Source organism: Caloramator proteoclasticus DSM 10124 (assembly GCF_900129265.1).
Classification (GTDB): Bacteria; Bacillota; Clostridia; order Clostridiales; family Caloramatoraceae; genus Thermobrachium; species Thermobrachium proteoclasticum.
Genome location: NZ_FQVG01000004.1, coordinates 1 through 96,638, shown reverse-complemented (window position 1 = coordinate 96,638; position 96,638 = coordinate 1). Strand labels below are relative to the sequence as shown.

Annotated in this window: 100 protein-coding genes, 3 tRNA genes, 1 riboswitch and 1 other annotated feature; of the genes, 11 read left to right on the top strand and 92 right to left on the bottom strand. The window is 29.5% G+C overall.

Annotated elements, in window-relative coordinates; translation table 11 throughout:
- On the top strand, nucleotides 1-151 hold a 151-nt coding region (locus tag BUB63_RS02100), incomplete at its 5' end, for a transposase (RefSeq protein WP_143290228.1).
- Between the two features lie 197 nt (nucleotides 152-348).
- Here BUB63_RS02100 and BUB63_RS02095 read toward each other — a convergent pair.
- From BUB63_RS02095 to BUB63_RS02085, 4 genes are all read right to left on the bottom strand, one after another.
- Nucleotides 349-2,940, bottom strand: coding sequence for a calcium-transporting P-type ATPase, PMR1-type (locus tag BUB63_RS02095; protein WP_073247770.1), 2,592 nt, complete (start codon nucleotides 2,938-2,940; stop codon nucleotides 349-351).
- Nucleotides 2,941-3,118: 178 nt separating this feature from the next.
- A complete protein-coding gene (locus tag BUB63_RS02090) occupies nucleotides 3,119-3,805 on the bottom strand; it encodes a TVP38/TMEM64 family protein (protein WP_027308557.1) in 687 nt (228 codons plus the stop codon).
- On the bottom strand, nucleotides 3,805-3,969 hold the full coding sequence (locus BUB63_RS13540; RefSeq protein ID WP_159431442.1) for a hypothetical protein: 165 nt from the start codon (nucleotides 3,967-3,969) through the stop codon (nucleotides 3,805-3,807). Before BUB63_RS13540 ends, BUB63_RS02090 begins: the two co-directional genes overlap by 1 nt.
- Nucleotides 3,945-5,132 (bottom strand): D-alanyl-D-alanine carboxypeptidase family protein, encoded by a 1,188-nt coding sequence (locus tag BUB63_RS02085; RefSeq protein ID WP_073247769.1) that lies wholly within the window; start codon nucleotides 5,130-5,132, stop codon nucleotides 3,945-3,947. Before BUB63_RS02085 ends, BUB63_RS13540 begins: the two co-directional genes overlap by 25 nt.
- A gap of 121 nt (nucleotides 5,133-5,253) precedes the next feature.
- Here BUB63_RS02085 and BUB63_RS02080 point away from each other — a divergent pair, with 121 nt between their 5' ends.
- Nucleotides 5,254-6,231, top strand: a complete 978-nt coding sequence (locus BUB63_RS02080; protein ID WP_073247768.1) for a biotin--[acetyl-CoA-carboxylase] ligase — start codon at nucleotides 5,254-5,256, stop codon at nucleotides 6,229-6,231.
- Between the two features lie 36 nt (nucleotides 6,232-6,267).
- Here the strand turns inward: BUB63_RS02080 and BUB63_RS02075 are convergent, their stop codons facing one another.
- The 6 genes from BUB63_RS02075 to BUB63_RS02050 all read right to left on the bottom strand — a co-directional run bounded on the left by BUB63_RS02075 (nucleotide 6,268) and on the right by BUB63_RS02050 (nucleotide 12,050).
- Complete coding sequence (locus BUB63_RS02075; RefSeq protein WP_027308554.1) at nucleotides 6,268-6,804, bottom strand: biotin transporter BioY; 537 nt, start codon at nucleotides 6,802-6,804, stop codon at nucleotides 6,268-6,270.
- A gap of 121 nt (nucleotides 6,805-6,925) precedes the next feature.
- Nucleotides 6,926-7,022, bottom strand: a tRNA-Sec gene (locus BUB63_RS02070).
- Between the two features lie 67 nt (nucleotides 7,023-7,089).
- Nucleotides 7,090-9,000, bottom strand: a complete 1,911-nt coding sequence (selB, locus tag BUB63_RS02065; protein WP_027308553.1) for a selenocysteine-specific translation elongation factor — start codon at nucleotides 8,998-9,000, stop codon at nucleotides 7,090-7,092.
- A 12-nt stretch (nucleotides 9,001-9,012) separates the two neighbouring features.
- Nucleotides 9,013-10,398 carry an L-seryl-tRNA(Sec) selenium transferase gene (selA, locus tag BUB63_RS02060; RefSeq protein WP_073247767.1) on the bottom strand — a complete coding sequence of 462 codons (1,386 nt, stop codon included), beginning with the start codon at nucleotides 10,396-10,398 and terminating at the stop codon, nucleotides 9,013-9,015.
- Nucleotides 10,399-10,407: 9 nt separating this feature from the next.
- The gene (selD, locus tag BUB63_RS02055; protein WP_084106422.1) at nucleotides 10,408-11,439 is read right to left on the bottom strand and encodes a selenide, water dikinase SelD; all 1,032 of its coding nucleotides are present in this window, start codon (nucleotides 11,437-11,439) and stop codon (nucleotides 10,408-10,410) included.
- A 47-nt stretch (nucleotides 11,440-11,486) separates the two neighbouring features.
- Nucleotides 11,487-12,050: a helix-hairpin-helix domain-containing protein gene (locus BUB63_RS02050; protein ID WP_073247765.1), complete on the bottom strand. Its 564-nt coding sequence runs from the start codon at nucleotides 12,048-12,050 to the stop codon at nucleotides 11,487-11,489.
- A 121-nt stretch (nucleotides 12,051-12,171) separates the two neighbouring features.
- Between BUB63_RS02050 and BUB63_RS02045 the strand changes: the two genes are divergently transcribed.
- Complete coding sequence (locus BUB63_RS02045) at nucleotides 12,172-13,377, top strand: D-alanyl-D-alanine carboxypeptidase family protein (RefSeq protein ID WP_084106420.1); 1,206 nt, start codon at nucleotides 12,172-12,174, stop codon at nucleotides 13,375-13,377.
- Between the two features lie 10 nt (nucleotides 13,378-13,387).
- On the opposite strand, the gene BUB63_RS02040 is transcribed toward BUB63_RS02045, so the two are convergent.
- The 34 genes from BUB63_RS02040 to polA form a co-directional block, all read right to left on the bottom strand.
- On the bottom strand, nucleotides 13,388-13,771 hold the full coding sequence (locus tag BUB63_RS02040) for a RidA family protein (protein WP_027308548.1): 384 nt from the start codon (nucleotides 13,769-13,771) through the stop codon (nucleotides 13,388-13,390).
- A gap of 172 nt (nucleotides 13,772-13,943) precedes the next feature.
- Nucleotides 13,944-16,415, bottom strand: coding sequence for a leucine--tRNA ligase (gene leuS, locus BUB63_RS02035; protein ID WP_073247764.1), 2,472 nt, complete (start codon nucleotides 16,413-16,415; stop codon nucleotides 13,944-13,946).
- Between the two features lie 52 nt (nucleotides 16,416-16,467).
- Nucleotides 16,468-16,648, bottom strand: a binding site (T-box leader).
- Between the two features lie 51 nt (nucleotides 16,649-16,699).
- Nucleotides 16,700-17,038, bottom strand: coding sequence for a ribosome silencing factor (gene rsfS / locus BUB63_RS02030; protein ID WP_051350642.1), 339 nt, complete (start codon nucleotides 17,036-17,038; stop codon nucleotides 16,700-16,702).
- A 76-nt stretch (nucleotides 17,039-17,114) separates the two neighbouring features.
- Complete coding sequence (locus tag BUB63_RS02025; RefSeq protein WP_051350633.1) at nucleotides 17,115-18,227, bottom strand: LCP family protein; 1,113 nt, start codon at nucleotides 18,225-18,227, stop codon at nucleotides 17,115-17,117.
- A 1-nt stretch (nucleotide 18,228) separates the two neighbouring features.
- Nucleotides 18,229-19,395 (bottom strand): nicotinate-nucleotide adenylyltransferase, encoded by a 1,167-nt coding sequence (gene nadD, locus BUB63_RS02020; protein ID WP_073247763.1) that lies wholly within the window; start codon nucleotides 19,393-19,395, stop codon nucleotides 18,229-18,231.
- A 140-nt stretch (nucleotides 19,396-19,535) separates the two neighbouring features.
- Nucleotides 19,536-19,835 (bottom strand): ribosome assembly RNA-binding protein YhbY, encoded by a 300-nt coding sequence (gene yhbY, locus BUB63_RS02015; RefSeq protein ID WP_027308544.1) that lies wholly within the window; start codon nucleotides 19,833-19,835, stop codon nucleotides 19,536-19,538.
- A gap of 10 nt (nucleotides 19,836-19,845) precedes the next feature.
- A complete protein-coding gene (gene obgE, locus BUB63_RS02010; protein ID WP_073247762.1) occupies nucleotides 19,846-21,111 on the bottom strand; it encodes a GTPase ObgE in 1,266 nt (421 codons plus the stop codon).
- Nucleotides 21,112-21,124: 13 nt separating this feature from the next.
- On the bottom strand, nucleotides 21,125-21,670 hold the full coding sequence (locus tag BUB63_RS02005) for a Spo0B domain-containing protein (RefSeq protein WP_159431441.1): 546 nt from the start codon (nucleotides 21,668-21,670) through the stop codon (nucleotides 21,125-21,127).
- A 91-nt stretch (nucleotides 21,671-21,761) separates the two neighbouring features.
- Nucleotides 21,762-22,028 carry a 50S ribosomal protein L27 gene (gene rpmA / locus BUB63_RS02000; protein ID WP_027308541.1) on the bottom strand — a complete coding sequence of 89 codons (267 nt, stop codon included), beginning with the start codon at nucleotides 22,026-22,028 and terminating at the stop codon, nucleotides 21,762-21,764.
- A 35-nt stretch (nucleotides 22,029-22,063) separates the two neighbouring features.
- Nucleotides 22,064-22,375 (bottom strand): 50S ribosomal protein L21, encoded by a 312-nt coding sequence (gene rplU / locus BUB63_RS01995; protein ID WP_027308540.1) that lies wholly within the window; start codon nucleotides 22,373-22,375, stop codon nucleotides 22,064-22,066.
- A gap of 119 nt (nucleotides 22,376-22,494) precedes the next feature.
- The gene (locus BUB63_RS01990) at nucleotides 22,495-23,880 is read right to left on the bottom strand and encodes a ribonuclease E/G (protein ID WP_073247760.1); all 1,386 of its coding nucleotides are present in this window, start codon (nucleotides 23,878-23,880) and stop codon (nucleotides 22,495-22,497) included.
- 4 nt (nucleotides 23,881-23,884) lie between these two features.
- The gene (locus BUB63_RS01985) at nucleotides 23,885-24,574 is read right to left on the bottom strand and encodes a TIGR03936 family radical SAM-associated protein (protein WP_035166046.1); all 690 of its coding nucleotides are present in this window, start codon (nucleotides 24,572-24,574) and stop codon (nucleotides 23,885-23,887) included.
- On the bottom strand, nucleotides 24,567-26,405 hold the full coding sequence (locus BUB63_RS01980; protein WP_073247759.1) for a TIGR03960 family B12-binding radical SAM protein: 1,839 nt from the start codon (nucleotides 26,403-26,405) through the stop codon (nucleotides 24,567-24,569). The genes BUB63_RS01985 and BUB63_RS01980 overlap by 8 nt, the downstream gene beginning before the upstream one ends.
- Entirely contained in the window at nucleotides 26,405-27,181 is a 777-nt protein-coding gene (locus tag BUB63_RS01975) for a zinc metalloprotease (RefSeq protein WP_073247758.1), read from the bottom strand. Before BUB63_RS01975 ends, BUB63_RS01980 begins: the two co-directional genes overlap by 1 nt.
- Nucleotides 27,182-27,190: 9 nt before the next feature.
- Nucleotides 27,191-27,844 (bottom strand): M23 family metallopeptidase, encoded by a 654-nt coding sequence (locus BUB63_RS01970; RefSeq protein WP_051350632.1) that lies wholly within the window; start codon nucleotides 27,842-27,844, stop codon nucleotides 27,191-27,193.
- Between the two features lie 74 nt (nucleotides 27,845-27,918).
- Nucleotides 27,919-29,046 carry a rod shape-determining protein RodA gene (gene rodA, locus BUB63_RS01965; RefSeq protein WP_073247757.1) on the bottom strand — a complete coding sequence of 376 codons (1,128 nt, stop codon included), beginning with the start codon at nucleotides 29,044-29,046 and terminating at the stop codon, nucleotides 27,919-27,921.
- 55 nt (nucleotides 29,047-29,101) lie between these two features.
- On the bottom strand, nucleotides 29,102-29,374 hold the full coding sequence (minE, locus tag BUB63_RS01960) for a cell division topological specificity factor MinE (protein WP_027308534.1): 273 nt from the start codon (nucleotides 29,372-29,374) through the stop codon (nucleotides 29,102-29,104).
- An 11-nt stretch (nucleotides 29,375-29,385) separates the two neighbouring features.
- Entirely contained in the window at nucleotides 29,386-30,183 is a 798-nt protein-coding gene (gene minD, locus BUB63_RS01955; protein WP_027308533.1) for a septum site-determining protein MinD, read from the bottom strand.
- Nucleotides 30,184-30,201: 18 nt separating this feature from the next.
- Entirely contained in the window at nucleotides 30,202-30,813 is a 612-nt protein-coding gene (gene minC / locus BUB63_RS01950; RefSeq protein ID WP_073247756.1) for a septum site-determining protein MinC, read from the bottom strand.
- A 184-nt stretch (nucleotides 30,814-30,997) separates the two neighbouring features.
- Nucleotides 30,998-33,511: a penicillin-binding transpeptidase domain-containing protein gene (locus BUB63_RS01945; protein WP_073247755.1), complete on the bottom strand. Its 2,514-nt coding sequence runs from the start codon at nucleotides 33,509-33,511 to the stop codon at nucleotides 30,998-31,000.
- A gap of 12 nt (nucleotides 33,512-33,523) precedes the next feature.
- The gene (gene mreD / locus BUB63_RS01940; RefSeq protein WP_073247754.1) at nucleotides 33,524-34,030 is read right to left on the bottom strand and encodes a rod shape-determining protein MreD; all 507 of its coding nucleotides are present in this window, start codon (nucleotides 34,028-34,030) and stop codon (nucleotides 33,524-33,526) included.
- A gap of 13 nt (nucleotides 34,031-34,043) precedes the next feature.
- Nucleotides 34,044-34,865, bottom strand: a complete 822-nt coding sequence (mreC, locus tag BUB63_RS01935) for a rod shape-determining protein MreC (protein WP_073247753.1) — start codon at nucleotides 34,863-34,865, stop codon at nucleotides 34,044-34,046.
- A 19-nt stretch (nucleotides 34,866-34,884) separates the two neighbouring features.
- Nucleotides 34,885-35,922 (bottom strand): rod shape-determining protein, encoded by a 1,038-nt coding sequence (locus tag BUB63_RS01930; RefSeq protein ID WP_027308529.1) that lies wholly within the window; start codon nucleotides 35,920-35,922, stop codon nucleotides 34,885-34,887.
- Between the two features lie 22 nt (nucleotides 35,923-35,944).
- Nucleotides 35,945-36,634, bottom strand: a complete 690-nt coding sequence (gene radC / locus BUB63_RS01925) for a RadC family protein (protein ID WP_073247752.1) — start codon at nucleotides 36,632-36,634, stop codon at nucleotides 35,945-35,947.
- Between the two features lie 13 nt (nucleotides 36,635-36,647).
- Nucleotides 36,648-37,214 carry a Maf family protein gene (locus BUB63_RS01920; RefSeq protein WP_073247751.1) on the bottom strand — a complete coding sequence of 189 codons (567 nt, stop codon included), beginning with the start codon at nucleotides 37,212-37,214 and terminating at the stop codon, nucleotides 36,648-36,650.
- 5 nt (nucleotides 37,215-37,219) lie between these two features.
- Nucleotides 37,220-37,477 (bottom strand): DUF4321 domain-containing protein, encoded by a 258-nt coding sequence (locus BUB63_RS01915; RefSeq protein WP_027308526.1) that lies wholly within the window; start codon nucleotides 37,475-37,477, stop codon nucleotides 37,220-37,222.
- Between the two features lie 111 nt (nucleotides 37,478-37,588).
- The gene (locus BUB63_RS01910; protein ID WP_073247750.1) at nucleotides 37,589-38,275 is read right to left on the bottom strand and encodes an SPOR domain-containing protein; all 687 of its coding nucleotides are present in this window, start codon (nucleotides 38,273-38,275) and stop codon (nucleotides 37,589-37,591) included.
- A gap of 110 nt (nucleotides 38,276-38,385) precedes the next feature.
- The gene (locus tag BUB63_RS01905; RefSeq protein ID WP_242947332.1) at nucleotides 38,386-38,985 is read right to left on the bottom strand and encodes a C40 family peptidase; all 600 of its coding nucleotides are present in this window, start codon (nucleotides 38,983-38,985) and stop codon (nucleotides 38,386-38,388) included.
- A 5-nt stretch (nucleotides 38,986-38,990) separates the two neighbouring features.
- Nucleotides 38,991-39,115, bottom strand: a riboswitch (cyclic di-AMP (ydaO/yuaA leader).
- A 43-nt stretch (nucleotides 39,116-39,158) separates the two neighbouring features.
- The gene (locus BUB63_RS01900; protein ID WP_073247749.1) at nucleotides 39,159-39,800 is read right to left on the bottom strand and encodes a lactate utilization protein; all 642 of its coding nucleotides are present in this window, start codon (nucleotides 39,798-39,800) and stop codon (nucleotides 39,159-39,161) included.
- Between the two features lies 1 nt (nucleotide 39,801).
- Nucleotides 39,802-40,308, bottom strand: coding sequence for a GNAT family N-acetyltransferase (locus tag BUB63_RS01895; RefSeq protein WP_027308204.1), 507 nt, complete (start codon nucleotides 40,306-40,308; stop codon nucleotides 39,802-39,804).
- A gap of 303 nt (nucleotides 40,309-40,611) precedes the next feature.
- Nucleotides 40,612-40,695 (bottom strand) — tRNA-Leu (locus tag BUB63_RS01890).
- A gap of 28 nt (nucleotides 40,696-40,723) precedes the next feature.
- Nucleotides 40,724-41,269 carry a lytic transglycosylase domain-containing protein gene (locus BUB63_RS01885; RefSeq protein ID WP_073247748.1) on the bottom strand — a complete coding sequence of 182 codons (546 nt, stop codon included), beginning with the start codon at nucleotides 41,267-41,269 and terminating at the stop codon, nucleotides 40,724-40,726.
- A complete protein-coding gene (gene coaE / locus BUB63_RS01880; RefSeq protein ID WP_073247747.1) occupies nucleotides 41,262-41,870 on the bottom strand; it encodes a dephospho-CoA kinase in 609 nt (202 codons plus the stop codon). The genes BUB63_RS01885 and coaE overlap by 8 nt, the downstream gene beginning before the upstream one ends.
- 8 nt (nucleotides 41,871-41,878) lie before the next feature.
- Nucleotides 41,879-44,419 carry a DNA polymerase I gene (gene polA, locus BUB63_RS01875; protein ID WP_073247746.1) on the bottom strand — a complete coding sequence of 847 codons (2,541 nt, stop codon included), beginning with the start codon at nucleotides 44,417-44,419 and terminating at the stop codon, nucleotides 41,879-41,881.
- Nucleotides 44,420-44,549: 130 nt separating this feature from the next.
- On the opposite strand from polA, the gene BUB63_RS01870 reads away from it, so the two are divergent.
- The 3 genes from BUB63_RS01870 (at nucleotide 44,550) to ychF (ending at nucleotide 46,252) form a co-directional block, all read left to right on the top strand.
- A complete protein-coding gene (locus BUB63_RS01870; RefSeq protein WP_027308208.1) occupies nucleotides 44,550-44,879 on the top strand; it encodes a hypothetical protein in 330 nt (109 codons plus the stop codon).
- 81 nt (nucleotides 44,880-44,960) lie between these two features.
- A tRNA-Leu gene (locus tag BUB63_RS01865) sits at nucleotides 44,961-45,047 on the top strand.
- Nucleotides 45,048-45,154: 107 nt separating this feature from the next.
- Nucleotides 45,155-46,252, top strand: a complete 1,098-nt coding sequence (ychF, locus tag BUB63_RS01860) for a redox-regulated ATPase YchF (RefSeq protein WP_073247745.1) — start codon at nucleotides 45,155-45,157, stop codon at nucleotides 46,250-46,252.
- Between the two features lie 20 nt (nucleotides 46,253-46,272).
- Here ychF and BUB63_RS01855 read toward each other — a convergent pair whose 3' ends face one another.
- The 21 genes from BUB63_RS01855 to hypF form a co-directional block, all read right to left on the bottom strand.
- Nucleotides 46,273-48,633, bottom strand: a complete 2,361-nt coding sequence (locus BUB63_RS01855; protein WP_073247744.1) for a Lon protease family protein — start codon at nucleotides 48,631-48,633, stop codon at nucleotides 46,273-46,275.
- Between the two features lie 108 nt (nucleotides 48,634-48,741).
- Complete coding sequence (deoC, locus tag BUB63_RS01850; protein WP_073247743.1) at nucleotides 48,742-49,419, bottom strand: deoxyribose-phosphate aldolase; 678 nt, start codon at nucleotides 49,417-49,419, stop codon at nucleotides 48,742-48,744.
- Nucleotides 49,420-49,597: 178 nt separating this feature from the next.
- Nucleotides 49,598-50,053, bottom strand: a complete 456-nt coding sequence (locus tag BUB63_RS01845) for a 4Fe-4S dicluster domain-containing protein (protein ID WP_051350601.1) — start codon at nucleotides 50,051-50,053, stop codon at nucleotides 49,598-49,600.
- Entirely contained in the window at nucleotides 50,050-50,493 is a 444-nt protein-coding gene (locus tag BUB63_RS01840; protein WP_027308212.1) for an NADH-quinone oxidoreductase subunit B family protein, read from the bottom strand. Before BUB63_RS01840 ends, BUB63_RS01845 begins: the two co-directional genes overlap by 4 nt.
- A gap of 16 nt (nucleotides 50,494-50,509) precedes the next feature.
- On the bottom strand, nucleotides 50,510-51,472 hold the full coding sequence (locus BUB63_RS01835) for a respiratory chain complex I subunit 1 family protein (RefSeq protein ID WP_027308213.1): 963 nt from the start codon (nucleotides 51,470-51,472) through the stop codon (nucleotides 50,510-50,512).
- Nucleotides 51,473-51,486: 14 nt separating this feature from the next.
- Nucleotides 51,487-53,382: a proton-conducting transporter transmembrane domain-containing protein gene (locus tag BUB63_RS01830; RefSeq protein ID WP_051350602.1), complete on the bottom strand. Its 1,896-nt coding sequence runs from the start codon at nucleotides 53,380-53,382 to the stop codon at nucleotides 51,487-51,489.
- Entirely contained in the window at nucleotides 53,379-53,729 is a 351-nt protein-coding gene (locus tag BUB63_RS01825; protein WP_027308214.1) for a sodium:proton antiporter, read from the bottom strand. Before BUB63_RS01825 ends, BUB63_RS01830 begins: the two co-directional genes overlap by 4 nt.
- Nucleotides 53,730-53,743: 14 nt before the next feature.
- Nucleotides 53,744-54,196 carry an MnhB domain-containing protein gene (locus BUB63_RS01820; RefSeq protein WP_073247742.1) on the bottom strand — a complete coding sequence of 151 codons (453 nt, stop codon included), beginning with the start codon at nucleotides 54,194-54,196 and terminating at the stop codon, nucleotides 53,744-53,746.
- A gap of 1 nt (nucleotide 54,197) precedes the next feature.
- A complete protein-coding gene (gene mbhE, locus BUB63_RS01815; RefSeq protein WP_027308216.1) occupies nucleotides 54,198-54,539 on the bottom strand; it encodes a hydrogen gas-evolving membrane-bound hydrogenase subunit E in 342 nt (113 codons plus the stop codon).
- Nucleotides 54,536-54,784 carry a hydrogenase subunit MbhD domain-containing protein gene (locus tag BUB63_RS01810; protein ID WP_027308217.1) on the bottom strand — a complete coding sequence of 83 codons (249 nt, stop codon included), beginning with the start codon at nucleotides 54,782-54,784 and terminating at the stop codon, nucleotides 54,536-54,538. The genes mbhE and BUB63_RS01810 overlap by 4 nt, the downstream gene beginning before the upstream one ends.
- Entirely contained in the window at nucleotides 54,777-55,112 is a 336-nt protein-coding gene (gene mnhG / locus BUB63_RS01805) for a monovalent cation/H(+) antiporter subunit G (RefSeq protein ID WP_027308218.1), read from the bottom strand. Before mnhG ends, BUB63_RS01810 begins: the two co-directional genes overlap by 8 nt.
- Nucleotides 55,109-55,363, bottom strand: a complete 255-nt coding sequence (locus BUB63_RS01800; protein WP_073247741.1) for an MrpF/PhaF family protein — start codon at nucleotides 55,361-55,363, stop codon at nucleotides 55,109-55,111. The genes mnhG and BUB63_RS01800 overlap by 4 nt, the downstream gene beginning before the upstream one ends.
- Nucleotides 55,360-55,878 carry a Na+/H+ antiporter subunit E gene (locus BUB63_RS01795; RefSeq protein ID WP_073247740.1) on the bottom strand — a complete coding sequence of 173 codons (519 nt, stop codon included), beginning with the start codon at nucleotides 55,876-55,878 and terminating at the stop codon, nucleotides 55,360-55,362. The genes BUB63_RS01800 and BUB63_RS01795 overlap by 4 nt, the downstream gene beginning before the upstream one ends.
- A gap of 12 nt (nucleotides 55,879-55,890) precedes the next feature.
- Nucleotides 55,891-56,550 carry a hydrogenase nickel incorporation protein HypB gene (gene hypB, locus BUB63_RS01790; protein ID WP_027308221.1) on the bottom strand — a complete coding sequence of 220 codons (660 nt, stop codon included), beginning with the start codon at nucleotides 56,548-56,550 and terminating at the stop codon, nucleotides 55,891-55,893.
- 1 nt (nucleotide 56,551) lies between these two features.
- On the bottom strand, nucleotides 56,552-56,893 hold the full coding sequence (gene hypA, locus BUB63_RS01785; protein ID WP_027308222.1) for a hydrogenase maturation nickel metallochaperone HypA: 342 nt from the start codon (nucleotides 56,891-56,893) through the stop codon (nucleotides 56,552-56,554).
- A gap of 7 nt (nucleotides 56,894-56,900) precedes the next feature.
- Nucleotides 56,901-57,983 carry a hydrogenase large subunit gene (locus BUB63_RS01780; RefSeq protein WP_073247739.1) on the bottom strand — a complete coding sequence of 361 codons (1,083 nt, stop codon included), beginning with the start codon at nucleotides 57,981-57,983 and terminating at the stop codon, nucleotides 56,901-56,903.
- On the bottom strand, nucleotides 57,983-58,372 hold the full coding sequence (locus BUB63_RS01775; RefSeq protein ID WP_027308224.1) for an NADH-quinone oxidoreductase subunit C: 390 nt from the start codon (nucleotides 58,370-58,372) through the stop codon (nucleotides 57,983-57,985). The genes BUB63_RS01780 and BUB63_RS01775 overlap by 1 nt, the downstream gene beginning before the upstream one ends.
- 21 nt (nucleotides 58,373-58,393) lie before the next feature.
- Entirely contained in the window at nucleotides 58,394-59,398 is a 1,005-nt protein-coding gene (gene hypE / locus BUB63_RS01770) for a hydrogenase expression/formation protein HypE (protein WP_027308225.1), read from the bottom strand.
- A 9-nt stretch (nucleotides 59,399-59,407) separates the two neighbouring features.
- Nucleotides 59,408-60,496, bottom strand: coding sequence for a hydrogenase formation protein HypD (hypD, locus tag BUB63_RS01765; RefSeq protein WP_027308226.1), 1,089 nt, complete (start codon nucleotides 60,494-60,496; stop codon nucleotides 59,408-59,410).
- Nucleotides 60,483-60,704: a HypC/HybG/HupF family hydrogenase formation chaperone gene (locus BUB63_RS01760; protein ID WP_027308227.1), complete on the bottom strand. Its 222-nt coding sequence runs from the start codon at nucleotides 60,702-60,704 to the stop codon at nucleotides 60,483-60,485. Before BUB63_RS01760 ends, hypD begins: the two co-directional genes overlap by 14 nt.
- On the bottom strand, nucleotides 60,695-62,953 hold the full coding sequence (hypF, locus tag BUB63_RS01755) for a carbamoyltransferase HypF (protein ID WP_051350604.1): 2,259 nt from the start codon (nucleotides 62,951-62,953) through the stop codon (nucleotides 60,695-60,697). Before hypF ends, BUB63_RS01760 begins: the two co-directional genes overlap by 10 nt.
- 240 nt (nucleotides 62,954-63,193) lie before the next feature.
- Here hypF and BUB63_RS01750 point away from each other — a divergent pair, with 240 nt between their 5' ends.
- Both BUB63_RS01750 and BUB63_RS01745 read left to right on the top strand, forming a co-directional pair.
- Entirely contained in the window at nucleotides 63,194-63,598 is a 405-nt protein-coding gene (locus tag BUB63_RS01750) for a hypothetical protein (RefSeq protein WP_027308229.1), read from the top strand.
- A 120-nt stretch (nucleotides 63,599-63,718) separates the two neighbouring features.
- On the top strand, nucleotides 63,719-64,654 hold the full coding sequence (locus tag BUB63_RS01745) for an L-lactate dehydrogenase (RefSeq protein WP_027308230.1): 936 nt from the start codon (nucleotides 63,719-63,721) through the stop codon (nucleotides 64,652-64,654).
- Nucleotides 64,655-64,663: 9 nt separating this feature from the next.
- Here BUB63_RS01745 and BUB63_RS01740 read toward each other — a convergent pair whose 3' ends face one another.
- Nucleotides 64,664-67,276 carry a calcium-translocating P-type ATPase, SERCA-type gene (locus BUB63_RS01740; RefSeq protein ID WP_370882843.1) on the bottom strand — a complete coding sequence of 871 codons (2,613 nt, stop codon included), beginning with the start codon at nucleotides 67,274-67,276 and terminating at the stop codon, nucleotides 64,664-64,666.
- A gap of 160 nt (nucleotides 67,277-67,436) precedes the next feature.
- Between BUB63_RS01740 and BUB63_RS01735 the strand changes: the two genes are divergently transcribed.
- Nucleotides 67,437-69,068, top strand: a complete 1,632-nt coding sequence (locus BUB63_RS01735; RefSeq protein WP_027308232.1) for a putative manganese-dependent inorganic diphosphatase — start codon at nucleotides 67,437-67,439, stop codon at nucleotides 69,066-69,068.
- 50 nt (nucleotides 69,069-69,118) lie between these two features.
- On the opposite strand, the gene BUB63_RS01730 is transcribed toward BUB63_RS01735, so the two are convergent.
- The 7 genes from BUB63_RS01730 to surE form a co-directional block, all read right to left on the bottom strand.
- Entirely contained in the window at nucleotides 69,119-71,014 is a 1,896-nt protein-coding gene (locus BUB63_RS01730; protein WP_027308233.1) for a bifunctional 4-hydroxy-3-methylbut-2-enyl diphosphate reductase/30S ribosomal protein S1, read from the bottom strand.
- A 1-nt stretch (nucleotide 71,015) separates the two neighbouring features.
- On the bottom strand, nucleotides 71,016-71,603 hold the full coding sequence (locus tag BUB63_RS01725; protein ID WP_027308234.1) for a lysophospholipid acyltransferase family protein: 588 nt from the start codon (nucleotides 71,601-71,603) through the stop codon (nucleotides 71,016-71,018).
- Entirely contained in the window at nucleotides 71,600-72,262 is a 663-nt protein-coding gene (cmk, locus tag BUB63_RS01720) for a (d)CMP kinase (RefSeq protein WP_027308235.1), read from the bottom strand. Before cmk ends, BUB63_RS01725 begins: the two co-directional genes overlap by 4 nt.
- Nucleotides 72,263-72,300: 38 nt before the next feature.
- Nucleotides 72,301-72,663 carry a chorismate mutase gene (aroH, locus tag BUB63_RS01715; protein WP_027308236.1) on the bottom strand — a complete coding sequence of 121 codons (363 nt, stop codon included), beginning with the start codon at nucleotides 72,661-72,663 and terminating at the stop codon, nucleotides 72,301-72,303.
- Nucleotides 72,664-72,673: 10 nt separating this feature from the next.
- A complete protein-coding gene (locus BUB63_RS01710) occupies nucleotides 72,674-73,897 on the bottom strand; it encodes a BaiN/RdsA family NAD(P)/FAD-dependent oxidoreductase (protein ID WP_027308237.1) in 1,224 nt (407 codons plus the stop codon).
- A gap of 103 nt (nucleotides 73,898-74,000) precedes the next feature.
- Complete coding sequence (locus BUB63_RS01705) at nucleotides 74,001-74,882, bottom strand: MurR/RpiR family transcriptional regulator (RefSeq protein WP_027308238.1); 882 nt, start codon at nucleotides 74,880-74,882, stop codon at nucleotides 74,001-74,003.
- A gap of 117 nt (nucleotides 74,883-74,999) precedes the next feature.
- Nucleotides 75,000-75,773: a 5'/3'-nucleotidase SurE gene (surE, locus tag BUB63_RS01700; protein WP_027308239.1), complete on the bottom strand. Its 774-nt coding sequence runs from the start codon at nucleotides 75,771-75,773 to the stop codon at nucleotides 75,000-75,002.
- A gap of 77 nt (nucleotides 75,774-75,850) precedes the next feature.
- On the opposite strand from surE, the gene BUB63_RS01695 reads away from it, so the two are divergent.
- Nucleotides 75,851-76,501, top strand: coding sequence for a hypothetical protein (locus BUB63_RS01695; protein WP_073247738.1), 651 nt, complete (start codon nucleotides 75,851-75,853; stop codon nucleotides 76,499-76,501).
- On the opposite strand, the gene mnmM is transcribed toward BUB63_RS01695, so the two are convergent.
- The 5 genes from mnmM to BUB63_RS01670 form a co-directional block, all read right to left on the bottom strand.
- On the bottom strand, nucleotides 76,464-77,042 hold the full coding sequence (gene mnmM / locus BUB63_RS01690) for a tRNA 5-(aminomethyl)-2-thiouridylate-methyltransferase MnmM (protein WP_027308241.1): 579 nt from the start codon (nucleotides 77,040-77,042) through the stop codon (nucleotides 76,464-76,466). The genes BUB63_RS01695 and mnmM overlap by 38 nt on opposite strands.
- Nucleotides 77,043-77,108: 66 nt before the next feature.
- Nucleotides 77,109-78,551 carry a carbon starvation CstA family protein gene (locus tag BUB63_RS01685; RefSeq protein ID WP_027308242.1) on the bottom strand — a complete coding sequence of 481 codons (1,443 nt, stop codon included), beginning with the start codon at nucleotides 78,549-78,551 and terminating at the stop codon, nucleotides 77,109-77,111.
- Nucleotides 78,552-78,702: 151 nt separating this feature from the next.
- Entirely contained in the window at nucleotides 78,703-79,467 is a 765-nt protein-coding gene (locus tag BUB63_RS01680) for a LytR/AlgR family response regulator transcription factor (protein WP_027308243.1), read from the bottom strand.
- A gap of 1 nt (nucleotide 79,468) precedes the next feature.
- Nucleotides 79,469-81,079: a LytS/YhcK type 5TM receptor domain-containing protein gene (locus tag BUB63_RS01675; RefSeq protein ID WP_027308244.1), complete on the bottom strand. Its 1,611-nt coding sequence runs from the start codon at nucleotides 81,077-81,079 to the stop codon at nucleotides 79,469-79,471.
- A gap of 12 nt (nucleotides 81,080-81,091) precedes the next feature.
- Nucleotides 81,092-81,799: a pseudouridine synthase gene (locus BUB63_RS01670; protein WP_027308245.1), complete on the bottom strand. Its 708-nt coding sequence runs from the start codon at nucleotides 81,797-81,799 to the stop codon at nucleotides 81,092-81,094.
- A gap of 164 nt (nucleotides 81,800-81,963) precedes the next feature.
- Between BUB63_RS01670 and BUB63_RS01665 the strand changes: the two genes are divergently transcribed.
- Complete coding sequence (locus BUB63_RS01665; protein WP_051350605.1) at nucleotides 81,964-82,521, top strand: 3'-5' exonuclease; 558 nt, start codon at nucleotides 81,964-81,966, stop codon at nucleotides 82,519-82,521.
- Here the strand turns inward: BUB63_RS01665 and BUB63_RS01660 are convergent.
- The 14 genes from BUB63_RS01660 to xerD form a co-directional block, all read right to left on the bottom strand.
- Complete coding sequence (locus tag BUB63_RS01660) at nucleotides 82,518-83,795, bottom strand: FAD-dependent oxidoreductase (protein ID WP_027308246.1); 1,278 nt, start codon at nucleotides 83,793-83,795, stop codon at nucleotides 82,518-82,520. The genes BUB63_RS01665 and BUB63_RS01660 overlap by 4 nt on opposite strands.
- Nucleotides 83,792-84,781, bottom strand: coding sequence for a sulfide/dihydroorotate dehydrogenase-like FAD/NAD-binding protein (locus BUB63_RS01655; RefSeq protein ID WP_035165891.1), 990 nt, complete (start codon nucleotides 84,779-84,781; stop codon nucleotides 83,792-83,794). The genes BUB63_RS01660 and BUB63_RS01655 overlap by 4 nt, the downstream gene beginning before the upstream one ends.
- An 87-nt stretch (nucleotides 84,782-84,868) precedes the next feature.
- Nucleotides 84,869-86,002, bottom strand: a complete 1,134-nt coding sequence (locus tag BUB63_RS01650; RefSeq protein ID WP_027308248.1) for a D-alanyl-D-alanine carboxypeptidase family protein — start codon at nucleotides 86,000-86,002, stop codon at nucleotides 84,869-84,871.
- Between the two features lie 38 nt (nucleotides 86,003-86,040).
- On the bottom strand, nucleotides 86,041-86,451 hold the full coding sequence (ytfJ, locus tag BUB63_RS01645) for a GerW family sporulation protein (protein ID WP_073247737.1): 411 nt from the start codon (nucleotides 86,449-86,451) through the stop codon (nucleotides 86,041-86,043).
- Nucleotides 86,405-86,968 carry a hypothetical protein gene (locus BUB63_RS01640; protein WP_073247736.1) on the bottom strand — a complete coding sequence of 188 codons (564 nt, stop codon included), beginning with the start codon at nucleotides 86,966-86,968 and terminating at the stop codon, nucleotides 86,405-86,407. Before BUB63_RS01640 ends, ytfJ begins: the two co-directional genes overlap by 47 nt.
- 43 nt (nucleotides 86,969-87,011) lie before the next feature.
- Nucleotides 87,012-87,584 (bottom strand): SMC-Scp complex subunit ScpB, encoded by a 573-nt coding sequence (gene scpB, locus BUB63_RS01635; protein WP_073247735.1) that lies wholly within the window; start codon nucleotides 87,582-87,584, stop codon nucleotides 87,012-87,014.
- The gene (locus tag BUB63_RS01630; RefSeq protein ID WP_073247734.1) at nucleotides 87,563-88,315 is read right to left on the bottom strand and encodes a segregation/condensation protein A; all 753 of its coding nucleotides are present in this window, start codon (nucleotides 88,313-88,315) and stop codon (nucleotides 87,563-87,565) included. The genes scpB and BUB63_RS01630 overlap by 22 nt, the downstream gene beginning before the upstream one ends.
- Nucleotides 88,316-88,326: 11 nt before the next feature.
- Entirely contained in the window at nucleotides 88,327-88,947 is a 621-nt protein-coding gene (locus BUB63_RS01625; RefSeq protein WP_073247733.1) for a site-2 protease family protein, read from the bottom strand.
- Nucleotides 88,940-90,040, bottom strand: coding sequence for a tRNA nucleotidyltransferase/poly(A) polymerase family protein (locus BUB63_RS01620; protein ID WP_073247732.1), 1,101 nt, complete (start codon nucleotides 90,038-90,040; stop codon nucleotides 88,940-88,942). The genes BUB63_RS01625 and BUB63_RS01620 overlap by 8 nt, the downstream gene beginning before the upstream one ends.
- Nucleotides 90,041-90,417: 377 nt before the next feature.
- The gene (locus BUB63_RS01615) at nucleotides 90,418-91,575 is read right to left on the bottom strand and encodes a D-alanyl-D-alanine carboxypeptidase family protein (RefSeq protein WP_073247731.1); all 1,158 of its coding nucleotides are present in this window, start codon (nucleotides 91,573-91,575) and stop codon (nucleotides 90,418-90,420) included.
- A 127-nt stretch (nucleotides 91,576-91,702) separates the two neighbouring features.
- Nucleotides 91,703-93,028: a pyrimidine-nucleoside phosphorylase gene (locus BUB63_RS01610; RefSeq protein ID WP_073247730.1), complete on the bottom strand. Its 1,326-nt coding sequence runs from the start codon at nucleotides 93,026-93,028 to the stop codon at nucleotides 91,703-91,705.
- A gap of 13 nt (nucleotides 93,029-93,041) precedes the next feature.
- The gene (locus tag BUB63_RS01605; protein WP_073247729.1) at nucleotides 93,042-93,860 is read right to left on the bottom strand and encodes a purine-nucleoside phosphorylase; all 819 of its coding nucleotides are present in this window, start codon (nucleotides 93,858-93,860) and stop codon (nucleotides 93,042-93,044) included.
- 16 nt (nucleotides 93,861-93,876) lie between these two features.
- Nucleotides 93,877-95,049 carry a phosphopentomutase gene (locus BUB63_RS01600; protein ID WP_073247728.1) on the bottom strand — a complete coding sequence of 391 codons (1,173 nt, stop codon included), beginning with the start codon at nucleotides 95,047-95,049 and terminating at the stop codon, nucleotides 93,877-93,879.
- Between the two features lie 171 nt (nucleotides 95,050-95,220).
- Nucleotides 95,221-96,099, bottom strand: coding sequence for a site-specific tyrosine recombinase XerD (gene xerD, locus BUB63_RS01595; protein ID WP_027308259.1), 879 nt, complete (start codon nucleotides 96,097-96,099; stop codon nucleotides 95,221-95,223).
- Nucleotides 96,100-96,638 lie beyond the last annotated feature (539 nt).

The following is a 96,638-nucleotide window of genomic DNA, read 5'->3' as shown; positions in this document are numbered from 1 at the left end:
TTTTAATGAAATAGTGAATTCTTTTGATATACCGTATACAAATGCTTGTACTGAAGGCTTTAATAACAAAATTAAAGTTATTAAAAGAAATGCCTTCGGCTTTAAAAACTTTGATAGGTTTAGAAATAGAATTCTTCATTGCTGTAATTAAAGTAAATTATAATACCAAATTTTAGAAAACCAACTCCCGTTGGTCTTTTTGTCCTGCAATTTTTTGCAGGGGACTCTCCCCCATCCAACCTATCTTTATAAAATCACTCTCAAACAAGAAAGGACAGGCATTCTAATTGAATACCCGCCCCAACAATTGACAAAGAGCCTATTTAAAAAAGCCTAAGTTTTATATCCTTAGGCTTTTTTTCTAAACAACTTTGCTATTTCTACTGCTATTAAAATAGAAATTGAACATATAGCTACTACAACAATTTGTTCAATGTTTAAAAGTTCTATTTTAAATATTCTTCTTGTTAATGGAGTAATAAATACTACCATTTGAATTAATAAAGAAACCAACACTCCATAATTTAAATATTTGTTACTAAACATACCATTAAAAATAACCGACCTATTATAATATCTTACATTAAACGCGTGAACTAACTGTGATAAACTCAATGTATAAAATGCCATAGTTCTGGCAACTTCTTCACTATACCTTTCGCCATATTTAAAGGCAAATAGTGTGGCTGCACCTATAAAAATACCTTGTAGTATTATTCTAAAACCTAATCCCCTTGAGAAAAATCCCTCATTTGGATCTCTTGGTGGTTCCTGCATAACATTATTTTCAGGTAATTCCATTCCAAGTGCTAAAGCTGGGAAGGTATCAGTTACTAAGTTTACCCAAAGTATGTGTATTGGGAGTAGCGGTTCAGCCCAATTAAATAATGTTGCTATAAATAGTGTTAAAATTTCTCCAATATTACAGGATAATAAAAAACTTATAGATTTTCTTATATTTGAGTAAATTGTTCTACCCTCTTCTACTGCTGAAACAATGGTAGCAAAATTATCATCTGTTAATATTAAATCAGCTGCCTCCTTAGAAACATCAGTTCCAGTTATACCCATCGCTACACCTATATTTGATTTCTTTAGTGCTGGTGCATCGTTTACTCCATCACCTGTCATAGCAACAATCTGACCATTTGCCTTCCAAGCTTCAACTATTCTTACCTTATGTTCTGGTGAAACTCTTGCATATACTGAATAATTCTTAACTTTTTCAATTAGTTCCTCCTGTGATATATTTTCTAATTCTGCTCCTGTTATTGCTTCATTTTCTTCTTTCAATATACCTAATTCCTTTGCAATTGCAACTGCTGTTATTTTATGATCTCCAGTTATCATTACTGGTTTAATACCAGCTGTTTTGCACTTTTTAACTGCCTCCTTTGCTTCTTCCCTTGGTGGGTCAATCATACCAACTAATCCTACAAATACAAGATTCTTTTCTGCATCATCCTTATTAATCTTATCAACAGTCTTAAAGGCAAATGCTAATACCCTTAAGGCCTCTTTTGCCATTTCTTCATTTGCTAATTTTATTCTCTTAATATCATCTTCATTAATTTCCCTTATCTTATCGCCTTCTAATATATATGAACATTTTGATAACAATACATCTGGTGCACCCTTAACATTAACTTCTATTTTATCCTCAGCTTTATTAAATGTAGTCATAAGTTTTCTATCTGAATCGAAGGGTATTTCATCAATTCTTTCAAATATTTTATCTAATTCTCGTTTATCGATTGATACATTTAAAGAATAATCTATTAAGGCTGTTTCAGTTGGATCACCTAAAAGCTTTATTTTACCTTTTTCTTCTACAACCTTTGTGTCATTACATAGATTTGCAATATGAAATAGCTTTTTAGCATCTACAATGTCATCTGCAAATCCATTTGAAGTATAAATTTTTTTTACAGTCATTTTGTTTTGTGTTAATGTACCTGTCTTATCTGAACATATGACTGTTGCACATCCTAATGTTTCTACAGCAGGCAGTTTTCTAACAATTGCATTTTTCTTTATCATTTTCTGTACACCAACAGCTAAAACAATAGTAACAACTGCAGGAAGCCCCTCTGGTATTGCTGCAACTGCAAGTGAAACCGATGTCATAAACATATTTAATACTTCTCTTCCTTCAAAAACTCCAATACCAAACATTAATCCACATATAACAAGTGCAGATATTCCCATCCATTTTCCTGCTTCTTCAAGCTTTTCCTGGAGAGGCGTTTTTTCTTCTTCTACCTTAGATATCATATCTGCTATTTTACCTATCTCTGTATTCATTCCTGTCTGTACAACTACACCTATACCTCTACCATAAGTTACCATAGATGACATAAAAGCCATATTTTTTCTATCACCAATAGGTATGTTATTTTCTTCTAATAAATCACTATTCTTATCAACTGGTACAGACTCACCTGTTAAAGCAGCCTCTTCAATTTTTAAGTTTGATGTTTCAATTAATCTTAAGTCTGCAGGTACATACTTACCAGCCTCAAGAACAACTATATCACCTATAACAAGTTCTCTTGCAGGTATTTCTTTTGATTTTCCATCTCTAATAACGTGTGCAAGCGGAGCAGCCATCTTTTTTAATGCATTTAACGACTCCTCTGCTTTATTTTCTTGTATGACACCCAATATAGCATTCAATATGACTACTAACAAAATAATTACTGTATCTGCAACCTCACCTACCAATCCTGATATAATTGCTGCTACTATTAATATAATTACTAAAAAGTCTTTAAATTGATCTAAAAACTTTTGAAGAGTTGTTTTACCCTTTTTTTCTCTAAATTCATTATAACCATATTGTTCTAACCTATTTTTCGCCTCCTGTTCTGTTATGCCTTTTTCTGTAGTTTTCAATTCATCAAAAATTTGTTCTCTTGTTAAGTTGTAAAACGCCTTCATTGTCTATGACCTCCTTTATCATTATTATTACAAAACAAAAAGACCTTTATCCATAAAAAATGGATAAAGGTCTTACTCACAAGCTCTGCTTGTTAACCAACCGGGCATTTGCCGCGATGACGATTGGTTATACCCTTACGAGTCGAGTTACTCCCCTTTATAAGAAATTTTATACTCTTTATTTGTTATTGTCAATATCTGATATTAAATTTTTTACAATTGATTCATCGCTTTTATTGCCCTTATGCCTTACTTTTAATAAAACAGGAATTAATGATAAAAGAATAATCATAACTACTGAAAATACAAATTGTTTGGAATAAACATTATTTAAAGAACTACCAAAATTGCTGTAGACAAATGTTCCAGGAATTATACCTAAAAAAGAGGCTAATGTATACTTAATTATATTTATTTTTGAAAGACCACATATATAACTAACAACATCACAGGGTAAAATTGGAATAACCCTCATTAAAAATGTAATCTTAAAAGCATTTTTTTCGTCAAAGGAATACTTTTCAATTTTGTCTCCAAAATACCTCTGAAAAAAATCAGCACCTAAAAACCAAGATATATAATACGCAATTATTGAACCAACCGTACTGCCAAGAACAGTTAATATTGTTCCCTTTATAGAACCAAACAATATTCCTCCTAAAACAGAAAATAACCCTATTGGTAAAAGGAGTATGGGCCTTAATATGCATAACAAGAAAAATATAAAGGGAGCTAAATTATTATAAGATGTAACAATTTGTTTTACATCATTTAAATTGTATAGATGAAATTTAACAACAATTATTGTAATTATGCTTAAGAATGCTGCCAAAATTATAAATTTTACATTTCCTAATTTATACATCACTCCATCTCCATTAAACCCTTTATATTCAAGAGAAATTCTTTTTTATTTTTTGTTAATTCCTCATATTCTTCTTTAGTAATTTTGTTTTCCAAAAGCAGATTATCTGCAAGTTCAATGAACCGTTCACAAAGTAAAATCAAATCGTCTTTAACTTTATCCATCCAAACCACCCCAACTCTTTTAAAAGATAAAAAATATATTCTTTTATTTTATAAAAAATGCTCTTTCTATTAAAATCTGAAGTTGCAACCACATCTACTTCAACCTGACCTACACTTGTTTTTATAGTAATTTTACCTACGTTATCTCCTTTTTTTATATTATTCTTCAGATTTTTATTCAATTGACAATTTATTACTACGGTTTCATTTTTTTTCTTTAAAACTACAACATCAGTCCTTGGTGAATATTTTATTTTTTCTCCAATAAAGTCTTTATTTTCTATTTCAAAAACATCCTTGTTAGTTACTACAAAATTTTCATAATTATTAATGGCATAATTCAATATTTTCTTTGTATCTTCAAACCTGTCGTTTTTTGTGTCACAACCCAATACAACACTTATAAATCTAAGTGGTTTCCCATTTCCATTGGAATTAGTAACATCTATAGTTGTAACTAAGCAATAACCTGCCTCCTCAGTATAACCTGTCTTTAAACCATCTACCCCTTTAAAATTTCCTAATAGTTTATTTGTTGAAAAATAAATCTTATTTTTATACTTAAAGCTTTTTAGAGAAGTATATTTTAATATATCATAATATTGTTTAAGAATATTGTAAGAGAGCAATGCCTGTTCATAGGCAGTAGATACATTATATTTATTGTTTTTAGTTAATCCAGATGAATTTATATAATGCGTATTATTTAAACCTAATAATTTAGCATTTTCATTCATTCTATATATAAAATCTTCTTTTTTAGTTCTGCAAAATTCCTGTTCAAGTACTTCTGGTGCATTATTAGCAGAAAAAACTAACATAGCTGTTATTAAATCATCTATTTTTACTTTTTCTCCATAATTAACATTTAATATTGGTTCATCATAGTTAAATTTCTTATTATCTATGTTGTATATAATAAAATTATTTTTATATTCGTTACCTACACCCTCAATAAATGTATAATAGGTCATTAATTTTGTTAATGATGCTATTGCTCTTTTTTCATCCTTGTTTTTATCAAACAATACCCTTCCAGATTCTGCATCAATCAAAACAGCTGATTTGCAGTTTAATTCGTATTTTAATTCACCTGCATTAGCTTTTAAAATATTAGATATCAGAATAATAAATGTTATAATAAAAATTGATGTCCTTTTCATTTGCCACCTCTCTAATTATTTTAACAATATATTCCTTTAATTGCAATATTTTTTTAATTATTGATACTTCTGCATTTTCTAATATATAATAAAATAGAAATACCATCAATGGGGTGATTTAATGAAATCTAAAATTCTAAATATTTTAAGGTCATCTGATACATATGTTTCAGGGGAAGAAATAAGTAAATTATTAGGCATTTCACGTGCTGCCATATGGAAACATATAAATCAGCTAAAGAAGGAAGGTTATCAAATAGATTCATTAACTAAAAACGGCTATAAACTTATTAGTTCCCCAGATATTTTATCCTTTGATGAAATATCACCATTTTTAAAAACAAAATTTATAGGTCACGATATTTTGTATTATGAAAGCATTGATTCAACTAACACTTTTGCAAAGTCTATTTCACAAAACTGTAAAGATGGGTTAGTTATAATAGCAGAAGAACAAACAAAGGGTAGAGGTAGATTAGGTAGAACCTGGGTATCACCTAAAAGAAAAGGTATTTGGATGTCAATAATTCTCCATCCTAATTTACCTCCTTCAGAAGCACATAAATTAACAATTATTACTGCCTCATCAATATATAATACACTTTGCAAATTCAATGTTGATATAAAAATCAAATGGCCAAATGACATTTTAATTAATGGAAAAAAGATATGTGGAATTTTAACAGAAATGAATGCAGAATTAAATCACATTAATTCCTTAGTAATTGGAATTGGAATAAATGTAAATACAGAAGTAGAAGATTTTAATGAAGAATTAACGAAAATTGCAACCTCATTAAGAATAGAAACAGGTAAATTTATTGATAGAAAAAAATTAACTGCTGAAATATTAAACAACTTTGAGGATTTTTATATAGACTATTTATCTACAAAAGATATAAGACCTTATTTAGAAATAGTACGTAAAAATTCTGCTTTAATAAATAAATATGTTGAAATAATTAAACCTAACGAAAAATATATAGCAAAAGTAGTAGATATTGATGATGACGGACAATTAGTTATAGACAATGATGGAAAAATTGAAAAATTGCTTTCAGGAGAAGTAAGTCTACACAATATGTATAATGGAAAATAAAAGAATGCCGATAAATACTTTCGGCATTCTTTTATTTTAATTTCTAATCTTATTTATTTTCAAACCAACAAATGCAGCAATAAAACATTTTATAACATCAAAGGGTAAAAATATCAAAATACCATTCTTAATTGCCCAAAACATAGTTACACCTTTTTTAAAATATATATTTAAAATTAAATATAAATATGTTACCCCTAATAGATAGACAACAGCAAGTCCTAACAAACCTGCTATTATATAGGCAACTATATTTTGCCTTTTAACTTTTTCAATTATTCTACCTGTTGTATACGCACCTAATATAAAACCTACTATATATCCAAAACTTGGTTTTAATATTACTTGTATCCCTGCAGTTCCACCTGCAAAGACTGGAATACCTATTAGTCCCATAAGTAAATATAGTATCTGAGAAAGTGCTGCCCTTTTTGCTCCTAAAACTATTCCAGACATAATAACGAAAATTATTTGTAAGGTAAAAGGCACATAAAATATGGGAATGTTTATGTATGCACCTATAGCTGTTAATATTGAAAATAAACTAATTATTACTAAATCCCTTGTTTTCATAATTACCTCCTTTGTAAACTTGTTATTGTTTATTGGTTTACATTTATTATAATAAAAATTATTTTGATTGTCAAACATTAAAAAATAAAAAAACGCCCTTTAGGCGTTTAGAATTCTTATCTGGCGGGAGTATGTGGGAATCGAACCCACCCAACGGGTTATTAGCCCGTCAACTCGGTTTTGAAGACCGGTAGGCACACCAGCACCTATCTACCCCCGTGCCATTTTATTATACATTAAATATTTCTATTTGTAAATAAAATAAACAAACAAAAATTATTAATTTTATCTATAGAGCACTCTTTTATCTTCAATCCTTTTTGTAAACTTTATTGAATCTAAGTATTCTAATATCATTACAGCATATTTTCTATTCAATTTTAATTCATCTCTAAATGTTGAAGTTGAAATCTCACCCTTTTTTTCTATATAGTCCGCAATCCATTGCTTTACATAATCTATATTATCTTTCATAATATAGTATTCATTTTCAATTTTCACTAAAACTTCATCTTCTATCAATAGATTTAAAATTGCTTTTGCCGTCTCCTTTTCTCTTCCAAAAATATCTAAAATAGTATCAATTTTAGGCGGCATTAAGTTTGCATTTTTTAATTCATTTAATATTTTTTCTTTTATTTCTGTCTGTCTCTTATTAAGTTTTATTTCAAAACCCTTTAGCTTTACATATTTTGTATTTAAATCAATTGTATCCTCTCTTAGTAAATTAAATAACATATCAATTAACTTAGTCCTTTTTTCTTGTTCAAAAAGCTTATTTTTAAATTCCTCTTTATTCATACCATAATTTAATGGATTTTTAATGTGATATTCATTTAAAATTTGCTTTGCGTCTTCTTTAAGACTTTTTATATAGGAAAAGTGAACATAAATTTTTTCAGTTCCAATATCAATTAAATGCACTCTTTTATCGATACATAAACCTTCGATAATTTGTTCCAAATTTTCTATTCCTCTACCAGCTAATTTTCTTATTTCATCTATATTGGGGAAACTTTGACTATGCTTTTCAATTATCTTTTCAACCAATTCATAAGCTGTACCTTTTTCTTTTATTAATAACTCCTCAATCACCCTTGAATCGCCTATCTTATGCTTTTTAGCATTAGGTTCTAATATTGTTCCTCCCCCTATTGTAATCATAGGTGAATATGTTCTTATTATAAATTTATCTCCTCTTCTTGACGCAATTGGTTCTTCTAACCTAAATTGAACTAATGCCGTATCCCCAGGTGCTAATTCATCTTTTTCTAACAATATGACTCTTCCTATAATCTCTTTTGTTCCGTGATATAGCTTAATTCTATCTCTATTTTTTAGTTTTTTAGGTGCATCCTCTAAATAATTTAACCTACAATCAATCATCATAGAACTTTCTAAACTCCCTATTTTTGCAACAACATCTCCTCTTTCAACATCATCTTTTTTTACACCTGATATATTTATTGCTACTCTTTGACCTGCAAATGCCGTTTTTACATCTTTTTCGTGAACCTGTAAATTTCTAACTTTACCCCTTAGCCCTTTTGTGTATATTTCACATTCTTCACCAACAGTTATACTTCCTGATATTAATGTTCCTGTCACAACAGTACCAAATCCCGGTACAGTAAAGCTTCTATCTACAGGCAATCTAAAATCTGTTAATATATCCCTTTCATTAATTTCTTTAGTCAGATTATCAATAGTATTTACAAGCATATCAATACCTTCCTTTGTAATAGAAGATACTGGTATTATTGGTGCACCTTTAAATGGAGTATCCTTTAAAAATTCCTTTACATCATCTGAAACAAATTGAAGCCACTCTTTATCAACTAAATCTATTTTGGTTAACACTACAATTCCTTTTTTTATGTCAAGTAACTTTAAAATATTTAGATGTTCCCTTGTTTGAGGCATTATCCCCTCATCTGCAGCAATAACAAGAAGAAAAATATCTATTCCACTTACACCTGCCAACATATTTTTTATAAATTTTTCGTGTCCAGGAACATCAACTATACCTGCTCTTCTTTTACTTGGTAGATCAAAATAAGTAAAACCCAAATTTATTGTAATTCCTCTTTCTTTTTCTTCTCTTAATGTATCCGTATCTCTGCCTGTCAAAGCTTTAATTAATGTAGTTTTTCCATGATCTATATGTCCTGCTGTTCCTATAATTACATTTTGCATTAATATTGCCTCCTATAAGATGCCATCTAAATTATTTTTTATTATCGTATAATCATCCTCAAACAAAGTTCTAACATCTAATATAATACTATTTCTACCAACTCTTACAACTACAGGTATTTGACATTTTCTAAGTTCTTCTTCTATCTTTTCAACTTTTTTATTTTTAGGTTCTATAAAAACAGCAAATGTTGGAATTATTTCAAGAGGCATTGCACCACCACCAACAGTTGAATAATCTTCTCTTACAGTAATTTTTGCCCTATCCTCTTTAATTGCTCTTTTCAATATTCTTAATAATTTATTAGCCCTCCTTCTAAGTTCTTCATAATCAAGTGTTAACATATTTAATATAGGAATATCCTTTACAGCTCGTTCTTCATCTAAATATAAATTTAATGTAGCTTCAAGTGCAGCTAGTGTAAATTTATCTATTCTTAATGCTCTTGTTAGCTGATTTTTTTTCATTCTTTGGATTAATTCCTTTTTACCTACAATTATTCCAGCTTGAGGTCCACCCAACAATTTATCTCCACTAAACGTAACAACATCAACACCTTTTTTTATACTGTTTTGTACAGTTGGCTCATAGTTCAACCCATATTTTGATAGATCAATTAATACACCACTTCCAATATCCTCGATAAGAGGTAATTTATATTTTTCCTTTAATACAACAAGTTCATCTAAACTGACTTCTTCAGTAAAGCCAAGAATTCTATAATTACTTTGATGCACTTTTAGCAGAGCTGCCGTATTTTCATTTATTGCACACTCATAATCATATAAATGTGTTCTATTTGTTGTTCCTATTTCTTTAAGTATGGCACCGCTTTGTTCCATAACTAAAGGAATTCTAAATGAACCCCCAATTTCTACTAATTGTCCTCTTGATACTATAACTTCCTTATTTTTTGCAATTGTTGATAATACTAAAAGCACTGCAGCTGCATTATTATTAACAACCATTGCAGCCTCTGCTCCTGTTAATTTACATATAATATGTTCTACGTGACTGTATCTTGAGCCTCTTTTACCCTCATCTAAATTATATTCTAAATTGTTATATCTTTCTCCTATTTCCATAACTTGCTCTAATGCATATTTAGAAATTGGTGCTCTTCCTAAGTTAGTATGAATTACTGTTCCTGTTGCATTTATTACTCTTCTTAAGCTTGGTCTATAATTTATCTCTAATTGGTTACAAATATCTCTTATTATTTCTTCAATATCAATCTCTTGTATATTGCCAGATAAAATTCTTTTTCGATAACTATCTACTACAGTTCTTATAACATCAAGGACATAATTTCTTGGAAATTTGTCTAAAAATACCTTAATTCTTTTTTCATTTAATAATACATCAACTTTAGGAAGTGATGATAATAGTTTATTCATTTTGACCTCCTATTCAATATATATGTATTTTCCATCAAATTCTGTAACATAACCTACTATAAATGCTTGTACATTATTTTGTTCTAAATCCCTTAACAAATTTATAGCTTCATCACCAGCTAATGAAAATACAAGACCACCGGATGTTTGTGGATCAAATACTATATCCTCAATAAATTCACTATTTTTTAGATTAATATATTTGTCCTTCAAATATTCCTTATTTCTATAGCAACCTGCTGGTATAATACCCATCTTTGCAAATTCTTCTACTCCAGTTAATAATTTAATAGAATCCCACTCAATATGAATTGTTACATTACTGCCCTTTGCCATTTCATAAAGATGTCCTGCAAGTCCAAATCCAGTAATATCTGTACAAGAATTTATTTTATAGTTTTTTGCAATTTTAGCTGCATACATATTTAAAGTCGACATTGTTTTTACCGCTTCTTCTATCTGTTTCTCTTCAGCTAGTTCTCCTTTTATTGCTGTATTTATTATACCTGTTCCTATTGGCTTTGTTAAAATAAGCAGATCTCCCGGTTTTGAATTTGAATTAACCCATATATTATTTGGCTTTACAACTCCAATGACAGACAGTCCATATTTAGGCTCATCATCATCTATAGTATGACCACCTGCAATAATAGCATTGGCCTCTATTACTTTATCAGCACCACCCTTTAATATATCACCTAAAATATTAATGTCTTTGCAGGCAGGGAAGCAGGCTATATTTAATGCCAATAAAACATCTCCACCCATAGCATATATGTCACTTAGTGAATTTGCAGCAGCTATTTGACCAAAAAGATATGGATCATCCACCACAGGAGTAAAAAAATCCACTGTATGTATGATTGCCATTTCTTCATTTATTTTATATACAGCTGCATCATCAGAGGTTTCTATTCCAACAATAAGGTTTTTATCATATACTTTTGGTAAATGACACAGAACCTGTGCCAAGGTCTCAGGACCAATCTTTGCAGCTCAGCCAGCTGCTTTAACCATTTGTGTAAGTTTTATGTCTATCATTATTGTCCCTCCCTTCAAATTTATTTTATTACATTAGTATCATTATATCAATAAATACTAATCAAATCCTTTATGTTTTCAAACATTTTATCACCTATACCACTTACATTTTTTAAATCTTCAATTCTTTTAAAGGGACCATTTTTATTTCTATATTCTATTATTCTTTTAGCAAGAGCGTCTCCTATTCTTGGTAATTTTTTCAACTCTTCTATAGAGGCAGTATTTATATTAATCTTATCTGCATCATCCCTTGAATCTATTATGCCTTTATCCTTTTCATTTTTATTCTTTGTGGGAATCTTAATATAATCTTCATCCTTTAATTTAGTAGCTAAATTTACTGCCTCTAAATTCGCATTATCTGTAAAACCACCAGCTAAATAAACTAAATCTATTATACGTTTATCATCATTAATTTTATAAACACCGGGCTTTTTTACTTCACCACAAATATAAACTTGAATCTCTTTTTTGTTTGTTGCCTCATTTTTTATTACAACTATATCATCCTCAGCCTTCTTTAATGAATAAAACTTAATAGAACCTATAAAAAGGACTATAATTGCAAATACATATAAACCTACCTTTTGATTTTTTGTTAGATTCATAGTATCACCTCGTATAATAAACTCAATTAAAATTCTAACCAGCTATATTTTATTTAAACTTTATTGTTAATAAAATTTTTTTTTGATATAATTTAACTTACTGAAAGGAGAGAGACACAAAGTGAAAAGAATATTATTCTTTTTTATAACAATGTTTTTTTGTTTAAATGCATTTAATATATCAGCCTTTGCATTAGAAAATATTGATTTAGCCTCTGAAGCTGCTATTTTAATTGATGCAGATACTGGACAAATACTTTACGAAAAAAATTCCCAACAAATTTTAGCACCAGCCAGTATAACAAAAATATTAACCTCTATAATTGTGATTGAAAAGTGTAATCTACAAGACAAAGTAATAGTAGGTAAAAATCCTCCCTTTGTTGGAGGAAGTAAAATTTATATACACGAAGGAGAAGAGTTTACTGTTGAACAACTACTATACGCTTTAATGCTTGCCTCAGCTAATGATGTCGCTGAAGCCTTAGCTGAACATATATCAGGAAGCGTTGAGGAATTTACTAAACTTATGAATGAATATGCTTATAAAATAGGATGTAAAAATACATATTTTTCAAACCCACACGGTCTTTATGATGAAAATCATTATACAACTGCATACGATATGGCACTTATTGCAAAATATGCAATGAAAAATGAAGTATTTAAAACTATCGTATCAACTCGACAATACATTATACCACCAACAAACAAGCAACCAGAAACAAGATATATTAATAATCATAACAAGCTTCTGTGGAATGGAGGTAAATATTATTATCAATATGCAACAGGAATAAAGACAGGCTACACAATTAAAGCTAAAAATACATTCGTGGGTTCTGCAACAAAGGATGGAATCAATTTAATAGTAGTAGTAATGAAATCACCGTCTCCTGTATATAATGATGTAATTAAGCTTTTTGAATATGGTTTTAATAATTACTCAAAAGAGAAATTAATAGACAGTACTGTTCCCTACACATACCTTAAACTAAATGAAGGCAAAACATTGATACCTGTTGCAGCAAATAGAGATTTTTATTTTATGAAAAATATAAATGATAATAAAATTCCAGCACAAAACGTAATTCTAAAACAAAACATAAAAAGTATACATAAAAATGAAGTAGTAGGAAAAATTGAATTGCTTATTGATGGCAAGGTAATAGACTCAATTGATTTAATCTCTCTACAGGATTATTTAGTTTTCAATAATATGAGTTTAAACAAAATAAACTATAAAATGTATATATATCCTCTTGTAGCTGTATTCCTTTTAAGAGGATTTTATAGAAAATATAAAAGGAAAAAGGGCCTAATATAAAAAGGCCCTTTTATTCTATGTAAGCAATTGCTTCAATTTCAACTAATGCATCCTTTGGTAGCTTACCTACTTGAACTGTTGATCTTGCAGGCATTTTTTCTTTAAAGTATTCACCATATACTTCATTTACTGCAGCAAAATCATTAATATCCTTAAGAAATATAACTGTTTTTATAACTTTATCCATTGAAGTCCCTGCTGCTTCTAATATAGCCTTTACGTTTTCTAATGACTGTCTCGCTGCAAGTTTTACATCATTTGATACAAGCTCACCTGTTTGAGGATTTATTGGTATTTGTCCTGAAGTAAATACTAAATTACCATATTTTATTGCTTGTGAATATGGACCAATTGCTGCTGGAGCATTATTAGTGCTTATAACCACTTTTTCCATTTTACCAACCTCCAATTGTATATTATATATTTATTATAAACTGTCTATCAAAAATTTGCAAATTTTAATTCATTATTCTTTTTATATCAAATATATACTTCATTATTTCGAATTATAACAGGATATATTTTAAAAAAAGCCATAGGAATTTAACCTATGGCTCTTTTTATGCTTACTTTACAACTATATTTACAATTTTTCCTGGTACAACTATTTCTTTTACAATTTGTTTTCCTTCTAAGCTTTGCTTAATCTTTTCATCATTCTTTGCTGTTAATAGTATCTCTTCCTGTGATGCATTTGGTGAAACTAAAATCTTTCCTCTCAACTTTCCATTAATTTGAACAACTATCTCTATTTCATCTTGCTTTAATGCCTCAACATCATAAGTTGGCCACATTTGTTGGTGTACACTTCCTGTTTTTCCTATCATTTCCCAAAGTTCTTCAGTAATATGTGGTACAAATGGAGCTAAAATTAATATTAGCTTTTCTGCTGCCTCTTTTAATATTTCATCCTTTGCATCTTCTTTTTCTTTATATTGATATAGTGCATTTACAAGTTCCATAGTAGCACTTATAGCAGTATTAAAATTAAATCTTTCAGTAATATCCTCAGTTACCTTCTTTACTACTGAGTGTAATATTCTTCTCATTTCCTTATCATCTTTTGATAATTGTTGAAGGTCTATTGTCGAAGTTGTTTTACATCTATCCTTTAGTTCATCAACCAATCTCCAAACTCTATTTAAGAATCTAAAACAACCTTCAACACCTTGATCACTCCACTCTAAGTCTCTCTCTGGAGGTGCAGCAAACATAATAAACAATCTTGCAGTATCTGCTCCATATTCTTTTATTATCTCCTCAGGGCTCACAATATTACCCTTAGATTTTGACATTTTTGCACCATCTTTTAGTACCATTCCTTGAGTTAAAAGATTTTTGAATGGCTCATCTACTGGTGATATTTTGAAATCATATAGAGCTTTCGTAAAAAATCTTGAATATAGTAGGTGTAAAATTGCATGCTCAACTCCACCAACATATTGGTCAACATCCATCCAATACTTTGCTTTTTCAAAATCAAATGCTTTATTTTGATTTGTAGCATCTGTATATCTTAAGAAGTACCAAGATGAGCAAACAAATGTATCCATCGTATCCTTTTCTCTTGTTGCTCTACCACCACATTTTGGGCAAGTTGTATTCATAAATGATTCAGATGTTGTAAGTGGAGACTCCCCTTTTCCAGTAAATACAACATCCTCTGGAAGCAATACAGGAAGCTGTTCTTCAGGTACTGGCACTTCCCCACAATGATCACAATATACTATTGGAATTGGTGCACCCCAATATCTTTGTCTTGATATTAACCAATCTCTTAATCTATAATTTACTTTATAATCTCCAGCTCCTTTTTCCTTTAAATAATCTATTATTTTATTATAAGCCTCTCTATTCTTCATTCCATCAAATCGCTTTGAATTACACATTATTCCATCTTCAGTATATGCATTAGTCATAGTATTAGGATTTAAATTTTCTCCCTCAGGATTTATTACAACTTTAATTGGCAAATTATATTTCTTAGCAAAATCAAAATCTCTTTCATCGTGTGCAGGTACAGCCATAACAGCACCTGTGCCATAATCTAAAAGTACATAGTTTGCTGTTAGAATTGGAATTCTCTCACCATTTGCAGGGTTTATAGCATAGGCTCCAGTAAATACACCCTCTTTTTCTAAATCAGAGGATGTTCTTGTAACTTCATTTACAAATTGCATTTTATTTACAAATTCAGTTACTTGTTTTTCATACTCAGTTCCCTTTGAAATTTCTTGCACCAAAGGATGTTCAGGAGCAAGAACTATATATGTTACACCAAAAACTGTATCTGGTCTTGTAGTAAATACAGTAATCTTATCTTCTCTGCCTTCTATTTTAAAATCTATAAGTGCACCTGTACTTTTTCCTATCCAATTCTCTTGCATTATTTTAACTTTATCAGGCCAACCCTTTAGTCTATCAATATCATTTAAAAGTCTTTCAGCATAATCTGTTATTTTAAAATACCATTGTTCTAAATTCTTCTTGCCTACAGGTGTTCCACATCTTTCACATTCACCATTTACAACCTGCTCATTTGCTAAAACAGTTTCACAAGATGGACACCAATTTACAAATGATTTTTTCTTATAGGCTAAACCATTTTTATACATTTGTAAGAACATCCATTGTGTCCATTTATAATACTCTGGCATACAAGTTTTTACTTCTCTTTGCCAGTCATAACTAAATCCTAATCTTTTTAATTGATCCTCCATTTCAGCCATATTGCTTATTGTCCAATCCTTTGGAGGTATGCCATGTTTTATTGCTGCATTTTCAGCAGGTAATCCAAATGCATCAAAACCTATTGGATGTAGTACATTATACCCTTGCATCCTTTTAAATCTTGCTATAACATCACCTATTGAATAATTTCTAACATGTCCCATATGAAGCTTTCCAGAAGGATAAGGAAACATAACAAGCATATAATACTTTGGTTTTTCTGAAAAATCTTCACCGTGGAAATTATTTTCTTTTTCCCATTTTTCTTGCCACTTTTTTTCTATACCTTCAAAATCATAAAATGCCATAACTCCACCTCCATAAAAATTCTTTTGCAATATAAAAAGCCTCACCCCTAAATATAGGGACGAGGCAACTTCTCGCGGTACCACCCTACTTGACCATAAATTGGTCCACTTAATCAGATATAGGTCTCCCTGCCCTCTTTTCATCGAGGCGAGTTCAGAATTTCGTACAACTGGTTTGCACCGTCCACCAGCTCTCTGAATGCCGTAAATTCCTACTACTCCTCAGAAGGCAACAATATTTATTTTTTGTATATTATACTATATTAATCTTTAATTGTCAAAGATTATATACTAATTGCCTCTGCATCTATCCATAATCTTTCTAAATCATAAAATTCTCTATCTTCTTCATAAAATATGTGTGCAATTACTTCACCATAATCCAACAATATCCACTTTCCAGAATTATATCCTTCTTTATGATTTATTTCATATCCCTTTTCTGCCATCTTTTCTTCTATCTCATCAGCTATAGCTTTAACCTGTATAGTCGATGTCCCACTACAAATAACAAAATAATCCGCTATCTCAGATAAACCTTTAACGTCTAAAATTTTTATATCCCTGGCCTTTTTTTCAGATGCTGTTTTACCAATAAAATATGCCATGCCAGATGTTCCCATCAAGAAACATTCCTCCTAACTTTAATTAAATATTTCTTATTATATTTATATGGTGGTTTAATAAAAAAAGACATAATTATTTTACACTATCTAACCCTAATATGACAACAACATCTTCTTCCTGATTATCATATTTTTTTATTATGCCACATCCTATAATCTCTTTAATTTCTTGGCCAACTTCTTCATCATTACAATATATAAGTGTTTGATCTAATTTTTTGTTATAATTTCCTATTTTACTTACTTCATATTTATTTTCCTTTAGCAATTCTTTATATCTTGCAGCAAGTCCACTTTTATTTGTTGAATTTAATATTTGTATACTACAATCAACCTTATTGCCTGTTATTCTAGATCTATAATATCTTAGAAACTCATAATCATTTTTATAGCTTGGTATATAATATGAAACTGAATTTATATACTTTGGTTCTCCAGACATTACTTTTGTTTTAATCTCATCTTTTGATATGCCTATGAAGGATATAGCATATTTTATCATATCAATTCCATTTAGGTCAGTCTGTACATTTTTTGATACAACACCTAAAATCTTTGGAAACTTTACAAGTGTAAGTGGTGACTTTAGTTTTTCAGCTACTTTTATCAAAAACTCCTGTTGTGTTGATATTCTACCTATATCTCCTAAAGCATATCCACTTCCATCATTATTTTTTCTCCATCTTACAAATTGTTCTGCCTTTTGCCCATCTAAATGCACCTTTTCACCCTTTTTAAAATGTATTTTAATATCTCTTGCATCATAATTCATATCAAAGGGTATAATTACATCAACTCCTCCAATTGCATCAATCAATTCCCTAAAAGCTTTATAATCAACTTTAACATAATTATTTATGTTTATTTTTAACATATCTTCTAACTTATATTTTAATAAATCTATTCCTCCAATAGCGTGTACAGAATTTATTTTTCTAAATTCTCCATTAACCTTTACTCTTGTATCTCTTGGTATTGAATATATAAATATTTTTTTGTCCTTTGGTTCAAGATGAATTAACATTATTGTATCAGAACGTTTAGGAGCATCTTTGTGTTCATAGTCACCTGCATCAACCCCAACTAACAATAAATTTGCTGCTTTTGGTTTATTAATACTTAATATAAATATTGGTATTAAAACTATAAATAAAAGGATTGTAATTATTTTAATTAGTCTTTTCATATTACTCCCCCATATCCAATAAACTATTTCTTAGCTCTACAGTATTAGGATGGATAAGTAATCCTCTTTCTAACAAATACTTAATCGTTGAATCACAGGATTTTATAATTGCTAAATCTAAATTTTCAAATGATAGCTTTCTAATTTCATCTACACCATCAAAATTCCTATCCTCTTCTATTATGTCTGCAATATAAATTATTTTCTCAAGGATAGACATATCTTTTCTTCCAACAGTATGATAATATATCGCATTAAATATATCACTATCAACATTAAACCTATCCTTTGCTATATATGCCCCTACATAGGAATGTAAAATTTGTGGTGACTTTTTATCTATTTCATTTAGCATTATCCCATAATCTTTTATGTATCCCATAATTACATCTAAACTTAAATTTTTTGCATTATCGTGCAAAATAGATGCTATTTCAGCCTTTTCTTTATCTATGTTGTATTTTTGTGCTAATTTAACTGCCATCTTTGATACATTAATTGAATGTCTGTATCTTTTTTCATCTAAACTTTGCTTAACAAAATTTATGATTTCTTCTTTATTTATTTTATTTGAGTAGAGATTGTTCGCATATATATATTTTTCAACCTCACTTGGTACATAATACTGTATAGATTTTTGATTTTTTAATTTATTTCTTATCACAGATGATGATATATCAATATTAGGTATACTTATAAAACGAATATCTAAATTATACTTTTTACGATAATTTGTAATTAAATCTAATATATCGTCTTTTTCTGAATTTCTATTTACAACAACAAAGCTGCAATAATTGTGAATTTCATCAATTTGCTTCCAAGTATGTAGCTCCTTTAATGTATCATAACCTATTATAAAGAAGAATTTGTAATTACCATAGAGTTTATTCAATGTTTTTAGTGTATCAATTGTATAAGTAAAACCAGTTCTTTTTACTTCAATATCAAGTGCTTCAAATTTTTTATTATCATTAATTGCAAGCTTTACCATATTAAATCTATCTTGAGCACTTGCAATATCACTTATATTTTTATGCGGAGGTCTTCCTACTGGTATGAAAAATATCTTATCTAAATTCATTTGATTTAGGACTTCGTTTGCAATTATTAAATGGCCATTATGTATTGGGTTAAAGGTACCACCCATTATACCAACTGATAACATAAAATCAACTCCTAACAAAAATTACTTTTTTATTATATAAAAAAGTAATAAAAAATAAAAGTATATAAATATGCGTTTAAAACAGAAAAAAGGAAAGTGCCATATAAAATTTATAATTATGGCACCTATAACTTAACATATCATTTTTTCATAGGTAATTCTATTTTGGGTTTGTTTTTAGATTGTCTATATATTACAAATTTATTACCAATTACTTGAACAGGATCAGCGTCTAATTCTTCACAGACTATATCGCAAGCTTCTCTTGCAGTTAGTAATGAATTCTTTAATACATTAAGCTTTATTATTTCTCTTGCTTCTAATGCTTCATCTATTTGTGCAAGTACTCTATCGTCCACTCCTTCTTTACCAATTTGAACTATTGAATCTATACTATTTGCTAACCCTCTTAAGTAGCTTCTTTGTTTACTCGTCAGCATATCTATCCTCCTATTCTATGAATTCAAATTCAAAATCATTCATTCTTACAAGGTCACCATCTTTTATACCCATTTTTCTTAATTCATCTATTATTCCACGTTTTTCCAAAACCTTATGGAAATACTTTAATGATTCACTATCATAAATGTTAACACTTAATAGTAATCTATCTACAAAGGAACCTTCTATTACATATGTTCCATCTTCATCTATTCTAATAGTATAAGTAAATTTCTTTTCTTTTGGAACATATACCTCATATTCTTGCTTTTCTTCAACAATGTTATCAAGCATATTGCTTACATATAACATAACTTCCTTTAATCCTTTATTAGTTGCTGCTGATATTTCAAATACCTCAATTCCTTGCTTACCAAGCTCTTCCCTCAATCTCTTAACATTCTCTTCACTACCTGGAATATCACACTTATTTGCTGCAACTACCTGTGGTTTCTTTGATAATTTTTCACTGTACAGTTTCAACTCTTCATTTATTTTATAGAAATCATCTATTGGATCTCTACCTTCAATTCCTGATGCATCTATAACGTGTATTAAAACCTTTGTTCTCTCTACATGTCTTAGGAAATCTATTCCAAGTCCTACTCCCTCATGTGCTCCTTCGATTAAACCAGGTATATCAGCTAAAACAAAACTCTTTACTCCCTGCATTTCAACAACACCAAGGTTTGGTTTAAGGGTTGTAAAGTGATAATTTGCAATTTTGGGTTTAGCACCAGTTACCATTGATAAAATTGTTGATTTACCTACATTAGGAAATCCTATTAATCCAACATCAGCTAACAACTTCAATTCAAGTGTTATCCATTTTTCTTCCCCAGGCATACCTGGTTCTGCAAAATTAGGTGCCTGCCTTGTTGGAGTTGCAAATCTTGTATTTCCTCTTCCACCTCTTCCTCCTTTACATACTACAAATTCTTGACCTTCCTCTACTAAATCAGCTATTACTCTTTCAGTCTCTGCATCCTTTATTACAGTACCTGCTGGAACCTTTATAACCAAATCTTCACCGTCTTTACCGAATTTGTTATTTGTACCACCATTTTCTCCACGCTGAGCTTCATATTTCTTTTGATATTTAAAATCTAATAATGTACGCATATTGACATCAACTTTGAATATAACATCTCCACCGCGTCCACCATCTCCACCATCTGGTCCACCAAATGGAACATACTTTTCTCTTCTAAATGATACACAACCGTGTCCTCCATCGCCTGCTTTAACGTATATCTTAGCTACATCTACAAACATAATGTTCACCACCTTACTGTATATTAATCATTACAATTTTCTTATCGTTTTCTTTATATAGTGATATATTTTCAGAAATTAGAATAAAGTTTAAATTGTTATTATTTAAGTCAATTTCCATATCATTGTATAATAAAATTTGTACCCCTTCTTCAATTTCTTTTGCATCTATATAGATCTCCTGTTTTTTAAATTCTTTTCTTAAAATATCATAAAGTTCCTGCTTAAATGTATTTAAATTTTCTATGTACTTGTTAATATTTTTGCTTAATTTTTCTTCTGATATGTAAAAATTTAAATTTTTTAATTGCCATTCAAGTGCACATCTCTCTATTGAATTTATTATGTCATTAATTATTAAAGATAAATAGCTATTATCAAGATTATAAAGTTGGCTTAACATATACATTCTTGAGTTTATTTTTTTTATATAGTTTAATGCTTCTTCAGGTTTATTTATTTGTAGATATCCATAAATAACCTGTAAGTAATTCATAAAATCGTGCCTCTGTTTTCGCATTTGATTCATACACCATTTTATGTTTGATTTATCCTTCATAAAATCACCTACTTGCAAGTGTATTAACATTTAAATAATACACCACCAATATATAAAATGCAACAAAAATGCACCCTACTGGGTGCATTTATTATTGTGCAATTTCAGCTGGATATACGCTTACTTTCTTTCTATCTTTACCGTATCTTTCGAATCTTACTACACCATTTATTAATGCAAATAGAGTATCGTCTTTTCCTCTACCTACATTTTCACCTGGATGTATCTTAGTTCCTCTTTGTCTTACAAGTATGTTGCCTGCAAGAACAAATTGTCCATCTGCTCTCTTGACACCAAGTCTTTTGGATTCACTATCTCTACCGTTCTTGGAGCTACCGACACCTTTCTTATGAGCCATTGATTACACCTCCTTATAAGAAAGCTCTATATAAATTAAGCTTCGATTTTTTCAATCTTAATTTGAGTATAAGGTTGACGATGACCTTGCTTTCTTCTGTAATCCTTCTTAGCCTTAAATTTGAAAACTATTACCTTCTTAGCCTTTCCGTGCTTAACAACTCTTGCTACTACCTTTGCACCTTCAACTGTTGGAGCACCAACTGTTAACTTTCCATCCTTTGATACTGCAAGAACTTCGTTGATTTCAACAGTTGAATCAACATCAGCATTTAGCTTTTCTACAAAAAGTAGGTCACCTTCTTGCACTCTGTATTGCTTTCCACCTGTTGCTATAACTGCGTACATTTTTACACCTCCTCTAACCAGTCTCGCCGTAGAACAAGGCACCCTTTGGTTTAAAGCCCGTCTCGAGCGGTCTACAGATGGTAGTTTATCATACATAAGGCTTTTATGTCAACACTTTTTTACTTTTTAATCTGAATTATTATTTTATCATCATCTTCTTCAATTATAGATAAGTTATTTTTATTTCTTATTAAGTTTAATTCTAATTCATCATCTATTATTTTGTAGTTTTTTATATCACTTGCAATTAACTTTATTTTAGTTTTATTTTTCTTTTCAATTTCTTTAACTAATATATTAATAATAGATTCATTTTGCAAGTATATACTATTATTAATTAAAATATAAATTTCACTTGAATTTTTTTGTGTTAATAAAAGCTCAATTTCCCTTAAAATAGTATAAATACTTTTTGATTTTAGTTCTATATCATAATACTTCTCAAAAAAACTTTTATTGTACCTTTTACGTGAAGCTTCCATTATACCTAATTTAGTAAACCCAAAAACTTGTAAATCTAAATTCTTTTTTTCAATTATTTCATTTACATATTTCTCTAACTCTTTTCTCTTTTTGAAATCTAAATCGATAAAATCAATTAATATATTACCATTTAAATTATATTTTATTATAAAGTCTATAATAACATCACACGCTTCCTTATTTATTTCAAAAGCATTATTGGTATTAGTGGATAAGGATGAATTAACATCTATTATTGTAAAAGCCTCTGTTAAATCTACAATCACACTACCACCGTTCTTCATTGTTATAACTCGTGATGTATTATTTTTAATAACTTCTTCTATAAAGTAAGGAATATTTTCATCAATTATAATATGTTTATCTTTAAAATTATCCCTTTTACTTAATTCTCTTTTTAATTTTTCATTGTTAACTTTAATTGATTCAATGTTTTTATCTAAAATTTCATCTTCAATATTTTTATAAAACTCATTATTTTTATAGATTAAATATGGTGGTTTAATAAAACTTTTTCTTTGTAGTATTCCGTCCGCTATCTTTGATAATCTGTAGTATTCTTCTTCAACTTCTTTTATATCTTCTATCGTTGTATTGGTTCTTATTATATATCCGTATCTACCATCGTAATTATCTAAATGCTGAGTATTGAAATTTTTATTTTTAGTAGATATACTGATTTCTTTACTATTTATGTTTAAAATTATGTATCTACCCTTTAATTGTAATTTGTCTTTAACTCTTGGCCCTTTATTACCTTTTGCTTCCCTACTTACTTGAACTATCACATCTTGGTTAATAGTGTATTGGTTAGAAAAAAGAGGCATAATAGCCTCCTTTTTAAATCCTATATCCACAAAAGCCACCTTCATTTTGTCTGAAATACCTTTAATCTTACCTACATATATATTGTCACATATATCTTCTTCATATTTATTTTCTATATAGATTTTTACTAATCTATTTTCATCCATAAGTAAAGCTCTGTTTTGTATATTATTTTCATCTATTAGTAGTATCATTTAATCACATCCTGCTAAAGAATTCATCAAGAGGTACTAAATCATTTTTAACTTTTGTATACATTTCTGTTCTTTTTATAATTGGAACTCCTATTGCAACAGATTCTTTTAGTATATCAGCAATAACTTCTGGACTTAAGCTTCCAGAATTTGAAGTTAAAACAATACATTCTAATATAAAATAGTTTTCATCTATATTTTTTATCTTTAAATCAAAAATCATTTCTTTTATATTAATTGATTTTTCTCCTGACTTTGTCTTTTTTGTTTTAATGATTTCTTTTGCATTTATAATATTATTTACTGCCTCTTCAATTTTATTATTTTGAGAACGTTTTAGCTTTATTTCATATCTTGAAGCATAAGTTGCTGCCATACAAGTAGGCATTTTTTTGTTTATTGGTATAACCTTCAATACCTCTAAACCAATTGGCATATTAAAATTAATTTTTTCTAATATTTCATTTTTGTCTATAAAAGAATCAAATTCAATATCAATATATTCAGCAAAACTTTCTATTCCAACAGATAAAGGTGATGCAAAGGAAATACTTGGATGAGGATTGAATCCCTTTGAATAAGTCAAGGGTAATCCTGCTCTTCTTATTGCTCTATGAAGAGTTCTCATCGTATCCAAATGAGAAATATATTTTGTATTTCCCATCTTCTTTAGTTTAAATACATATCTATTCATTAAAACATTTACCACCTTTCAAAAGTTTTGTAATTCCACATCCTGTACAACCTTGCCTACAATCTGGCGTTAAAATACCTTTTTCAGCCTTTTTATATTCATTTATTAAATACTCTTTGCTTACACCTACATCAATAAAATCCCAAGGCAATACTTCGTCTAAACTTCTTTCTCTTGTTGCATAAAAATGTGGGTCTATATTACACTCTTCAAATGCCTTCATCCATTTTTCAAAGTCAAAATGCTCCTGCCATCCATCAAATTTACAACCTAACTCCCAAGCTTTAACAAGAACCTTAGTTAATCTTCTATCTCCCCTTGAGAATACTCCCTCTAAAAAGCTAATAGGCGTCTCGTGCCAATTATATGTTATAAACCTACTTTTTATTTTTTCCTTTAATAATTTTTGTTTTCTATAAAGTTCATCCATTGTATTTTGACCAAACCATTGAAACGGTGTAAAGGGCTTTGGTACAAAGGATGAAGTACTAACTGTAACATTTAGTCCCTTTTGACGTTTTTCCTTTGGAACCTTAAAATACTCATCAACAACTTTATATGCTAAGTCTGCAATACCTTCAACATCCTCATCTTCTTCAAATGGAAGCCCAATCATAAAGTAAAGTTTTATATTATTCCAACCTAATTCAAAGGCACTACGTACTGACTTTATTAAGTCTTCTTCTGTAACACCCTTGTTTATAACATCTCTCATTTTTTGCGTTCCAGCTTCTGGTGCAAAAGTCAGTCCTGTTTTTCTTACCTTCTGTATCTCATTTATTAAATTAACAGAGAAGGAGTCTATTCTAAGTGACGGCAATGATATGCCAACATTGCTCTCCTTATATTTTTCAATTAATTTATTAACCAAGTTTTGAATATCTGAATAGTCACAAATACTAAGTGAAGTTAAGGATATCTCATCATATCCAGTTTCCTTAATAAGTTTATCTGCCAAATCAATTAACTTTTCTGTCTTTTTTTCTCTAATAGGCCTATATATCATGCCAGCTTGACAAAATCTACAACCTCTTGTACATCCTCTAAATGTCTCAAGCATAATTCTGTCATGTACAACTTCAGTAAGTGGAACTATCATCTTTTCTGGATAGAAGGAATTATTTAGATCTTTTATTATTCTCTTCTTTATATTTGTTTTATAAGTTTCTTTCTTAGGAACCATCCTCTTTATTGTTCCATCCGTATTATATTCTATTTCATATAGTGAGGGAACATATATTCCTTCTATTTCACTTACCTTCTCTAAAAACTCCTGCCTTGATGCATTTGATTTTTTAAATTTAGAGTATAAATCTAACACCTCATTTAATACTTCTTCCCCCTCACCAAGCACAAAAAAATCTGCAATATCTGCTAATGGCTCAGGATTGTAAGCACAAGGGCCTCCAAAAACAACAAAAGGATGATTACTTCTATCCTTTGAATATAAAGGAATATGTGCTAAATCTAACATATTAATTATGTTTGTATAACTCATTTCATATTGTAATGTAAAGCCAACAAAATCAAATTCACTAAGTGCATCCTTTGTTTCTAATGCAAAAAGAGGTATATCATTTTCTCTCATTAATCTTTCCATATCTGGCCAAGGAGCAAATGCCCTTTCGCAATAACAATCTTCTCTTTCATTTAGCAAATGATAGATAATCTTCAAACCTAAATGTGACATACCAACTTCATAAACATCAGGAAAACAAAATGCAAATCTTATCTTATCTTTTTTATCCTTAATTACTGAATTTACTTCATTTCCAACGTATCGTGCTGGCTTTTGTACCTTTAATAATATTTCTTCGTTTAAGTTTATCATTAAAAACTCCTCCCAGATTTTTTTATTAATTCTTCAAAAGTAACATTACCAAAACTTAAAAAGTAATTAATAATCTCATATTCTGTAACCTTACCTATAATTTTTGTATTTTCAAATACATATATTACATAATATTTATTAAAACAAAAAGTCTTAATAATATCAAGGATTTTATTTGAAGATTGTACCCCTTTTAATTTAATCTTTATTATCCTTCTGTTTTTAAAGAAAGTATTTTTCGCATATACATCCTTTAATATGTTTATTACAATATTATTATAATCAATAATTGAATTTATAATAATTGCTATGCCAACAAAAAATATTAATATAAAATTTAATTTGTTAATATTTAGAAAAGAAACAATCAAAAGAAAAACTGCAAAAATGATACTACACAAATTTACTATAATATAAGATTTATAAAAACCAACATAATATTTTAAAATCATTCTTAATGTTCTACCACCATCTGAATAATTAAATGGCATTATATTAAATAAAAATAGAACAAAGTTAACCCTAAACAAAATTTCATTTGAAAAAACATAATAAAAAAACAAAATACAAATCAAATTAGAGGCAGGACCAGATAATGATATAGCAACATCATAGATTGGATTGATGATTTCTTCTTTAAAATTTATATTAAATCCTGTCCACTTAAATTTTATGCTTTCAATTGTGTACCCGAATATATAGGAACATAAAATATGTGCTAATTCATGCATAAGGTAAAAAATCATATATAAAAGAATAACTTTAACATAAGTCATTTTTTACCTCTATCTATTGCTTAGAAATTTAAGAGGATCCACATAGCTTCCTGAGTGCATAACTTCAAAATGAAATGACTTATTTTTTTCCTTATCAACTTTTCCAAGTATATCGCCTTTTTTAATTTCTTCACCTACATCTTTATTTAATTCTATAAGGTTATAATATACTGTTTTGTAATTATCTTTGTGACTTACAGTTACTACTATTCCATTATCCTTTGTATTTTCAACTTTTTCTATTATTCCATCATAAACACACAGTACATTATATGTATCTTTAACTTCAATATCTATACCATTGTTAAAAAAGCTCTTTTTGCTATTTGGATCTACATATTCACCAAAGGGCTTAATTATTTGACCATCTAATGGCATAAAATCAAGTTTAAATACTTCTTTTTTATTTTGAAATATATTATTTGAAAATACACTAATATAATTACTATGACTAACTATATTTTTAATAGTTTGAGTATAATCCTTTCTATAATATTCTTCTATTTTAAATAATACAGTATTACCATTGTACGTATAAGTTATCTTTATTGTAAACATAAGAATAAAAATAACAGCTACAACTGCCAGCCTCTTTGTAAATCCCTCAAGATATTTATTATTTTTCCTTTTATATACAAACCTATTATAATTATAATAATTCATTTAAAGCACCTCCTTTTTAATCTACTATATATTTATTTTTAGGTAATAAAAAAATGCATGCAAAAGCATGCATTTTAAAAATTTATTTTTTTTCTTCTCATACTTACATTTAAAATAAGACCTATTGCAATAACATTAGTTAATAGAGATGTTCCACCATAACTCATAAAAGGCAGTGGTATACCAGTTATAGGCATTAAACCTATATCCATACCTATATTTTGAAATATTTGAAATCCTATCATAGTAACAATACCTATAACAAGATATTGTCCAAACTTATCCTTTGCAACCTTTGATATTTTTATAGATTTATAAAGAATGTTAAGATACAAAATTAAAAGAATAATTGAACCTAAAAATCCCCAATTCTCTGCAAAAACAGCAAATATAAAGTCGGTATGAGCTTCTGGTATAAATTTACCTGATGAAAGCTGTGTATTCCCTTGTATTATATCTGCAAAGGATGATTTTGGGAAAAACCTTCCTGATGCTATAGCAAGCTTAGCCATTGATGCATTATATCCTGCACCTAATCTATCTAACTCAGGATTTAAAAAAACAAGTATTCTATGTTTTTGATATGTCTTAATTATGTTTAAATTCCAAGCTATTGGTATTAAAATTGCAAGGATAGTCACAGGTATATAAATAAACTTCATATCCAAGCCTGCAACAAATAATATACCTAATACAATAACTGCAATTATCATATTTGTCCCTAAGTCTGGCTGCAACTGTATTAACCCCATAGGAATTAAAACAAAAATTGCAACCCTTTTTAACACCTCAAATTTATTTACTTCATCTACATCCTCTAATATTTTTGATAATCCAATTATAATTGATAGCTTTACAAATTCTGATGGCTGACCACCAAAAGGACCAATTCCAAGCCAAGCCTTAGCTCCATTTACTTCCCTACCAAATAACAAAACTGCTATTATTAATAAATTAGTAACAACATATATTATCTTGTAATAGGATCCTATTGTTGTATAATCAATTGTGATTACAAATACAAAGGCTACTAAAGCTACTAATAATATAATAAATTGAGCAATTGTATTTCTAAAATTTCCAGTTTCCAAGGCATTATTGGCAAACATTATAGTTGTAATTCCTAAAATACAAATAGCAATCATACTAAAAAATATACTCCAATCAAAGTATCTAAACAATTTTTTATTTATTTTAATCATACTACACCTCCTTAACTACTATATTATAAAACAAAAAAGAAGATAAGAAAACATCTTATCTTCCAAATTCCTTCATCTTCTTTATTGGTATATTTGCAACAAGTGCCGGAGAAGAAGTTCCTTGCTCACCTGCTCTTGTAAGTTTTATTTCCAATCCTGATTCATCAATTTCTGCATAATCTGAAATAACCCTAATAATATCTCCTTTTACCATTTCTAAAAACTGTGGTGAAACATTTGCTCTATCGTGTATGAGTATTAATTTTAACCTTTCCTTCGCTACATCCTTTGAAGGAGTTTCCTTACTAAAAAACTTAAATAAATCCATAGCAACACCCCTTACTTCTTAAAGAATATCTTCTTAATTGATGCCAAAAGTCCAGATGGTTCTTCCTCAAGATCTAAGAATGGAACTTCTTCCCCCATTATTCTTCTTGCTACATTTCTATAAGCTTTACCTGCCTTTGAGTTTTCATCAGTTACTGCTGGCTCACCTCTGTTTGTAGAAATGACAATTTTTTCATCTTCTGGAATTATTCCAAGTAACTTAATCGCCAATATATCAGTCATATCATCAATATTTAGCATTTCGCCCTTCTTTGTCATTTCATATTTTATTCTATTTATTATAAGCTGATGATCTTCTAATCCTTTTGCCTCAAGCTTTCCAATAATTCTATCTGCATCTCTAACAGCAGAAACCTCTGGAGTTGTAACTACTATTGCTCTGTCTGCTCCAGCTACAGCATTTTCAAATCCATGTTCAATTCCTGCAGGGCAATCTATTATTATGTAATCAAACTCCTTTTTTAAATCATCTATTAATTTTTGCATTTGTTCTGGCGTAACTGCTGTTTTATCCTTTGTTTGTGCTGTAGGTAGTAAAAATAAATTGTCAAACCTTTTATCCTTTATTAGTGCTTGTTTTAATCTACAAGTACCTTCTACAACATCTACTAAATTATAAACAATTCTATTTTCTAATCCTAAATGTAAATCTAAATTTCTTAAACCAGTATCTGCGTCTACTACAACAACTTTATTTCCAAGCATAGCAAGTGCTGTACCTATATTTGCTGTGGTTGTTGTTTTTCCAACGCCACCTTTTCCTGAAGTTACAACAATAGCCACTCCCATTATTTAATCCCTCCATCATCATATAAATTTATATGGTTCTATTACTATTAAATTATCCTTTACTTTAGCTACTTCTGGTACCTTAGGTTTTATTTTTTCATCAGGAGCCCTCGATGTTATATCAGCAATCTTTAACAAGGATGGTTGTAACATATAAGCTGCTACTATTGCTTTTCTATTACCATTAGCTCCAGCGTGTACAACTCCCCTTAAAGCACCTAAAATAACTATATTACCATTTGCTATTATCTCTGCACCTGAATTCACGTCACCAATAACTACAATATTACCTTGATAATTTATTCTTTGTCCAGATCTCACTGTATTTTTTATAAATTTTGTTCTTCCCTCATATATGCCAGAAAAAACCTTTTCTGTTTCTTCCTTTACCTTAATATTTTCAAAATATGCATTTATGTCATATCTTTCTTTTAATAACTCAATCATATATTTCAAAAATGTTTCATCTAATAAATTAAGCTTGTCCACTAATTTTAATCTACTACCTTTAAAAAAATCCTTAGCATTGTCAAGTTTATTAATTATTTCTTCTTCAATAACTTCTTTATTATTGCTATTTAAATACAGGATTAGCCCTTCTTTAGTTCCCTTAATCACAATGCTACCCATTTTTACCTCCAAGGTCACTTAATAATATTATTCTACGTCAATTTTAAATTTCCTTCTAAAAAATTATTACACTTATTTATTTTAACATACAAATTCATTTTAAAAAATACATTTTTTGATATTGAAACTTGTCTAAATAATTAGGGGAATCATTTTAAAAATGACTCCCCTAATTATTATTATATTAGTGTGTTGTTGATATCTGTGAATTTGATGTTTCACTATTTGGCTGCATTTTATTTAATCCAAAATATTCATCATAAATATCCTTTACAACACTTGCACAGGAATATCCGTGTCCAGCATTATAGACCAATACTACAACTACTATTTGTGGATCATTAATTGGAGCAACCCCTACATATACACCGTTTGCAACAACACCATCTGCACTTGCCCTTTTAGCTATTTCACTTGAAAAATCATTGAAAATCTGAACTGTTCCAGTTTTTCCTCCTGTTGGAATAGGATAATTCCTAAAAACGCTTGCTGCAGAACCTTCTTCATTAACCTTTTGTAATCCCTGCATTACTGCATTATAAGTTTCAGGTTTTATTTCAACCTTATCTAATACTTCAGGTTCTACTTTATACTTTAAAGAGCCATCAGGATTTAATATCTCTTTAACTAAATGCAGTTTATATCTATTACCTCCATTGACTACAGTCATATAAAACTGTGCAAGCTGAAGTGGTGTAAATTGATTTTCTCCCTGTCCTATTGATGCACTTAGTAGGTCTGATAATCTCTTAGCTTCTGCTATAAATTGGTTATATGCACTATTTATATATTTTTTTTGATTTTCACTAAGTCCAGCTAATCTTGTATCATCTAAATTCTCGTTTAAAAACATTTCTTTTATATCTGATAATAACTTATCATCTTCTTTTATTTTTAGCTTTTCCATTATATTTTTTAAATATTTTCTTATAAAGAGTGCCTTCCTTTTTTCTACACTACTTGCTTGACCAAAATTTTCACCTATTTCAATTCCTGTTGCTGAATTATTACCATTTCTTATTAAATTATACTTCTTAACCCATTTATCAAATTTATCCCATCCCATTTTTTGAGCAACTGCATAATAAAAATAGTTGCAGGATACCTGTAATGCTTTAGCTACATTAACCGGTCCGTGAGTTGTATGTTTTTCATTCCATATCCAACAATTACCTTTAAATCCCGGTAATTCTCTATACATACCCTTATCAACTATAATTGTATTAGGAGTTATTATGCCCTCCTCAAGTGCCGCAATAGAAGTTAATAGTTTAAAGGTTGAACCTGGAGGAACTAATGATTTTGTAGCATAATTGTATAAGGGCTTTGGTACTATATCAAGTTTTAATACTTCATTATAATATTTTTGTGTCTCTGTTAAAAATTTTTCTGGTGTGAAAATACGCAATCTTGTTTCTTCATCCTTTATTGTACCAAACTCTGCAAATAGATTAGGATCAAAACTTGGTTTGCTTACCAAAGCAAGTATTTCTCCTGTTTTTACATTAGCAACAACAACAGCTCCTCTATTGGCATTGGGTCTTCTAGTTCCATCAACCTTGCCTTCCTGCAAGTTTTTAAATAGCCTCTCTAATGATTCTTCTGCCACCTTTTGTAGATTATAACTTATTGTTGTAACTATTGTATCACCTGGTATTCCTTCTACTTCACCGATTAATTTTAATTGATTACCAAATTTATCTACCGTTATATATTTTTCTTTAGGTTCTCCCCTTAGGGATGCACCATATTCGTTTTTGGTTATATTTTCAAATTTTGCCTCAAGACCTATTGCACCAATCCACTCATTGTTTATATCATAGCCTAAACTTTTATACTGTTCTGCTGTGTCTTCTCCAGCTCTACTTAGGTATCCTAAAATATGTGAGGCAAAATCTCCATTTGGATAATATCTTAAGGGTTCTTCATTAAAGGATACATTAGGTAGTTCCTCAGATTTCATCGCTATATAAAAAGCTGTTTTTCTTGAAACATTTTTAGCTATTTCAACAGGTTTATATTTATAAAATCTATTTTTTTCAATTAATAGCCTTAAAGACAATACATCTTTGGCCTCCTGTAGGCTCATATTTTCAACAAAAATATATCTATCTACATTTTTATTTGCTATCTTATATTTAACAAACAATTCATATAATGTTTGGTTTGCATCTAAATCTAAAGGTAGATTATAGTCTTTTTTAAATCTTTCTTCCTTTGCCTTTAGAATTTTTTGTCTTTTTTCTTCTATTTTCTTTAACTTTTCTTCTTGGCTTATATTATCATTTAAATTTAAATCTTCTTCAGACACATAAACATCAAAATCAAATTCAACCTTATTATTATCAATCTTAATTGGTAAAGTATCTAAAATCAATTTTTCATAATCAGGTGTTTCGTTCTTTAAAACTCTAATTACCTTTAAAAGCACCTTTGGTATATCCTTCTCAGGTACTACCTTCCTATTATCTGTATATATTATATTAAAACTTTGTATATTAGTAGCAAGTTTAATGCCTTCAGTTGTTAAAATCTCTCCTCTTTGTGGTTTTTCACTATAAACTCTACTAAATACAGCTTCTGCCTGCTGACTATAATAATCTCCATTTATTAATTGTAAGAAGGCTAACCTTAATGCTAAAGTCAGAAACATCATAATTAATATAATTGTAAAGTATTTTATTCTATTTTTCTTCATTAAACCACCTACTTAAAACTTCCAATCCTTTTTTAATTTTTCGGACATATTTACTTTTTTAACAACGTTATATATAAAAGGACATATAGCCGCATTCAAAATTATCTCATTTATAAATAATATCAAAACCTTTTCATAACTATAATTTAATATACCTGATGGGTATATAAAAATAAAAACAAGTATATATTTTATTAAGGTTGATAAGAAAGTAAACAATATTGGAATTAATATAGTGTCCTTGTAAATCTTATTTTCAATTAAATTAACAATAAAAGAAATAATTAAATAAATTAAAGTATTAATTCCAAAAATATAAGGAAAAAAGGCATCTTTAAAAATGCCTATTGGTAAAACTACAAATATTAATTCTACTTTATCAAGAAACATCGAAATACTTACAATATAAATTAACAATAAATCAACTTTTGCTCCAAAAAAACTAAAATTCATAAATATAGTATTTTGTAATATTAAACATAACAAACCTATCAGCACAAAAGTAACACTTCTTTTCACTGTACTTTCCCCTTTATTTAACTAAAACTTGTACTTTTTTAATTTTTGAAAAATCAACCGCTGGTTTTATAAACGCAGTCTTTGATAAATTTATCTTTTCATATTCAATCCTTTCTATAGTTCCAACTATAATACCGCTTGGTACTAAAACATCTGGATTTGTTGTTATATTACTTGTTATTACAATATTACCTTTATCAGCTTTAGTTACACTTGGCAAAAATTGAACTTTACATAAACTATCGTTGTTACTTCCAATTAATAGCCCATCATCACCTGTTTCATTAATTGTAACAGGAATTTTTGAGTTTTCATCTAAAATTGTCATAACCTTAGAGGTTGTACTATTAACTTCAACAACTTTACCTACTAAACCATCGGCTGCTCTAACATAACAACCTTTTTTTACCCCGTCATTACTTCCTACATCCAATATGACAACATTAAACCAATTATCTCCTACTTTACCAATAACATTAGCTGATATATATTTAAAATTATTATCATTTTTATATTGTAATAGTCTATTTAATTCGGTATTTTCGAATTTAATTTTCTCATAGTCTATTAATTTTAATTTCAAATCTTGAATCTGACTTTTTAGTTCTATATTTTCTTTCCTTAATGTTGAAATTGAAGATAAAAAAGAAAAAATATTATATATCCTTTGCCCCGCATTATATACCTGTTTTTGTATTGGGGCTATAACTGAATTTATTACCCCTTGTATAGCCCCTTCATTGCTTCTATTATTTGCAGTAATTCCAATAAAAATAGTAAGTACAAGGCAAAGAACAAGTATTATGGTTAACAACCTGTTCTTTAAAAAATCCATTTAGCTCCCTCTTTCTATATTATCTATTTTTTTGTGGGAAACCAAAGCCTTTATTTAAACCTAACTTATCTATATTATCAAGAGCCTTACCTGCACCTATAGCAACACAATCAAGCGGATTTTCTGCAATATGAACAGGCATATGAGTTTCCTTATTTATTAATTTATCTAATCCCTTTAAAAGGGCACCTCCACCTGTTAACATTATTCCCTTATCCATAATATCTGCAGCAAGCTCTGGTGGAGTTTTTTCAAGTGTTGATTTTATTGAATCTATTATCGCTGCAACTGGCTCCTTTATTGCTTCTCTTATCTCTTCTGATGAGATTGTAATTACCTTTGGTAAACCTGATATTAGATCTCTTCCCTTTATATCCATTGTTGTTTCTTCTTCGTCTGGGAAAGCTGACCCAATCTCCATTTTTATCTGTTCGGCTGTTCTTTCACCAATCATTAAATTATATTCCTTCTTTATATATTGTACGATTGACTGATCAAGCTCATCACCTGCTATTCTTAAAGACTTACTTGTAACTATTCCTCCAAGTGATATAACTGCAACCTCAGTTGTTCCTCCACCTATATCTACAACCATACTTCCAGTAGGTTCGCTAACTGGAAGTCCTGCACCTATTGCTGCAGCCATAGGTTCCTCCATTAAATAAACTTCCCTTGCACCTGCATGTTTTGTAGCTTCTTCAATAGCTCTTTTTTCAACTTCTGTTACACCAGATGGAAAACAAACAACTATTCTTGGCTTCACAAATGAACTATTATTTGTTACTTTTCTTATAAACTTATTTAACATTGTTTGTGTAACATCAAAGTCTGCTATAACTCCATCTTTAAGAGGTCTTATTGCAACAATATTACCTGGTGTTCTACCTATCATTTCCTTAGCTTCATCTCCAACTGCCAAAACCTGCTTTGTATTATCATTTCTTATTGCAACAACTGATGGTTCCCTCAAAATTATTCCTTTGCCCTTTAAATATATTAAAGTATTTGCTGTTCCTAAATCAATTCCCATATCTTTTGAAATGCTAAATAATCCCATATTTCATACTCCTTTCATGATGTCATATTATATTTTTTTCCTTAAAGCTTAAATAATTTATATCTCCAATTATAATATGATCTAAAACTTCAATTCCAATTATTTTTCCTGCCTCAATTAATCGCTTCGTAATATTTATATCCTCTTGACTCGGAGTTACATCTCCTGAAGGATGGTTATGACATAATATAATTGAAGCAGAACTAACTTTAATTGCCTCTATAAAAACTTCCCTTGGATGTACTATTGATGAGTTTAAACTTCCTATTGAAATATCCTTTATTTGTATAATACAATTTTTTGTATTTAAAAATATAACTCTAAAATGCTCCTTTGATAGGAATCTCATCTCATCCATTACAAGCATAGCCACATCTTCTGGTGAAGTTATCTTAACTCTATTATTCCCTTTAAATGAATTTAACCTTTTGCCTATTTCAACACAAGCTTTTATTTCACAAGCCTTAGCAAGACCTATACCCTTTATTTTGCTAAGCTCATAAACAGAACTTTTTGCAATAAATGTTATTCCTCCATAATTAGTAATTAATCTTTTAGCCAAATCAAGTGCACTTTCTGATTTAGTGCCTGTACGCAATATTATTGCTAAAAGCTCTTGATTTGATAGGACTTCTTCACCATATTTCAAAAGTCTTTCTCTTGGTCTTTCATTAATGGGGATATCTTTTATTTTGATTGAATAACAGTCCATATTATCCTTCTCCTTAAAACAAATTTATCCCCATCCTATTAATTATATCATATAGTTTACTTACTGGTAAACCAACCACATTAAAATAACATCCATCTATTTTTTCAACAAATAAACCACCAAATCCTTGTATGGCATAAGCTCCTGCTTTACCAAAGGGTTCATTGGTTTCAATATACCATTTTATTTGTAAATCACTTAATTCTTTAAAATACACGTATGTACAAGAATAATCAATAATACAATCATTTCTAAACATCACACATATTCCTGTATAAACCTCGTGGCGATCTCCACTTAAAAATTTAAGCATATTAAAAGCATCTTCTTCATCTGATGGCTTTCCAAGCACTCTTCCATCTTTATATACTATAGTGTCAGCAGCAATAATTAAGGCTTCATCATTAACTTTTTGCTTTACATCTAAAGCCTTATTATAAGCAAAATTTTTAACAAGTTCAATAGGGTCATTTAAATTTATTTCTTCTTTAAAATCAGATGGAACAACATCAAAATTTAAATTTAAATTTTTTAACATTTCTATTCTTCTTGGAGATGATGATGCTAAAATTATTTTCATTTGTATCACCTAACTCTTTTTATAAAAATAATACCTAATATGAAACCTATAATAGTAAATAAATTCAATTTCAAATTAAAACCTAATACAAAATTAAAAAACATAATGTCAATAACTATGGGCTTTTGTGTTCCTATAACTAACTCAGTAGTTAAAAAACTCAAACTTTTTATTTTAGATAGGGTTATATATACAGCTTCACCTGCTAAGACACAAAGAAGCAATACAAAAAAATCAAATATTTTTTCTTTTGTTTTACCCATAAATTTCCCCCTTTTAAATGTTGACAAAAAATAATAATTTTAATCATATCACAAATAAGTTTATCATTTTAAAATATTATCTACAATACCTATATCTATATTAATAAAAATTTAATATTTAGTCTGAACAACGTTATAATAATTCATACTTTTAACAATATAATAAATGACTTTATCTTGATTATTACTTTTAATGGCTTCTTTATAATCCGTTAAAATATTAATTACATCATTTATTTTATTATCATCTTTATATTTATTATAAAACTCCTTTAACATTTGATTAAACTGCTCCTGAGAAACTTGTCCGTCTTTAACTAATATTTGAGCAATAATTAACTTATTTATATCATCTTTAGTCTTTTCTACCTGTTCATCATTTTTATATTTTATATCTAACTGCTTTATCATTGAATTAATACATTTCTTTTCAAGTTCCAACTTTTTAATTTGAATGGAACTTAAATCTGAAGATACATCTGTTATAACTCTATAAATATCATTATCTTTATAATAATGTCCATATATACCAATTTTATTTAGTTCTTGAACCATACTCTTTGCATTTGTTTCATTCGTAAATACACCAACTTGTAATAGATAAACTTTATTTGCTTTATTAATTGCAATTGTATTTACGCCATTATTTTTTAAACTGTATTTTGGTAATATTATAAAATTTGTTATGGCCCAACCCACCATTATTGATACTATTGGTATTATTAATATAAAATATAAAATACCTAATTCAAACTTTGATAAACCATTCTTTTTTAATTCTAACCTTGTGTATCTCATTTTATCCCCTCCTTTATTTCAATTAAATTATATTTAATTAAGTAAGAAATTATTATATTTTTTATATAAAATTATTTTTAACATAAAAAAAATAAAGCCTTTAATAGGCTTTATTTTAAAATTCTAACTGCTCCTCTATATCTTTCGCTATAATATCCTGAATCTAATGATGATATGGTAACACCTTTTTTAGTTGATGATGCATGTATAAACTTTCCATCACCTAAATAAATACCAACATGAGAAATGCCAGCACTTACTGTTTCAAAAAACACAAGATCTCCTTTTCTTAGATTATCCTTTGACACAGCTAATCCTACTCTTGCCTGCTGACTTGCTGTTCTTGGTAAAACTACCCCCATTTTTTTGTAAACATATTGCACAAAACCTGAGCAGTCTAAACCACTTGTTGTTGTTCCACCATAAACATACCTTACTCCAAGCAGTGACTTTGCTATGTCTTCAACTTGTTCAACATTTCCTACTGCAATTACTGAACCTGAACCTCTCGAATATATTCTTCCCCTTGATGCTGTTCTTTTAATTGTCTTTTTCTTTTTTTGTACACTTACCTTCTTATTATTTTTCTTTTGTACAACAACTTTTTTATTTTGCTTTGTTGTTTTTGCTGCTTGTACATCAACATTTAAAGCTACGGCTAATACCAACGTTAATGATAAAGTTAATGACAGCATTTTTTTGTTTAACATCCAATACACCATCCCTTCTTCGCCTCCGGAGTTAGCTGACGGGTTAGGGAGAAGGTATCCCCGCTAATAAATAGCTTCACCCCAATTATTGGTTCCTCCGTACTCTAATGAGATTCGGCAATCTTAATTTTATACAAAAAATATTATACTATAAAAAAATTAAAACTTCAACATTAATAACCTAAATCTTCTTTGACAATTATTACTATTCCCCTGCCCTTTACATTTTGCCTATAGGTAACCACATAATGATTACATATTCTGTCACTTGAATTACAATCCATACAATATCCTATTTCACAACAAGGAGTTCTCCTATTTAATCTTTTAGCATTAATAGGAGAAGCATAGTTTCTTACTCTATCATATGCTTCATCTAAATCCTTAACAATTTTATTCTTTCCTACTAAAACTATAACCTTCTTTGGTCCAAAAATCATAGCTGCAACTCTATTTCCTGTTCCATCAAGATTAACTAGCTCCCCATTTTCAGTAACTGCATTGCTACTTGTTATGTAATAATCAGCAAAAAATGTTTCTCTATATAAATTACCTATCTCATCACCTGTTAAACCTTCTTTATATCTATCTAAAAGTACTATATCCTTTTTTCTTAAATCCTCTAATATCCCTGAATTAACTAAAGTCATTGAACCACCAAAGGACACTTTGCTTTTATCTTGTATTAATTCTAAAACCTTCTCCTTCATTTCTTCAACATTATCTACAACATATACTTCATAGTTATTTTTCTCCAGTGCTTTTTTTGTCCTTTCAATTTTTTTATCATAATACCAATTAGTATTATAATCCATATTATCCTCCCCTTCTTTTTGTATATATATATGAATTAAATACTCTATCTTGATAATTTAATTTTCGATTGAAATTATATCCATTTTTTTCCCAGAATTCATCACATTCACACCTATCATTTACAATTACATTAAAAACCCTAACATTATACACGTGGTATAAGTATTCTTCAAAATTTTTTAATATCAAATTTCCTTCTTCTTTTTGTAATAAATTTTTCTTTAAATAAAGAGCCATTAGCCAAGATTCCAGTTCTCCCTTTACTTCTAATCTCCCCTTTAAAATACCAATTAACTCATTTTGGCTGTATATACCACAAAAATATTCCATAGAATTTATTAGAGTCTCAATATACCTTTTTTTAATATAATCAAAACTCAAATCATTGTCGTAATACAATTTATGCTTACCGTTTAGTTCTTTTAAAAAATTGTATATACTATTTAAGTCCTTTTTGTTTATTGATTTTATGGTTAATTCTCCCTCATTTATTAAAATTGGTATCATATTATCACCTAAAAATAATTTATATTTTATTAATTCTTCAAAAAAATAAAAATTCCTTCTATGTTTTTAACAACAAACATTATGTTTTTTATAGTTAAAAAATTATAATAACCAATTTTAAATTCCAAATTGCATTAGTTTTTTATTTTACAATTTTTAAAGGATACACTCCAAAATACAGCCTTCTTTCTTAAATAATTTTCAAACAAGAAAGGACAGGCATTCTAATCGAATACCCGCCCCAACAATTGACAAAGAGCCAAAAATAAAAGGCCCTTTGACAAAGGCCTTTTTTATCACCATTGGTGCGGAGAGCGGGACTTGAACCCGCACGGGATACCCACACGCCCCTCAAACGTGCGCGTCTGCCGATTCCGCCATCTCCGCTTACACATTTATATTAACATTTTAATAACTAAATGTCAATATCCGTATAAATATATTGATATAATTTATAGTATTTTTTTATTTTTTTTACATAATTTTTTGTTTCATTAAACGGAATTAAATCAACATCAAAGTCATTTCCTAATGACTGAATCCATCGATTTACATTTGTAGAGCCTGCATTATATGCCATTAGTGCAAGCTCTATATTTCCATCATATTGATTTATCATTCTCTTTAAATAAAAACATCCATATTTTATGTTCATTTCTGGTTCAAATAGTTTTTCATTTTTATAGGTTTTATCATTCATTAAATCCGCAATATACTCCCCTGTTTTTGGAGTAATTTGCATAAGCCCAACAGCTCCTTTTTTGGATACTGCATTTTCATTAAAGTTGCTTTCTGCTTTAATTACTGCAAAAACCAACATTGAATCGATATTATATTGTTTGGAATACTTATAAACCAGATTATTATACTTTAAAGGAAAAATACTTTTTAAAATCGCTTTATGGTTTATTGCCATCAATACAATTAATATTAAGCATAAAAGCCTTAAAACTTTATTCATTACTTCCTCCATTAAGTGCTATGTTTAATAATATGTCTACTTGCTCATAAGTATATCTTAAATCTCCTGAATTGTTAATTATAAAATCAGCCAATTTTATTTTTTCCACAATAGGCATCTGGGCATTTATCCTTTTAACTGCATCCTCTTCACTTATTTTATCTCTTTCAATTAGCCTTTTAATTTGTGTTATTTTATCAACATAAACAAGCCATTTAATATCGCATATATTATACCAATTACTTTCAAACAAAAGTGCTGCGTCGATTATACATACTCTTTTGTTCATTTTATTAATTTCATATACTCTTTTTTTAATTTTTTCAAAAATAATCGGATGAGTAATCTCGTTTAATTTTTTTAATTGATCATTATTACTAAATACAATTTGTGCAAGTTTTTTTCTATTGATTGTTAAATCTTCATTTAGTATATCTTTTCCAAACTCATCTACTACAATTCTATATGCTTTTTCACCAACCTGATAAATTTCTCTTGAAATTAAATCTGCATCTATAACATCTAATCCCTTTAAAATTAAGTAATTAGAAACTGTAGATTTACCAGAGGCAATTCCTCCAGTTAGTCCTATTATTTTCATAAAATCACCTACTTAGCTTCGTACCAGTTATTTGCCCATTTTATATCAACAATTAATGGGACCTTTAACTCAACACAATTCTCCATTTCAAATTTCACTATTTTCTTCACTTCTTCTAATTCTTCTTTATGAACTTCTAAAACCAATTCATCGTGAACTTGTAAAATAATTCTTGATTTTAATCCCAATTCTTCTAACTTTCTATAAACATTTACCATTGCAATTTTAATTATATCAGCTGCTGAACCCTGTATTGGAGTATTCATTGCTAGTCTTTCTCCAAGCATCCTTATATTTCTGTTTGATGAATTAATTTCAGGTATAAACCTTATTCTATTAAATATTGTCTTTACATAACCATTTTCTTTTGCTCTTTTTATTACATCATCAAGGTATTTTCTAACTCCAGTATATCTTGCAAAATAATTTTCTATATATTCCTTTGCTTCCTTTCTTGTAATTTTTAAATCCTGTGCCAATCCAAAATCACTTAATCCATACACTATGCCAAAATTGATAGCTTTTGCTCTACTTCTTTGTATTGCTGTAACTTCATCAATTGGTATATTAAAGACCTCTGATGCTGTTCTTTTATGTATATCCTCACCATTTTTAAAGGACTCAATTAAATTTTCATCACCTGAAATATGTGCAAGCAATCTCAATTCTATTTGAGAATAATCAGCTGTTAAAATTACATAATTATTATTTTCAGGTTCGAAGGCACGTCTAATTTCTCTTCCCTGTTCTAATTTTATAGGTATGTTTTGAAGATTAGGCTCAGTACTTGATATTCTTCCTGTAGCAGTTATCATCTGATTAAAATTCGAATGAATCTTTCCATCTGCTTGTACTGCATTCATTAATCCATCGATATATGTTGTCTTAAGTTTTACAAGTTGTCTATATGTTATAATCTTTGATACAATTTCGTGTTTATCCCTTAATTCTTCAAGTACTTCAGCATTGGTTGAGTATCCTGTTTTTGTCTTTTTAATAACTGGTAAATTTAATTTTTCAAATAAAATAACCCCTAATTGCTTTGGTGAATTAATATTAAATTCTTCACCAGCTATGTCATAAATCTCTGAAGTCAATTTATCTATTTCTTCTGATAGTTTAAACCCTATATCTTTTAATACTTCCTTGTTTATCTTAAATCCATAATGTTCCATTGATGCTAAAACTTCAATCAATGGAATTTCTATCTCATATAACAGTTTTTCAAGGGAGTACTCCTTTATTAATTTTAGCTTTTCTTCAATTATATTCTTCATAAAACCAATAAAAATTGGTATATGCTCATTTGTTAATTGATTTTCATTTAACCTCAATATATTGGCAATTACCTTATTATTTGATGAAAAATCATCTGATGGGTTTAAAAGATATAAAATTATTCCTAAATCATTTTTAAGCCCCCTTAGCTTTATGCCATAGGCCATAAGCCTATTATATAATGCCTTTGCATCATATGTATTTTTCTCAATATTTTTATCCTCAAATAACGTCTTAAATTCCCATAAAAAATTTCCTTTTACTGCATAACCATTTTCAAATACTAATGTATCCTCTTCTTTTATGTAATAAAAATAAATTTCACCTTTGTTTTTTAAAAATAGTTTTAATTCATCGATATTAAAATTTAGCTCAACTTTTTTAACTTCCTCCTTTTTTTGTTCTTCAACATTTGGTATCTTATTAATTAAACTCTTAAAATCCAATTCTTCAAATATAGCCATAACTTTTTGATAATCATAGTTTTCTATATTCATTTCATTAAGATTGAAACTTATAGGTACATTTTTATTAATAGTTGCCAACTTTTTGCTCAAGAAAGCTTGTTCTCTATTATTTATTAAATTTTCTTTTACTTTTTTAGCCGTTATTTTATCTATATTTTCATATATATTTTCAATACTTCCAAATTCGCTTAATAATTTTATTGCAGTTTTTTCACCTATACCAGGTACACCAGGTATATTATCTGAAGTATCACCCATTAAACCCTTTAAATCAATTATTTTAATAGGATCAAAACCATATTTTTCTCTAATAGCCTCTATATCATATACTTCCAAATCAGTAATGCCTTTTTTAGTTATTAATACCTTTGTAGAATTTGAAACTAACTGTAGAGAATCCCTATCCCCAGTTAATATATATATTTCAAAACCATCCTGTTCAAATTTACTACTCATTGTTCCAATAATATCATCGGCTTCATATCCTTCTATCTCATATATCCCTATATTAAAGGCTCTTAACAATTCCTTTGCTATTGGAAATTGTTCTGCAAGCTCATCAGGCATTTTTTTTCTACCTGCTTTGTATTCCTCATATTCAATATGCCTAAAAGTTGGAGCCTTCTTATCAAAAGCTGCTGCAATATAATTAGGTTTTAAATCTTTTATAATTTTTAAAAGAATTACCGATAATCCATAGACCGCATTAGTATGTTTCCCTTCGCTATTGTTCATTGGTGGTAACGCATAAAAAACTCTATTCATTAAGCTATTACCATCTATTATTAGCAGTTTATTACTCATATCTACTATTCACACTCCATTTTCTTTTTTTAATATAATAACACTATATTAAATATTCTTCAATTAGTTATTAGCTATAGAAATATTTTTAAATATTGATATAATATAATTGAAAGGGAGGTATTTATAGATGCAGATTTTATATCAAATATTTTTAATTATTGTTTTAACTATAATTTCGTTATCAATTTTTAATGTGTCAAAGCCCTACTTAATTAATTTTTTTAAGGGTAAAAAATGGTTACTTTTTCTATTGATTGGATTTACATTATTTTTCCCATTTATTTTTAAAGCATATTACATAAAATCAATTACTCTACAACTTCTTCAAACAACTTTATTTGTTGTGTTTTTCTTAACTTATTTTGAATTAATAAGATTAGCTAAAATTGAAAAACAAAAACCTGTTATAGGTCGTCCAAAACCAAAACCAAATAGAATAAAAAAAGGCAGTAAATGATTCTGCCTTTTTTTATGATTAATATAACCAATTTTATCTATTGACAAAAATATATAAATATGCTAATATCAAATTGTTCTTGCCGAAGTGGTGGAATTGGCAGACGCGCCGGACTCAAAATCCGGTGGGGTAACACCCGTGCGGGTTCGACCCCCGCCTTCGGCACCAAAGGCTGCATTAGCAGCCTTTTATTTTTTAACACTTGAAAAAATTAGCCTACTTTTGCTAAAATTTATTTTGTGTAATTAATAGAAAACAAAGAAAGGAAGATATATATGAAGCTTGGTATTGTAGGATTACCTAATGTTGGTAAAAGTACTCTTTTTAATGCAATAACTCAAGCTGGTGCCGAATCAGCTAATTATCCCTTCTGTACAATTGAGCCAAACGTTGGTGTTGTTGCTGTACCTGATAAAAGACTTGATGTGCTTGCAAATATGTATAACCCGGAAAAGGTTACCCCTGCAATAGTTGAGTTTTACGACATAGCAGGTTTAGTAAGAGGTGCAAGCAAAGGTGAAGGTCTTGGTAACAAGTTTTTATCTCATATAAGAGAAGTAGAAGCAATAGTTCACGTTGTTAGATGTTTTGAAGATACAAACATTGTTCACGTTGAAGGGTCAGTTGACCCTATTAGAGATATTGAAACAATAAATCTTGAACTAATATTTTCTGATATGGAAGTTCTTGATAGAAGAATAGATAAGACAAGAAAAACAGCAAGATCAGGTGATAAAAAAGCTCAAGAGGAGCTCAATTTTATGGAAAGACTAAAGGCACATCTTGAACAAATGAAACCTGCAAGAACTATTGAAATGACTGATGAAGAGAGAGAATTTTTAAAGCAGTATTTTTTACTAACCTCAAAGCCAGTTCTGTATGTAGCAAATTTATCTGAAGATGACATAATAAATGGATATGACAATAACAGATTATTAAATAAAGTAATAGAATATGCAAAAGCTGAAAATTCGCAAGTAATACCTCTTTGTGCAAAACTTGAAGAAGAAATATCAATGCTATCCGATGATGAAAAACAAGAATTTTTAAGTGATTATGGACTTGAAGAACCTGGATTAAATAAGTTAATTAGAGCCAGCTATGATTTACTTGGTTTAATTAGCTTCTTAACAGCTGGTCCAAAAGAAGTTAGAGCTTGGACAATAAGAAAAGGAACTAAAGCTCCTCAGGCTGCAGGAAAAATACACTCAGATATTGAACGTGGATTTATACGTGCAGAAGTAATTTCATTTGAGGATTTAGTTTCAAGTGGTTCAGAAGCTGCTGCACGTGAAAAGGGACTTATTAGACTTGAAGGAAAAGAATATGTTGTGCAAGATGGAGATGTGATTGTATTTCGTTTCAATGTTTAAAAATAGGCTGCCTTTGCAGCCTATTCTTTTTTACTCTTCTCCTTTTTTTCCTTTAACTTTTCAATTCTTTTTAAAATTTTCTCTTCTATCAAATCAAAATTTTTATTCTTTCTTCCCTTCTTAAATGTAGGTTCAAGTATTATATCAAAGCAATCTTCAACGTTAGTTACTGTATATATACTAAACATATTTTCTTTAACAGCTTCAATTATATCATCATCAAGCACTAAATCATCTAAATTTGATTCAGGTATAATAACACCTTGTGTTCCATCTAATCCATAAAGCCTACAAATATCAAAATATCCTCTTATTTTTGTATTCACACCTCCAACTGCTTGAACAGTACCTTTTTGATTTACTGACCCTGTTATTGCAATTCCCTGATTAATTGGTACTTCAGCTAAACTTGATATTAAGGCTACAGTTTCAGCTAATGTAGCACTATCTCCATCAATTTCACCATACATTTGTTCAAAACATATACTTGCATTAAATGATAAATTATTAACCTTACCAAATCGTTCACCTATATAACCTGTTAAAATTAATATAGCTTTATTAAATATACTTCCACTTAAACCAACCTCTCTATCAATATTAATAATATTACCTACTCCACTAAAAGTGTTAACAGTAACTCTATTTACTCTTCCAAATTCATAATCTCCATAATCAATAACTGATAATGCATTTACTTGCCCTACCTTGTAGCCCTTAACATCTATTAGATATTTATTATTTTCATATAGTTCTATAACTTCATCTCTAATTAGAGAATTCCTTTTCTCCTTCTTTATTAATGCAGCTTTGATGTCATCTTGATCTATAAACTTTCTCTTATTATTCTTTGCTATATGATTAGCTTGTTCAAGAATTTCCAAAATATTCGAAATGTTTGACGTTAAATAATTTTTATTCTCAGAAAGCTTTTTAGAATAATAAACAAGTTCCTGTACACCCTCGTAGGTTATATCCTTAAACTTTTTTTCATCAATTAAATATTTTATTAACTTTAAAAAGCAATTTATATTATCATAATTATCTTTTATCTTGTTATTAAATTCTGCTTTAATTTTGAAAAGTTTTTTAAAATCCTCATCGTAATTATATAAAAGATAATATATTTCTGGGCTTCCAATCATAATAACTTTTGTCTTAATAGGAATTGCTTCAGGTTTTAAGTTTTCAATAGGTATTATATCAAGTTGATTTTTAAAATTTTCAATTGTAATTTTACCTAACATTAAAGTTCTTTTTAATGCTTCATACCCCCAAAAGCTTTCAAGCAATTTTCGTGCGTCAACAACAAGATATCCTCCATTTGCATAATGAAGACTACCAGGTTGTATCATTGTAAAATCAGTTACTAAATTTCCAGATTTATTTTCATATTCAATTAGTCCTATCAATTTCTGATACTCTGGAGTTTCTTCTATAATAACAGGTGCACCTTCTCCTAAATTATTAACAAACACATTTACATCATATCTTGATAAAAATGCCTCCAAAAAATCCTTATCCACATTTTCAATATCAATAAACACATCTAAATTATCTATAATATCATTTTTTAATGAATTAAAGTACTTTACTAACTTATCGTTATAGTTGTATTTATCTATTAGGGAGCTAATTTTATCCTCTATATACAATGTAAAAAAGCTAAATTCTAAATCTTTAAGTTTTTGGTTCATTTCTTTTTTCAAAGCTTTTGTCTTTCTTAAAATTTCATATGCTAAATTTCTTAAATCACTCACATTTTTATTGATCTGTTCTTTCTCTTCATCTGGCAAATCTATATATTCCTGTTCAGTCATTTCTTTATTATTACAATTTATAGGTATAAAGGCAAAGCCATCATTTGTATATTTGAATATCAATTTTTTTTCCTTTGATTTTTCGTTTAGTTCATCTGCTAAATCTATAATCATTTTTTCATAATAGTCTATCAAATCATTTCTTCTCTTCTCATACTCTTCACTACTAAATAATTCTGTAATTTCTTCACATAATTCATCAACAAATTGATTTAAATCGTTTTTTAATATATTTGCTGTACCTGGCTTTAATTCTATAGCCAATGGCTTATACACATCCTCAAAGTTATATACATATATCCAATCAGAAGGTGTTTTTTCATCCTTTGCTCTTTTCTTTAACAAATCAATTAAATAGCTCCTTTTTCCAATCCCTTCATATCCACAAACATATATATTGTAGCCAAACTGTTGAATATCAAGTGCAAAGTTAATTGCATCGATTGCTCTATCTTGATCTATTAATTTGTATTCTGGTTTTATTTCTGAAGTATTCTTAAATTTAGGTAGATTAAATTTTACTGTTAAATCTTCTACAGATAATTTTTTTACTGGTGACATATGCTCACCTCCTTACTTATTATATAATATTCTGAATTTGTAATTTTAAGGATAAAAAAATTAAAAGTCCTCTATTTTTCCTATAGAGGACTTTTAATTTAAAATTTATTAATATGCCTTTTCTTCACTTGACTTTCCTATTATCTTTAATGATGAGCTGGCACCTATTCTATTTGCACCTGCTTCAATCATTCTAACTGCATCTTCAAAACTATGTACTCCACCTGAAGCCTTTACGCCTTTATCACTTCCTACAACTCTTCTCATTAATCTTACGTCTTCTTCTTTAGCTCCCCATTTACTAAATCCTGTTGATGTTTTCACAAAATCTGCACCTGCTTCAACTGATAGCTTACATGCTATTTCCTTTTCCTCATCAGTTAATAAACAAGTTTCAATTATTACTTTAACTAAAGCTTTACCCTTTGCAGCATTCACTACAGCTTCAATATCCTTTTTAACATATTCATATTCCTTTGCCTTTAACATTCCTATATTTATAACCATATCAACTTCTTGAGCACCATCTTCTATAGCCTTTTTAGTCTCAAAAGCTTTTACATCTGATGAATTTGCTCCTAATGGAAAACCAATTACTGTACAAACCTTTACATTTGTTCCCTTTAATTCTTCTGCTGCAAGCTTAACATAGCAAGGATTAATGCATACAGAAGCAAAATTATTTTCCTTTGCTTCACTGCATACCTTTTTTACATCTTCAGGAGTTGTTTCAGCCTTTAGTATTGTGTGGTCAATTATAGATGCTACATATTCCTTTGTAATCATATTATTCCTCCTTTCAAAGTCGCATTTTATATTTTAACTTAAAATAATGAAATTTTCAAATACTTTCTCTCTTTTATTTTAAACTTTATTTTAATTTTAATTCTAAATATGTACTCTCGCTTTTAAATTACTTTTTTTAACAAAATGGCTGTTGACTATTTTGTCAACAGCCTAAAAACTATTCAGACTTCGCTTCTTCCTTTTTTGCTTCAACATTATTGGCAGCTGGAGTAGCTGGTTTTGCTGGTGGTACAGGTGGTTTAGGAGGTGCCTTTTTAATAAAAGTACCTCTTACCATTAAATCTTCCTCATCCTCAGCAATCATTATATATTCCTTTGTTAATTCTATTGCTTTTCTCGCACAGAAGTCTTGGCAAAGTTGACAGAAGGTACATTGTCCCATATAAAATTGGAATGTTATTTTATCTCCTTCTTCAACCTTCTCAATTGTTCTTGTAATTGCACCTGGGGCACATACTCTAATACACATACCACAATTTACACATTTTTCAGGATAAAAGGCAATTTTTCCTCTATAGCCCTCTGGAGCTTCCTTTACTTCCTTTGGAAAATTCTCAGTTGAAGGCTTTGAAAACAATGATTTTACTGCTTCTTTTAAATAAGGGAATTTCATTTCATTGCCCTCCTTTTTTCCTTTAATATTTCAACAGCTCTAACAAGTCCTGCCATTATTGCTTCTGGTTTTGGAGGACAACCAGCAATTGATACATCAATTGGTGTATATTTGTCTAATGGACCTTCTACACAATAGCTTCCATTAAATACATTACAGGATCTTGGGCATGAACCTAATGAAACAACAACCTTAGGATCTGGAACCTGTGCTAAAGTTCTTATAAGTCTATCTCTTGATTGAGATGTTATTGGCCCTGAAACCACTATAATATCTGCGTGTCTTGGAGAACCAGCAATTTTAAATCCAAATCTCTCAGCATCATATCTTGGAGTTATAACTGACACAAGTTCAATATCACAACCATTACAAGAACCTGTATTTAAATGATATAACCAAGCTGATTTTTCAAGTCCCTTCTCTATTAGCTTCTCAAACATTTAAACACCTCCTAAATTACAACCCAAAATAAACAAGTATTAAACTTAAAAATGCAAGGGCTGTAGGGTAAGTCCAATAGAATTTTAAAGTTTGTTCAACTCTTAATCTTGCTGTTATGGCCTTTAAAAGTGTAATTGAGAAGAACATAACAATAATTATTAATATAAATTGTATTAAAGCGTCTACTACCAAAATACCAGTTCCTGCTCCACTTAAGAAAAGTGTTACAAAAAGTGATGTCATAACAAGCATTTTTATAGCATGATTTAGTTTAAATATTGCAAGCGGAGCTCCACTATATTCAACAAGTGGTCCTTCACATATTTCTATTTCTGCTTCTGCAATATCAAATGGCAAGCTTCCTACTTTACAAGGAATTACAAGAAGCATTGCAATAAAAGCTGGTATAATAGATATCTTAGTAAATAATGGGCCATTTTGTGCTTGGTATTCAACTATTTGTGCTAATGAAAATGTCATTACCCCATTATTTAAAGCTAATCCTACCTTTTTAGCTATAGCAAGCAGTGATACTACCATAGGTAGTTCATAGGATATTATAGCAACCATTTCTCTTGATATACCAACCCCTGCATAAGGTGAACCTGATGCAGAACCACCAACAATTAGTGCCACTGCAGGAATTGTTAATAGATATATTACAACTATTAAATCAGCATAGGTGCTAAATGGACTAAACTTAAAAACAGGAATGAATAATGATACTGTAATTAAACTTATTAAACCTATTACAGGTGCAGCTAAAAAAGCTTTTTTTGCCGCATTTCTTGGCACTATTGTTTCTTTTCCAAGCAATTTAAAGAAATCATAAAAAGGCTGTAATATCGGAGGACCAATTCTTTTTTGCATTCTTGCAAGAAGTTTTCTATCTATACCTGATAATATTAACCCCCCTATTACACAATATATCAAGCCTGGATAAAGCAATATATATAATATCGTTTTTAGTAATTCCACCTTACAGTCCCTCCTTATCTAACAAAAGTAAATACATAAAGTAATATTACTGCTGCTGTTAATACAACAGAGAGGGCATAGTCATTAACCAATCCACTATGAATTTTGTGCATAAAATCAAAGTAATGTCTGAATTGATATTTTAAGCCCCAGAATAAGTCACTTCCACCTACGTGTGAAAACTCAGCTGATTCACCACTAAAGAATACGTCATATTTTGCATCTTCCTCATCAGCATAGCTAAACTTCTTTGGATTAAATCCACCAAGTACTGCTACTAATGTAAATGCAAGGAGTAGTATTCCAAATAAAATTAGCCATGCAATTGGTTGCCAGTATCCTGCTAATTTATAATCAATAACTGGAGCACTTCCTAAATTACTGTAAAATTTTGAAGCAAACTCTTTTCCCATCATAACTTCAACATACTTTGCTGAATTCATAACTGCATTTGCTGCTGGTGTAATTAAATATTTTGTAACAGTTGAAGGCACAATACCACCTACAATACATAAAATCGCCATAATCCACATTGGAATTCTCATTGAAAGTGGAACTTCTTCAACATTTTTAAATTCCTTTGGTAATTGTCCAAAGAAAGCAGATTGAGCAACCTTTATAAAAGAAGCTAATGTCATTACACTTACAATTAATGCTATTATTGTAACAGGTGCATATCCTGCTTCATATGATGCTTGATATATTATCCACTTTGAAACAAAACCATTAAATGGTGGTATACCGCTTATTGAAAATGCACCTATTAAAAAGATTAAAGTAGTTTGTGGCATTCTTTTTGCAAGTCCGCCAAGTTTATCAAGGTCGGTAGTTCCTGTTGCATAGAATACTGCACCAGCACAAAGGAACAATAATCCTTTAAATAGTGTATGATTTAATGCGTGGTACAATCCCCCTGTTATACCAAGTGCAGTAGTTAAACCTATACCTGTTAATACATAACCAATTTGGGATATACTATGGAATGCCAACAGTCTTTTAAAGTCGTGTTGGGCAAGAGCCATAGTTACACCTATAAACATAGTTACTGTTCCCCAAAATACTAATAAGAATTGCATTGATGATAAATTCATACTTTGATATACAACATATATTATTCTTAAAATACCATATACAGCTGCTTTGTTGACTATTCCTGAAAATAGCATTGATATTGATGATGGGGCAACCATATAAGCATCTGGTGCAACAAAATGTGTAGGAACTGCAAACACCTTTACAGCATAACCAACTATCATTAATGCAAGTGCAAAAATAGTTATAGCTGTATAGTTATTATATAACTCACCAGCAAGTTGTGCCAGATTTAATGTATGGAATTGTGCATAAATAATTACAGTTGCAAGTAGTATTAGTGAAGAACCGATAGAACCAATAGCAATGTATTTAAAACCCGCCTCAACCGCTTCTGGTCTATCATTTCTAAATGCTGTTAAAGCAACTGATGCAAAAGTCATAATTTCAATCATTACATACATATTGAAAAGGTCTCCAGTAAATATAAAACCCATTACACTTGCTGACATCATTAAGAATAAAACATAGTACTTGTCTTTTCCTGTTTCCCTTTCAATATATCTAAAAGAATAAAGTGCTGATAGAACTATTGATAGTGATATAAATAAACCAAAGAATAAACTTAATTGATCAACTTCAAGACCTATACCAATAGCCCAGTCTTTAATAGGCTCCCAATTTCCCATCCAATACGTTAATATGTTTCCTTCAAGAATGATTGGTCTGTACATCATTATTGTAAAAACAAATGATAAAAATGTAGCAATTAATACTATTGTATTTCTTAGCATTTCATTTTTTTCTTTTATTAATGCTACTATAAATGCTCCAATGAACAAAGAAATTATAGATAAAATTGGCAAATGTTGTGTCATCCTTTTAACCTCCTTACCTTATCGGTATCAAGAGTACCATAATGTTTGTTAATCATAACTACTAATGCAAGAGCAAGAGCTGTTACACAGGCACCTATAACTATTGATGTAAGTGTTAATGCCTGTGGTACAGGGTCAACGAAGAAGGAGCTTTTGTCAAGTTCATTTATTGTAAATATAGGAGCTGTACCCCCTGCTTTAAACCCTACACTTATAAGAAGTAGGTTTATACCATAATCTAATAGTCCCATTCCTATTACAATTTTCATTAAGTTTTTCTTTGTAACTATTGTATATAAACCTAATACAATTAGAATTATACACGTTATATAATTCATTAATAACATTTAATCACCCCTATCTATGCTTCTTTATTACCTAATAAACCAAACATTAATAATATTAAAAATCCTACGCCTGTTAAAACCTTATATCCAACTGCTGCATTCATTAAAAATATTGTACCTGAACTAAATAGATCGCCTGGATTTCCAATATTAAAGAATACATTTCTACAGAAATTTGCTGCATAAAATATACCAAGTAACGCAAAGAATGTATACATCAATGCACCTATTGCTTCACTCTTTTTTAATATATTTGGTTTAAAAGTACTTGATGATTTTTCATATCCATAACCTAAGTAGATTAAAACTACTGCTGAAGCAACAATTACACCACCCTGGAAACCTCCGCCTGGGCTCAAGTGTCCGTGTAAAATTATATAAAGTCCAAGGACTAATCCGATAGGTGTAAAAAAGTCTGCAGCAGATTTAATTATATAATCTTTAACCTTAATATTCTTATTGCTCATATTAATCTGCCCTTCCTTTCATAGCATTTCTTAGAATTACAACAGTACCTGAAATGGCAGTAAATAATACAAAGGATTCGCCTAACGTATCGTAGCCTCTAAAGTCAAAAACTATTGCTGTAACAGCGTTAATTGCGTGTGTTTTATCAATTGTTTGCTTAACCATTAAATTTGCTACTCCATCCACATCATTATAATCATAATTTTGGGGATTATTATATAATTCAACAACATTTATCTTTTCACCATCAAATGTTGGTGCTAATTTTGACATTTCCAATGCTGTATAGCAACCTATTATTAAAAAGACTGTTAATGAAAAGTATGTTAAAAACTTCTTCATTTTCTAACCCCCCTTACTTTATTAAGGGCTACAATAAATATAACTGGTTGTAGTACAACACCTACTGCAGCCTCTGCAATTGCAACATCAGGTGCGTGTAGTAGTATAAATTCAAGTGCAACAAATGAACCTACAGCTCCTAATGCAACAATAGATGACAATAAATCATCGAAATAAACTGTTAAGATGGCTGAAACAAGAATACCAATTAAAATTAATATATTTAATAAAACAATATTATTCATTAGGAAAATCCCTCCCATAATCATCACATGTCAATTTTTCAGCTTTAACACCTGATTTATATGCTGCCTTACAAATAGCATGTCCAGCTACTGGATTTGTTATTATTATAAAAATTGCTATAAACAATATTTTTAAAGCCATTGATGTATTTTTTAATGTTAATGAAAAAATAAATCCACCAAGTAATGCACCTAAGGTACCAAGTGTTGCTATGTTTGTACTTGATTGCATTCTACAATATGCATCAGGCATTCTTAAAACACCTACAGTACCTGCAAAGGCAAAAAAACAACCTATTATCATAAAAATATAAGCTACATATATCATAGTTTTCCCTCCAGATACTTTGAAATTAATAGTGTTCCTATGAAGCCAAGTATTGCAATAGTTAGTGCAATATCTAAGTAGATAGCTCTTTTGCTAAATACTGAAAACAGAACAAGTGCAACTACAGTTAACAAATCTATGCTATCTGCTGCTACTACTCTGTCTACAGCACTTGGCCCCTTAAACACTCTATATGAAAGAGCTAATGCTAATAAAATATAAAATATTGAAACTATAATTAAACTATTCACTTCCAAATCCTCCTTATCCAGTTTTCTAAAGTACCCTTAATAGCATCTCCAGCTTTTTCTCTATCCTTTTCAGCAACATCAATCCAATGAATATAAAAATAGTTCTTTCCATTTTCTTCAGTTATATCCATTGTTATTGTTCCAGGAGTTAATGTTATTGAATTAGCCAGCATTGACATTCCATATTCTGATTCTAAACCTACAGGCACTTTTACTATTCCTGGATTTATTGGTAAGTTTGGATTTAGTGCTCTTTTAGCAACATCGACATTTGCCTTCCAAAGTTCCTTCAAAAATACAAATATATAAAGAACTAAATTAAAAAATCTTACTGGATTAAAAAGATGAAAGGCATTTTGATGAATAAAAAATCTTGCTGTCAATACTGCTACTAAAAAGCTTACCACAGCACCTGTTATAAGTTCCTGTGAAGTAAATGTCCAAGTAAACAGTATCCAAAATAAGTAGCAAAATATAAAGGTTGAAAATATTGAACTGAATTTTGTGGATTTCAATTAAAGCCCCCCTTACTTTTTAATTTTTTTATTTATTGCATTTTTTAATGCATTAACAAGCTCATCTAAACCTGATTTTGTTTTATTTGATACTCTAAATACTGATATATTTGGGTTTAATTCCTTTGCTACATTCTCAACTTTGTTGTCATCAAAATCAAAATGTTCCTTCATATCATATTTATTTAAAACTAAAATTTCAGATGTTGAGAACATAAGTGGATATTTTTCTACTTTATCATCTCCTTCAGGAATACTTAAGATTGCTACCCTTATGTCCTCTCCTATATTAAATTCAGCAGGACATACTAAATTACCTATATTTTCTACTATAATTACATCTACTTCATCTAAATTAAAATATTCTAATATATGTTTAATTGACATAGCCTCAATATGACAAGCACCATCGGTATTAAGTTGTACAACTGGTATATCCATTTGTTTTATCTTTTCGGCATCAATTTGTCCTGCTATATCTCCCTCGATTACTGCAATTTTATAGTCATTTCTTAATTCATTTATTAGATTCATTATTAAACTTGTTTTCCCAGCACCAGGTGAACCCATAACATTAATCATAAATATATTTTTATCATTGAACGTATTTTTTATTTCATTGCTACAATCTTCATTCCATTCAAGAATCTGTTTTACTACCTTAATTTCCAAATCAATCGACCTCCAGACTATCCACATAAAATTCTTTTCCAGAAGTAATTTTTACATTTAAACTTCCACAATTTCGACATCTCAATCTATGATTTTCAACTTTTGCCTCACTTCCACATTCATTGCATCTCATTTTGGCTTCTACTCTTCTTATGATGAGTTCTGCTCCCTCAGCTATTGTTCCTTTACTTGCAATATCAAAATAGTCCTGAATTAGTTGGGGAAAAACACCTGATAATTCCCCAACTACTAACTTTATTGCATTAACCTTATTAAAATTATACTTTTGTGATTCTTTCTCAACAATTTTAATAATTCCTTCAGTTATCGCTAATTCATGCATTTTATCACTACCTATCTAAGCAAGAGAAGCAAGGGTCTATTGATGCAATAATTAAACCAGCATCTGCTATTGTATTATTTTTCAGCATATATGGAACTGTTGGAGCAGTCTTAAATGTTGGAACGTGTATGCTTATTCTATAATTTGTTTGTCCTCCATCGGTTACAACATAATAAACTACTTGACCTCTTGGTGCCTCGTGTCTTGCTGTGAATTCGCCAGCAGGTACCTTTGGTAGCTTATTTCCTAAATTAATTGGCCCTTCTGGTAGATTTTCAAGTGCCTGTTTTATTATTTTTATACTTTCTTCTATTTCTAAGACTCTAACAACTACTCTTGCCCATACATCTCCTTCATTTAGAACAGGAACATTAAAATCAAATTCATCATAACAAGAATATGGAGCATCTTTTCTAACGTCAACATTAACACCTGACGCTCTTGCATGAGGTCCAATTGTTCCCATTCTTTCTGCTACATCCTTTGGTAGCACTCCTACTCCTTTTGTTCTTAATGCTGCAGTTTTATCATTTAGGAATATATCCTTCATTCTATTATGTGGTTCAATTAAATCATCCAACATATTTAAAATTTTCTTTCTCTTTTCATCATCAATATCTCTTCTTGAACCACCTATTATAACCATTCCATAGTTGACTCTATTACCTGATATTTCCTCAAGTATATCCATAATCCTTTCTCTTGCATCCCAAACATACATAAACAATGAATCATATCCAATTAAGTGGCATGCAAGACCAATCCATAAATAATGGGAATGTAGTCTTTCTAATTCTGCCATTATTACTCTAATATACTGCCCCCTCTTTGGAACCTCCATTTGTGCTATATTTTCAATTGCCATAGCATAGGCAAATGGATGTGAATGTGAACATATACCACATACTCTCTCTACTAAAGTTAAAGTTTGGATAAAGTTTCTTTCGGTAGCGAGTTTTTCAATACCTCTATGATTGTAACCTATGAATACTTCCGCATCCTTAATAACTTCCCCTTCAGTATAAAGCTTTGCATGAATAGGTTCTTCTAATGATGGATGGTATGGTCCTATTGGTATTGTATAACCCATTATTCTCCCTCCTTAAGTGTCTTCTTTCTTAATTCATCTAATGGAGTTACAAGAATATGTCCTTGACCCTCAAGCATTGTATCTGGTAAGAATAATCTTCCTCTCATATTTAAGCCTTCAAACTTAACTCCCATTAGTTCATAAAGTTCTTCCTCTGGCCAAGAAGCTGCAACATCATAAATTTCTGATATTGAAGGTAGAGTATCTTCACCCTTAACTGTATATGATTCAATACAGTTTCCTACTTCATACTGATAATTCACTACATGCTTACCTTCTTTATCAACGAAACCGTGAATCATAACTAATCTGTGGCCATTTTCCTTCATTTTTTTTGCTAAAGGAACAATCTCCTCCTTTTTGATTTCAAATGATTTAAATTCCTGCATAAACGCACCTCCTATGTATCATTAACATATTCTTGGTAACTGAGCTCCTGTTAATTTTGAAAGAACTCTTTTCCCACCAAGATTTGTATGTAAAACAACTTTAGATGGAAAGTTTTTAGTAACATATCCAATTATAGCGGCATCTTTACCAAGTTCAATTTTTCTTAAATCGTTTACCACATTTTCTGCCACACTACTATCTACTATCGCTAATATTTTTCCTTCATTTGCAGAATAGAGCGGATCTATTCCTAATATTTCACATAAATTATTTGTTTCAACGTTTATTGGTATTTTTTCTTCAGATATTTCTATTGTAAATTCTGAATTCTCTACAAACTCATTTAAAGTAGTTGCTACTCCTCCTCTTGTAGGATCACGCATTATTTTTACTTTATCACCATATTGTAATATACATTGTGCTAATTCATATACAGGTGCACAGTCAGATTTAACATTAAATTCGTCAACTAAATTATTTCTTGATGCCATAATAGCTGCTCCGTGGTCACCTATACATCCTGTTACAATCACTGCATCTCCCTCTGATATCTTATCTTTTCCCAAATCTTCATATATTAATCTACCTATTCCAGATGTGTTTATATAGATACCATCGCCTTTCCCCTTTTCAACAACTTTAGTATCTCCAGTTACTATTTTAACATTACATATTTTTGAAGTTTCTTCAATTGATTTTATTATCTTTTTTAATTCTTCAATTTTAAACCCTTCTTCTATAATTAAACTCAGACTTAAATATTCTGGCTTTGCACCACATACAGATAAATCATTTACTGTTCCACAAACTGCGAGCTTTCCGATGTCTCCTCCTGGAAAAAAGTAAGGACTCACTACAAAGCTGTCTGTAGAAAAGGCAATTTTATTTGAGAATACATCTAAAACTGCTCCATCTGATAATTTATTTAATTCATCACAAGAAAGTGAAGGAAGTATTATATCTTCAATTAAATGTGATGTTTTCTTCCCCCCACTTCCATATGACAAAGTAATTATATCATCCATCTAATCACCTCAAAATACTAAATATTTATAATATGCAGCACAAGCACCTTCACTTGATACCATACAAGGACCTACTGGATTTTCTGGAGTACATACCTTCCCAAAAAGAGGACAGATAGTTGGTTCAATTTTTCCCTTTATTACATCGCCACATTTACATGCACTATTAATATTTGATTGTTTTAAAGTTATATTAAACTTTTTTGATGCATCATATTCTTTAAATTCATCCTTTAATTTTAGGCCACTATTTTGTATCAAACCTAAGCCTCTCCACAAATCATCAGAAACCTTAAAATATGTTTCTACTTTATTTTTAATAATCTTATTTCCTTCCTTCTTAACTACTCTTTTATATTCATTCTCTAATTCTACTCTATTATTTAATATTTGATTAACAATTTTATAAATTGCTATTAATATATCTCCAGCTTCAAAACCACATATTACAGATGGTTTATTGTACTCCTTTACTAAAAATTCAAAACCTTCTTCTCCAATTACAGCACCTACGTGTCCAGGACACAAGAAGGCATCAATATCAAAATCTGGCTGCTCAAGTAATGCTCTTAATGCAGGTTCAACTAATTTATGCATAGAGTAAATGTAAAAGTTATTTATCTTTTGGTTTATTGCCTCCTCAAGAGCTAAAATTGTGCCTGGTGTTGTTGTTTCAAAGCCAATACCTAAAAAAACAATATCTTTTTCTTTATTCTCTTTAGCAATATCAACAGCATCTAAAGCTGAATAAACTATTCTAACATCCTGTCCCTGTGCCTTTAATCTTTCTAAACTTTCATTTGGTTTTGAACCTGGAACCTTAATCATATCACCATAGGTAGTAATAATTAAATTCTTATTATTCTTACATAATTCTAAAACAGCATCTATTTCCTCAGACGGAGTTACGCATACTGGACATCCTGGGCCGGATATTAATTTTATATTTGGAGGCAGAAGGCTTTTAATTCCTGACTTTGCAATAGCCATCGTGTGCGTACCACAAACCTCCATTATATTTATCTTTTTATCTATTCCCTTTAAGTAATTTATTACAACATATATATCTTGAGGTTTTTTAAATTCACTTAAGTGCATCTGTAACCTCCTTAATCAAGCGTAAATTTTCAATCGCATCCTCTTCCTTTAATTTTTCTATTGCAAAACCTGCGTGAACAATAACATAATCTCCAACATTAACATTTTTAACAAAATCAATCCTTATTGTTCTTTTAACTCCTTCTATTTCTGCTTGTGCTGTGTTACCTTCAATACTTATAACCTTTAGCGGAACTGCTAAACACATTTTATTCCACCTCCATTTGCTACAACTGCAATTTGTCCTAAAGATATTCCTTCATCATTTGTAGAAACCCTTCTATGTGTATAAACATTAAACCCTTTTTCCATTAATTTAATTTTTATTTTATTTAGTAGGTACATATTTTGAAATACCCCACCTGATAATACAACATCTATACATTCAGTCTCTTGTTTTATTTGCTCAGCCACAAGAACTGCAAATAAAACTAAAGTATTCATAAATTTTGCACATATAGTTTCTCTTTTTACTCCATTTTCTATATCATAAACTATTTCTTTTATCATAGGAATCCAATTAAATTCAGTTATACCCATTGTATCTAAACTAAAACTATAATTACAATCTTCATTAAAATCTGCATACTTTTCAATTAAAATAGCACCTTGTCCTTCATAAGATACAACTGATTTCAATCCTAAAATAGCAGAAACACCATCGAATAACCTACCAATACTTGAAGTCTTGTATATGTTAATATTATTTTCTAACATTTTTTTGATAACAGAACTATTCTTGTTCTCAATAATATTGCTTTCAAGATATCCTAATGACTGATATAACAAATCATACCCAATCCTATATATCTCTTTTGTTGCAACATCTCCACCTACAAGATTTATTCTCTTTATTGTTGCTCTTCTTTCAAATTCTTTATAATTTCCATATAAGATTTCTCCACCCCATAGCGTATTATCAAGGCCTAAACCTGTTCCATCCCAAGTCAAAGCTATCACATTACTATCTAAATTATTGTCAGCCATACAGGATGCCATATGGGCATGGTGATGTTGAACCATAAAAATATCACAGTTATGTTTTTTAGCAAAGTTTATTGCATACTCTGTTGACATATAATCAGGGTGATAATCGCAAACTACTTTTTTAGGATTTATATCAAACAACCTTCTAAAATGCTCAATTTGTTGAGTATAATGATTGTATGTCTCAATATTCTTTAAATCACCAATATGCTGACTTAGAAAGGCATAGTTTTGTTTAAGAAGACAAAAGGATGCCTTTTGTTCTGCACCACAGGATAAAGTATCCTCGCATTCAAAATTAACCTTTATGGGGAAAGGGGTATAGCCCCTTGATCGTCTTATAAAATACTCTTTTCCCTCAAAAACATATAAAAGTGAATCATCACATCTTATATGTATATCTCTATTATTTAGTAAAAATCCATCTGCAACTCCATCTAAATTCTCTATTGCCTCATCATTATCCTTTATTATTGGGCAATCCTTGTTATTTGCACTTGTCATAACAAGAACATCCAAATCATCATCAAACAAAAGATGATGTACAGGTGTATATGGTAGCATAACACCTAAGTAGTTATTATCAACTGAAATATAATCAAAACTATTATTCTTTTTTCTCAAAAGTACAATAGGCCTTCTAAAACTTGTTAAAAACTCCTTTTCATCTTCTGTTATATTACATATAGCATTTACTGTATCCAAATCCCTACACATTAAAGCAAATGGCTTTTCCTCTCTATTTTTTAATAATCTTAACCTTTCTACTGTTTCTTTGTTTTTAGCATCACAGGCTAAGTGAAATCCTCCTATGCCTTTAATAGCTAATATTTTTCCCATTTTTAATTCTTGTTTAACACAATCTATAACTTTATCCTTTATAATGTTGTTATGAGAATCGATATAGAATAATTCTGGTCCACACTCAAAGCAACAATTAGGCTGTGCGTGATACCTTCTATCCTCTATATCCTGATATTCTTTTTGGCAACTATTACACATTATAAAGTTCTTCATTGTCGTTTTATCTCTATCATAGGGCACATCCTTAATTATAGTGAACCTTGGTCCACAATTTGTGCAATTAATAAATGGAAATCCATATCGTCTATCATTTTTATCCTTCAATTCTCTTAGGCAATCATCACAAGTTGCAACATCTGGTGAAATCAATGTAAACTTAGATACATTATCTGTACTTTTTATTATTGTAAAATCTTTGTATCCAACTAAATCATCAAAAAAGCTATATTCTAAACTTTCTATTACTGATAATTTTGGCTTTTTTTTATCTATATCATCTATAAATTTTTTTATATTAACGCATTCTCCCTCAACTTCTATTTCTACTCCGTTTGAAGTATTTTTAACCCAGCCTTTTAGGTTATACTCCGTAATTAATTTATGAATAAAAGGTCTAAATCCTACTCCTTGTACTATTCCATTTACATATATTTTTGCTCTTTTCAAACCTATCACCTATCTAATTAAATATTTAACAATCTCCAAACTATACTATAACAGTTTGTTTCTGTATTATCAATACTTCTTGACACCTATTGCATTTATTTAATCATTCTGTTATTATTATAATACAAAAAATCATTTAATTCAAACAAATAAATTTATTAATTTCATCTATATGGGAAAAATAAAATATGATATAATAGATAATTGCAATAATAAATTATTTAGAAAAGGGGAGTCATTATGAGTTTTAGAGAGACACTTGCCAAAAAATATGCTGAAACATACTATAAAAAGTATGGTGACAGGCTTACCCAATTCAGTGGTCACGTTTTAAGCATTAAAACTACAACAAAGACAATACTATGGATATTCAATATTCTAACTGTTGATGTTGTTGTAAAACCTGAAAGAAGCAAAGCAGTAATAAAATGTAGATATAAAGCTAAAAAATGGTTTAAGATGCCATCCTTTATTGATGTAAGACAAGGACATAGTGTTATTATTCAAGGTTTAAAGCCTAAAAAAGGAAAGGAAGCTTCTGAAGTAATTCAAATACTTAACATACGAAACCTTACAACTAAAGTAGATTTAATTCCAATAGATCAAAAAATACAAAGAGTGCAACAAAGACAATTTATAAAATAAAGCATGTGGACAACCATATGCTTTTTATTTTATGCATAAATATATACACTAAATATTGACTAACTTTACCATATCTTTTATTATTGTTATATAATAATAATTTTCCTTGAGGTGATATATATGAAAAAAGTTTCAATAATTGGTTCAGGATTTGTTGGTTCTACTACTGCTTTTACAATTGCTATGAATGGTCTTGCTGAAGAAATTGTAATTATTGATATTAATAAGGATAAAGCCTATGGAGATGCACTTGATATAAGCCACGGAGTTCCATTAATGTCTCCTGTTGAAGTATATTCTGGCGAATTTTCAGATGTAAAGGATTCAGATATAATAATCATAACTGCTGGAGCAAATCAGAAACCTGGAGAAACACGACTTGATTTAGTTAAGAAAAATGTTTCAATTTTTAAAGATATGATACCTAAACTTGTTAAGTATAATAAAGATGCTATTTATTTGATTGTAACTAATCCTGTTGACATTTTAACATATGTTACATTAAAGATTTCAGGCCTACCCAAAAATAAAGTTATTGGATCAGGCACAGTACTTGATAGTTCAAGATATAAATACCTCTTAAGTAAGCATTATGGAATCGACCCAAGAAATATACACGGTTACATAATTGGAGAACACGGTGACTCTGAAATAGCAGCCTGGAGTTTAACAAACATTGCTGGTACATCAATAGATTATTTCTGTAATATATGTAATCATCCCTGTAACGGACAATTTAAAGAGCAGATATTAAATGACGTGAGAAATTCTGCCTATACAATAATAAACAAAAAAGGTGCTACATATTATGCAGTAGCTGTTGCAGTAAAACGTATAGTTGAGTGTATAGCAAGAGATGAAAAGAGTATACTTACTGTTTCGTCTTATTTAGAAAATAAATATGGATTAAAGGATGTAGCATTAAGTGTTCCAACAATAGTTGGCAAAAATGGTGTTGAAGAAGTATTAGAATTACCTTTAACTGAACAAGAAAAAAATAAATTATTGGATTCTGCCAATATAATGAAGGATATTATAAGTAAATTAGAATTATAAAAGGGGCATTTAGCCCCTTTTATAATTAATTATACTTGAAATAATTGAAATTAAACCGGAACAAATGAAAACGATTATCCACTGCCATAAGTTAAGTGATTTAGTTTTAAAAATGGTCTGGAACATAGGTATATATACTACTATAATCAACATAACAAATGAAGTTAAAACTGCCCATACAAGATATACATTAGTAAAAATTCCTAAGTTAAATATAGATTGTCTTTCACTCCTACATTCAAAAACATGAAAAAGCTGCGACATAATTAAAGTACTTAACGCAACAGTCCTTGCCAAAACTATATCAGAATCGTATTTAACCAATGTGTAAACAAAGGATAGTATTGTACAAATACCAATTAATGCACCCCTATTTAGTATTTTAAATAATAATCCCTCAGAAAATATACTCTCCTTTCTGTTTCTTGGTTTTCTGAACATAACATCATTTTCTGCTCCTTCTAAACTAAGTGCCATAGCTGGAAGACCATCTGTGGCTAAATTTACCAGCAATATTTGAATCGGAATAAGAGGTACTGGCAACTTTAATATTGTTGCTAAAAACATAGTTAATATTTCACCTATATTACAGGATAAAAGATATCTTATAAATTTTCTTATATTATCATATATTACTCTTCCTTCACGTACAGCCTCTACAATAGTTGAAAAATTGTCATCCATCAGAATCATTGCAGCTGCTTCCTTTGTTACATCCGTTCCTTGTATTCCCATAGCAATTCCTATATCTGCTTCCTTTACAGCAGGTGCATCATTAACACCATCACCCGTCATAGCAACTATATACCCCTTACTCTTATATGCCTTAACAATTCTGTATTTATGTTCTGGTCTTACTCTTGCAAATACAGCTATCTTATCAATATTTTGAACAAGCTTTTCATCACTTAAATTATCTAATTCATCTCCTGTTAAAACCAATTCATTTGAATTTATTATCTGAATCTCCTTTGCAATCGCCTCTGCAGTTAGTTTATGATCTCCAGTTATCATAACAGGTTTTATACCTGCAGCCCTACACTCCTGAACAGAATATAAAACTTCTCTTCTTGGAGGATCCATCATTCCAACAAGACCTAAAAAAACCAAATCCTTTTCTATAAAATTAGACTCATTATTTTTATAAGCAAAGGCTATAACTCTTAGAGCATTTTTTGCCATATTTTCATTTTGTTCAATTATCCTTCGCTTATAATTTAAATCAAGAGGAACTACTTTATTATTTATTTCAATGTAACTACAAGCTTTAATTATACTTTCAACAGCACCCTTAGTATACATAATTTTATTTTTACCATCTGAAACAACTACAGACATCATCTTTCTATCTGAATCAAATGGAATTTCCTTTATTCTTTTATAAGTATTTTTATATTTTTCTCTACTTAATTTTGCTTTTTCAGCTAACACTAATAGTGCTATTTCTGTTGGATCCCCATAAAAATTTATTTTTTTTCTATCTAATATATAATATGAATTATTACAAAGAATACAGGCATCTAATAATTTATGTAGATTGCTATCCATTATAGAATCAATATTTTTTTTAATACCATTTATAAAAAAATCACCCTTAAATTCGTATCCATCCCCAGTTATATCAATTTCTTTATTATACAAAACAACCTTCTTTACTGTCATCCTATTTTGTGTAAGCGTACCTGTTTTATCTGAACATATAACATTTGTACAACCAAGTGTCTCTACAGCTGGTAGCTTTTTTACCAATGCATTTTTTCTTACCATTCTTTGTACTCCTAATGCTAAAGATACTGTAACTATTGCAGGCAATCCTTCTGGTATTGCAGCAACCGCTAAGCTAACACCGATAAGGAACATATCATAGATATTTTCACCTCTTAAAACACCAGTAACTGTAACAATTCCACACACTATTAAGCATACATAAACTAAATATTGTCCTAAATTATCAAGCCTCTCCTGCAGTGGTGTACGCATCTCATCGATACTCTGCAGCATATTTGCAATTTTTCCCATCTCTGTATTCATTCCTGTTGCAATTACCTTTGCAAGTGCCTTTCCATTAGTAACCGTACATCCCATATATAAGTAGTTTTCCTTTAAAGCAGTTTTACCATTGTAGCTCTTTTTTTCAACAGATACTGATTCACCTGTTAAAATAGACTCATCACATTTTATAGCTTCACTTTTTATAATTATTGCATCTGCAGGTACTCTATCTCCCGCTTCAACTTCAATTAAATCTCCTATAACAACTTCACCTGCATTAACTATACTTATCTTTCCATCCCTCATAACCTTTGCAGTAGGTGCTGACAATTTTTTAAGTGCCTCTAAAGATTTTTCAGTTCTATATTCCTGTATAAAACCTAAAATTGCATCCAGTAAAATAATTGCAATTATTGTTATAGCATCAGCCTTTTCTCCCATAATTCCAGATATAACTGTAGCTGCTATCAATACCCATACAATAAAATCATTAAATTGTGATAAAAATATTTTAAACTTTGATTTTTTCTTATTTACCACAATTTCGTTATACCCAAATTTTTGTAACCTTTTTTTCGCTTCTATGCTTGATAATCCATCTAAAAATTGGTTTTCAAAATCAAGTTGCACAATACCACCCCCACTTACATCTTCTATATATATATTTAAAATTTCTTTATACTATAACTTTATATTTGTTTTAATTTTCTATAATTTTTTATTTGTATTTACTATTTACCACTTTATAGTATATAATAATTTAATGTAATTTCTTTAGGAGGTGAATAAATTGAAGGATGTTATATATGTTACTGGTCACAGAAATCCTGACTCAGATTCAATCTGTTCTGCAATTGCTTATGCTGAACTAAAAAGAAAACTTGGGCATAACGCTGAACCAAAAAGATTAGGTGAAATTAATAGGGAAACTGAATTTATATTAAATTATTTTGGAATCCCTGTACCTGAGTATTTGCCTACTGTTAAACCTCAGGTTGCAGATCTAAATATGGATAAGGTTGTACCTGTCTCAAAGGATATTTCAATTAAAACTGCTTGGTCATTAATGAAAAAAAATAATATTAAATCACTTCCTGTTGTTGATGAAAATGAAAAACTTATTGGTATTGTTACATTATCAGATATCACTAATAACTATATGAGTACATTGGACACAAATATTCTTGCAACCAGCAAAACTCCACTTTCAAACATTATTGAAACATTAAATGCAAAATTAATTACTGGCAGTCAAGATATATTCAATACAAGTGGCAAAGTTGTTATTGCTGCTATGGCACCAGAACAAATGAAGCCATTTGTAGATAAGGGTGATATTGTAATTGTTGGCAACAGAAGTGATAATCAAAAAGTTGCAATAGAAAGTGGTGCAAACCTATTAATTGTAACTGGTGGTTCAGAAATTGAACAAGAAATAATAAAATTAGCAGAAAGCTTTAAATGTATAATAATAGTTACTCCAAATGATACCTTCACAACTGCAAGATTAATAAATCAAAGTGTTCCTGTAAAATATGTAATGACAAAAGAAAATATAGTAAGTTTTAATCTGGATGACTTTGTTGATGAAATAAAAGAAAAAATGTTACAAACCAGATTTAGAAGCTACCCTGTTGTGGATGATAATAATAAATTAATAGGAACAATTTCCAGATACCATCTAATATCACAAAAGAAGAAAAAGGTTATTTTAATGGACCATAACGAAAGAGCTCAATCTGTTCACGGAATTGATGAAGCAGAACTTCTTGAAATAATTGACCATCATAGAATTGCCGATATTCAAACAGGCAAACCAATATACTTTAGAAATGAAATTGTAGGTAGTACATCAACAATAGTTGCAAATATTTATTTTGAAAACGGAATAAGACCTTCAAAGCAAATTGCAGGAATCCTATGTGCAGCTATTTTATCAGATACACTTAAATTTAAGTCTCCTACCTGCACATACATAGATAAAATGACTGCAGAGAAACTTGCTGAAATTGCAGGAATCGATATTGATAAATTTGCTGATGAAATGTTTAAAGCCGGAACATCATTAAGCGGAAAAACTCCAGAAGAAATTTTCTATCAAGATTTCAAAGAATTTACGCTTGGAAAATATAAAATCGGAGTTGGTCAAGTCAACACAATGGACACAGATGCACTAAAAGATTTAAAGAAGGAATTAATAAGCTTTATGGATAACTTATGCAAAGCCAAAAACTATAACTTAATTATGCTTCTATTAACAGATATAATTAAGGAAGGTTCTGAAGCTCTATTTGTAGGCGAAGATAAAGAATTAATTTCTAAAGCCTTTAACGTTCAGCTTGGTGAAAACAGTGTTTACTTGCCAGGCGTTGTATCAAGAAAGAAACAGGTAATCCCACCACTATCTGCTGTAGTTGAATAAAATATCAAAAATGCCAAGAACTGAGTTCTTGGCATTTTAAATTAATTTTTTTACACTATTAAAGAAAGAGAAACCTTTTTCTTATCATAATCAATACTTATTATCTTAGGTTTAACTACTTGACCAATCTTTAAATAATCACTTGGCTTATCAATTCTTCTTGTTGTTATTTGTGAAATGTGTATTAAGCCATCTACTCCTTCAATTATTTCAACAAACGCTCCATAATCAGCAAAAGCAACAACTTTACCTGTTATTACATCTCCTTCTTTATACTTTGAAATAAATTCATCCCAAGGTTCCTTCATAGTCCTTTTAATACTACCTGATACCTTATGTTCATTTTTATTTATTTTTGTTATAACAATGTTGACCTCTTGATTTATCTTAAACTCCTTTTGAGGCTTTACTTTTCTATCCCAAGACACCTCTGAATTAGGAACAAAAACATCAATAGGCCCTACTGTAACAAAAATACCAGATTCTATAAAGGATTTTATTCTTCCCTTTAATTCCTGTCCAAAACTCAATTCTTCAATAAATTTTCTTTTTTCTTCTTCCATAATCTTCTTAATTACATTTTTTCTTGAAACAACAATTTCTATGCTATCATTCTTTTGTAATTTTACATCTAATATATTTACTTCTATTTCCTTTCCAAAAAGATTTTTAACTTCATCCCTTTGAGTTATACCAGAGTGAGATTCAGGTAAAAATGCCTTTATATTATTATATAAACATTCATAACCACCCTTTATTTCACTTATCAACTTAACTTTAATTAATATACCTTCTTCTTTAATTTTTTCTAACTCTTCTAAAATATCGTATTTTTCTATATTTAATCTACTCAACACAACATTTCCTTCTTTATCTGAAAGCTTTACTACTTCTAAATCATAAACATCTCCAATTTTGAATATTTCCTTTAAGTTGATAATTCTATTAGAAGCTAAATTTTTAGGTAATATACCATCAGCTTTATATCCTATATCAAAAAATACTTCATCATTTGTTATATGTATTACCCTTCCTTCTATTATTTCTCCAACTGAAAGATTTTTAAAATTATAATCTATTTCATCATCTGATTCATAAGTTCTATCCTCTAATTTATTTAATGAATCTAACTTTTCAATAACTGCTTTAATTGTATAATCTGGAGTAGATGCTCCCGCTGTAATACCAACCTTACTTGCACCAGCAACTTCATCTAAATTAAGTTCATTCTCATCTTCAATGAAAATCGCTTTTTTACAATTATCTCTACAAATCTCATATAATTTTCTTGAATTCGAACTATTTTTTCCACCAATTACAATCATAACATCAACTTTATTTGATAGTTCTATCGCCTCATTTTGTCTTTCATCAGTGGCACTGCAGATAGTATTGTAAATTAGAATTTCTTTAGCAAATTTAATTAATTCTGCTGATATCTTATACCACTTATTTTGATTAAAGGTAGTTTGTGCAACTATACAAATCCTTCCTAAGTTTTTATCAATTTTATTTAAATCTTCTATTTCATTAATTATTATTGCAGTATTGTTACACCAACCATTTATACCCCTAACCTCTGGATGATTTTCATCACCAACAATTATAATTTTATATCCATCATTAAATCTTTGTTCAACTATTTTATGTATATGTTTAACATATGGACAAGTTGCATCTACAATTACAGCACCCATTTGTTCTATCTTCTCATATTCTCCCTTTGAAATCCCGTGAGACCTTACTATAATTTTATCGTTAGGTTGTATATTATCCAAGTTTTCAACCACATCAATTCCTCTATCTTTCAATTCTTCTACAACCTGTTTATTGTGAATTATAGGACCATAAGTAAAAATCCTCTCTCCCTTTTCATTAAAGGCCTTTTCAATGGCTTTTTTAACTCCAAAACAAAATCCTGCTGTTTTTGCTACCAAAATTTCCATATTACATCCCCTCTTTTAATTTTTTAATTTCTTGCATAACTATCTGGCTTAATTCCAAATAGTCACTATTAGTCATCTTTTCTTTTTTATATTTATTATAGTCAATTGGTTGTCCATATTTTATTTTTATACGAGTAAAGGGTCTATAATTTCCAACAATACATACAGGTATTACAGGCACTCCTGATTTTATGGCAAACATAGCAACACCTGCATTTGCCTCTCCAAGTTCGCCAGTCTTTGAGCGTGTTCCTTCAGGGAAAAGACCAACTAAATTATTTTCCTTTAATAGCTTCAATGTAGTTTTTACAGCATTTAAATCAGCTTCTCCTCTTCTTACAGGAAAAGCACCTAATTTTTTAATTAACTTATTTAATATTGGTTTATCAAAAAGCTCATACTTTGCCATAAACCTAATTTGTCTTTTTGTATACACTCCAACTATTATTGGGTCCATCCAATGAAAATGATTTGGACATATAATTGCTCCTTTATCCTTTGGTATGTTATCACTTCCAAATATCTCTACTTTATAAACTAACTTAAATAAACCTTTAACAAATATTTGACAAAATCTATAAAAACTCATAGGTTAGCACCCTCTCTAATAATTGAAATAATTTCATCAACAACCTCTTGTATTGTCTTTCCTGTAGTATCTACTAAAATTGCATCCTCTGCCTTTCTTAAAGGGTTAATTTCTCTGTTTGAATCTATAGTGTCTCTATTTCTTATATCATTGCAGATTTCTTCAAATGATATATCTATTCCTTTATTTTTCATCTCTACAAAACGCCTTTTAGCCCTTTCTTCAACTGATGCAGTTAAAAATATTTTAACCTGTGCATCCTTTAATACATTTGTACCAATATCTCTTCCATCCATTATTACACTTGACTTTTTTGCCATTTCCCTTTGTAAATAAACCAATCTCTCCCTAACACAAGAGATTGCAGCCACATCTGATACTTTAGAACTAACATATGGCATACGTATTTCTTCAGATACATCAACACCATCTAAATAAACTCTACCATTTATTAACTCAACCTTTGTTTCATCTACTATATCTTTCACAGATTGTATATCTTTTATATCTACCCCCCTATTTAATAGCTTTAATGTTATAGCTCTGTACATTGCTCCAGTATCGATATATTCTATTCCCATCTTTTCTGCAATTAATTTTGATATAGTGCTTTTTCCTGCACCTGCAGGTCCATCAATAGCAATTGCAATCTTGTTCATATTAAGCCTCCTGTCATATATATATTTCTATAAAAATATTAAAACTCCTTCAAGAGATCTGGTCTTAATATTGTAGCTCTCTTTAGAAAAATATGTTTAACATCATATTGTTTTTTATTGCCGTTAACATACATTAATACCCTAATGCATCTATCCAGAGAGTTTTCAACATACATCTCTTGAAAGCACAAAAGTCCCGCATACTTAATTCCTATGTTTCTTGCAGCTTCTGCTGGATAAGCAGACTTTAAATCCTTTGTTGCTGTAAATATTATTGATACTATATCCTCAATTTCCACTTCATTTTTTAATATCATTTCTTTTAATAGCAGTTCAGTCTCTTCTAAAATATATTTCTTTTCATCCTTTTCAACAGTTGTTGCACCTCTAATTGAAAACATATTTACCTCCCTAACAGTTCATACCCGCACAATATCCTGTACTAAATGCTATTTGGAGATTAAAACCACCAGTTAATGCATCAACATCAAGCAACTCTCCTACAATAAATAGGCCTTTAACAATTTTTGACTCCATTGTTGATGGGTCAACCTCCTTAACGCTAACTCCACCCCTTGTAATTATAGCTTCTTCTATTGGTCTTGTTCCTATTACTGTAACTTTAAAGGACTTTAACAGGTTAACAAGCTGACCTCTTTCTTTTTTTGTAATTGAATTAACTACTTTATCACTTGGTATACCACTTAAATTAACTACAACAGGAATTAGTTTTTGTGGAAGTAAATCATCTAATGCATTCTTAAACTGTTTATTTATGTACTTTTGAAAATCCTTTAATATTCTTTTATCAAGTTCTTCATAATTTAATGCTGGCTTTAGATCAATAAATATTTCAACTTCATCAGGTAATATATCGGATATTTTTCTACTTGCAGACAAAATAATAGGTCCTGATACACCAAAATGAGTAAAAAGCATCTCACCAAAATCCTCATAAATTGTTTTACCTTTATTCTTAACCTTAATACTTACATTTTTCAAAGACAATCCCATTAAATCTTTTACCCATCCCTCTTTACAAACAAGTGGAACTAATGATGGTCTTATATCAACAATTGTATGTCCTAATTTTTTTGCAAAGGTATACCCATCTCCCGTAGAACCTGTGCCTGGATAAGATTTCCCACCTGTTGCAAGAACTACTGAATCACATCTTATAATCTCATTATTATTTATTTCAACACCATATATTTTATTATCCTTTGCTATGATATCAGTTACTTTTGTTTTTAGCAATATTTCAACATTATTTTCCTTTAAATATTCTTCAAAACATTTTATAATATCGCTTGATTTATCTGACTGAGGAAAGACTCTATCTCCTCTTTCTACCTTAAGTTTTACGCCCTTTGCTTCTATCATATCCATTAAATCATAATTAGTAAATGTATATAAAGAGCTATACATAAATTCGCCATTCCCTGGTATATTTTGAATAATTTCTTCTATATCCTTGTTACTTGTAACATTACATCTTCCTTTACCTGTTATGAATAATTTCTTACCTAATTTTTCATTCTTTTCTATTAAAATAACTCTGTTACCTCTCTGTGCAGCTTTAATTGCTGCCATCATCCCTGCTGCTCCTCCACCTACAACTACAACCTTCTTCATATACTTCGCTCCTTACTTTTTTTTGTTATTATATCTAACTATCTGCCTTACAATACAATATCATATATTTTGCAAAAAATAAATAAAAAGCCCCGTGGGCTTTTTACTCATTATTGATTTTATTTTTATAGCTATATACGTTATGTTCTTCCCAAATTTCTTCAAGGGTTCTAAATGTTTCTTGTGTTTTTTCCTTTTCCTTTAACCCAACTGCTACAACAAGTGCATTAATTACACTTAAAGGAGCAACAAGTGAATCAACAAATGAAACCATATTACTTTGTGCAATTAAAGTATAGTCTGAATATGTTGCAAGTGGAGATAAAAGACTATCAGTTATAGTTATAACCTTTGCACCCCTACTTTTTGAAAATTTCATAGCGTCAATAGTTCTTGTGGAATATCTTGGAAAACCTATTCCAATTACTACATCATTTGGGCCAACCCTTAGAAGTTTTTCAAATACGTCACTTATACCTGTTGAAACTATTCTTACATTATCTAATATTAAATTTAAGTAGAATCCTAAAAACTCAACTAAGGCCTGTGAACTTCTAAAACCAACTATATAAATTCTTTTAGCTTTAAGTATTTCATCTACTGCAGAATCAAAGGTATCGATATTTATTTTTTCCAAAGTAGCCCTAAGGTTTTCCATATCCGCCTTTAAAACACTTTTAAGTGGATTTTCTTCTACAAAATAATCATTAGATATTTCTATTCTTTGAACACTTGTAAGTTTATTTTTAATCATTTCCTGCAATGCTTTTTGTAATTTAGGATATCCACTGTATCCAAGTTCATTGGCAAATCTAACTACTGTTGATTCACTAACTCCTACTGTTGTTCCAAGCTTTGCTGCCGTCATAAATGCAGCCTTATCATAGTGTTTTAATATATATTCTGCTATTAACTTCTGTCCTTTACTAAGTCTTGGAAACTTCAATTGAATAAGTTTCATTAAATCCTGCTTGTTTTCCTGCATGCTACCATCCCTCTTCTTAGTCTTTATTGTCTAAAATAATTCTAACATCTTTTTCATTAAATTGCAATATATTTTGCATTTGAATAATGCAATGTTGTAAATTCATCATTTATTTAGTCATTTAAATAAAAATTCATTTTTAAATTCATTTTCTACTCTTTTTAATAATTTAAAATTAGTTAAGTCATAGTGCAGTGGAGTTATTGTTATAAATCCTTTATTAATAAAGCATACATCCGTATTTTCTACTGCATCATCCGTTGGTTTTCCTTGAATTTCAAATATTCTTTCTATTTCATTACTAAATTTTTCAATAAATATATTTGAATAAATTCTGGTACCTAAATTGCATACCTTATAGCCTTTTATTTTAGAATACTCTAAATTAGGAACATTAATGTTAAGTACAACATCATTCCCTATAGATGTCACATCCACATTTTCTAATAATTTTTTTATAAACATTGCTGCAACTTTATAATTTATATTTCCATTTTCTCTGTCCATAGAAACAGCTATAGATGGTATTTTATATATAGCCCCCTCAATAGCAGCTGATACCGTACCAGAATACAATACATCTGTTCCAACATTTAATCCATCGTTTATTCCAGATATTATTAAATCTACATTTCCCTCCATCAGCTTATTTATACCCATCTTTACGCAATCTGCAGGTGTTCCATCAATAGAAAAACATTTGCAATTTAAACCTTCAATTTTATGTTCTCTAACTGTTAATGGTCTATATATTGTAATTGAATGCCCACAGGCACTTTTTTGAGTATCAGGTGCAATAACTGTTACTTCGTGTTCCAAATGAAGAAGCTTTGCTAATGCTATTATTCCTTCTGCTTTAATTCCATCGTCGTTGGTTAATAAAATTCGCATAAAGAAGCCTCCTTTTTTTAATATAATCACCATTTTTTATACATAATATTAATAAATACTATGAAAGGAGTAACACAATGATACAAATAGACGATGCAGGTAGTGGAAGCTTAGTTGGTGGAACAGCCGTTGGAATTCTAAGGATTGAAACAAATGAATATATGTGGGATGTAATCCCAATAAAGTATTTCACTTCTCCATATTTCGAAAATAAGCGTTATGAGGACTATACTCTCTCTATAATAAAAAAATATTTAAAATATTTAAATGTTGATAAAAATGAACCAATAGAAATTTGCCAAGGTTATATATTTAATAAAACACGTGATTTTCTTGCAAAAAGTAATTATAATGTAAAAAGTACAAAAATATCTGACCCTTTACAATCACTTATAGAATCATCTTTTATTGATTACTGCACACAAATTGGTATACCATATGATTATTTAAGGTATACAAAATACCCATTTCACTTTCATAAAATGCTAAGATGGGTATTTGCAGATAAAAAAAATAGAGTAAAGCTATGTAAAACAGCCTGGAATAGTTGGAAAAAGTATTCGGATACTCAACTACAAATTCATTATGACTATATAGTAACAGGTAACTATATCTGTTTAAAATGTGGTAAAAAAATAAATACTCCCTCTAAGATTAAAGTTATTGAATTTACTACAAATAAAAAGCAGTTTATATATCTTCACGATAACTGTCGTTTTTCTCAATAACTAATAAAAAAGGTGCATTTTTTCTATTAATGAAATTTATATTCATAACAGAAAAATGCTTTGAATCTAATTCGGTTATTTCCTTAAGTAAGTCCTCTGCCTCCCTTTGTCCCTCCTCGTGACCAACATATACAGCAATTGTCATCACTCCACCTGGAACTAATAATTTCAAACCCTTTTGAACTGCCTCTAAAGTAGTATCACTTTTTGTTGTTATGGTCTTATCTGAACCTGGCAAATAACCCAAATTAAACATTATTGCTTTAACTTTTTTGTCTATATATAAATCCATATTTTGATGACCGTCATTTATAACTTTAATATTTTTAATTCCCTCTTCATCTATAATTTTGTTAAACCTGTCAACAGCAGATTTTTGTACCTCAAAGGAATATACCATCCCATTTATGGTTAGCGAACTTAAAAACAAAGTATCATTTCCATTACCTAAAGTTGCATCAACTACCACATCTCCATCTACTACAACTTTCTCTACTATCTTATGTGCTAAACTCGTTGCCTTTAAAACTACTTTATACATCAAACCACTCCTTACACAAAAAATGAATTTGAGGATGCTAATGCATCCTCAAATATTTTACACCTTTTATTCTGTTATGGCTACTTCTTCTTCCACATCCTTTATTGTTTTTACAAATTCTTTTGTTTTTATCATAAATATAGCTAAAAGTAACCCTGCCACTATTAATCCTATAACATTTGAGATATTTGCTGGTAGTTTAAATCCTTCCTTTGCCTGTAATATATAGCTGATTGAAACATATGACATAAATGTTGCAGGAACTACAGCTATCCAGTAATTCTTTTTATATTTATATAGATAAACTGCTGCTGCCCAAAGTGTAACCATCGCAAGTGTTTGATTTGCCCAAGCAAAATATCTCCAAACTATATCAAAATTAATAAATGTTAATCCAATACCTACAGCAAATAATGGAATTGCTAATAATAATCTTTTAGTTATCTTATCTTGAGGGAATTTTATCATATCAGCAAGCATTAATCTTGCACCTCTGAAGGCTGTATCACCAGATGTTATAGGACAAGCTACAACACCTAACATAGCAAGTACTCCACCAATTGGTCCAAGCAATGTCTTTGTGATTTCAAGAACAACACCACTTGGTCCAACCTTTCCAAGAACTGCTGCAAGTCCAGGTACTCCTTTATAAAATGCCATACCAGCTGCTGCCCAAACAAGTGCAATAACACCTTCTGCTATCATTGCTCCATAAAAAACGCTTCTACCATATTTTTCGTTCTTCATACATCTTGCCATAAGTGGTGATTGTGTTGCATGGAAACCTGAAATTGCACCACAGGCTATTGTTATAAACATCATTGGAAATATAGGTAACTTTTTAGGATGTAAATTAACCAATGATATTTCTGGTATATGGTATCCCTTTACAATTATACCTCCACCAACACCTACTGCCATAACAATTAAAGCTACACCAAATATAGGATATAAGTTTCCAATTAAAACATCTATTGGTAGAATCGTCGCTAAGAAATAATATGCAAAAACTGCAACTACCCAAAATGTAACTGTGAGACTTGATGGGGTTATTGCTGCAAGTAGCTTAGCAGGTCCTGTAACAAAAACAACACCAACTAAAACCAAAAGAACTATTGTAAAGACTCTCATTATATTTTGTATCTTTTTTCCTAAATAAATACCTTGTATTTCAGATAAGCTTGCACCCTTATGTCTTATAGAAATCATACCTGATAGATAGTCGTGAACTGCTCCAGCAAATATACTTCCAAAAACTATCCACAAAAATGCTGCTGGTCCAAATAGTGCACCTTGAATGGCTCCGAATATTGGACCAAGTCCAGCAATATTTAGTAGCTGTATTAAGTAGACCTTCCACGTTGCCATTGGTACATAGTCAACACCATCTTGAAGAGCATATGCAGGTGTTACTCTTTTTTCATTGACACCAAATTGTTTTTCTACATAAGTTCCATAGACATAATACCCAAGAAGTAATAGTATAATTCCAAAAATGAATGAATACATTTTAACCCTCCTTTGTATTTTTTGAATGTTTGTACAATTTACATTTTAATAATAACACTAAAAATATCTTTTATCATTTAATTGAGGGTAAAATGCATTATTATTATCTTAAAATGCAATTTTTGAAGGTTTATTTGCATTTTAGAAAAAATTATATATTATAATAATCCCTAACATATCTTGATTTACTTCTGCTTACTGGAATTTCAGAATTGTTGTTATCCTTCATAATCATCTTATATGTACCATTAAACCAAGGATGAATTTCTTTGACTTTATTAGGATTAACTAAAAAACTTCTATGTGTTCTTAAAAATCCTGTCATTTCTTCCAACTCATTTAGTGTAAACTTTGTTTCATACGTATTATTAAAGGTTTTAATTATTGTCCTATCCTGCTCAATAGAAAAATAAATAATATCATCTAAACTTATTAATATTATTTTCCCATTTACTTCACAAGGAATGGCCTTTTCCCTTTCCTTTAAGACCCTCTTCATTACCTCCTCTATTTTTTCATCAATATAATAAATATTATTATTTTTTCTTTTATACGATTCTCTTAATCTATTTATAGTTTCATCAAACCTTTTTTCATCAATTGGCTTTAATATATAATCTAATGCGTTAAATTCAAAGGCTTTAATTGCATATTCGTCATAGGCAGTTATAAAAATTATATCCGTCTTATTACTCTTTCTCTTGATAATTCTTCCAAGCTCTATTCCACTTCCCCCTGGAATATTTATATCTAAAAATACTGCATCAAAATCTTGTTTCTCTATTTTAGCTAAAGCATCTATATAATTTGTAGCACAGCCTTTAATAATAATATCATTATACCTTGAAAGATTAAATTTGATCTCCTCTATTGCAGGAACTTCATCTTCCACAATAAGACATTCAATATTTTTCATTTTATCCCTCCATAATTGGAATCTTTATTGTTGTTTTAGTTCCTTCCTCTAAAGCACTTTGAATATCAAATAAGTAATTTTTTCCATAATATAACTTTAGTCTCTCTATAATATTTGTAATTCCAATACCTTCTCCTTTGCTTATTGAATCACAATAATTTTTATTAAATCCAACTCCTGTATCCTCAATTATAAAAGTTAAATATTTATCTTCTTGGAACCCTTTTAAAAAAACACTCCCTCCAACCGCCTTTGGTGAAATACCGTGTTTAATTGAATTTTCAACTATTGGTTGCAAAATAAAGGTAGGTATTTTATATTCCTTTATTTTATCTTCAACATCGCAGTAAAAATTTAATCTATCTCCAAATCTTGCCTTTTCTATTTCGATATATGAATTTATTAAATCTATCTCATCCTTTATTTCTACAAATTCATCATTTCTTTTTAATGTTCCTCTAAAATAATTAGATAAACTTAATATTAACTCCCTTGCCTTTAAAGGATTTGTTCTGCAAAATGATGCAATTGTATTTAATGCATTAAATAAAAAATGCGGATGTATTTGAGCTTTAAGTGCTTTAAGTTCAGATTTATAAATATTTTGTGCTATTGTATTTAATCTCATTATTTCCATTTGTATTGATAAAAGTTCTGCTAATTCATCAAGAAAATCTATATAATATCTATCTATTTCATTATAATTTTTAATGCTAACGCCTAAATACCCCTTTAAATTATCTTCTGAATAAAGTTTTGCTATATAAAAACAATTATTATTATGTTCAACCAGTTCAGATTTTTTTCTTAAATCTAAATTAAGTAAAATATCTTTTATATAGAATTCATCATATTTTGTTGTATAAAGAACCTCATTTTCAATGCATATAAATACACATTTCGCTCTTGTTTCTTTTGATATTATGCTGCAGATTTCCTTTGCACTATCCCTGTTTAATCCTAATTTTAAATAAACTGAAGATTTCTTAGCTATGTTTAATGCCCTATAGGCATTAAAAGCAGCAATTTTATTTAAATCATCCTTTACATTATTAATTATATTAATAAACAAAGCTACACCAAAGGAATTTATTAATATCATCGGCAAACCAATGTTTTTTTCTAACTCCAATGCTGCCTCAAAGGGTTTTGCCAACAATAAAATAATAATTACTTGCGTTATCTCTGCTATTATTCCTGCAATGAAACTTATTATAATGTCACTCTTACCTTTTTTAATATAGGATTTAAATATACCACCAACTAATCCTTCTGCAACAGTTGAAAAGGCACAAGATAAGGCTGTGAATCCACCTAATGTATACCTATGTAATCCTGCAATAGCACCTACAATAATACCTACAAGTGGGCCGCCTATAAGTCCTGCAACTATTGCACCTATAGGTCTTATATTTGCAATTGCTCCCCCTTGAACCTTAACACCTAAATATGTACCTAAAATTGATAATATAGAAAAAAATGTTACCAACATAAATTTTTCAAAACTCATCATTTTTCTTGTAAAAAGTTTTTTAAACATAATTGTTTGAGAAAAGACATAAGCTGCCAAAGCTATAATTGACATTCTTTCAAATAACTGTAGATATAACATATAATCCCCTCACTATAATGATTTTAAATATTCTATTTCATCACTATTTAAATATCTCCATTCACCCTCTTTTAAATTTCCTAATTCTAAACTACCAATTCTAACCCTCTTTAACTTCAATACCTTATGTCCTATGGCACTACACATTTTTCTAACCTGTCTATTTCTACCCTCGTGTATTATTACTTCAACAATACTTGTTTTATCCCTTATCTTTAGTAATTTAATTTTTGCTGGTGCAGTTATATAATCCTCTATCTTTAATCCCCTTTTAAATCTTTCCATCTCTTCCCTTGTTGGTACTCCTTCAACTTCTGCTATATATACCTTGTCTATCTCCTTTGAAGGATGCATTAATTTGTTTGCAACTTCACCATCATTAGTTAATATAAGTAGTCCAGATGTGTCATAATCTAATCTACCTACTGGAAATATTCTTTCTTTTACATCAACTAAATCTACTACTGTTTTTCTACCAAATTGGTCTTTAGCTGATGTTATGTAACCAGTTGGTTTATTCAGCATAATATAAACTTTATTTTCTTCTGGCTTTACTACTTTACCATTTACTTCTATAACATCAAATTCAGTATCTACAGTTACAATTTCTTTTATTACTTTACCGTTGACCTTTACTTTACCTTGTAATACTAATTCCTCAGCCTTCCTTCTTGAAGCTATACCACATCTTGCTATATACTTTTGAATTCTCTCCTTCATCTTTACACTCCCTTCTTGTTATTAATTATAATAATAAAAGATGTTTAAAACAACATAGTAGCCATAAATAACTAATTACATATTTATTTACATAATAAAATATCTATTATTTACTTCCTAAAAATGTTATAATATCTTGTAATCTTTTAAAAGGAGCTGAAAAAATGTCAATAAAAAAAATAATTTATTCTGAAAAAGTATACAAATCTTTTGTAGCATTGGATTTAGAAACAACTGGACTTCATCCAGAAAGTGATAAAATAGTAGAAATAGCAGCAATAAAATATGATAATTATAATATAATTGATTCCTTTCATACACTAATTAATCCTAAAATAGAAATACCAAGTTATATAACTTCAATTAATGGTATTTCTAATGATATGGTCAAAACAAAACCTACTATAGATCAAGTATTTCCTAAATTTATAAAATTTATTGAAGATCTACCCATAGTTGCACATAATGCAGGTTTTGATGGTAAATTCATTAAATATTCTTCTTTTTACTTGTATAATAAAGATATTATAAATAATATTTTTATAGATACTGTAAAAATAGCAAAAAAAATATACCCACAACTTCCAAATCATAAATTAGAAACAATAAAAAACTTCTATGGGTTAAATTTGAAAAGCCATAGAGCATACGATGATACATTAGTTGCTGCAAACATATATATGGATTATTGCAAAAGACAAAGGGGCATCATTTGCCCCTAAATAAGCTTTTCTTTAAATATTCCATCAATCATTAGCTTACTTACCTTTTGTTTTATTTCTTCAACATCTGTTATATATAATCCTAAACTCTTCATTCTTTCAAAATATTCCGAACCTGCAAAAGTATATCTTTTAGTAAGTCCTTTTTTATTTTTCTTACCTTCGTTTTCATATTTAATTATATCTCCAACTGCTAATGATGATGGTAATTCTATGCATTTCAATCCAAGTACACTTCTTACAGCATTATATCCTGCTAAGGTTCCTGTTACTATTGCTTCTGTGTGTCCCACAAATAACCCACTCTTTTCTCCACCAACAAAAAGGTTATCAAGTCCTACTACCTTCATTGTATTATCCCTTGGTGCCATTGATAGATATCTTATAGAGTTTGCTCTTCCTCCTGCATACGGGTCAATAAATCTTACATTTTCAAAACCCTTTAACTTTCTTAAATTTTCCAACGGATAATAACTCGTCATAAGCTTTGCGTGTCCAGTATCCAATAAAATAACCTTTTCTGCGAATTCTTTAAGAGCATATTGCTGACATACCTTCATTTTCAATTTTTCTGGATGTATATCCTCCTTTGGTACATCTGTAATATATACACCTTTAGCATCTAATTCTGATCTTATTTCCTCTGATAGAGAATTTTTATCAAGTTTGCAAGAACCACTCATTGCTCCAAAGATACCATCATCTCTCATTGCAAGTATATCTTCTACTCCTGCTCTTTGACTTAAACTAACTCTTGGCCCATATGCTGGGCATCTTAATATACACATAGAACATCCTTTGCCATATCTTATACAGTTACCCATAGGGCCTGTTGAACCTGTTGTTTCAATATATACATCTCCTTCAATACTCTGCCCATCCTGAAGATAAATTGCGTTGATATGATTCTTTTCAACATCTACATCCACTGCTCTTGTTTCAAATTTTATTTCGATACCTGAACTTAAAAGATATCGTCTTATATTTGCCTCTATAATCGTTACATCATATAAATCTGCGTGTTTATGTCCTGGAAAATCTATATTTTTATGTCTTGTGCACCTCTCAATTATTTTAAACAAATCATCTGCTCCTAAAGCAATTAGTTCTTCTGCAGCAGTAAATCTTCCATTGTTTCTCATTATTCCACCAACATTACCTAACCCTAAAAGCATATCAGTTCTTTCTATTAAAATAACATCTGCTCCACATTTTTTTGCTTGTAACGCAGCAGCACAGCCGGCCCAACCACCACCAACTACAACAACCCTCATTTATTACCATCCTCCATTAAATAATATTCAATCGGATTGTATTGTTGCTTGCAGGAACGTATATACTTTTCTGATAATTTTATTTGACAACTTCCACATACACCTTCTCCACAGCACATAATATGGTTATTAACACTGGCAAAATATATTTTATTATTTAATTTATATATATAATTAATTAGTAATCTATTAAAATCATCATCTCCAGCAACTAATATCACTGGTATCTTATTTGAGCTTAAAATTTTATCAATTTTATCTATAAAATCATCTGTTAAATAATTTGTTTTATAGTTGACAATATTTAAATTTTCAACATTTGCTCCATACTTTTTATAATACGAAGTACACGCATTCTCTTGGCTTCTTCCCTTATCAAGTAGAGCAAATATATTGTTATCATATAGTTTTAGTCTTCTTGTAGCTAGTACACCTGGAGACGCTGCAACTCCACGACCTAAAATCAATACATTTGTATTTTTTAGATTTCTTAAAAATCTTTGTCCCTGTATTCCATTCCAATATGGTCCCTTTATCATAATATTTTCACTACACTCTGCTATATCCTTAGTCTTTACCCCGTGTACTTTTATTAGCATAGTTATAGTAGATTTTTCATAATCAACATCCATAATTGAAATAGGAGTGCCAAAATAATCTGGATTTTGAGGTTTCTTAATAAAAACAAATGCTCCAAAATTGTCCAACTCTCTAACCAAATAATTTGTGACTTTTACTTCAAACAAATATAAATCATCTCTTATTTTTTTAACAGATACTATATTGTATTTTTTATATTCTCTATTTTTTTTGGCTTTGTTCCCATTGTTAATTAGTTCTTGATATATGCAAGTTCCTTTCCAATATAAACAATCACAGAAAATCTTGTTTTGAAGTTGGCTACAGATTATACATTCTCCCTTTTCTGCTAAATGGCAAGGACAAAAATCAGAGCCTGCGTCTATGCACTCAACAAATCTATACACCAAAACCCCCCCTTCTTTTATAGATTATTCAGTTTATAAAAAATTGTTACAAAAAGGCTACCTAAATATAGGTAGCCCCGCATATAATTATTTAATTGTTATACTTTTAAAGGTATCAGTTATTGTATTTATTAAATTTTTCCTGTCAACATCTCTATCACTAACTACAGGATATTTAGCAATTATATTTCCGTCATAATAGATAACTAAATTACCTAAAACATCACCCTTTTTTATAGGTGAGAAGATTACAGAAGGAACAAATGCCTCTGTTCTAATATATTGGGCCTCTTCGGATTTTATCGGAATAAAAACATCATTTTCGGTTAAGGATATTATATATCTTGATTTTCCTCCAAATACTCTTAGACTTTTTATTTCATCACCTTTATTATAAAGCTTTATAAATTTATAATTTTCTTTTGCATATTTCACAAGTTCCTCTGCATCCTTCCATCTATCGGAACTATTTAAAACAACACAAATATATCTACCATAATCGTGCCTCACTGATGCAACTAAACACTTCCCCGCACCACCTGTATAACCTGTCTTAACTCCATCGGCATTTTCAACTCTATATAAGAATTTATTTATATTAGAGTAACTTCTATTAAATTTACCACTAATACCTGAAGATATCTCTTTTGTTGAAACTATTTTATTAAAAATTTCATTTTTCATAGCATACGCTGTAATTTTAGCTAAATCTTCAGCCGTTGTATAATGGCCATCAGCGTCAAGTCCATGAGGTGTTTTAAAGGATGTATTAAATGCACCAATTTCAATTGCCTTTTCATTCATCATCTTTAAAAAATTATCTACATTTCCACCTATGTGTTCTGCTATAGCAATAGCTGCATCATTACCTGAACGCAACATCAATCCATATAATAACTCTTCTAACGAAATTTTTTCACCAGCAATAAGCCCAACATTTGAACCTCCTATTGAAGCTGCTTTTTTACTTATTATTACCTTATCATTTAAATTACCCTTTTCTAATGCAACTATAGTAGTCATTATTTTTGTTGTACTTGCCATAGGAAGTCTTATATCACTGTTTTTACTGTATAAAATTCTACCTGAATTCTGATCTATTACAACAGCAGCATAGGAATTTAATGTTATTTTTTTACTTGTAGGAACTGAATGCATTTTTAAACTTGACGAGAGTATAAATATCAGTATTAATAATAATATGTTTAAGTATCTTTTCATTTTGAACACTCCTATATAAGCGCAATTGTTAATTGCTCTTATGATGGATTAAAATTTTCATCTTCCTTATTTTCTTTTTTCTTTTTAAAATTTTTTATTAAATCCTTTAAAAGTTCAGGAACGTTGTCAAGTATTCTTTCAACATAGTTCATTTCAGTTGCAGGTAATAGTCTAACATCTTCTCCAACAACTAAAAAAGCAATTGGTTGTACTGAAACTCCTGCTCCACTTCCTCCTCCAAAGGGATACGAAGAATTATTTTTGTCTGAGTCTGATTGTTTAAATTCACTTCCACCCGATACAAATCCCATTGATACTTTAGAAATTGGTATAATAACTTTTCCATCCTTTGTTTCTACTGGTTCACCAACAATTGTGTTGACATCGATCATCTTTTTTAAATTATCCATTGTAGTTCTCATCAATCCTTCTATTGGATGCTCTGCCATATAAAACACCACCCTTGTAAATTTTTATTAAGATTATAAATGATTTTATTAAAAATATTATTATTATCATTAAATTAAAACTTATAGAAAGTTTAAACTCAAGTTTTGGTTTTGTTGAATTGAAATCACAATAAATACTTCCACTATGATAAAACTTATAATTATTAGATAAATATGCAAATAAAACAGGTAAAACGGAATTTAAAACTCCAAAAATCATTGCAGCATAAAATGCATCACTACTTGAAACTTTTAGATTGTAGTTTAGTCTTAAATTTATTCTTTTTAAAAGATAATTTATGTTATTGATTGTTGGTCTAATGTAATGAGAAGCAAATCTATAATTAAACTTTATTTTAGGTTTTTCTTTTACTTTATTAGTTTTCTTTTTTTTAAATAAATTTATTACTTTGAAATTGTAAATTTTAATAAAAAAACTTTTTTCATCATAAATTATTGATATATTTATAGGCATAAACAATAATAATATAAAAATTAACAATATAACATATTTCATAGTAAACCACCTAAATTAAAAAATGAGGAAGAATAATCTAATATTATTCTTCCTCATTTTCCAATTTTAATTCAATTAGCTCAGGTAATTCATTAATATTTTTAAAACCAAAATACTTTAAAAACTCATCTGTTGTACAATAAAGTATTGGTCTACCTGTTGTATCAAGCCTTCCACTCTCTTTGATAAGTCCCCTTTCAAGAAGAGTGCTTATTGCCCTATCACTTCTTACACCTCTAATTTCATCTATTTCTACCTTAGTTATAGGCTGTTTGTATGCAATTATTGCCAATGTTTCAATTGCTGCTTGTGATAAATTTTGCTTAGATTCTGGCTTTAAAATCTTCTTAATATATGTTGAATACTCAGGTTTTGTTGCCAATTGAATTTTATTATTGTATTCAATTAGCATTAGCCCTCTATTATCTTTTTCATATTCTAAAGATAAATCCTTTAATATGCTTTTTAACTCTTTTAAGTCAATATCAATAATTGAAGATAACTCTTTAATATCAACTCCATCTCCAACTGCAAAGAGGATTGACTCAATAATACCTTTTATTCTTTCAGTATTCTCAGATAGTCCAAATTTCTTTAAAAAATCTGATTCTGCCATTCTTCCTCCTGCCCTTCTATATATATATCTTCAAAATTTCCACTTTGATATACTCTTATTTTTCTTATTTTTATAAGTTCAAGCATAGCAAGAAATGTTACAATAAGTTCAATTTTACATTTTGCTTCCTCAAAAAAACGCGTAAACCTAATTCTTTTATACACTTCAACTAATCCTATAATATAATTCATCTTATCCTCAATTCTATATTCATCATGGCTTATATTTTCATCTATCAGATTTTTTTTATTTGTTCTTCTTTCATATGCTTCAATTACTTTTTTAAATGCAAACATTAAATTTTCTAAGGTTATATTTTTGAAAAATACATCCTTACTCTCAATATCATCAATTATTTCTGGTGGCTTAAAATAAATTGAACTTTGTTCCTCAATCATTTTTAACTGTTCTGCAAACTCTTTATATTTTTTATACTCTATAAGTTTTTCAACTATCTCTTTTCTTGGATCCTCTTCAACCTGTTCATCCTCCTGTGTTTTTTTTCTTGGCAAGAGCATCTTTGACTTAATCTCAAGTAATGTTGCTGCCATAACCAAAAATTCACTTGCTATATCTAAATTTAGCTCCTCCATTGTTTTTAAATATTGAATATACTGCTCTGTTATTTCTGCTATAGGTATATCGTATATATCTACCTCTGCCTTTTTTATAAGATGTAATAGTAGATCTAATGGCCCTTCAAATGCTTCTATTTTAATATTTATTGACATTTAACCTCACCTTAAATTAAAATTTCTGCTAATCTTATTAGTAAAATACCTAATTTTTGATTAATAAATACTAATAGATTCCTAAACGGAGTGAACCAAAGCAACATAAGCAATACAACTGTTGAATACCTCTCCATAGAATAGATATAATAAGCTACCTTACCCCTAAATAATTCTGCAAATATCTTTGATCCATCTAAAGGTGGAATTGGTAGAATGTTAAAAACAGCAAGTCCTGTATTTATAAAAAATAATATTTTTAAAAATTCAGCAACTCCAAGTGTCTCCTGTGTAAAATTCACTTTAAATAAAATCACAATAGAAAAAAATGCAAGAATTATATTTGATAATGGTCCCGCCAAAGATGTTATTATTATACCTATTCTTTTATTTTTAAAGTTGTAGGGATTAACAGGTACAGGTTTTGCCCATCCAAATCGAACTATTAAAAGTGCAATCAAACCTGCTATATCTATATGTGAAAAAGGATTTAAAGTTAACCTATCATATGCCTTTGGTGTGTCATCCCCAAGCAAAGTGGCTGCTAAAGCGTGTGAATACTCGTGAATAGTTAATGATACAATAACAGCTATACTTACAAATATTAATTCACTTAAAGAACGATTAAACATTTTTACCTCCTAAATCAATTAAATGTTGTACTGTAGCATTTACAATATAATCACTTCTATCCCTTGGATTTACATTTAATATCTTATCATTGTCTATCTTATAATTTATATTTTTAATAAAGTTCTCAATTCTTTTATCCCTAAAGCAATTTAAGAGTAATGCACTATTAAATTGCTTTTTATTTAATACTAAATATCTATATATATCATAATCATCATACTTTAGAATACCATTTAATTCTCTTAATTTCAAACATTTTTGAATGAAATTTTTTGATAAACTCAATCTATTTTTTATTATCTCTAATGTCTCTTCATTATTTTTAAAGAATAAACATATATATTTTTCTTCAGATTCAAGTAGTTTAAAATTACCTATAGGTATGTTTATATCAATTGAGGAGTTAAAATACTCATTAAAAAAATCAAAATAAATAAATAGCGTAATAACAACTTTATAATCATCTATTTTTAGTAAATCATCAATCTCCCTTCTAATTCTACTTATAGGTAAGTAATCAAAATATTTATTTTCTACACATTCTCTCATCAAATCGTATGTATAATTACAAAAATTGAAATTTAATCTACTTGCATATTTTATTCCTCTAAAAAAACGAGTTGGATCATCTCTAAAACTTTTTGAATGCAAAACTACAATTTTTTTATTTTTTATATCATTTATCCCGTTAAAATAATCAATAAATTTATCATTCAAAATATCATAGGCAATTGTATTTATAGTAAAATCCCTTCTTTTTAAATCTTCATATAATGTACCTTCTTTTACCAATGGAGTTGAAGCTATTCCATCATATGTTTCCTGCCTTGCCATTACAAAATCAATGTCCTCTCCATCTATAATAAACTTTGAGGTGCAGTAATGTTTATTATAGATAAATTCACAATTTAATTTTTTGGAAATATTTCGACTTATTTCTAAATGTTTTTTTCTATCTACCTGTGCTACGAAATCATAATCAATTGGATCTATACCAATTATTAAATCTCTAACAGCACCTCCAACTAAATAGAACTCTATTTTATATTCTTTTAATATTTCTATAATTTTTCTTACTACATTATCATACATTTATACCACCCACCTTAAATAGTATAACATAAAAAATATATTTAAACAAAAAGAAGTTGATAATTCAACTCCTCCTGGCTGTTGAAAAAGTTATATATTGATTAGCCCCATGAAGGATTTCTTGGGCATCGATTCATTTCGCTAAGCAATTCTAAGCTTTTCTTTGTTTGAAAAAGTCCTACCCTCGCGATGCCATCGTCCTGATGGCCGCTCGGCTCGGCACGTCCTGTGCCGAATTACGGACTTTTTCAAAGCCGAAAAGCAATAATTGCTAAAGCTCATGAAAGAGCCTATTGAAATCCTTTCATGGGGCTTTTCTATACTTTAGCTTACAAGTGGATTTGTCAACAATCTGAAGGAGTTGATAATTCAACTCCTCAATTAGCGTTTAAGAAACTCTTAAATACTCTATTTAAGGTATCTATAAACTTCATCTTTTCTATCTTACAATCTACTATAGCTTCTACTTGACCATAAACATTATCACCATCTACCGCCTTTATTACACCAACTGTCTCACCTTTATTAATTGGTAATCTTAAATCCTTAAAAATTTCTATTTTCTTTTGAATATTCGGTTTATTACCCTTTTCAACAACAACATTCAAGTTATCCTTTGCAACAACCTTTACACTTTCAGGCTTTGCTTTAGGAATACTAACTTCACCTACCACTTCACCCTTTTTAACTACATCAAAACTATCATATTTTGCAAATCCAACATCAAGCAATTGTGCTGCCATTGCATTTCTTTCTTTTGCACTTGGAGCCCCCATAATAACAGATATCAATCTAACGTTTCCTCTTTTAGCTGTTGCTGAAATACAATACATAGCTTCCTTTGTATAGCCTGTTTTTAATCCGTCACAACCTTTATATGCCTTTAACATCTTATTCCTATTTACAAGTGTAAAAGGTGTTTTTCTACCTTCAGTTATTGTCTCCATCCAAATAGTTGTATAATCTAATATCTTGGAATGCTTTAATAATTCCCTTGACATAATGGCTATATCATAGGCTGATGTATAGTGATTAGGATCATAAAAACCATAGCAGTTAACAAAGTGTGTATTATTCATTCCTAATGCTTTTGCCCTTTCGTTCATCTTTTTTACAAATTCTTCTTCTGTTCCACATAAAAATTCTGCTAAAGCAACACAAGCATCATTAGCTGATTCTACTGCTGCTCCCTTTAAAAGTTCCTCAACAGTTCTAACTTCGCCAGTCTCAAGATACATAGTACTACCACCTAATCTTTTAGCATTTTCGCTAACAACAACTTTATCAGATAGCTTTATTTTACCACTATCTATAGCTTCCATAACAAGAAGCATAGTCATTATTTTAGTGACACTTGCAGGTGCAAGTTTTTCGTGGGATTTGTATTCATACAGTATCTTACCTGTTGTAAATTCTACTAATATTGCTGACCTACAGTTCAAATTTGGTTCAACCTTTACTTCCGCCTTTACTTGATATGTAAACATAAAAACAAGTAGTATAGTAAGGAAAATTACGTTTAATCTTTTATTCATTTTTATTTCCCTCCCTAAAGATTTTTATTTATTGTTAGTTTTCCCTGTTTTTCAAAATGTATTAATAAAAACAAATAACAAAAAAGAAAAGCGACATTAACTAATTTAAGTTAATGCCGCTTAAAAATTAAAATCTCTTTATTCCATCCTTTGTAACAATACCAAAAATCAATGGTCTTTCTTCTAATTTTTGTTCCTCTATATGATATGCCTCTAATAATTTTTGTTCTGATATCTTTGCTTTATTTAAATCATTAGCATATAGATATGCTATTACATCTCCTTTTTTTACATAGCTTCCAACCTTTTCTTTGATTATTATACCAACTGCAGGATCTATTGGACTCTCCTTAGTCTCTCTACCTGCACCTAATATTAATGCAGATATACCTATTTGGTCAGCTATAATTTTTGTAATATAACCTTCTCTATCTGCCTTAACTTCTATAATATGTTGTGCCTTTGGTAGAAGTTCTAAATCTTCAATTACTGAAACATCTCCACCCTGTGCCTTTACAAACTCCTTAAACTTTTCGTAAGCAGATCCTGATGTTATTGTTTCCTGTAACATTTTTCTTGCTTCCTCTTCAGTATTTGCTCTACCTGCAAGAAGTAGCATTTGAGTTCCTAAAACAATACATAGTTCTAATAGATCCTCTGGTCCTTTCCCTTTAAGTGTTTCAACTGCCTCTTTCACTTCTAAAGCATTACCAACAGCATATCCTAATGGTTGGTCCATATCTGAAATAACTGCTATAGTATTTCTACCTACATTAGTACCTATATCCACCATTTCTTGAGCAAGTTCAAAGGAATCGTCTAATGTTTTCATAAATGCACCAGTACCTGTTTTAACATCAAGAACAATCGCATCTGCACCTGCTGCTATCTTTTTACTCATTATACTTGATGCAATTAATGAAACATTATCAACAGTTGCAGTAACATCTCTTAGAGCATATAACTTTTTATCAGCTGGAGCTAAATCAGCTGTTTGTCCTCCTACTGCCATCTTAATTCTATTCACATTTTCTATAAATTGTTTTTTTGTCATTTCAACAGAGAAGCCCTTTATAGATTCTAATTTATCTATTGTACCTCCTGTATGTCCTAAGCCTCTTCCTGACATTTTGGCAACTGGAACTCCACAGGCTGCCACCATTGGAGCAAGTACAAGAGTAGTCTTATCTCCAACACCACCTGTACTATGTTTATCTACTTTTATTCCTTGTATCTCTGACAAATCTATAGTTTCTCCTGAATTAACCATTGCCATTGTTAAGTCCGCAGTTTCTCTCTTTGTCATTTTATTAAAAAATATTGCCATTAATAGTGCAGAAACCTGATAATCTGGTATTTCTCCTTTTGTATACCCATCAACAAAAAAGTCTATTTCTTCTTTTGTCAATTCTTCGCCATTTCTCTTTTTAAGAATTATATCATACATTCTCATATGTATTCCCCCTTTACATTCTTGTTACAATTCCGCTTACTAAATTTTTAAATTTATCCTTAACTAAGTTGGATGTTTCAATAACTTCTTCGTGACTTAATGGAACTTCTAATATTCCAGCAGCCATATTTGTAATGCAGGAAATACCTAAAACCTTCATACCACTGTGATTTGCAACAATTACTTCAGGGACAGTTGACATACCAACTGCATCTCCACCTAAAATTCTAATCATTCTAATTTCTGCTGGTGTTTCATAGGATGGACCAGTCATCATAAAATAAACACCTTCTTTTAATTCTATTCCTAATTCCTTTGCCACATCCTTTGCAGTATTAATTAATTCTTTACAATAAGCATTTGACATATCTGGGAATCTTGGTCCAAATTCATTTAAATTTGCTCCTATAAGAGGATTTGTACCTGAAAAGTTAATATGGTCATTTATTATCATTAAATCTCCAGGTTTAAAATTAGTATTAACACCACCAGCAGCATTAGTAACTATTAACTTTTCTACACCCAATAATTTTAAAACTCTTATTGGGAAAGTTACTGTATGCATATCATACCCTTCATAGAAATGGAATCTTCCCTGCATCATAATAACCTTATTATCGTTCAATTCACCATATATAAATTTTCCTGCATGACCTTCAACTGTTGATACTGGGAAGTTTGGTATTTCATTATAGTTTAATTCAACTCTATTTTTAACTTCATCAGCTAAACTACCAAGACCTGAACCTAATATAATCGCTACTTTAGGTTCTTCCTTTATCTTATCTTTAATATATTGACATGCTGCATTTAACTTCTCCATATAATTCATTGTATATGCCCTCCTGTTATTTTAAGATTTCCTTTGCAAAGCTTTCTCCTGCAATATCAGTTTCTATATTTAATAATTCTGCAATTGTTTTACCAATATCAGCAAAGGACTTTCTTGTACCAATATTCACTCCCGGTTTAATATTTTTTCCATAAACGAAAATTGGTATGTACTCACGGGAGTGGTCAGTACTTGGTGTTGTTGGATCACATCCATGGTCAGCTGTTATAATAAGAATATCATCATCCCTTAAATTATTAATGATTTCTGGTATTCTATCATCAAATTCCTTTAATGCTCTTGCATATCCTTCAACATCATTTCTATGTCCGTACACCATATCAAAATCAACTAAATTTGTAAATATTAACCCTCTTGTATTTTCCTTAAGATATTCAATTGTTTTATCTACTCCATCCATATTATTTTTTGTATGTACAGCCTTTGTAATACCATATCCTCCGAAAATATCTTCTATCTTACCAACAGCACAAACATCCATACCATTTTCTGCAATATAATTTAGCAATGTCTTTTTAAATGGCTTCATTGAAAAATCTCTTCTGTTTGGAGTTCTTTTATAGCTTCCACTTGTTCCCACAAATGGTCTTGCAATTACTCTACCAACTCCATGTTCGTCCTTTAGCATATCTCTTGCTATTTGGCACATTTTATAAAGCTCTTCTAATGGAATTATTTCTTCGTGTGCAGCAATTTGAAAAACACTATCTGCTGAAGTATAAACAATTGGATATCCCGTTCTTACGTGTTCATCTCCTAATTCTTCAATAATAGCTGTTCCCGATGCAGGTTTATTTCCTATGACTTTTCTACCTATTTTGCTTTCAAATTCCTCAATTAACTCTTTAGGAAATCCATTTGGATATGTTGGGAATGCCTTTTCTAAAATGAGTCCTGATATTTCCCAATGGCCTGTAGTTGTATCTTTACCCTTTGACATCTCAAGTGATCTACCATATGAACCAATTACATTATCTACTTTTTTATATTCATTTACCCCTTCTATATACCCCAAACCAAGTCTTTGCAAATTAGGAAGCTCAAAGTTTTTAATCTCCTTTGCTATATTACCAAGAGTATTGCTTCCTTGGTCATTATATTCGTGTGCATCTGGTAACTCCCCAATTCCTACACTATCAAGTACTATTAATGTAACCCTATTAACCATAAAATCACCTCTTGTTTTAATAATTTTCTTAATAATCTTGGGATTTTTATTATATCTTATTTTTTCAAAAAAGAAAAGACTTTAAACTATTAAGTTAACTAAATCTTTAAAAATTAAAAATAAAATTCTCTAAAAGATTGTTTTTTTATCTTTTAGAGAATTTTATATCGTTTATGCCCTTGGATGAGACTTCTTATAAACATCACTAATTTTGTTTTTTAATAATTCTGCATAGATTTGAGTAGTTGATATATCAGAATGTCCTAACATTTGCTGAACCGAACGTAAATCTGCTCCATTCTCTATTAAATGTGCTGCAAATGAATGTCTTAAGGTATGGGGGGTTATTTCTTTTTGTATATTTGCCAATTTGGCATAATACTTTATTACTTTCCAAAATCCTTGTCTTGTTAGCCTTTCTCCTCTATGATTCAAAAACAAAGCACACTCTTCTTCATTTTTTAAGAATGTATATCTATATTTTTCCACATAATTTGTTAATGCTTCTATTGCAAGCTTTCCTATTGGAACAATCCTTTCTTTTGAACCGTTGCATTTTACATATCCTAAAAGCAAATTTACATCATCTATATTTAGATTTATTAATTCTGTTACCCTAATACCAGTTGCATACAAAATCTCAAGCATTGCCTTATCTCTTGCTCCTTTTGGTTCTCCTTCATTTGGCATTGCAAGAAGTGTTTCAACCTCATCAATAGTTAATATCTCAGGGAACTTTTTTTCAACCTTTGGAGCTTCGATATCAATTGTAGGATCTTGTTCGATTAATCCCTTAACTATATTTTGCTTATAGAAGGCACGAAGAGTTGCCAAACTTCTTAAAATGGATGATGTAGCTTTTCCTTCCTTTTGAAGGTATAATATATAAGCAATAATATTAGTTCTCTTTACTTTTCTATAATCTAAATTTTCATTTTTTAGATATTCTAAAAATTGTTGTAAATCTCTACTATAGCTTTCAATTGTATTTCGACTTAAAGATTTAGTTAATGCAATTTCATTAATAAAATCTTTAACTAATTCATTCATTTGCAGTACCCCTTTGTATATATATTATACTTATTTTATTCTACATTTTTTTATAAATTCCTTCATTTTATTATCGGAAAAAAAGCCCTATTTATTAATAACCTTATTAAAAATATTTTACTATCTTTTTTATCAAAATTATACATTACAAGTCTGGCATCACCATCAGGCTTTAATTGTATAAAAGAACGAAACCCCTTTAATAGTATATAAATAAATAGCATCAATAAAAAAACAAAAATAAAATTATAAATTAACCTGAATTATTCATGGAATTTATTTAAAAGAGTTCTATAGCCCATATTAACTTAATTTTTTACTAAACTGCATTTCACTTAAAAAGTGAAATAAAAACATGAAAAAGAGGGCCCAAATTTGTTATAATATAGTTGCTAAACAAATACCAAACAAAGGGAGGGTTCTCAATGTTTAGTTTATATGATATTTGTTTAGAAAGCAATAGTAAAATACGATTAAATTTTGATGGTGGTGACTTATCTTCTGATACAGGATTGTTATTGCTTAAAGAATTTACTCAT

Coding starts and splice junctions, on each gene's coding strand:
- BUB63_RS02095 (WP_073247770.1), bottom strand. CDS start 2,940: ATGAAGGCGTTTTACAACTTAACAAGAGAACAAATTTTTGATGAATTG.
- BUB63_RS02090 (WP_027308557.1), bottom strand. CDS start 3,805: ATGTATAAATTAGGAAATGTAAAATTTATAATTTTGGCAGCATTCTTA.
- BUB63_RS13540 (WP_159431442.1), bottom strand. CDS start 3,969: ATGGATAAAGTTAAAGACGATTTGATTTTACTTTGTGAACGGTTCATT.
- BUB63_RS02085 (WP_073247769.1), bottom strand. CDS start 5,132: ATGAAAAGGACATCAATTTTTATTATAACATTTATTATTCTGATATCT.
- BUB63_RS02080 (WP_073247768.1), top strand. CDS start 5,254: ATGAAATCTAAAATTCTAAATATTTTAAGGTCATCTGATACATATGTT.
- BUB63_RS02075 (WP_027308554.1), bottom strand. CDS start 6,804: ATGAAAACAAGGGATTTAGTAATAATTAGTTTATTTTCAATATTAACA.
- selB (WP_027308553.1), bottom strand. CDS start 9,000: ATGCAAAATGTAATTATAGGAACAGCAGGACATATAGATCATGGAAAA.
- selA (WP_073247767.1), bottom strand. CDS start 10,398: ATGAATAAACTATTATCATCACTTCCTAAAGTTGATGTATTATTAAAT.
- BUB63_RS02050 (WP_073247765.1), bottom strand. CDS start 12,050: ATGAATCTAACAAAAAATCAAAAGGTAGGTTTATATGTATTTGCAATT.
- BUB63_RS02040 (WP_027308548.1), bottom strand. CDS start 13,771: ATGGAAAAAGTGGTTATAAGCACTAATAATGCTCCAGCAGCAATTGGT.
- leuS (WP_073247764.1), bottom strand. CDS start 16,415: ATGGCATTTTATGATTTTGAAGGTATAGAAAAAAAGTGGCAAGAAAAA.
- rsfS (WP_051350642.1), bottom strand. CDS start 17,038: ATGGGAACATCTGGCATGGCATATTTTATTGGTAAAACAGCATCTGAA.
- BUB63_RS02025 (WP_051350633.1), bottom strand. CDS start 18,227: ATGAAAAGACTAATTAAAATAATTACAATCCTTTTATTTATAGTTTTA.
- nadD (WP_073247763.1), bottom strand. CDS start 19,395: ATGTTATCAGTTGGTATAATGGGTGGTACCTTTAACCCAATACATAAT.
- yhbY (WP_027308544.1), bottom strand. CDS start 19,835: ATGCTGACGAGTAAACAAAGAAGCTACTTAAGAGGGTTAGCAAATAGT.
- obgE (WP_073247762.1), bottom strand. CDS start 21,111: ATGTTTGTAGATGTAGCTAAGATATACGTTAAAGCAGGCGATGGAGGA.
- BUB63_RS02005 (WP_159431441.1), bottom strand. CDS start 21,670: ATGAAGGATAAATCAAACATAAAATGGTGTATGAATCAAATGCGAAAA.
- rpmA (WP_027308541.1), bottom strand. CDS start 22,028: ATGGCTCATAAGAAAGGTGTCGGTAGCTCCAAGAACGGTAGAGATAGT.
- rplU (WP_027308540.1), bottom strand. CDS start 22,375: ATGTACGCAGTTATAGCAACAGGTGGAAAGCAATACAGAGTGCAAGAA.
- BUB63_RS01990 (WP_073247760.1), bottom strand. CDS start 23,880: ATGATACTACTAATAGATGAAAATAATATACAAAACAGAGCTTTACTT.
- BUB63_RS01985 (WP_035166046.1), bottom strand. CDS start 24,574: ATGAATAGATATGTATTTAAACTAAAGAAGATGGGAAATACAAAATAT.
- BUB63_RS01980 (WP_073247759.1), bottom strand. CDS start 26,405: ATGATAAACTTAAACGAAGAAATATTATTAAAGGTACAAAAGCCAGCA.
- BUB63_RS01975 (WP_073247758.1), bottom strand. CDS start 27,181: ATGACTTATGTTAAAGTTATTCTTTTATATATGATTTTTTACCTTATG.
- BUB63_RS01970 (WP_051350632.1), bottom strand. CDS start 27,844: ATGAATTATTATAATTATAATAGGTTTGTATATAAAAGGAAAAATAAT.
- rodA (WP_073247757.1), bottom strand. CDS start 29,046: ATGATTAAAATAAATAAAAAATTGTTTAGATACTTTGATTGGAGTATA.
- minE (WP_027308534.1), bottom strand. CDS start 29,374: ATGGATTTATTTAAGTTTTTTAGTAAGGAAACTCCTTCAAAGGATGTA.
- minD (WP_027308533.1), bottom strand. CDS start 30,183: ATGGGAGTGGCTATTGTTGTAACTTCAGGAAAAGGTGGCGTTGGAAAA.
- minC (WP_073247756.1), bottom strand. CDS start 30,813: ATGGGTAGCATTGTGATTAAGGGAACTAAAGAAGGGCTAATCCTGTAT.
- BUB63_RS01945 (WP_073247755.1), bottom strand. CDS start 33,511: ATGAAGAAAAATAGAATAAAATACTTTACAATTATATTAATTATGATG.
- mreC (WP_073247753.1), bottom strand. CDS start 34,865: ATGGATTTTTTAAAGAACAGGTTGTTAACCATAATACTTGTTCTTTGC.
- BUB63_RS01930 (WP_027308529.1), bottom strand. CDS start 35,922: ATGGGATTATTTAGCATTTCAAAAGATATGGGAATTGATTTAGGAACA.
- radC (WP_073247752.1), bottom strand. CDS start 36,634: ATGGACTGTTATTCAATCAAAATAAAAGATATCCCCATTAATGAAAGA.
- BUB63_RS01920 (WP_073247751.1), bottom strand. CDS start 37,214: ATGAAAATAATTTTAGCATCATCATCTCCAAGAAGAATAGAAATGTTA.
- BUB63_RS01915 (WP_027308526.1), bottom strand. CDS start 37,477: ATGGGTAAAACAAAAGAAAAAATATTTGATTTTTTTGTATTGCTTCTT.
- BUB63_RS01910 (WP_073247750.1), bottom strand. CDS start 38,275: ATGAGATACACAAGGTTAGAATTAAAAAAGAATGGTTTATCAAAGTTT.
- BUB63_RS01905 (WP_242947332.1), bottom strand. CDS start 38,985: ATGTTAAACAAAAAAATGCTGTCATTAACTTTATCATTAACGTTGGTA.
- BUB63_RS01900 (WP_073247749.1), bottom strand. CDS start 39,800: ATGGATTATAATACTAATTGGTATTATGATAAAAAAATTGAAAGGACA.
- BUB63_RS01895 (WP_027308204.1), bottom strand. CDS start 40,308: ATGATACCAATTTTAATAAATGAGGGAGAATTAACCATAAAATCAATA.
- BUB63_RS01885 (WP_073247748.1), bottom strand. CDS start 41,269: ATGAATAAAGTTTTAAGGCTTTTATGCTTAATATTAATTGTATTGATG.
- coaE (WP_073247747.1), bottom strand. CDS start 41,870: ATGAAAATAATAGGACTAACTGGAGGAATTGCCTCTGGTAAATCTACA.
- polA (WP_073247746.1), bottom strand. CDS start 44,419: ATGAGTAATAAACTGCTAATAATAGATGGTAATAGCTTAATGAATAGA.
- BUB63_RS01870 (WP_027308208.1), top strand. CDS start 44,550: ATGCAGATTTTATATCAAATATTTTTAATTATTGTTTTAACTATAATT.
- ychF (WP_073247745.1), top strand. CDS start 45,155: ATGAAGCTTGGTATTGTAGGATTACCTAATGTTGGTAAAAGTACTCTT.
- BUB63_RS01855 (WP_073247744.1), bottom strand. CDS start 48,633: ATGTCACCAGTAAAAAAATTATCTGTAGAAGATTTAACAGTAAAATTT.
- deoC (WP_073247743.1), bottom strand. CDS start 49,419: ATGATTACAAAGGAATATGTAGCATCTATAATTGACCACACAATACTA.
- BUB63_RS01845 (WP_051350601.1), bottom strand. CDS start 50,053: ATGAAATTCCCTTATTTAAAAGAAGCAGTAAAATCATTGTTTTCAAAG.
- BUB63_RS01840 (WP_027308212.1), bottom strand. CDS start 50,493: ATGTTTGAGAAGCTAATAGAGAAGGGACTTGAAAAATCAGCTTGGTTA.
- BUB63_RS01830 (WP_051350602.1), bottom strand. CDS start 53,382: ATGACACAACATTTGCCAATTTTATCTATAATTTCTTTGTTCATTGGA.
- BUB63_RS01825 (WP_027308214.1), bottom strand. CDS start 53,729: ATGTTATTAATGAATTATATAACGTGTATAATTCTAATTGTATTAGGT.
- BUB63_RS01820 (WP_073247742.1), bottom strand. CDS start 54,196: ATGAGCAATAAGAATATTAAGGTTAAAGATTATATAATTAAATCTGCT.
- mbhE (WP_027308216.1), bottom strand. CDS start 54,539: ATGAAGAAGTTTTTAACATACTTTTCATTAACAGTCTTTTTAATAATA.
- BUB63_RS01810 (WP_027308217.1), bottom strand. CDS start 54,784: ATGAATAATATTGTTTTATTAAATATATTAATTTTAATTGGTATTCTT.
- mnhG (WP_027308218.1), bottom strand. CDS start 55,112: ATGATATATGTAGCTTATATTTTTATGATAATAGGTTGTTTTTTTGCC.
- hypA (WP_027308222.1), bottom strand. CDS start 56,893: ATGCATGAATTAGCGATAACTGAAGGAATTATTAAAATTGTTGAGAAA.
- BUB63_RS01780 (WP_073247739.1), bottom strand. CDS start 57,983: ATGGGTTATACAATACCAATAGGACCATACCATCCATCATTAGAAGAA.
- BUB63_RS01775 (WP_027308224.1), bottom strand. CDS start 58,372: ATGCAGGAATTTAAATCATTTGAAATCAAAAAGGAGGAGATTGTTCCT.
- hypE (WP_027308225.1), bottom strand. CDS start 59,398: ATGGATGATATAATTACTTTGTCATATGGAAGTGGGGGGAAGAAAACA.
- hypD (WP_027308226.1), bottom strand. CDS start 60,496: ATGCACTTAAGTGAATTTAAAAAACCTCAAGATATATATGTTGTAATA.
- BUB63_RS01760 (WP_027308227.1), bottom strand. CDS start 60,704: ATGTGTTTAGCAGTTCCGCTAAAGGTTATAAGTATTGAAGGTAACACA.
- BUB63_RS01750 (WP_027308229.1), top strand. CDS start 63,194: ATGAGTTTTAGAGAGACACTTGCCAAAAAATATGCTGAAACATACTAT.
- BUB63_RS01745 (WP_027308230.1), top strand. CDS start 63,719: ATGAAAAAAGTTTCAATAATTGGTTCAGGATTTGTTGGTTCTACTACT.
- BUB63_RS01730 (WP_027308233.1), bottom strand. CDS start 71,014: ATGGAAATTTTGGTAGCAAAAACAGCAGGATTTTGTTTTGGAGTTAAA.
- BUB63_RS01725 (WP_027308234.1), bottom strand. CDS start 71,603: ATGAGTTTTTATAGATTTTGTCAAATATTTGTTAAAGGTTTATTTAAG.
- cmk (WP_027308235.1), bottom strand. CDS start 72,262: ATGAACAAGATTGCAATTGCTATTGATGGACCTGCAGGTGCAGGAAAA.
- aroH (WP_027308236.1), bottom strand. CDS start 72,663: ATGTTTTCAATTAGAGGTGCAACAACTGTTGAAAAGGATGAAAAGAAA.
- BUB63_RS01710 (WP_027308237.1), bottom strand. CDS start 73,897: ATGAAGAAGGTTGTAGTTGTAGGTGGAGGAGCAGCAGGGATGATGGCA.
- BUB63_RS01705 (WP_027308238.1), bottom strand. CDS start 74,882: ATGCAGGAAAACAAGCAGGATTTAATGAAACTTATTCAATTGAAGTTT.
- surE (WP_027308239.1), bottom strand. CDS start 75,773: ATGCGAATTTTATTAACCAACGACGATGGAATTAAAGCAGAAGGAATA.
- BUB63_RS01695 (WP_073247738.1), top strand. CDS start 75,851: ATGATACAAATAGACGATGCAGGTAGTGGAAGCTTAGTTGGTGGAACA.
- mnmM (WP_027308241.1), bottom strand. CDS start 77,042: ATGTATAAAGTAGTTTTAAAGGCAACGAGTTTAGCACATAAGATAGTA.
- BUB63_RS01685 (WP_027308242.1), bottom strand. CDS start 78,551: ATGTATTCATTCATTTTTGGAATTATACTATTACTTCTTGGGTATTAT.
- BUB63_RS01680 (WP_027308243.1), bottom strand. CDS start 79,467: ATGAAAAATATTGAATGTCTTATTGTGGAAGATGAAGTTCCTGCAATA.
- BUB63_RS01675 (WP_027308244.1), bottom strand. CDS start 81,079: ATGTTATATCTACAGTTATTTGAAAGAATGTCAATTATAGCTTTGGCA.
- BUB63_RS01670 (WP_027308245.1), bottom strand. CDS start 81,799: ATGAAGGAGAGAATTCAAAAGTATATAGCAAGATGTGGTATAGCTTCA.
- BUB63_RS01665 (WP_051350605.1), top strand. CDS start 81,964: ATGTCAATAAAAAAAATAATTTATTCTGAAAAAGTATACAAATCTTTT.
- BUB63_RS01660 (WP_027308246.1), bottom strand. CDS start 83,795: ATGAGGGTTGTTGTAGTTGGTGGTGGTTGGGCCGGCTGTGCTGCTGCG.
- BUB63_RS01650 (WP_027308248.1), bottom strand. CDS start 86,002: ATGAAAAGATACTTAAACATATTATTATTAATACTGATATTTATACTC.
- ytfJ (WP_073247737.1), bottom strand. CDS start 86,451: ATGGCAGAGCATCCAATAGAAGGATTGATGAGAACTACAATGGATAAT.
- BUB63_RS01640 (WP_073247736.1), bottom strand. CDS start 86,968: ATGAAATATGTTATATTGTTAATTTTTATATTATTATTGTTTATGCCT.
- scpB (WP_073247735.1), bottom strand. CDS start 87,584: ATGGCAGAATCAGATTTTTTAAAGAAATTTGGACTATCTGAGAATACT.
- BUB63_RS01630 (WP_073247734.1), bottom strand. CDS start 88,315: ATGTCAATAAATATTAAAATAGAAGCATTTGAAGGGCCATTAGATCTA.
- BUB63_RS01625 (WP_073247733.1), bottom strand. CDS start 88,947: ATGTTTAATCGTTCTTTAAGTGAATTAATATTTGTAAGTATAGCTGTT.
- BUB63_RS01620 (WP_073247732.1), bottom strand. CDS start 90,040: ATGTATGATAATGTAGTAAGAAAAATTATAGAAATATTAAAAGAATAT.
- BUB63_RS01615 (WP_073247731.1), bottom strand. CDS start 91,575: ATGAATAAAAGATTAAACGTAATTTTCCTTACTATACTACTTGTTTTT.
- BUB63_RS01610 (WP_073247730.1), bottom strand. CDS start 93,028: ATGAGAATGTATGATATAATTCTTAAAAAGAGAAATGGCGAAGAATTG.
- BUB63_RS01605 (WP_073247729.1), bottom strand. CDS start 93,860: ATGAATTATATGGAGAAGTTAAATGCAGCATGTCAATATATTAAAGAT.
- BUB63_RS01600 (WP_073247728.1), bottom strand. CDS start 95,049: ATGGTTAATAGGGTTACATTAATAGTACTTGATAGTGTAGGAATTGGG.
- xerD (WP_027308259.1), bottom strand. CDS start 96,099: ATGAATGAATTAGTTAAAGATTTTATTAATGAAATTGCATTAACTAAA.